This window comes from Sphingobium aromaticiconvertens, from assembly GCF_037154075.1.
In the GTDB taxonomy this organism is placed as follows: domain Bacteria; phylum Pseudomonadota; class Alphaproteobacteria; order Sphingomonadales; family Sphingomonadaceae; genus Sphingobium; species Sphingobium aromaticiconvertens.
Window position 1 is genome coordinate 2,838,182 of record NZ_JBANRJ010000001.1, and the last position, 115,343, is coordinate 2,953,524.

General features: G+C 62.0%; 94 protein-coding genes and 3 tRNA genes (2 of these 97 running past the window's edge). 54 read left to right on the forward strand and 43 right to left on the reverse strand.

Going from position 1 to position 115,343, the window contains the following annotated elements:
* The 6 genes from glgX to WFR25_RS13640 all read right to left on the reverse strand — a co-directional run.
* Window positions 1–226, reverse strand: the start of a protein-coding gene (glgX, locus tag WFR25_RS13615; protein WP_336971570.1) for a glycogen debranching protein GlgX. Its footprint begins 1,664 nt before the window's first position; 226 of the gene's 1,890 nt are visible here — the first part of the coding sequence; it begins with the start codon at window positions 224–226; the stop codon falls past the left edge of the window.
* Entirely contained in the window at window positions 223–1,665 is a 1,443-nt protein-coding gene (gene glgA, locus WFR25_RS13620) for a glycogen synthase GlgA (protein WP_336971573.1), read from the reverse strand. Before glgA ends, glgX begins: the two co-directional genes overlap by 4 nt.
* A 15-nt stretch (window positions 1,666–1,680) precedes the next feature.
* A complete protein-coding gene (gene glgC, locus WFR25_RS13625) occupies window positions 1,681–2,940 on the reverse strand; it encodes a glucose-1-phosphate adenylyltransferase (protein WP_336971575.1) in 1,260 nt (419 codons plus the stop codon).
* Window positions 2,941–2,961: 21 nt separating this feature from the next.
* Window positions 2,962–5,121, reverse strand: a complete 2,160-nt coding sequence (glgB, locus tag WFR25_RS13630; protein ID WP_336971576.1) for a 1,4-alpha-glucan branching protein GlgB — start codon at window positions 5,119–5,121, stop codon at window positions 2,962–2,964.
* A gap of 27 nt (window positions 5,122–5,148) precedes the next feature.
* A complete protein-coding gene (locus tag WFR25_RS13635) occupies window positions 5,149–7,614 on the reverse strand; it encodes a glycogen/starch/alpha-glucan phosphorylase (protein ID WP_336971577.1) in 2,466 nt (821 codons plus the stop codon).
* Window positions 7,615–7,713: 99 nt separating this feature from the next.
* Window positions 7,714–8,955: a serine hydrolase domain-containing protein gene (locus WFR25_RS13640; protein WP_336971578.1), complete on the reverse strand. Its 1,242-nt coding sequence runs from the start codon at window positions 8,953–8,955 to the stop codon at window positions 7,714–7,716.
* Window positions 8,956–9,063: 108 nt separating this feature from the next.
* Between WFR25_RS13640 and WFR25_RS13645 the strand changes: the two genes are divergently transcribed.
* The 4 genes from WFR25_RS13645 to WFR25_RS13660 all read left to right on the forward strand — a co-directional run bounded on the left by WFR25_RS13645 (window position 9,064) and on the right by WFR25_RS13660 (window position 16,288).
* Window positions 9,064–9,576: an RNA polymerase sigma factor gene (locus WFR25_RS13645; protein ID WP_336971580.1), complete on the forward strand. Its 513-nt coding sequence runs from the start codon at window positions 9,064–9,066 to the stop codon at window positions 9,574–9,576.
* 55 nt (window positions 9,577–9,631) lie between these two features.
* Window positions 9,632–10,561: a FecR family protein gene (locus WFR25_RS13650; protein WP_336974896.1), complete on the forward strand. Its 930-nt coding sequence runs from the start codon at window positions 9,632–9,634 to the stop codon at window positions 10,559–10,561.
* On the forward strand, window positions 10,545–12,986 hold the full coding sequence (locus WFR25_RS13655; protein WP_336971581.1) for a TonB-dependent receptor: 2,442 nt from the start codon (window positions 10,545–10,547) through the stop codon (window positions 12,984–12,986). The genes WFR25_RS13650 and WFR25_RS13655 overlap by 17 nt, the downstream gene beginning before the upstream one ends.
* A 92-nt stretch (window positions 12,987–13,078) precedes the next feature.
* Window positions 13,079–16,288 carry an autotransporter outer membrane beta-barrel domain-containing protein gene (locus WFR25_RS13660; protein ID WP_336971582.1) on the forward strand — a complete coding sequence of 1,070 codons (3,210 nt, stop codon included), beginning with the start codon at window positions 13,079–13,081 and terminating at the stop codon, window positions 16,286–16,288.
* 285 nt (window positions 16,289–16,573) lie between these two features.
* Here the strand turns inward: WFR25_RS13660 and gatB are convergent, their stop codons facing one another.
* The 4 genes from gatB to gatC are packed head-to-tail and all read right to left on the reverse strand — an operon-like array spanning window position 16,574 to window position 20,179.
* The gene (gene gatB, locus WFR25_RS13665) at window positions 16,574–18,076 is read right to left on the reverse strand and encodes an Asp-tRNA(Asn)/Glu-tRNA(Gln) amidotransferase subunit GatB (protein ID WP_336971583.1); all 1,503 of its coding nucleotides are present in this window, start codon (window positions 18,074–18,076) and stop codon (window positions 16,574–16,576) included.
* Window positions 18,073–18,411 (reverse strand): hypothetical protein, encoded by a 339-nt coding sequence (locus tag WFR25_RS13670; RefSeq protein WP_336971584.1) that lies wholly within the window; start codon window positions 18,409–18,411, stop codon window positions 18,073–18,075. The genes gatB and WFR25_RS13670 overlap by 4 nt, the downstream gene beginning before the upstream one ends.
* Complete coding sequence (gene gatA / locus WFR25_RS13675) at window positions 18,411–19,892, reverse strand: Asp-tRNA(Asn)/Glu-tRNA(Gln) amidotransferase subunit GatA (protein WP_336971585.1); 1,482 nt, start codon at window positions 19,890–19,892, stop codon at window positions 18,411–18,413. Before gatA ends, WFR25_RS13670 begins: the two co-directional genes overlap by 1 nt.
* On the reverse strand, window positions 19,892–20,179 hold the full coding sequence (gene gatC, locus WFR25_RS13680; protein ID WP_336971587.1) for an Asp-tRNA(Asn)/Glu-tRNA(Gln) amidotransferase subunit GatC: 288 nt from the start codon (window positions 20,177–20,179) through the stop codon (window positions 19,892–19,894). The genes gatA and gatC overlap by 1 nt, the downstream gene beginning before the upstream one ends.
* A 158-nt stretch (window positions 20,180–20,337) precedes the next feature.
* On the opposite strand from gatC, the gene WFR25_RS13685 reads away from it, so the two are divergent.
* Together WFR25_RS13685 and ruvX are read left to right on the forward strand one after the other, a co-directional pair.
* The gene (locus WFR25_RS13685) at window positions 20,338–21,456 is read left to right on the forward strand and encodes a DUF3089 domain-containing protein (RefSeq protein WP_336971589.1); all 1,119 of its coding nucleotides are present in this window, start codon (window positions 20,338–20,340) and stop codon (window positions 21,454–21,456) included.
* On the forward strand, window positions 21,456–21,938 hold the full coding sequence (gene ruvX / locus WFR25_RS13690) for a Holliday junction resolvase RuvX (protein WP_336974897.1): 483 nt from the start codon (window positions 21,456–21,458) through the stop codon (window positions 21,936–21,938). The genes WFR25_RS13685 and ruvX overlap by 1 nt, the downstream gene beginning before the upstream one ends.
* Before the next feature lie 162 nt (window positions 21,939–22,100).
* Here ruvX and dnaE read toward each other — a convergent pair whose 3' ends face one another.
* The gene (gene dnaE, locus WFR25_RS13695) at window positions 22,101–25,646 is read right to left on the reverse strand and encodes a DNA polymerase III subunit alpha (protein ID WP_336971592.1); all 3,546 of its coding nucleotides are present in this window, start codon (window positions 25,644–25,646) and stop codon (window positions 22,101–22,103) included.
* A gap of 149 nt (window positions 25,647–25,795) precedes the next feature.
* Here dnaE and WFR25_RS13700 point away from each other — a divergent pair, with 149 nt between their 5' ends.
* A complete protein-coding gene (locus tag WFR25_RS13700; protein WP_336971594.1) occupies window positions 25,796–26,974 on the forward strand; it encodes a Yip1 family protein in 1,179 nt (392 codons plus the stop codon).
* A 53-nt stretch (window positions 26,975–27,027) separates the two neighbouring features.
* On the opposite strand, the gene WFR25_RS13705 is transcribed toward WFR25_RS13700, so the two are convergent.
* Window positions 27,028–27,699 (reverse strand): ABC transporter ATP-binding protein, encoded by a 672-nt coding sequence (locus WFR25_RS13705; protein WP_336971596.1) that lies wholly within the window; start codon window positions 27,697–27,699, stop codon window positions 27,028–27,030.
* A complete protein-coding gene (locus tag WFR25_RS13710) occupies window positions 27,692–28,942 on the reverse strand; it encodes a lipoprotein-releasing ABC transporter permease subunit (RefSeq protein ID WP_336971598.1) in 1,251 nt (416 codons plus the stop codon). The genes WFR25_RS13705 and WFR25_RS13710 overlap by 8 nt, the downstream gene beginning before the upstream one ends.
* A gap of 474 nt (window positions 28,943–29,416) precedes the next feature.
* On the opposite strand from WFR25_RS13710, the gene WFR25_RS13715 reads away from it, so the two are divergent.
* The gene (locus WFR25_RS13715; RefSeq protein ID WP_336971599.1) at window positions 29,417–29,887 is read left to right on the forward strand and encodes an Hsp20 family protein; all 471 of its coding nucleotides are present in this window, start codon (window positions 29,417–29,419) and stop codon (window positions 29,885–29,887) included.
* Window positions 29,888–29,948: 61 nt separating this feature from the next.
* On the opposite strand, the gene WFR25_RS13720 is transcribed toward WFR25_RS13715, so the two are convergent.
* The 8 genes from WFR25_RS13720 to ccmC form a co-directional block, all read right to left on the reverse strand.
* The gene (locus tag WFR25_RS13720) at window positions 29,949–31,874 is read right to left on the reverse strand and encodes a potassium transporter Kup (protein ID WP_336971601.1); all 1,926 of its coding nucleotides are present in this window, start codon (window positions 31,872–31,874) and stop codon (window positions 29,949–29,951) included.
* 157 nt (window positions 31,875–32,031) lie between these two features.
* Window positions 32,032–32,673 carry a tetratricopeptide repeat protein gene (locus tag WFR25_RS13725; RefSeq protein ID WP_336974898.1) on the reverse strand — a complete coding sequence of 214 codons (642 nt, stop codon included), beginning with the start codon at window positions 32,671–32,673 and terminating at the stop codon, window positions 32,032–32,034.
* Window positions 32,670–33,080, reverse strand: coding sequence for a cytochrome c-type biogenesis protein (locus WFR25_RS13730; RefSeq protein WP_336971603.1), 411 nt, complete (start codon window positions 33,078–33,080; stop codon window positions 32,670–32,672). Before WFR25_RS13730 ends, WFR25_RS13725 begins: the two co-directional genes overlap by 4 nt.
* Entirely contained in the window at window positions 33,077–33,604 is a 528-nt protein-coding gene (locus tag WFR25_RS13735) for a DsbE family thiol:disulfide interchange protein (protein WP_336971605.1), read from the reverse strand. Before WFR25_RS13735 ends, WFR25_RS13730 begins: the two co-directional genes overlap by 4 nt.
* The gene (locus WFR25_RS13740) at window positions 33,601–35,532 is read right to left on the reverse strand and encodes a heme lyase CcmF/NrfE family subunit (RefSeq protein ID WP_336971606.1); all 1,932 of its coding nucleotides are present in this window, start codon (window positions 35,530–35,532) and stop codon (window positions 33,601–33,603) included. Before WFR25_RS13740 ends, WFR25_RS13735 begins: the two co-directional genes overlap by 4 nt.
* Window positions 35,529–35,978 (reverse strand): cytochrome c maturation protein CcmE, encoded by a 450-nt coding sequence (gene ccmE, locus WFR25_RS13745; RefSeq protein WP_336971607.1) that lies wholly within the window; start codon window positions 35,976–35,978, stop codon window positions 35,529–35,531. Before ccmE ends, WFR25_RS13740 begins: the two co-directional genes overlap by 4 nt.
* 10 nt (window positions 35,979–35,988) lie before the next feature.
* A complete protein-coding gene (locus WFR25_RS13750) occupies window positions 35,989–36,120 on the reverse strand; it encodes a hypothetical protein (protein WP_336971608.1) in 132 nt (43 codons plus the stop codon).
* A 5-nt stretch (window positions 36,121–36,125) separates the two neighbouring features.
* Complete coding sequence (gene ccmC, locus WFR25_RS13755; protein WP_336971610.1) at window positions 36,126–36,848, reverse strand: heme ABC transporter permease CcmC; 723 nt, start codon at window positions 36,846–36,848, stop codon at window positions 36,126–36,128.
* 210 nt (window positions 36,849–37,058) lie between these two features.
* Between ccmC and purF the strand changes: the two genes are divergently transcribed.
* Window positions 37,059–38,519 (forward strand): amidophosphoribosyltransferase, encoded by a 1,461-nt coding sequence (gene purF / locus WFR25_RS13760; RefSeq protein WP_336971611.1) that lies wholly within the window; start codon window positions 37,059–37,061, stop codon window positions 38,517–38,519.
* 96 nt (window positions 38,520–38,615) lie between these two features.
* Window positions 38,616–39,329 carry an SDR family NAD(P)-dependent oxidoreductase gene (locus tag WFR25_RS13765; RefSeq protein ID WP_336971612.1) on the forward strand — a complete coding sequence of 238 codons (714 nt, stop codon included), beginning with the start codon at window positions 38,616–38,618 and terminating at the stop codon, window positions 39,327–39,329.
* Here WFR25_RS13765 and WFR25_RS13770 read toward each other — a convergent pair.
* Window positions 39,326–40,594: a cyclopropane-fatty-acyl-phospholipid synthase family protein gene (locus tag WFR25_RS13770; protein ID WP_336971614.1), complete on the reverse strand. Its 1,269-nt coding sequence runs from the start codon at window positions 40,592–40,594 to the stop codon at window positions 39,326–39,328. The two genes, WFR25_RS13765 and WFR25_RS13770, sit on opposite strands and share 4 nt — an antisense overlap.
* Window positions 40,595–40,912: 318 nt before the next feature.
* Between WFR25_RS13770 and WFR25_RS13775 the strand changes: the two genes are divergently transcribed.
* The 9 genes from WFR25_RS13775 to WFR25_RS13815 all read left to right on the forward strand — a co-directional run bounded on the left by WFR25_RS13775 (window position 40,913) and on the right by WFR25_RS13815 (window position 49,517).
* The gene (locus tag WFR25_RS13775; RefSeq protein ID WP_336971616.1) at window positions 40,913–41,389 is read left to right on the forward strand and encodes an RNA pyrophosphohydrolase; all 477 of its coding nucleotides are present in this window, start codon (window positions 40,913–40,915) and stop codon (window positions 41,387–41,389) included.
* A 65-nt stretch (window positions 41,390–41,454) separates the two neighbouring features.
* Window positions 41,455–42,366, forward strand: coding sequence for a DUF481 domain-containing protein (locus WFR25_RS13780; RefSeq protein ID WP_336971618.1), 912 nt, complete (start codon window positions 41,455–41,457; stop codon window positions 42,364–42,366).
* A 71-nt stretch (window positions 42,367–42,437) separates the two neighbouring features.
* Window positions 42,438–43,676 carry a hydrolase gene (locus WFR25_RS13785; RefSeq protein WP_336971619.1) on the forward strand — a complete coding sequence of 413 codons (1,239 nt, stop codon included), beginning with the start codon at window positions 42,438–42,440 and terminating at the stop codon, window positions 43,674–43,676.
* Window positions 43,673–44,698 (forward strand): arginine N-succinyltransferase, encoded by a 1,026-nt coding sequence (locus WFR25_RS13790; RefSeq protein WP_336971621.1) that lies wholly within the window; start codon window positions 43,673–43,675, stop codon window positions 44,696–44,698. Before WFR25_RS13785 ends, WFR25_RS13790 begins: the two co-directional genes overlap by 4 nt.
* Entirely contained in the window at window positions 44,695–45,957 is a 1,263-nt protein-coding gene (locus tag WFR25_RS13795) for an N-succinylarginine dihydrolase (RefSeq protein WP_336971622.1), read from the forward strand. The genes WFR25_RS13790 and WFR25_RS13795 overlap by 4 nt, the downstream gene beginning before the upstream one ends.
* Before the next feature lie 32 nt (window positions 45,958–45,989).
* Window positions 45,990–46,211: a hypothetical protein gene (locus tag WFR25_RS13800; RefSeq protein WP_336971623.1), complete on the forward strand. Its 222-nt coding sequence runs from the start codon at window positions 45,990–45,992 to the stop codon at window positions 46,209–46,211.
* Between the two features lie 87 nt (window positions 46,212–46,298).
* Entirely contained in the window at window positions 46,299–47,192 is an 894-nt protein-coding gene (locus tag WFR25_RS13805; RefSeq protein WP_336971624.1) for a histidine kinase, read from the forward strand.
* Window positions 47,193–47,415: 223 nt separating this feature from the next.
* Entirely contained in the window at window positions 47,416–47,862 is a 447-nt protein-coding gene (locus WFR25_RS13810; RefSeq protein WP_336971625.1) for a TadE/TadG family type IV pilus assembly protein, read from the forward strand.
* Window positions 47,859–49,517, forward strand: a complete 1,659-nt coding sequence (locus WFR25_RS13815; RefSeq protein WP_336971626.1) for a TadG family pilus assembly protein — start codon at window positions 47,859–47,861, stop codon at window positions 49,515–49,517. The genes WFR25_RS13810 and WFR25_RS13815 overlap by 4 nt, the downstream gene beginning before the upstream one ends.
* Before the next feature lie 93 nt (window positions 49,518–49,610).
* Here the strand turns inward: WFR25_RS13815 and WFR25_RS13820 are convergent.
* Both WFR25_RS13820 and WFR25_RS13825 read right to left on the reverse strand, forming a co-directional pair.
* Window positions 49,611–49,687, reverse strand: a tRNA-Arg gene (locus WFR25_RS13820).
* 146 nt (window positions 49,688–49,833) lie between these two features.
* A tRNA-Arg gene (locus tag WFR25_RS13825) sits at window positions 49,834–49,910 on the reverse strand.
* A gap of 153 nt (window positions 49,911–50,063) precedes the next feature.
* Here WFR25_RS13825 and WFR25_RS13830 point away from each other — a divergent pair.
* Complete coding sequence (locus tag WFR25_RS13830; RefSeq protein WP_336971627.1) at window positions 50,064–50,567, forward strand: hypothetical protein; 504 nt, start codon at window positions 50,064–50,066, stop codon at window positions 50,565–50,567.
* Between the two features lie 70 nt (window positions 50,568–50,637).
* Here the strand turns inward: WFR25_RS13830 and ppdK are convergent, their stop codons facing one another.
* The 3 genes from ppdK to WFR25_RS13845 form a co-directional block, all read right to left on the reverse strand.
* Window positions 50,638–53,355 (reverse strand): pyruvate, phosphate dikinase, encoded by a 2,718-nt coding sequence (gene ppdK / locus WFR25_RS13835; RefSeq protein WP_336971628.1) that lies wholly within the window; start codon window positions 53,353–53,355, stop codon window positions 50,638–50,640.
* Window positions 53,356–53,504: 149 nt separating this feature from the next.
* Window positions 53,505–55,622 carry a glycine--tRNA ligase subunit beta gene (gene glyS / locus WFR25_RS13840; RefSeq protein WP_336971629.1) on the reverse strand — a complete coding sequence of 706 codons (2,118 nt, stop codon included), beginning with the start codon at window positions 55,620–55,622 and terminating at the stop codon, window positions 53,505–53,507.
* Window positions 55,623–56,522 carry a glycine--tRNA ligase subunit alpha gene (locus tag WFR25_RS13845; protein WP_336971630.1) on the reverse strand — a complete coding sequence of 300 codons (900 nt, stop codon included), beginning with the start codon at window positions 56,520–56,522 and terminating at the stop codon, window positions 55,623–55,625.
* Between the two features lie 152 nt (window positions 56,523–56,674).
* On the opposite strand from WFR25_RS13845, the gene WFR25_RS13850 reads away from it, so the two are divergent.
* The 15 genes from WFR25_RS13850 to WFR25_RS13920 all read left to right on the forward strand — a co-directional run bounded on the left by WFR25_RS13850 (window position 56,675) and on the right by WFR25_RS13920 (window position 71,463).
* Complete coding sequence (locus WFR25_RS13850) at window positions 56,675–57,580, forward strand: TraB/GumN family protein (RefSeq protein WP_336974899.1); 906 nt, start codon at window positions 56,675–56,677, stop codon at window positions 57,578–57,580.
* 4 nt (window positions 57,581–57,584) lie between these two features.
* Entirely contained in the window at window positions 57,585–58,469 is an 885-nt protein-coding gene (locus tag WFR25_RS13855; RefSeq protein WP_336971631.1) for a TraB/GumN family protein, read from the forward strand.
* Window positions 58,470–58,587: 118 nt separating this feature from the next.
* On the forward strand, window positions 58,588–59,211 hold the full coding sequence (locus WFR25_RS13860; RefSeq protein WP_336971632.1) for a 50S ribosomal protein L25/general stress protein Ctc: 624 nt from the start codon (window positions 58,588–58,590) through the stop codon (window positions 59,209–59,211).
* Window positions 59,212–59,295: 84 nt separating this feature from the next.
* A complete protein-coding gene (gene pth / locus WFR25_RS13865; RefSeq protein WP_336971634.1) occupies window positions 59,296–59,862 on the forward strand; it encodes an aminoacyl-tRNA hydrolase in 567 nt (188 codons plus the stop codon).
* A gap of 288 nt (window positions 59,863–60,150) precedes the next feature.
* A tRNA-Pro gene (locus tag WFR25_RS13870) sits at window positions 60,151–60,227 on the forward strand.
* Between the two features lie 313 nt (window positions 60,228–60,540).
* A complete protein-coding gene (locus WFR25_RS13875) occupies window positions 60,541–60,723 on the forward strand; it encodes a hypothetical protein (RefSeq protein WP_336971635.1) in 183 nt (60 codons plus the stop codon).
* A 110-nt stretch (window positions 60,724–60,833) separates the two neighbouring features.
* Complete coding sequence (locus tag WFR25_RS13880) at window positions 60,834–61,133, forward strand: hypothetical protein (protein ID WP_336971636.1); 300 nt, start codon at window positions 60,834–60,836, stop codon at window positions 61,131–61,133.
* A 318-nt stretch (window positions 61,134–61,451) separates the two neighbouring features.
* Window positions 61,452–61,895: a MarR family winged helix-turn-helix transcriptional regulator gene (locus tag WFR25_RS13885; protein ID WP_336971637.1), complete on the forward strand. Its 444-nt coding sequence runs from the start codon at window positions 61,452–61,454 to the stop codon at window positions 61,893–61,895.
* Window positions 61,896–61,897: 2 nt separating this feature from the next.
* Window positions 61,898–63,943 carry an FUSC family protein gene (locus tag WFR25_RS13890; RefSeq protein WP_336971639.1) on the forward strand — a complete coding sequence of 682 codons (2,046 nt, stop codon included), beginning with the start codon at window positions 61,898–61,900 and terminating at the stop codon, window positions 63,941–63,943.
* On the forward strand, window positions 63,940–64,155 hold the full coding sequence (locus WFR25_RS13895) for a DUF1656 domain-containing protein (protein WP_336971641.1): 216 nt from the start codon (window positions 63,940–63,942) through the stop codon (window positions 64,153–64,155). The genes WFR25_RS13890 and WFR25_RS13895 overlap by 4 nt, the downstream gene beginning before the upstream one ends.
* Entirely contained in the window at window positions 64,152–65,039 is an 888-nt protein-coding gene (locus WFR25_RS13900) for an efflux RND transporter periplasmic adaptor subunit (protein ID WP_336971642.1), read from the forward strand. The genes WFR25_RS13895 and WFR25_RS13900 overlap by 4 nt, the downstream gene beginning before the upstream one ends.
* Before the next feature lie 3 nt (window positions 65,040–65,042).
* Entirely contained in the window at window positions 65,043–66,461 is a 1,419-nt protein-coding gene (locus WFR25_RS13905; protein ID WP_336971643.1) for a TolC family protein, read from the forward strand.
* A 187-nt stretch (window positions 66,462–66,648) separates the two neighbouring features.
* On the forward strand, window positions 66,649–67,956 hold the full coding sequence (locus tag WFR25_RS13910) for a dicarboxylate/amino acid:cation symporter (RefSeq protein WP_336971644.1): 1,308 nt from the start codon (window positions 66,649–66,651) through the stop codon (window positions 67,954–67,956).
* Between the two features lie 122 nt (window positions 67,957–68,078).
* Window positions 68,079–71,030 carry an amidohydrolase family protein gene (locus WFR25_RS13915; RefSeq protein ID WP_419723210.1) on the forward strand — a complete coding sequence of 984 codons (2,952 nt, stop codon included), beginning with the start codon at window positions 68,079–68,081 and terminating at the stop codon, window positions 71,028–71,030.
* 112 nt (window positions 71,031–71,142) lie between these two features.
* Window positions 71,143–71,463, forward strand: a complete 321-nt coding sequence (locus WFR25_RS13920) for a DMT family transporter (RefSeq protein ID WP_336971646.1) — start codon at window positions 71,143–71,145, stop codon at window positions 71,461–71,463.
* 7 nt (window positions 71,464–71,470) lie between these two features.
* Here WFR25_RS13920 and WFR25_RS13925 read toward each other — a convergent pair whose 3' ends face one another.
* Window positions 71,471–73,330 carry a gamma-glutamyltransferase family protein gene (locus WFR25_RS13925; protein ID WP_336971647.1) on the reverse strand — a complete coding sequence of 620 codons (1,860 nt, stop codon included), beginning with the start codon at window positions 73,328–73,330 and terminating at the stop codon, window positions 71,471–71,473.
* A gap of 71 nt (window positions 73,331–73,401) precedes the next feature.
* Window positions 73,402–76,449, reverse strand: a complete 3,048-nt coding sequence (locus WFR25_RS13930) for a TonB-dependent receptor domain-containing protein (RefSeq protein WP_336974900.1) — start codon at window positions 76,447–76,449, stop codon at window positions 73,402–73,404.
* A 586-nt stretch (window positions 76,450–77,035) separates the two neighbouring features.
* Here WFR25_RS13930 and WFR25_RS13935 point away from each other — a divergent pair.
* Complete coding sequence (locus tag WFR25_RS13935; protein WP_336971648.1) at window positions 77,036–78,916, forward strand: gamma-glutamyltransferase family protein; 1,881 nt, start codon at window positions 77,036–77,038, stop codon at window positions 78,914–78,916.
* A gap of 83 nt (window positions 78,917–78,999) precedes the next feature.
* A complete protein-coding gene (locus WFR25_RS13940) occupies window positions 79,000–79,470 on the forward strand; it encodes an Lrp/AsnC family transcriptional regulator (protein WP_336971649.1) in 471 nt (156 codons plus the stop codon).
* 6 nt (window positions 79,471–79,476) lie between these two features.
* On the opposite strand, the gene WFR25_RS13945 is transcribed toward WFR25_RS13940, so the two are convergent.
* Window positions 79,477–79,908, reverse strand: a complete 432-nt coding sequence (locus WFR25_RS13945; RefSeq protein WP_336971650.1) for a RidA family protein — start codon at window positions 79,906–79,908, stop codon at window positions 79,477–79,479.
* A 408-nt stretch (window positions 79,909–80,316) separates the two neighbouring features.
* Window positions 80,317–80,643: a hypothetical protein gene (locus tag WFR25_RS13950; protein ID WP_336971651.1), complete on the reverse strand. Its 327-nt coding sequence runs from the start codon at window positions 80,641–80,643 to the stop codon at window positions 80,317–80,319.
* Between the two features lie 123 nt (window positions 80,644–80,766).
* Between WFR25_RS13950 and WFR25_RS13955 the strand changes: the two genes are divergently transcribed.
* From WFR25_RS13955 to WFR25_RS13980, 6 genes are all read left to right on the forward strand, one after another.
* A complete protein-coding gene (locus tag WFR25_RS13955; RefSeq protein WP_336971652.1) occupies window positions 80,767–81,123 on the forward strand; it encodes a TauD/TfdA dioxygenase family protein in 357 nt (118 codons plus the stop codon).
* A 38-nt stretch (window positions 81,124–81,161) separates the two neighbouring features.
* Window positions 81,162–82,222 (forward strand): IS630 family transposase gene (locus tag WFR25_RS13960; protein WP_419723124.1). Its coding sequence is split into 2 segments (ribosomal slippage): window positions 81,162–81,680 and window positions 81,683–82,222, totalling 1,059 coding nucleotides; the frame shifts between segments, so codons are not numbered across the junction.
* Window positions 82,223–82,225: 3 nt separating this feature from the next.
* The gene (locus WFR25_RS13965) at window positions 82,226–82,915 is read left to right on the forward strand and encodes a TauD/TfdA dioxygenase family protein (protein WP_336971653.1); all 690 of its coding nucleotides are present in this window, start codon (window positions 82,226–82,228) and stop codon (window positions 82,913–82,915) included.
* 73 nt (window positions 82,916–82,988) lie between these two features.
* A complete protein-coding gene (locus WFR25_RS13970; protein ID WP_336971654.1) occupies window positions 82,989–83,999 on the forward strand; it encodes an ABC transporter substrate-binding protein in 1,011 nt (336 codons plus the stop codon).
* A gap of 49 nt (window positions 84,000–84,048) precedes the next feature.
* Window positions 84,049–86,571 (forward strand): TonB-dependent receptor plug domain-containing protein, encoded by a 2,523-nt coding sequence (locus tag WFR25_RS13975; protein WP_336971656.1) that lies wholly within the window; start codon window positions 84,049–84,051, stop codon window positions 86,569–86,571.
* 91 nt (window positions 86,572–86,662) lie between these two features.
* Complete coding sequence (locus WFR25_RS13980) at window positions 86,663–88,015, forward strand: LLM class flavin-dependent oxidoreductase (RefSeq protein WP_336971657.1); 1,353 nt, start codon at window positions 86,663–86,665, stop codon at window positions 88,013–88,015.
* Window positions 88,016–88,070: 55 nt separating this feature from the next.
* On the opposite strand, the gene WFR25_RS13985 is transcribed toward WFR25_RS13980, so the two are convergent.
* The 5 genes from WFR25_RS13985 to WFR25_RS14005 form a co-directional block, all read right to left on the reverse strand.
* A complete protein-coding gene (locus WFR25_RS13985) occupies window positions 88,071–88,976 on the reverse strand; it encodes an ROK family protein (RefSeq protein ID WP_336971658.1) in 906 nt (301 codons plus the stop codon).
* Between the two features lie 89 nt (window positions 88,977–89,065).
* Window positions 89,066–90,205, reverse strand: coding sequence for an N-acetylglucosamine-6-phosphate deacetylase (nagA, locus tag WFR25_RS13990; protein WP_336971659.1), 1,140 nt, complete (start codon window positions 90,203–90,205; stop codon window positions 89,066–89,068).
* Window positions 90,202–91,206, reverse strand: coding sequence for an SIS domain-containing protein (locus WFR25_RS13995; RefSeq protein ID WP_336971661.1), 1,005 nt, complete (start codon window positions 91,204–91,206; stop codon window positions 90,202–90,204). Before WFR25_RS13995 ends, nagA begins: the two co-directional genes overlap by 4 nt.
* Window positions 91,207–91,277: 71 nt before the next feature.
* Complete coding sequence (locus WFR25_RS14000; protein ID WP_336971663.1) at window positions 91,278–92,054, reverse strand: copper homeostasis protein CutC; 777 nt, start codon at window positions 92,052–92,054, stop codon at window positions 91,278–91,280.
* A complete protein-coding gene (locus WFR25_RS14005) occupies window positions 92,051–93,373 on the reverse strand; it encodes a sugar MFS transporter (protein WP_336971665.1) in 1,323 nt (440 codons plus the stop codon). The genes WFR25_RS14000 and WFR25_RS14005 overlap by 4 nt, the downstream gene beginning before the upstream one ends.
* A 238-nt stretch (window positions 93,374–93,611) precedes the next feature.
* Here WFR25_RS14005 and WFR25_RS14010 point away from each other — a divergent pair, with 238 nt between their 5' ends.
* The 9 genes from WFR25_RS14010 (at window position 93,612) to WFR25_RS14050 (ending at window position 104,129) form a co-directional block, all read left to right on the forward strand.
* Window positions 93,612–94,733, forward strand: coding sequence for an ROK family transcriptional regulator (locus tag WFR25_RS14010; RefSeq protein ID WP_336971667.1), 1,122 nt, complete (start codon window positions 93,612–93,614; stop codon window positions 94,731–94,733).
* A 114-nt stretch (window positions 94,734–94,847) separates the two neighbouring features.
* Complete coding sequence (locus tag WFR25_RS14015; protein ID WP_336971668.1) at window positions 94,848–96,410, forward strand: TonB-dependent receptor plug domain-containing protein; 1,563 nt, start codon at window positions 94,848–94,850, stop codon at window positions 96,408–96,410.
* 90 nt (window positions 96,411–96,500) lie between these two features.
* Window positions 96,501–98,024, forward strand: a complete 1,524-nt coding sequence (gene istA, locus WFR25_RS14020; protein ID WP_336968217.1) for an IS21 family transposase — start codon at window positions 96,501–96,503, stop codon at window positions 98,022–98,024.
* On the forward strand, window positions 98,014–98,796 hold the full coding sequence (gene istB / locus WFR25_RS14025) for an IS21-like element helper ATPase IstB (protein ID WP_336968219.1): 783 nt from the start codon (window positions 98,014–98,016) through the stop codon (window positions 98,794–98,796). Before istA ends, istB begins: the two co-directional genes overlap by 11 nt.
* Before the next feature lie 157 nt (window positions 98,797–98,953).
* A complete protein-coding gene (locus WFR25_RS14030; RefSeq protein WP_336971671.1) occupies window positions 98,954–100,591 on the forward strand; it encodes a TonB-dependent receptor in 1,638 nt (545 codons plus the stop codon).
* Window positions 100,592–100,643: 52 nt separating this feature from the next.
* Window positions 100,644–101,393, forward strand: coding sequence for an SDR family NAD(P)-dependent oxidoreductase (locus WFR25_RS14035; RefSeq protein WP_336971673.1), 750 nt, complete (start codon window positions 100,644–100,646; stop codon window positions 101,391–101,393).
* A 130-nt stretch (window positions 101,394–101,523) separates the two neighbouring features.
* A complete protein-coding gene (locus WFR25_RS14040; protein WP_336971675.1) occupies window positions 101,524–102,030 on the forward strand; it encodes a carboxymuconolactone decarboxylase family protein in 507 nt (168 codons plus the stop codon).
* A 23-nt stretch (window positions 102,031–102,053) separates the two neighbouring features.
* Window positions 102,054–103,307, forward strand: coding sequence for an MFS transporter (locus tag WFR25_RS14045; protein WP_336971677.1), 1,254 nt, complete (start codon window positions 102,054–102,056; stop codon window positions 103,305–103,307).
* Window positions 103,308–103,394: 87 nt separating this feature from the next.
* Window positions 103,395–104,129, forward strand: coding sequence for a Crp/Fnr family transcriptional regulator (locus WFR25_RS14050; protein ID WP_336971679.1), 735 nt, complete (start codon window positions 103,395–103,397; stop codon window positions 104,127–104,129).
* A gap of 13 nt (window positions 104,130–104,142) precedes the next feature.
* On the opposite strand, the gene maiA is transcribed toward WFR25_RS14050, so the two are convergent.
* Complete coding sequence (gene maiA, locus WFR25_RS14055) at window positions 104,143–104,769, reverse strand: maleylacetoacetate isomerase (RefSeq protein WP_336971680.1); 627 nt, start codon at window positions 104,767–104,769, stop codon at window positions 104,143–104,145.
* A gap of 44 nt (window positions 104,770–104,813) precedes the next feature.
* Entirely contained in the window at window positions 104,814–105,725 is a 912-nt protein-coding gene (locus WFR25_RS14060) for a formylglycine-generating enzyme family protein (protein ID WP_336974901.1), read from the reverse strand.
* A gap of 152 nt (window positions 105,726–105,877) precedes the next feature.
* On the opposite strand from WFR25_RS14060, the gene WFR25_RS14065 reads away from it, so the two are divergent.
* Window positions 105,878–106,912, forward strand: a complete 1,035-nt coding sequence (locus WFR25_RS14065) for a LacI family DNA-binding transcriptional regulator (RefSeq protein WP_336971682.1) — start codon at window positions 105,878–105,880, stop codon at window positions 106,910–106,912.
* A 7-nt stretch (window positions 106,913–106,919) separates the two neighbouring features.
* Here the strand turns inward: WFR25_RS14065 and WFR25_RS14070 are convergent, their stop codons facing one another.
* From WFR25_RS14070 to WFR25_RS14085, 4 genes are all read right to left on the reverse strand, one after another.
* The gene (locus WFR25_RS14070; RefSeq protein ID WP_336971684.1) at window positions 106,920–108,380 is read right to left on the reverse strand and encodes a mannitol dehydrogenase family protein; all 1,461 of its coding nucleotides are present in this window, start codon (window positions 108,378–108,380) and stop codon (window positions 106,920–106,922) included.
* Complete coding sequence (gene uxaC, locus WFR25_RS14075; protein WP_336971685.1) at window positions 108,377–109,792, reverse strand: glucuronate isomerase; 1,416 nt, start codon at window positions 109,790–109,792, stop codon at window positions 108,377–108,379. Before uxaC ends, WFR25_RS14070 begins: the two co-directional genes overlap by 4 nt.
* Before the next feature lie 52 nt (window positions 109,793–109,844).
* Window positions 109,845–111,305, reverse strand: a complete 1,461-nt coding sequence (locus WFR25_RS14080) for a UxaA family hydrolase (RefSeq protein WP_419723211.1) — start codon at window positions 111,303–111,305, stop codon at window positions 109,845–109,847.
* A 491-nt stretch (window positions 111,306–111,796) separates the two neighbouring features.
* A complete protein-coding gene (locus tag WFR25_RS14085) occupies window positions 111,797–112,546 on the reverse strand; it encodes a FadR/GntR family transcriptional regulator (protein ID WP_336971688.1) in 750 nt (249 codons plus the stop codon).
* 267 nt (window positions 112,547–112,813) lie between these two features.
* On the opposite strand from WFR25_RS14085, the gene WFR25_RS14090 reads away from it, so the two are divergent.
* Window positions 112,814–113,149 carry a UrcA family protein gene (locus WFR25_RS14090; protein WP_336971690.1) on the forward strand — a complete coding sequence of 112 codons (336 nt, stop codon included), beginning with the start codon at window positions 112,814–112,816 and terminating at the stop codon, window positions 113,147–113,149.
* A 3-nt stretch (window positions 113,150–113,152) separates the two neighbouring features.
* Here WFR25_RS14090 and WFR25_RS14095 read toward each other — a convergent pair whose 3' ends face one another.
* Window positions 113,153–115,343 carry the 3' portion of a zinc-dependent metalloprotease gene (locus WFR25_RS14095; protein WP_336971692.1) on the reverse strand. It continues 254 nt past the right edge of the window, so the window shows 2,191 of its 2,445 coding nt (coding positions 255–2,445); the start codon falls outside the window, past its right edge — the gene reads right to left on this strand; its stop codon occupies window positions 113,153–113,155.

Below are 115,343 nucleotides of genomic sequence, written 5' to 3' on the forward strand. Positions count from 1 at the left end.
CATAGGCGCCATCGGCGCGCAGGCCGTAACGGGTGCCGGGGCCTGCATTGGGCATCACGAGCGACCAGATGCCCTGATCGTCACGCGCCATGGGCAAGCGCGTTTCAAAGTCTTCATTGTCGAACAGGCATAGCCAAAGGGCGATGGCGTCAGGCGACCAGACGGAAAAGCGTGTTCCCTGCCCTTCGGCCACCGGTCCCAGAAGCGACAGGTCAACGGGGTTCACGCGCCACGCCGTACCAATTGTTCAAACAGCATAGCATAATGAGCGGCGCTGTGCGTCCAGGAAAAATCCGCTTTCATGCCTGATTTCTGAAGGGCGGGCCACGTTCCTGCGGTGCCGTGCAGGCGAACGGCCTTGGCTATCGCGCCGTGCAGGGCCATCGCGTCGTTGGCGGGGAAGTGCAGGCCGGTGGCGACGCCTGCGCTTAGTGCCGCTTCGTTGGCGTCGATGATGGTGTCAGCAAGCCCCCCTACCCGCGCGAGCACGGGCACACAACCATAGCGCAGGCCATAAAGTTGCGTCAGGCCGCAGGGTTCGAAGCGCGAGGGGATCAGGATGGCGTCCCCGCCTGCCTGCATGAGATGCGAGAGCGGTTCGTCATAACCGATCTGCACCGCGACCCGGCCCCTATGGCGATCGGCAGCGGCAAGAAAGGCGCCCTCGATCGGATGGTCACCCGATCCCAACACCGCAATCCGTCCCCCTAGTCCCACCAGATGGTCAAGCGCATCGACGAGCAGGTCCATGCCCTTTTGCCAGGTCAGGCGGCTGATGACGATGAAAAGCGGGCTATCATCCTGTCCCAGCCCAAATCGCTTTTCGAGCGCCCGGCGATTGGCGGCGCGGGTCGCAAGGGCGCGGGCAGTATAAGGCCTTGCGATCAACTTATCAGTAGCCGGATCCCAGATCGCGGTATCGATGCCGTTCAATATGCCATGCAGCTTGTCGGCGCGGCCCCGGATCAGGCCATCAAGGCCCATGCCGTCATGGGGCGAGCAGATTTCATGGGCATAGGTCGGGCTAACCGTGGTGATCGCGTCGGCGGAGACGAGGCCAGCCTTCAGGAAGCCGATGCCACCATAATATTCGACCCCGTCGACGCCCCACGCCTCTGGCGGCAGGCCCAGCGCAGCGAAAATGTCCGCCCCGAACCGGCCCTGAAAGGCCAGATTGTGGATGGTCATCACGCGGGGCAGGGCATGAGCGGGACCGAACCGCATATAGGCCGCCGCCATCGCCCCCTGCCAGTCATGGGCGTGGACGAGCGCGGGTCGCCAGCCCGTGATACTACCCGCCGCAATATCCGCCGCGACCCGGCCAAGCGCGGCGAAACGGCGCCAGTTGTCGGCCCATTCATTGCCCACAGCATCGCCATAGGGACCACCCGGCCGCGCGTAGAAATCCGGCGCGTCGAGGATCAGCAGGTCGAGATCACCGACCTTCGCCGCCAGCAGGGTCGCCGGGGCGCCGAACAGGTCGTCATAGCGGACAAGTTTGCGGGCCTTGCCGACAGCGCCAAGCACCGCCGGGTAACCGGGCACCAATGTACGGACGGCAACACCCTGACGCCCCAGCGCTTCGGGCAGCGCGCCGGCCACGTCGGCCAGCCCCCCTGTCTTGATGAGCGGAAAGATTTCGGAGGCAACCGCCAGAACCTGCATCGATAGGGGCATCTTTTAAAGCACCAGCCGGTCGATCATCGGTTGGGTGATGAGGCAGACGCCATTATCCGACCGTCGGAAACGGATGGCATCCTCCTCCGGATTTTCACCCACCACCAGATCGGCGGGGATGGAGATCCCCGAATCCACCACGCATTTATGTAGCCGCGCGCCCCGCCCGACCGTGCAATCGGGCATGATGACGCTTTCGGTGACGGAGGAGAAGCTGTGGGTCCGCACGCCCGAGAAAAGCAGGCTGCGGTGGAGCGATGAGCCGGACACGATACACCCGCCCGCGATGAGGGACGATGTGGCGGAGCCGCGACGGCCATCTTCATTATGCACGAACTTGGCGGGCGGGGTGACCTCCGAATGGGTCCAGAGCGGCCAGCTTCGATCGTAGAGGTCGAGCGAAGGGACGACATCGGTGAGGTCAATATTGGCCTGCCAATAGGCGTCAAGCGTACCCACATCGCGCCAATAGGGCACCAGTTCGCTTTCCGCGCGGACACAACTGCTGGAGAAGCGATGGGCGACGGCTTTGCCATGCTTCACCATATAGGGGATGATGTCGCTGCCGAAATCCCGCGAGCTGTTGGGATCGTCGGCGTCGCGGCGCAGATGTTCGATCAACAGCGCGGTTTGGAATACGTAAATGCCCATCGACGCCAGCGCCATGTCGGGCTGACCGGGGATGCTGGGTGGTGTCTTTGGCTTTTCAAGGAACTGGGTGATGACGCCCTGATCGTCGACATGCATGACGCCAAAGCCGCGCGCTTCCTTCAGCGGCACTTCCAGGCAGCCGACGGTGACGTCCGCGCCGCTGTCAACATGCTGCTGGAGCATCAGCTCATAATCCATCTTGTAGACATGGTCGCCCGCCAGCAGAACCATATATTCGGGCGCATAGCTTTCGATGATGTCGATATTCTGGAACACCGCGTCCGCCGTCCCCTCATACCATTGATGTTCCGACACCCGCTGGCTGGCGGGCAAGATGTCGAAGCTTTCGTTGCGTTCGGTGCGAAAGAAGTTCCAGCCGCGCTGGAGGTGCCGGATCAGCGAGTGCGCCTTATATTGCGTCGCGACGCCGATGCGTCGGATACCGCTGTTGAGCGCGTTGGAGAGGGCAAAGTCGATGATCCGCGCCTTGCCGCCGAAATGGACGGCGGGCTTGGCGCGTCGGTCGGTGAGTTCGGCGAGGCGGCTGCCGCGCCCCCCCGCCAGGACATAGGCCATGGCGTCGCGACCAATGGGTTGATTTCGTGGCTGCATCGGTCCTGTCCTTCGCCTTTTTTAGTTTTCCAGTTCCAGCATCAACGTCCCGAAAGGCGGGATGGTGACATTGGCCCAGCCGTCTGCGTCCGCATCGACACAACCCATGTTGCCGATGCCGCCGCCGCCATAGTCGGCCGCGTCGCTGTTCAATATCTCGCGCCAGCGGCCAGCCCGCGGCAGACGCAGGCCGTAGCCGGGGCGCGGAACGGGCGTGAAGTGGCTGATGACGACGATCGGCGCGGCTCCCGGCGCCATTCGTACCCAGGCGAAGACCGAATCCTGCGCGGCATCGACCAGCACCCACTGAAAACCCTCCGGCTCGCAATCGCGGGCGTGGAGGGCGCGATGGTCGCGATAGAGATGGTTGAGGTCGGAGATGAGGCGCTGCACGCCCAGATGCGCGCTATGGTCGAGCAGATGCCAGTCGAGCGCGCGCTCTTCGTTCCATTCGGCGCGCTGGGCGAATTCCTGCCCCATGAACAACAGCTTCTTGCCCGGATAGCCCCACATCATCGTATAATAGGCGCGCAGGGTGGCAAATTTTTGCCAGTCGTCGCCGGGCATCTTGTGCAGCAGCGAGGATTTGCCGTGGACCACCTCGTCATGGCTCAATGGCAGGACGAAATTCTCGGTAAAGGCGTAGAGCAAGCCAAAGGTGATCGCGTCATGATGATGGGCGCGGTGAACGGGATCTTTCGCCAGATAATCCAGCGTGTCGTGCATGAAGCCCATATTCCATTTAAAGCCAAAGCCTAGGCCGCCGTCATGTACGGGCGCGGACACTTTGGGCCAACTGGTCGATTCCTCGGCCATGGTCATGATGCCGGGCTGGGCGGCGTAGAGTGCCTTGTTCATTTCCTGAAGGAAGGCGACCGCCTCAAGATTTTCGCGTCCGCCCTTTTCGTTGGGCACCCACTCGCCTGCCTTGCGGGAATAATCGAGGTAGAGCATCGAAGCGACGGCATCCACGCGCAGGCCGTCGACATGGAAGCGTTCGGCCCAGAACAGCGCATTGTTGACCAGATATTCGGCGACCTCGCGGCGGCCGAAATTATAGATGGCGGTGCTCCAATCGGGGTGGAAGCCCTTGCGCGGGTCTTCATGTTCGTAAAGCGCGGTACCGTCGAAGCGGGACAGGCCGTGCGCGTCGGTCGGAAAATGCGCGGGCACCCAGTCGAGGATGACCCCCACCCCCGCCTGGTGTGCGCCATCGACAAAGCGAGCGAACCCGTCCGGGTCGCCGAAGCGCGCGGTGGGGGCATAGAGGCCAGTCGTCTGATAACCCCAGCTTGGATCATAGGGAAATTCGCTGATCGGCAGAAATTCGATATGGGTGAAGCCCATGCCGACGACATAGGGGATGAGCCGCTGGGCCAGCGCGTCCCAGTGCAGGAAGTCGCCATGCTCGTCGCGCTGCCAGGAACCAGCATGAACTTCGTAGATGGAGATGGCTTCACGCCGGGCATCGACGCATGCCCAATGGGCGCGGTGGCGACCGTCGCCCCAGACATGAGCGGGCGGAGAAGCGACCACCGACGCATTGGCAGGGCGCAGTTCGCTCTGGAAGGCGAAGGGGTCAGCCTTGAGGGCAAGGATTTCTCCGTCGGCGGCGACGATTTCATATTTGTAGGGGCTGCCGGGGCCAACGTCGGGCAGGAACAGTTCCCATACGCCGCTATCCTGCCGATGGCGCATGACGCCACGCCGCCCGTCCCAGCGGTTGAAATCGCCGACCACCGACACGCGGCTGGCATTGGGCGCCCAGACCGCGAAGTGCGTGCCATCCACGCCTTCGAACGTGATGGAATGCGCGCCCAGCTTGTCGAACATGCGGCGATGGGAGCCTTCGGCGAGGAAATGGTCGTCCTGCGGGCCAAGGACGGGGCCGAAGCTGTAGGGATCGGTCAGCCAATAGTCGCTGCCATCGGCATAGATGGCATGATAGCGGAGCGGCTGGCGCTTGCGCATTTTGACCTTGCCATGGAACAGGCCCGCCGGGTGAATACTGGCTAGGTCGCCCACGACCTTGCCATCCAGCGCATGAGCGGTGACGCTGACCGCTTCCGGCAGCAGGACGCAAGCCGTCAGGCTTCTTCCGTCCGGGTGTACGCCCAATATTGCAAAGGGATCGTTGTCGCGTCCCTGAACCAGCCTCTCCATCTGGTCCTGTGTCAACATAGCGTCAGGGTTTCACACGGGGCATCGTCACAGCACCTTCCAGATTTGGGTGGCATATTCACGGATAGTACGATCGGACGAGAACCAGCCCATCCGCGCGACATTGTAGATGGCTTTCTGCGCCCAAAGCGACTGATCGGCCCAGAGCGTGTCAACGCGGCGCTGCGCGGCGGAATAGCTGTCGAAATCCGCCGCTACCATGAACCAGTCATGGGTCTGGATGCCGTCGATGAGTCCCTTGTACCGATCCGGGTCATCTGGCGAGAATACACCGCTGGCAATGGCGTTCAACGCCTGCCTCAGTTCCTTGCTCTGACCGATGACATCGGCTGGGACATAGCCGTTAGCGCGCTTGCCATTCACTTCCTGCGCGGTGAGGCCGAAGATAATGATATTATCCCCCCCCACATGGTCGCGCATCTCGACATTGGCGCCGTCGAGCGTGCCGATGGTGAGCGCGCCGTTGACGGCGAACTTCATATTGCCGGTGCCCGACGCCTCCATGCCCGCAGTCGAAATTTGTTCGGACAGGTCCGCGGCGGGGATCATCACTTCCGCCATTGAGACGTTGTAGTTGGGGACGAACTGGACCTTGAGCAGCCCCTGCACGGCGGGGTCGTGATTGACCACGCGGGCCACGTCGCCCGCCAGCTTTATGATGAGCTTTGCATTATGATAGCTGGATGCGGCCTTGCCCCCGAACAGCTTGACGCGCGGCGCCCAATCCTTTTCCGGGTGGGAACGAATCTGGTCGTAGAGCGACACCGTCTCCACCAGATTAAGCAACTGGCGCTTATATTCGTGGATGCGCTTGATCTGGATATCGTAGAGCGCAGCGGGGTCGATCCGGGCGTTCACGCGCTGACGGAGGAGGTTGGACAAGGCGACCTTGTTGGCGCGCTTTACGGCCAGGAATTTCTCCTGAAAAGCGCTGTCGGTGGCGAAGGGGTCCAGATCGCGCAATGCCTCCGCATCGTCCATGAACCTGTCGCCGATCGCCTCACGGATCAGCTCGAACAGGCCATGGTTGCACTGCATCAGCCAGCGGCGGAAGGTGACGCCGTTAGTCTTGTTGTTGATCCGCGTCGGATAGAGCCGGTGCAGGTCCGCGAACACCGTTTCCTTCATCAGATCGGTGTGCAGGGCCGAGACGCCATTGATGCTGTACGATCCGGCGAAGGCCAGATTGCCCATCCGCACCCGCCGCTCGCCGCCCTCGTCGATCAGCGAAATGGTGCCGATCGCTTGGTCATCGAACCCGCCAGCACGCCGCGCTTCGGCCAGCAGGCGGCTGTTGACGGCATAGACGATCTGCATGTGCCGGGGCAGCAACCGCTCGAAAAGGGGCACTGGCCAGCTTTCCAGCGCTTCGGGTAGCAGCGTGTGATTGGTGTAGCTGAAGGTTCGGCGGGTAATGTCCCACGCTTCGTCGAAATCGAGGCCGTGATCGTCCAGCAATATCCGCATCAGCTCCGCCACGGCGACGGCCGGGTGCGTATCGTTAAGCTGGATCGCGGCCTTGTCTGGCAAGGTCAGGATGCTTCCGAAATATTGCAGATGTCGCCTGACGATGTCCTGCAGCGAAGCGGAGGAGAAGAAATATTCCTGCCGCAGCCGCAACTCCTGCCCAGCCGACGAGCTGTCGGCGGGATAGAGGACACGAGTGAGCGCTTCGGCTCGATTGCTTTCGGCCAGCGCTCCCAGATGGTCGCCCGCATTGAACTTGTCGAGCAGTATGGGGTCGATCGGCTGCGCGGTCCACAGGCGCAATGTGTTGATCCGCTTGCCCCGCCAGCCCGCAATCGGCGTGTCATAGGGGGTAGCGATCACCCGCTCGGTCGGATTCCAGTGCATCTGGTGCGGGCCGCTATCCTCACCCTCCGCCGGGTCGACCAGACCGCCAAAGCCGATTTCATAGCTGGCCTCGCGCCGCTCAAACTCCCATGGATTGCCATGGGCGAGCCAGGTTTCGGGCAGCTCGACCTGCCAGCCGTCGGAAATCTCCTGCCGGAACATGCCGTTTACATAGCGGATACCATAGCCATAGGCGGGCACGTCCACCGTCGCCATACTCTCCATGAAGCAGGCGGCCAGGCGACCGAGGCCACCATTGCCGAGCGCCGCGTCCGGCTCCAGCGCCGCGATCAGGTCGATTTCCACGCCCAGCTTGGCGAGCGCCGCCTGCATGTCATCCAGCATTTCCATGTTGGACGCCGCATCGCGCATTAGCCGGCCGATCAGGAATTCAAGGCTGAGATAATAGACCCGCCGCCCCTGCTCCTCATAGGTTTTGTGGGTGGAATCGATCCACGCGTCGATGACCCGGTCTCGGATCGCGAGGATGACGGCGTGGAGCCAATCGTGCGGCTGCGCGGCGGTCGCGTCCTTGCCGATGCGATAGGTGAGGCGCTCCACAATCTCGCGCGCCAGGACGTCGGGATCGAACTGCCGGGGTGCGGGCTTGGGAAGAGTGGTCTGTCCCTTGGGAGTCATGGATGCTATCCCCCTGCGATGAGAGAGCGATGATTGCACGGCCCCGCCAACCCCGCCAAGTGCTATTTTGCGCTGCAGCAATAAAAAATTGGCGCTTTTTCAGGCGGGTTTGGGAAGCGGCTCCGCGGCGCGGCGCGCGATGACCGCATCCTGCAGACGGCTGCGCAGTTCGGCGCGAACGGGATAGACGGTCGAAGGCAGATGCTGGGTCATGAAGATGGCGATCAACCGTTCTACCGGGTCGATGCAGAAATAGGTCGAAAAGATACCGCCCCAATAATATTCGCCGACATTGCCCGCCGCCACAGAGGCATCCAGCGTCACCCCAAAGCCCAGGCCGAAGCCAACCCCGGCATAGCCCGCCTCGCTGAACATGGAGGTCGAGAGGGTGGTGAGATCGCGCCCGTCCGGCAAATGGTTGGCGCGCATGTTTGCGATCGTTTCGGGGCAGAGTAGCCGCGTGCCATCGAGTTCACCGCCGCGAAGCAGCATCGCTGCGAAGCGGTGATAGTCGGCGGCACCGGAGACCAGACCGCCGCCGCCAGAACAGAAGCGGACCGGCTGGCTCCAGCGACTGCGTGCGCCGCGATCGGCGAGCGAAAGGCCGCCATCCGTGCCCAGTTGCCATGCATCGGTGAGGCGGTGCACCTTGTCCTTGGGCACCTGGAAGAAGGTGTCGGCCATGCCCAGCGGGACAAAGATGCGGTCCGCGAAAAAAGCGTCGAGGCGCTGGCCGGACAGCCGCTCCACCACTACGCCCAGTACATCGGTCGATACCGAGTAATTCCACTTCTCGCCGGGGGAGAATTCCAGCGGCAGGTCTGCCAGCGCAGCGATAAATTCGTCGGAGTTTCGGCTCTGCTGAAACTCGTCGAGGCCGAGCGCGCGATAGGCGGCATCGATCGGTGTCTGGCGTTGCAGGCCATAGGTGAGGCCCGATGTGTGGCGCAGCAGGTCACGCATCAGCATGGGGCGCTTCGGGGTTCGAGCATCCTGGCCGACCCTCAACGCGCGAAACTCCGGGATCACGGTTTCGACGGGATCGCTCAGCGCGACCTGCCCCGCTTCGACCAGTATCATGAAGGCAACGGACGTGACCGGCTTGGTCATGGAGGCGATGCGGAACAGCGCGTCGGATTGGAGGGGGGCACCATCCGCCCGCGCCTGCCCCCGAGTCACCATTAACAGCGGCTGTTCATCCCGCGACACCAGCAGTTGCATATGCGGCAGCTTGCCCGTGTGGACATAGGTGGCGTCGAGATACCCGACCAGTGCGTCGAGCTTGGCCGCGTCCATGCCCAGTTCGGCCGCGCGGATCGGGTCCGTTATCTCGGTGTCCATCGGCTGCCGCGCTACCGGATCAGCGGGTTGAGGTAAAGTCGCTGGATTGCCAGCACGGCTTGCGACCATTAAGGGATCGCGCCTGACCTTTCGTGACAGGACACAAGCATGGCCGTTGGGCTGGCTGCCATCTTTCTGGAGAACCGCCCCGCCCTGCTGCGCTTTCTGCGCGCGCGCGGCGCAGGGGATGATGCCGAAGACCTTTGCCAGGACATCTGGATGAAGCTGGAAACGCGGGAGCCGGAGGATGTGACAGAGCCGCTGCCCTACCTGTATCGCATGGCCAACAACCTGATGCTGGATCGCTATCGATCCACTACGCGGCGCGAAAAGCGGGAGCAGGACTGGGCGGGCGGCGGTACTGGCGTCATGAGCGATGTTGCCAACGACGTGCCGGTGGACGAGCAATTGATCGCTGCCCAGCGACTGGAGCAGGCCGAGGCAGTGTTGCGCGCGCTTGGACCACGCGTTGAGATGGTATTTCGTCGGTTCCGGATGGAAGGCATAGGACAGCGCGCCATTGCCGAGGAACTGGGCGTCAGCCTGACGACGGTCGAAAAGGATCTGCAAAAGGCGTATCGCGCCATGCTGACCCTCAAGCAGAAACTGGATACGGAATGACGGGCGCAGTGACGTCTTGTGTCGCAAGGGGCAAGATATGAACAGGGCTGATGCCATGATCCAAGAGGAAGCGCTCGGATGGGTAATCCGAACGCGCGATCCGGACTTTATCGACTGGACGGGCTTCACCGCCTGGCTGGAGGCCGACTCGCGCCACGCCGCCGCCTATGACGTGCTGGCGACCGATGACGCGGATCTGGCGGCACTGGTGCCCAGCGAGCCGGTTATTGTGCCGCCGCCCGCCAATGATGTGGGCGAGCCGGGCTGGCGTCGGTGGCGCTGGCTGGCTGGTGGTGCCATTGCCGCTGCGCTGGTCGCGACACTGTCCATTGCCACGCTCAACCGTACAGACATCTATACCGTGACCACCAAGCCGGGCGAGACGCGCGTCATCGCGCTGGAGGATGGCACGCGGATCGATGTGAATGGCGGCAGCACGCTGAGGCTGGATCACAAGAATCTGCGCTTTGCCGCGCTCGATCAAGGCGAGGCCGCTTTCACCGTCACCCATGACGAACACGACCCGTTCCGTGTGAAGGTGGGCGAGACAGTGTTCGAGGATGCAGGCACGGTGTTCAACATCGTCCATAGCGGCACGACAACACGCATCGGCGTGTCGGAAGGGTTGGTCGTATACAACCCTGAATCCGAAGCGATCAGCCTGCCCGCCGGACGCGCATTGGTGGAGGATGCGGCGGGGCTGCGCCTGTCGGCCGTCGATCGGCAAGCTGTGGCAAGCTGGCGGCAGGGACGGCTCATTTATGACAATGCGCCGATCGGCGAGGTGACGGGCGACATATCGCGGTCGCTCGGCGTCCGGCTGGATGGCACGAGCAGCGCGAAGGCGATGCGCTTTACCGGCACGATCCTGCTGGACAAGGATGCGCCGCGCTTCTTTGCCCGCACCGCGCCGTTGCTGGGGCTATCGGCCGTGCGACAGGGCGATGCCTGGTTGCTGAAGGAGAAGGATGGCACGCAGCGCTGACCGTGCCGCCGTCCTCGCCGCCCTTATCCTGACGGCGGCATCGCCCGCGCAAGCGGCGGACAGGCAGCAGATCAGCATCGCCGGGGGACGCCTTGGCGATGCAGCGATAACGCTTGGCCGTCAGACCGGCAGCAGCATCGGCATGTCCGATCAGGCGCTGGCCGGGATCAGGGTGAAAGGCGTGCAGGGCCGCATGACGCTGGATCGTGCCCTCGCCCGCCTGCTCGACGGGGCGGGCGCGCGGGCCGTGCGCGTGGCCGAAGGCAGTTGGCGGATCGTGCGGGCGGAGAAGGCTGTGCTGCCGAATCGCCCTCCTGCCCCTGCCCCGGCACCAGCGCAGGAACCCGAGTCCGTCGACATCGTGGTTACAGCCTCCAAACGGGATATCCCCCTGCCCCACTATGCCGGCGTGGTCGAGCAGGTTGGCGGCGATCTGTTGACCGCGCAGGAGGCATCGGCGGGGACTGCGACATTGCTTACACGCGTTGCGAGCCTGAGTTCCACCCATGTCGGGTCCGGCCGCAACAAGCTGTTTATCCGCGCGATAGCCGATTCCGGCTTTTCCGGCCCCACCCAGGCGACCACCGGGCAATATCTGTCGGACATGCGCCTGAACTACGCCGCGCCTGACCCCGATCTGCGCCTCTATGACGTCGGTGGGATCGAGGTGTTGGAAGGACCGCAGGGGACGCTTTATGGGGCGGGGTCACTGGGCGGCATCATACGCATCATCCCCAATCCGCCCAATCTGGCAATGACCGGCGGACAGGTCAGCAGCGGCCTGTCCGCGACCCAGCATGGCGCAGCGGGCGGCGACCTGTCGGCGACGCTCAACATGCCCATCATTTCCGAAAAGCTGGCGCTGCGGGTCGTGGGCTATGGCGTCAACGACGCGGGCTATATCGACAATATCCTGACGGGACGGAATGACGTCAACCGAACCTATACCTATGGCGGTCGCGCGACACTGCGCATTGCGCCCGATGACGACTGGACCATCGACCTCAACGGCGTTTACCAGCATATCGAAGGGCGCGATGCGCAATATGCAAGCCGGTCCATCGGTAACCTGTCCCGCGCGTCCAGCATCGCGCAGCCCTATGATGCGGACTATCTGTTGGGCAATGTGCGGATCGAGAAACATTGGGACGACCTGCGCTTCGTTTCCTCGACCGGCTATGTTCGGCACGTCCTGTCCGAAAGCTATGACGCCACCCAGGCCGATGGTGTCCCGGCGCTGTTCCGCCAGCGCAACCGGGTCGGCATTTTCTCGACCGAGAACCGGCTGGTCCGTGATCTGGACAATGGACTTGGCTGGATATTGGGCGCGTCCTATCTGCAAAGCACGTCGGACATCAGCCGATCGCTCACCTATCTGGGGCCGACACCCGCCATGGCGCAGGCCAGCCCTATCATTCCGGGCGTGCCCATATATGGCTTTGGCCGCCGCGCGCCGACGACCGGCGTCCATAATGAGGTGCGCGAAGCCACGCTGTTTGGCGAAGCCTCCTTCGAGCCGCTGCCCGGCCTGATCGCTACAGTGGGAGGACGATTGACGCTGAGCCGCCTGGAGGGACGGGCGATTGATCCGATCGCCATCCTGTCCGACAGCGAACTCGCCCGCGCGGAGGCGCAAGCCGATCGCAACGAGACGATGTTCCTGCCCTCCTTCTCGCTGCTGACCGACAGGCTGGGTGGCGTCACCCTCTATGCCCGGTTCCAGCAGGGGTTCCGCCCCGGCGGGCTGGCAGTCGACGACCAGCGTATCCAGCGGTTCCACAATGACCGCATGTCGACGGTGGAGGTCGGGATGCGCAAGGGCGTAGCGGGTCGCGATCCCTTCGCGATCGCGCTGAACGCCGCCTACACCGACTGGCGGGACATTCAGGCAGACGTCACCGACCGGCTGGGCCTGCCGACGACTGCCAATATCGGGAACGGGCGCATCTATACGCTGGAAGGGCGTGTGGCGATCCGGCCAACGTCATCGCTCACGCTGGACGGCAGCATCATCTACAACGACAGCCGCCTTAGCCAGCCCGCGCAGTTCGTGCGCCTGCTCAATTATCAGGGTTCCTCGCTCAGCCTGCCAAATGTTGCCAATCTGGGTGGCCGGATCGCGGCGGATTATCGACTGCCGGTTGGGGATACGGGGCAATTTCGTTTGTCGGCTTCGGCCCGCTATGTCGGGAAATCGCGCCTTGGCGTTGGTCCGATCTTCGGTCAGGAGCAAGGCGATTATGTCGACACCGCCCTGTCGGCCAGCCTGCGACGGGGCGCGGTCAATTATACGCTGTCGCTGACCAACCTGCTGGACACGGTCGGCAACCGTTTTGCACTGGGCACGCCGTTCAATCTGACGGGCGATTATTTCACGCCTTTGCGCCCCAGAACCGTCAGGATGGGTGTCGATTTCGCATTTTGAGATGATCTGCGGCATTTAGGCTGACGGAAAGCCGGGACTCGTGCCGTCCCCTCCGCAGCACGCGCAAAGGCGCGGTCCGCAGAGGAGACATCATGCGACATTATCTGACCTGCACAGCCATGGCCTCCGTTCTGGTGGCGTTGGCGGCGGGAGAAGCATCGGCCGAAACCACCATCAGCACGGCAACCACGACCCCGGTCGCCACCGCAACCGTGGCCAATGGGGTCGCCGACGACATCACCATCAGTTCGGCAGGATCCATCACCCTGACCAGCGGCGCGGCCGTCACGATCAACAGCAACAACAAGGTCAGCAACGCCGGCACGATCAAGATGACCGGCGTCGACAATGCGACCGGCATCCTGGCCATGCCCGGCACCAGCGGCGACATCATCCACAGCGGCACCATCACCCTGGACGAGGATTATACCGCGACCGACACCGACAGCGATGGCGATGTAGACGGTCCGTTCGCCAAGGGATCGAACCGCAACGGCATCTGGGTGCAGTCCGGCGCGGCGCATACGGGCGCGCTGACCAGCAGCGGCACGATCACGATCGAGGGCAACCAGTCGACCGGGATTCGCCTGGACGGTCCCCTGAACGGTGCGCTCAGCACCAGCGGTACCATCAGCGTCGTGGGCGACAACAGCTATGGCGTTCTGGCTAATGCGGTGACGGGCGATGTCACACTGCGCGGATCGACGGCGGTTGCCGGCGCAAACAGCGTTGGCGCAGCCCTGATGGGAGATATTGGCGGCGCGCTGAAGATTCAGGGAACGATCGTCAGCACCGGCTATCGCTCCACCACCGCACCGACCGATGTGAGCAAGTTGGATGCCGACGACCTGCTACAGGGCGGCCCGGCGGTTCGGATCGCGGGCAATGTCGCGGGCGGGATCATCTTTGATGCGCCGCCGACGCTGAGCGAAACCGATGCCGATGTCGACAAGGACGGCCTGCCCGATGCGACGGAAGGCACATCGTCCATTACCTCCTATGGGGCCGCGCCTGCGGTCGAAATCGGCGCGGCTGATCGTGACATTTCGATCGGTGCTGTTGCGGCGGACACCTCCGGCTATGGCCTAATCGTCAGGGGCAGCATGGTTGGTTCCGGCGTCTATGCGGGCGTGAACGCGACTGGCCTGTCGATCGGCGGACTGGGCGGCGGCGTGACCATTGCCAAGGGTCTGGACGTCCGCGGCGCCATTGCCGCTGCCTCGCTCGATAGCAATGCGACCGCCGTGCGGATCGGCAGCGGGGCCAATGTCGGCGCGGTCGCAGTTTCCGGATCACTAGGTGGGGCCGGCTCCGCGCTGGACGGGACTGTCGCACGCGGCCTCCTGATCGAGAGCGGCGCGAATGTGAACAGCATCGCCATCAGCGGCACAGTCAGCGCCGCAGCGCTCAGCAGCGAGAAGGGCACGGCCGTCGCGATTGCCGACCAGTCGGGCACCGTCACGTCGGTAAGCAACACCGGCAAGATCACCGCGAGCGGCGGCAAGACCGGCGCCAATGTCGCGCTGGACCTGTCAGCCAACAGCAGCGGCGTGACGATTACACAGGCTCTGGCCTCCGATACCGCCGCCGCGCCCTCTATCAGCGGCGACGTTCGACTTGGGTCGGGCAATGACCAACTGGCCGTATCGGCTGGCACGATCATCGGCGACGTCGCCCTTGGCGGCGGCGATGACAACGTCACGCTGTCGGGAACTTCCGCCCTGACCGGCGCCGTCAACTATGGCGCGGGCAACTCCAACCTGACGCTGGCCGACAGCGCGAAAATCACGGGCAACATCGATTTTGGCGGCGGCGCTGGCACGCTGACGCTGGGCGGCACATCGTCGCTGACGGGGTCTATAGCCAACAGCGGCGGCATGGCGCTGGTGCTGAACGGCGGTTCGTTGAATGCAACGAACAGCGGGACGTTGGCATTGTCCTCCCTGACCGCTTCATCCGGGTCGACAATCGGCGTCAATATCGACGGCGCAACGGGCACGAACACCCTGTATGACGTGGCGGGTGCAGCCAGCTTTGCAAGCGGATCGAAGGTTCAGGCGACACTGACGCAGGTGTCCGGGTCGGAAGGCGATTATGTGATCGTCCGGGCCGGCACCCTGAGCGGCACGCCCGACCTGTCGAGCAATGCGGTATTGCCCTATATGTTCAAGGGTACGCTCACCAGCAACGCATCGACCGGCGAAGTGACATTATCGATTGCGGAAAAAAGCGTCGCCGACCTTGGCCTGAACGGGTCGCTCGCGCGAGCCTATCCCGCGATCTTCGCGGCGCTGGACAATGACAGCGCCATTGCCGACACTTTCCTGTCGGTTGCCGATGGCGCCACATTGAACAGCGCTCTGCGCCAGATGCTGCCGGATCATGCGGGTGGCACGTTCGAGGCCGTGACGTCCGGTTCTCGGGCAACCGCGCGCATCCTCAGCGATCCGGGCGGCATGGCTCGCACGCAGGATGGCCGGCTCGGCTTCTGGCTCAACCAGATCGCTTTTGGCAGCGCCAAGAGCGTGGGAAGCACCGCCTCCTACGACATCACCGGCTGGGGCGCGTCGGGCGGGGCCGAATATCTGACCGACATTGGCGCATTTGGAGCGTCGCTCGCCTATATTCACGGCAATGACTCCAGCGGCGGGTCCAACAGCGCGGTCGATTCCGACCAGTTCGAGCTGGCGGCCCACTGGCGCGGCCAATGGGGTCCGCTCCAGGGTTTTGCACGGGTATCGGCAGCGACGATCGACTTTGGCGGCACACGACGGTTCATCACCAGCGCCGCAACACGAACGGCGGAAGGCGACTGGTCAGGCAAGCTCTATTCGGCCACCGCTGGCGCATCCTATGAGAAGAGCTTTGGCCGGTTCAGCCTGCGTCCGGCAATCGGGATCGACTATTACCGCCTGAAGGAAAGCGGCTATGCCGAAACGGGCGGCGGCGATGCCTTCAACCTGACCGTGGACGGGCGCACCAGCGACGAGTTGACCGCCAACGGCACGCTGACCGCCGCCTATGACATGGGCAGCCTCAACCGTGCGGATGGCTGGTTCCGTGTGGAGTTGGAGGGCGGGCGTCGCCAGATCGTCGGCGGGTCGCTGGGCAACACTATCGCGCATTTCAAGGATGGCGACGACTTCACGCTGGTGGCCGAGGAACGGACCAATGGCTGGACCGGCCGTGCGCGCCTGATCGGTGGCACCGACACTTTCCGGGTCGGCGGCGAATTCAGCGCGGAAGAACAACAAAATCATGTGGCGATCGCATTTAGGGCGACGGTTAACTTCATCCTGTGACGTCTAAACACTGAATTGGCGGGCTATCCCAAGACCCTCCCTGGCCCGCCAGTCAGCCATGACCACAGCCCTCCCCCCAGGGCGTCATGGCACCAACAGGAAAGGGCGCGACCGTCCCCCGGTCGCGCCCTTTTTTGTTTTACTTCCCTGCCTCACACCAAAGGACGAATTTGGCCTTTGGATCGGGCTATACCGCAGTAAATGATGGAGAGAGCTGGACGCTCTAAACGAAAAGAGGCGGCCGTTAGACCGCCTCCTTATATCATCAGCTAACTTCGGCGAGGATCAGCCCAGCGCCTTCTTCACCAGTTCGTTCACGACCTTGGGGTTCGCCTTGCCAGCCATCGCCTTCATCGTCTGACCGACGAAGAAGCCGAACAGCGCCTCCTTGCCGCCGCGATATTGTTCGACCTTGTCGCCATTATCGGCCAGGATCTTGGCGACCACCACCTCGATCGCGCCGGTGTCGCTGGTCTGCTTAAGGCCCTTTTCCTCGACGATCTTGCTTGGTGCATCGCCGGTTTCCAGCATGATCTCGAACACCTGCTTGGCTAGCGTGCCTGAGAGGGTGCCATCCGCGACCAGCGCCAGCAATTCGGCGGCCTGCGAAGGGCTTGCCGGGCTTTCCTCAAGGCTTTTGCCAAGCCGGTTGAGCGCGCCATAGAGGTCGGACAGCAACCAGTTGGCGGCGGCCTTGGCTACTTCGCCTTCACTCTTCTTCTGTGCCAGCGCGCTTTCGGATAGCAGTGCTTCAAACCAGCGAGCCGTCTCTGCCTCTGCCGTCAGGACCGCGGCGTTGTAGGCCGACAGGCCCAGCGCCGTTTCGTAGCGGTGCCGCTTGGCATCGGGCAGTTCGGGGAGCGAGGTTCGGCATTCCGCAAGGAAGGCGTCGTCCAGTTCCAACGGCAGCAGATCGGGATCGGGGAAGTAGCGATAATCGTGCGCATCTTCCTTCGACCGCATCGAGCGGGTTTCATTCTTGTCCGGGTCGTAGAGGCGGGTTTCCTGCACGATCCTGCCACCGGCCTCGATCACATCGACCTGACGGCTTGCCTCATGCTCGATCGTCGCCATGACGAAACGGACCGAGTTGACGTTCTTGGTCTCCGTGCGGGTGCCGAGTTCTTCACCAGGCTTGCGGACCGAGACGTTAACGTCGGCGCGCATGGAGCCTTCCTCCATATTGCCGTCGCACGAACCGACATAGCGCAGGATCGCCCTCAACTTGCGCAGATAAGCCCCTGCTTCTGCGGGAGAACGCATGTCGGGACGGCTGACGATTTCCATCAGCGCCACGCCTGAGCGGTTTAGATCGACATAGGAGCGGGTAGGATGCTGGTCGTGCATCAACTTGCCCGCGTCCTGCTCGACATGGATACGCTCAACGCCGATGATCTTGGTCGCACTGTCGGGGTTCTTCTCGTCCAGCGTCACCTCGATCTGCCCCTCGCCCACCAGCGGGTGATAAAGCTGGCTGATCTGATAGCCCTGCGGCAGATCGGCGTAGAAGTAGTTTTTGCGGTCGAAGCGCGACCAGCGATTGATCTGCGCGTCGATCGCCATGCCGGTGCGAACCGCCTGACGGATGCACTCCCGATTGGGCACGGGCAACATGCCGGGCATGGCCGCGTCCACCAGGCTGACCTGCGTGTTCGGCTCTGCACCGAACGCCGTGGCCGCGCCCGAAAAGAGCTTGGCATTGGTGGTGATCTGGGCGTGGACCTCCAGGCCGATCACGACCTCCCACTCGCCGGTGGCACCCTGGATGCGATAGGTTGATTCAGTCATTTCAATGCTTTCAGATATTGGGCTGTTGCAAGCATTTCTTCTTTTAGCATATCTGCGGCAACGCCTTCTATTTGCGCCTTTTCGCAGATGTTCACGATAACATCCGTATATTCTGGATATTTTCGAAGCTCATATGCTGCGGCCATTTTGGAGGCGATACTGGCACCCGACAGACCAAGATGATCCATGATCTGGAAGAAGCGCTGATATTCCTGGTGTTGAACTTCCCGGCGACGCGCCAGCGTATAAAACACTGCCGACCATGCCAAGGCGGCGAGCGGGAGAACTATCCCTGCCCAAGCTATCCACTCCCCAGCAGTGGATAGGTTCATCATCACCACCACTTATCCGGTCGCGCCGTGAACCCAGCGCGTTCCTCGATGGCGAGGCCCGCGTTCAGCACGCTTTGCTCGTCCAGCGCCTTGCCGATGATCTGAAGACCCAGCGGCAGCCCCTGGGCGTCAAGGCCGCCGGGCACCGACATGGCGGGCAGGCCTGCCAGCGACGCGGGGACGGTGAAGACATCGTTCAGATACATGGCCAGCGGATCGGCCTGCTTCTCGCCCAGAGCGAACGCCGCGGAGGGCGCGGTCGGGGTGAGGAGCAGGTCGCACTTTTCGAATGCCCGGTCGAAATCGCGGGAGATGAGCGTGCGGACCTTCTGTGCCTGCGTATAATAGGCGTCGTAGAAGCCCGCTGACAGCACATAGGTGCCCATCATGATGCGGCGCTTTACCTCTGGTCCGAAACCGGCGGCGCGGGTGGCGGCATACATATCCTGCAAGCCTGCGCCATCGGGCAGGTCGCGCTGGCCGTAGCGCACGCCGTCATAGCGGGCGAGGTTGGACGAGGCTTCGGCCGGGGCGATGATATAATAGGTCGGCAGCGCGTACTTCGTATGCGGCAGCGAAACCTCGACCACATCAGCACCAGCATCCTTCAGGAAGGCGATACCCTTTTCCCACAGCGCCTCAATCTCGGCGGGCATTCCGTCGACCCGATATTCCTTGGGAATGCCGATGGTCTTGCCAGCAAGGTTGCTGGACAGGCCCGCTTCCCACTGCGGCACGGCGAGATCGAGTGAAGTTGCATCCTTCGGATCAAAGCCCGCCATATTTTCAAGCATGATGGCGTTGTCGCGGATCGTGCGCGCCATCGGCCCAGCCTGATCGAGCGACGAGGCGAAGGCGACGACGCCCCAGCGCGAGCAGCGGCCATAGGTAGGCTTGATGCCGGAAATGCCAACGAAGCTGGCGGGCTGGCGGATCGAACCACCGGTATCCGTGCCGGTCGCCGCCGGGCAGAGCCGCGCGGAGATGGCCGACGAACTGCCGCCCGACGAACCGCCGGGCGCCAGCGCCGCATTGTCGCCATCACCCCGTTTCCAGGGCGAGATGACATTGCCGAAATAGCTGGTTTCGTTGGACGAGCCCATGGCGAACTGATCAAGGTTCAGCTTACCCAGCATTCCTGCGCCCGCAGCCCATAGCTTGCCCGATACGGTCGATTCATAGGTCGGCACAAAGCCTTCCAGCATGTGCGACGCGGCGGTGGTCTGGGTGCCTTCGGTGCAGAAGAGATCCTTCATGCCGATGGGAATGCCCGACAGCGGCTTGAGCATGCCCGCAGCCCGATCCGCGTCGGCGGCATCGGCAGCTTCGAGCGCCTTCTCAGGCGTTTCGACGATGAAGGCGTTCAGCGCCTTTGCGGCGGCGACATTGGCATTGAATCCCTCGGCCACTTCGCGGGCGGAAAAGTCGCCGGCGCGGAAGCCGTCGCGGATTTCGGCGACGGTCAGGTTGGTCAGGTCGGTCATTATTCGATCACCTTGGGCACCGCGAAAAAGCCATGTTCGGCTTGCGGGGCATTGGCCAGCACTCTGTCGCGGATATTGCCGTCGGTGACGACATCGTCGCGCAGGCGCAGATGGTTGGGGATGACGGCGGTCATCGGCTCTACGCCGGTCACATCCACCTCGCCCAATTGCTCCACCCAGCCAAGGATGTTGTTGAGTTCCGGCACCATCGCCTGCGCCTCATCCTCAGTCACGGAAATCCGCGAGAGGCTGGCGATCTTCTTTACGGTTTGAAGGTCTATCGACATGGCGCATGCCGCTAGCATTGGCACATCGCCGCTTCAAGCGCTTTGCTGCCTGAAGAGGCATAGATCACGCGACACTTGCAACCCTTTGCCGCTTGGGTCAGACATCTGCACGAGCGCGCAGGGGTGTGCGCGAACCCATGCCACTGACGGAGAGCGCCTTGGCTCGCAAGTTCCTGTATCTGATTGCCGGATTGATCGTGTTGGTGATCGCGGCATTGCTGGCCTATCGCATCTGGGGGATGCAGCTCATCCGGCTGGTGATGGTCCCGCGCGAAGCCTTTGTGCAAGTGCCGCCGCTGCCCGCCAACGCCTATGCCGACCCCAAGATGTGGATCGCGCGGCCCGACATCGTGAAAGACAATCCCGCGCTTTGGCAGCCCGCCGGATTCAAGGATGCGCCCGCCCCGGTCCAAGCACCGGTCTTCTTCATCCACCCCACCTCCTACATCACCACATTTGGCGACGCGCACTGGAACATGGCGCTGGGTGACAAGGAAGCGCTGACCACCGCGCAGCGACTGGTGCGCGCGCAGGCGAGTGCATTTAACGGCGTCGGGCCGATCTGGGCGCCCCGCTATCGCCAGGCCAATTATGGCGTCTTCCTGACCGACAAGCCGGAAAAGGCCAAGGCCTTGGATATCGCCTATCGCGACGTCACCCAGGCCTTCGATGCGTTCCTGAAAGCCAATCCGACCGGGCCTATCCTGCTCGCCGGGCATAGCCAGGGGACGGCGCATCTGCTGCGCCTGTTGCGTGAACGGATCGCGGGCATGCCGCTGGCCGACAGAATCGCGGCGGTCTATGCCGTGGGCTGGCCGATCTCGGTCGAGGCGGATCTGCCCGCGCTGGGCCTGCCCGCCTGCGCTGGGCCAAAGCAGGCACATTGTATCGTCGGCTGGCAAAGCTATGCAGAGCCTGCCGATCCGTCCCCGGTGGTGGAGACGTTCGAGAAAGGGGCGGGCCTTGCCGGCAAACCGCGCAAGGGCACGCATATGCTTTGCACCAACCCGATTACCGGCACCTTCAACGGCGCGGCACCGGCGAGCGCCAATCGCGGCACGTTGAACAGCAAGGACGAAACCAAGCCGACAACTTTGGTCGAAGGCATCGTACCCGCGCGATGCGACACCAGCGGCGTGCTGATGATCGGCGAACCCGTCGACATGGGCCCGTATACGCTGCCGGGCAACAACTATCATGTCTATGATTACAGCCTGTTCTGGGGGAATGTGCGGACGGATGCGAAGGAAAGGCTTGGCGTATTTCTGAAGTCGTGATCCCGCAGGACAAGTCCCTCGTAACGGCCGACCGGGTCGCCTTTCGCGCGGTGCTGCCCGAAGGGGGGCGGCTGATCGGGCTGGACGTGGGGACCAAGACCATTGGCCTTGCCCTGTGCGATGCGGGCTGGTCGATCGCCAGCCCCGCGCACACGATCAATCGCGGCAAGTTCACCAAGGACAAGGCGATATTGGCAGCCTTCATCGCCGAACAATTTGTGAAGGGGATCGTCGTCGGCCTGCCCTTCAATCTGGACGGTAGCGAGTCCCCACGCAGCCAGTCCTCACGGGCCTTTGCGCGCAATCTGGCGGACCTTGGCCTGCCGATCCTGTTGTGGGACGAACGGTGGTCGACGCAGGCGGTGACACGGACGCTGCTGGAGGCGGATGCAAGCCGCGCGCGGCGCGACGTGCTGGTGGACAAGCTGGCGGCGAGCTATATTTTACAGGGCGCGATCGACGGGCTGGTGGCAGGATTGTAGCGGTGGGCTTGTTGTTACGGGACGTTCGTTATGGGTGACAAGCGGTCGTTACATTTGACCCCAGAACGAGCTAAACTGGAATGTCGATTAGATTAAATTGTTATTGGGCTCGGCTGACCGACCATGAACTCCACACTTGGTCGTTAGCCGCCAGAAGAAGGACTATCCGGCCACCAAGCGCATCCCCCCACGCCGGGTTCGTGCCCTGTACCCATCCTGCTGCGGGGGGATTGGTTCGAAATAGTGGATGGCGACGTGATTCATGGTCGCGATGGCCTCCACCTGATCCGCGTCGATCGTGAAGTCATCGCCCAGGAAAATCCGCACAGCCTTACCATCGGGCGCGCAGGCGCGTAGGAAAGCCTCGCTGCGACCGCCGCGGCTCTGTGAAAGCAGGTCGGCGAGTGGGCGGATTGCACTGACCTCCATGACGTCGATCACCAGTTCCATGCGTGAGGCATTGGCGAGTTGGCGGAAGGGCTGGACGCCGCGAATGGTGACGCGCGGCGTTTCCTCACCCGGCTGGCGATCCAGTTCGACGGACAGCAACGCGCACCCCCCCTCGCTCGCCATGGCGTCGATCATCTTGCATGCTTCTTCTTCGAAGCAACTGGCCTGAAACTGGCCGCTGCTGTCGGAGAAGGTCGCCGCGACATAGCGGCCACCGCGTCGTGTATCGCGCCAGCGCACATCCTCCACCATCGCGGCCATGACGCCCATGACGCGCCCATCCGCATTGGGAACACCCATGGGCTGCGCGCAGATGGCGCCATAGCTTTTCGCGCCCTTGGCATCAGCGATATGGCGATAGCGATCGACCGGATGGGCGGAGAAATAGAAACCGAACGCGTCCTTTTCCTGCGCCATGCGGTCGGAAGTGGACCAAGCCTGATGCGGCGGGATGCGGACATCGGCGTGGGTCGTCTCGACCTCTCCAAACAGCCCGCCCTGCCCGCTTTCCCGCGCTTCGGCGGCACTGGACGCGACGCTGAGGATGGTTTCGGCGGCGGCATGGACGCCCGCGCGGTCAGGGTTGATGCCATCGAAGCCCCCAGCGGCAGCGAGGCTTTCAAGCTGCCGACGGTTGAGCATGCGCGGTTCGATACGGTCGGCGAAATCGTCGAGCGATTGGAACGGCCCGCTCCCGTCCCGTTCCGCGACCAGCAGTTCCATCGCCTTTTCGCCCACGCCCTTGAGGCCACCAAGCGCGTAACGCACGGCAAAGCCCAGGCGTGGGTCTTCGGAGTCGGTTTCTACCGGCTCGACGGAAAAGTCCGCCTCGCTGCGGTTGATGTCCGGCGCCAGACATTGCAGGCCCATGCGGCGCATATCATCCACAAACACGGTGAGCTTATCTGTGAGGTGAATGTCATAAGCCATTGATGCGGCGTAAAATTCTGCTGGATAATGGGCCTTGAGCCACGCGGTCTGGTAAGCGAGCAATGCGTAGGCCGCAGCATGGCTCTTGTTGAAACCATAGCCCGCAAACTTGTCAATCAAGTCGAACAATTCGTTCGCCTTGGCCTTTGGAATGTTACTGGCGGCGCAGCCGGTGACGAAGCGCTGGCGCTGGGCGTCCATCTCCGCCTTGATCTTCTTGCCCATGGCGCGGCGCAGAAGGTCGGCATCGCCAAGGCTGTAGCCCGCGAGGATCTGCGCAGCCTGCATCACCTGTTCCTGATAGACGAAGATACCATAGGTTTCTTCAAGGATCGGTTTCAGAAGAATATGTGGATATTCAATCTCTTCCTGACCGTTCTTGCGACGGCCAAACATCGGAATATTGTCCATCGGGCCAGGACGATAGAGCGAGACCAGCGCGATGATGTCGCCGAAATTGGTCGGACGCACGGCGGCCAGCGTCTTCCGCATCCCTTCGGATTCCAACTGGAAGACGCCGACCGTATCGCCGCGCTGGAGCAAGTCATAGACGCCAGTGTCGTCCCATGTCAGCGTGTCAAGCTCGACCGTGACACCGCGCGCGGCCAGCAATTGCACGGCCTTTTGTAGCACCGACAGGGTTTTGAGGCCCAGAAAGTCGAACTTCACCAGACCCGCGCCCTCGACATATTTCATGTCGAACTGCGTAACGGGCATGTCAGAACGCGGATCGCGATAGAGCGGCACCAGTTGCGAGAGCGGACGGTCGCCGATGACCACACCCGCCGCGTGGGTGGAACTGTGGCGCGGCAACCCCTCCAGTTTCATCGCATAGTCGATCAGGCGGCGGACCTGCGCGTCATTGTCATATTCGGCGCGAAACTCCGCAACGCCGTTCAGCGACCGGTCCAGCGTCCAGGGATCGGTCGGGTGGTTGGGGATCAGCTTGGCAAGCCGATCGACCTGCCCATAGCTCATCTGGAGCACGCGTCCGGTGTCCTTGAGCACGGCGCGGGCCTTCAGCTTACCGAAGGTGATGATCTGTGCCACATGGTCCGACCCATATTTCTGCTGGACGTAGCGGATCACTTCGCCACGCCGGGTTTCGCAGAAGTCGATGTCGAAGTCGGGCATCGACACGCGTTCCGGGTTCAGAAAGCGTTCGAACAGCAGTCCCAGTTGCAAAGGATCGAGATCGGTGATTGTCAGCGCCCAGGCGACAACCGAGCCTGCGCCCGATCCACGGCCCGGCCCCACGGGAATGTCGTGGTCCTTCGCCCATTTGATGAAGTCGGCCACGATCAGGAAGTAACCGGGAAAGCCCATCTGGATGATGATGTCCGTCTCGAACTTCAGCCGTTCCAGATAGGGCGCGCGCGCCGCCTCGTCAGTCACCCCCATTTTTTCGAGCCGCGCGTCCAGCCCGGCGCTCGCTTGATCGCGCAGCATCCGCGCTTCACCCTCGATATCACCGGCGAGGCTGGGGAGGATCGGCTTACGCTTGGGCGCGGCGACGGCGCAGCGCTGGGCGACGACCAGCGTGTTCGCCAGCGCCTCGGGCAGATCGTCGAACAGACGCTTCATTTCCGCCGCTGGCTTCATCCACGCATCGGGCGAACTGGTTCGGCGATCGGCGGTTTCGACATAAGCGCTGTCGGCGATGCAGAGCATCACATCATGCGCCTCATGGAAATGCGGTTCGGTGAAGCAGGTGGGGTTGGTCGCAACGATTGGCAGGTTACGGGCATAAGCAAGGTCGAGCAGATGCGGCTCCGCCTTGCCCTCGATCGGATCGAGGCGGCGGCAAATTTCGACATAGAGGCGATCAGGGAACAGCGCCTGTAGCCGGTCGGCATAGGCCAGAGCGGCATCGGGCTGATCCTCCCCATAAAGGCGGGCAAGCGCGCCCTCCCCGCCTGCGGTGAGCGCGATCAGGCCATCGGTGCGTCCGACGAGCCAGTCCATGTCGACATGGGCTTGCTGTTCGATCGGCCGGTCGAGATGCGCCGTCGATACCAGCGCGCAGAGATTGTCATAGCCACGCATATCCTGCGCATAGAGAGCGATCCAGTCATGGACGGGCGGCGCATTGGCGGGGCGGTCGGGCCGCAAAACGCCCAGCATGGCGCCGACAATCGGCTGGACCCCCTCCCCCTTGCAGGCATCGGAAAAGGCCATCGACGCGTAAAGGCCGTTACGGTCGGTCAGCGCGGCGGCGGGAAAGCCCAGCGCCTTCGCCTGTTTGGCGATCGCCTTCGGCTCGATCGCTCCGTCCAGCATCGTATAACAGGAAAAGACGCGAAGCGGGACGAACGAAGCATGAGGCATGAGGGCAGGATAGCCCGGCGGGACCGATTCTGGGAAGGGTGTTGGCGGCATTTTTATGACGCAATCGGCTCCCCTCACTCGGCCGATGGATTCGCTAGACCTGGCGTGGCATGAAGGGTCGTCCAAGGGGACTGACAGGGAGGACTGGAATGACACCGGGAGATCCGATTTCGAGCGAGCGCACGCTGACCCACCGCGCCAAGGCAATCATCATCCGCCCCAAGGAAGAGTGGCCAGTCGTGGAGGCCGAGCCGCGCACCACCAAGGAACTGTTCACCGGCTATGCCATGATTTTGGCGGCAATCGGGCCGGTCTGCCAGTTGATAGGCGGGCAACTGTTCGGCTTTGGTGCGCTGGGCGTCACCTATCGCCCCTCACTCGTTGGCGCTCTGATCCAGGCGATCATCAGCTATGGCCTGTCGTTGGTTGGGATTTTCATCCTGGCGCTGATCGTCAATGCGCTGGCGCCGACTTTCAACAGCGTCGCGAACAAGGCCAACGCCTTCAAGCTGGTCATCTATTCCTCGACCGCAGCCTGGCTGGCGGGCATATTTTTCCTGATCCCGTCGCTAGGTTTTCTGGCGATCGTCAGCCTCTACAGCTTCTTTCTGCTGTACACGGGTCTGCCGGTGCTGATGAAGACGCCGGAGCAGAAGGTCATGCCCTATCTGATCTCCACCATCGTCGCGAGCATCGTGCTTTTTCTGCTAGTCGGTGCAGTCATCGGCGCGATCACAGCGTCGTTCGTCAATCTGGGCAGCGGCTATGAAGACAAGATCGAGGGGGAAATGACGGTGCCCGGCATGGGCAAGGTCGATCTTGGCAAGTTGAGCGCCGCCAGCGCGCAAATGGAAGTCGCCGCCAAGAAGATGGAAAATGCGACCAAGTCGGGAGAGTCAACCGCCATTCCCGCCGCGACCCTTCAGGCGCTGCTCCCCGCCAACATCGGCCGTTTCGCGCGGACCGAGGTTGAGAGCAGCAGCATGGCGGCGGGCGCCCATGCGAGCGCCCGCTACGAAGCTGGAGATGACAATCTGCGGGTCGAAGTGACAGACATGGCCATTGCGGGCGCTTTCGCCGGGCTGGGCGCAGCGCTCAATGTCCAGTCGAACAAGGAAACCGCGACTGGCTATGAGCGGACCCAGACCGTCGATGGGCGTATCGTCAGCGAACAATGGGACAAGGAAAGCCGCGAGGGCAAGTATATGACGACGCTCGCCAATCGTTTCATGATCGAAGCGAGTGGGAAGGTCGCCAAGGTTGACGAACTCAAGGCTGCGGTGAACGCGATCGGCCCGGACAAGCTGGCCGCGCTGGCGAAAAATTAATGTGTTTTCGCGATTTCAAGTCAGTTGAACTCAACTGACTTGAAATCGCTTCGCTAGGCCAACACGCCTTCGTGCAGGCGGACCACCCGGTCCATCTTCTGGGCGAGCCGTTCATTATGGGTGGCGACCAGTGCGGCCGAGCCTTCTTCGCGCACGAGGCGAAGGAACTCGGCCAGAACGACGTCGGCGGTGCGCTCGTCCAGATTGCCCGTGGGTTCATCGGCCAGCACCAGGGCTGGGCGATTGGCCAGCGCGCGGGCGACGGCGACCCGCTGCTGCTCGCCGCCCGATAGCTGGCTGGGGCGGTGGTCGAGGCGGTGGCCAAGACCAAGGGACGACAGCAGGGATTGGGCGCGGGCAACCGCTTGGTCCATCGTTACGTCGCGGATCACCTGCGGCAGCACGACATTCTCAGTCGCGTTAAAATCCGGCAACAGATGGTGGAACTGATAGACAAAGCCCAGTGAATCGCGGCGCAGGCGCGTGCGACCATCATTGTCGAGGCGCGCGGCCTCCTCCCCCTCGATCCTGATCGAGCCGTCAAAGCCGCCCTCCAGCAAGCCGACTGCCTGAAGCAGGGTCGATTTACCCGAGCCGGACGGGCCGAGCAATGCGACGATCTCGCCCTGCCCCACGGTCAGGTCCACGCCACACAATACGTCAATGGTGACACCGCCCTGGGTGAAGCTGCGGGTCAGGCCCTTTACTTGCAGGATATCATTCATAGCGCAGCACCTGAACCGGATCGGTATTGGCGGCCTTGAAGGCCGGATAGAGGGTGGCGAGGAAGCTGAAGACTAACGCCATCAGGCAGATGGTGGTGATTTCCACCGGATCGGCCTTTGATGGCAATTCGGTCAGGAAGCGGATCGAGGGATCCCACAAATTCTGCCCCGTCACGAACTGGATCGCATTCACGATCCCCTGACGGAAGAACAGAAAGGTGAAGCCCAGCGCCAGCCCCGCAACCATGCCCAGCGTGCCGATGGTGACACCGACTGTCATGAAGATCTTGACCAGCCCGCCGCGCGAGGCACCCATCGTCCGCAATATGGCGATGTCGCGGGTCTTGGCGCGGACCAGCATGATGAGAGAGGAGAGGATGTTGAACACGGCGACAAGGACGATGATCGACAGGACGACGAACATCGCCACCCTCTCCACGGCCAGCGCCTCGAACAGCGATGCATTCATCTGCCGCCAGTCCTGCACCACGGCACGGCCCGCGACCCTGGCGGCCAAAGGCTGAAGAATTTCGCCTACCTTGTCGGCATTTACCGTCTCCACCTCGATCATGCCGACGATATCGCCGAGCAGAAGCAGCGTCTGCGCGTCTTCCATCGGCATAACGACAAAGGCTTTGTCATAGTCATAGACGCCGACCTCGAATATCGCCGCCACCTGATAGCTGACCTCTCGCGGCACTGTGCCGAAGGGGGTGGCGCGCCCGGCGGGGTTGATGATGGACAGGCTGTCTCCCACCTGGATGCCCAGATTTTCCGCCAGCCGGACGCCAATCGCGATCTTGCCACTGTTGGCGGTCAGGTCATTCAGCTTGCCCGCAACTACCTTGCCCTGCAGCGTGGGGTTGGCGCGGATGTCGGGCACGGTCATGCCGCGCACCAGTACCGCCTCAACCCGACCTTTGTAATTGCCCAGCAACGGCTGCTCGATCAGCGGGGTGGCGCTGGTGACGCCGGGAGTTGCCTTGGCCTCCTTCAGAACGTCGCGCCAGTCGGGCAGGCGCCCGCCATAGCCCTGGACCACTGCATGACCGTTAAGGCCCACAATCTTGTCGAACAGTTCGGCGCGAAAGCCGTTCATCACGCTCATGACGATGATGAGGGCGGCGACGCCCAGCATCACGGCGGCCAGGCTGATGCCCGCCACCAGGAAAATGAAGCCCTCTCCCTTGCCGGGTAGCAGGTATCGCTTGGCGATCATGCGTTCGTATCGATTGAGAATCATGGGGCTGGATCGGGCCTTTCACTTGTCCCTGCATGGCTGCTCTAGCAGGGCAAAGCTGAACGGCAAGGGTGTGCGGACAATGCTGAATTGTTGCAGCGATGACACAGGGACAACCGCAAAATCACGGCGGGGCAATTCTGGCCGTGACACCGCCCCGCCCTGAGCATATCGAAAGTGTCGAAGCACAGGTAAAGGCCGTGGTTCAGGGATACTGCTTCCCGTTTCGAGCTTAGGGGGCTGAGAAATGGTTGAGGCAGGACCAAGGGGGAGACGAGCAATCGTCCATTAGTACCCGGATCGCAATCATACGCGGTTCGGGTACTTTTCGTTACAGTCCGCAACTCTACAATCTTGAAACTCCATAATCTCCATCCATATCAAGAGCGTTCGGCCGCCAGATGGGGTCGGACACGAGTATCGCCGGATGCCATGATGGGTCCGGCTGTTCATTTTGCTCTTTTGGAGATTATGACAATGCGTGGTTTTGACCTTACCCCCTATCGCCGCTCGACCGTGGGCTTCGATCGTTTGTTCGACCTGATCGAGAATAACGCCCGGTTGCAGCAGGCCGACAACTATCCCCCCTTCAATATCGAACGCCTGTCCGAGGACCGTTATCGGGTAACGTTGGCCATCGCGGGCTTCCGCACTGACGAGATCGACATCACCGCGCAGCAGAACCTGCTTCAGGTGACGGGCCGCAAGGATGAGGTGGGCGCCAATGATCGCGCCAAATTTCTGCATGTCGGCATCGCCAATCGCAGTTTTGAGCGCCGGTTCGAACTCGCGGACTTCGTGCGCGTCGAAAAGGCGGATCTCGCCGATGGCCTGCTGACCATCGACTTGCTGCGCGAGGTGCCCGAGGCGATGAAGCCCAAAAAGATCGCCATCAACGGCGGTCAGGTGGTAGGCATCAACGCCAAGGACGATCGCGACGCGGCGTGAAGCCATCGTTTTGAAAGCAAGATGGGTGCGGCAGCGATGCCGCGCCCTTTTCATTAGTCGGTTAAATCTCGACCTGACTGCCCAATTCCACCACGCGGTTGGTTGGCAGGCGGAAAAACTCCATCGCGCTTTCCGCGTTCCGCAGCATCCAGGCGAAAATCTTCTCACGCCATAGCGGCATTCCGGGGTTTGCCGAAGGTAACAATGTCTGGCGCGCCAGGAAGAAACTGGTGTCCATCATCTTGAAGCCATGGCCGCAGCCCGTCACATTCTTGAGCGCGGCGGGCACATCCGGTTCCTGCATAAAGCCATATTGCAGGACGAGGCGGAAGAAGCCCTTGCCCAGATCCTCCAGCCGACAACGGCCATCATCCTCGACCACGGGCACATCCTTGATCTTGACCGTCAGCAGGATCACGCGCTCGTGCAGCACCTTGTTGTGCTTGAGGTTGTGCAGCAGCGCATGGGGCACTCCATCCGGGCTGGAGGTCATGAAGACCGCCGTGCCCGGCACGCGCACTGCGCTGTTGGCAGCAGAGGCGACGAAGACGGGGATGGGCATCGCCGATTCGCGCATCCGGTCCTGCATCAGCTTGCGCCCGCGCGACCAGGTGGTGAGCAGGGTGAAGACGATGAAGCCAATCAGCAGCGGGAACCAGCCGCCGTCGGGCACTTTGGTCAGGTTGGCGGCGAGATATGCACCGTCGACGATGTAGAATACCGCGAGCACCGGCACGGCATAATACCAGCGCCAGTTCCACAAACGATAGATCACGACCGTCAACAGCACATTGTCGATGAACATCGCACCCGTCACCGCGATGCCGTAAGCGGCGGTCAGGTTGGACGACGTCTGGAACACAAGCACCAGCAGGATGACCATGATCATCAGCCCCCAGTTGATGAGGGGAATGTAGATCTGACCGGCGGTCGAGGCGCTGGTATGTTCGATCCGCAGGCGCGGCATGAAGCCCAGTTGGATCGCCTGCTGCGTGACGGAGAAAGCACCGGAGATCACCGCCTGCGACGCAATGATCGCGGCCAGCGTCGCCAGTCCGATCAGCGGCAGTTGCGCCCATTGTGGAGCCAGGTTGTAGAAGGGGCTGTGCAGCGCGGCCGCGCCTTCCCGAAACAGTAGCGCGCCCTGCCCCATATAGTTCATCATCAGCGCCGGGAGCACGAAGGCCAGCCACGATACGCGGATCGGGCTGCGGCCGAAATGTCCCATGTCGGCATAGAGCGCCTCTGCACCCGTCACCGCCAGCACGACCGAGCCAAGCGCCAGGAAGGCGGGCAGCGGATCGGACAGGAAGAACATCGCCGCCCAATAAGGGTTCAGCGCCACCAAAATGCCAGGCGTCTGGGCGATGCTGATAACACCCAGCGCCGCGATCGTGATGAAATAGAGCAGCATGATCGGGCCAAAGAGCGTAGCGACCTTGTTGGTCCCCAGCCCCTGTATCCAGAAAAGGCCCAGCAGAATGATGACGGCAGCCGGCAGGATGATGGGTGCCAAATCTTCATTATAGACCGCAAGCCCCTCAACCGCCGACAGCACCGACACGGCCGGGGTAATCATCGAGTCGCCATAGAAGAGCGCGGTTGCAAATACGCCCAGCAGAATGATGCCCGACGACCAGCGCGGCGTCTTCGTCGTACCGTTTATCAGTGCCAGCAGGGCCAGGCTGCCGCCCTCTCCCTTATTGTCCGCGCGCATGATGATGGTGACATATTTCAGCGTCACGACCAGCATCATCGACCAGAACATCAGACTGATGACACCCATGATATGGGCGGGATCGAGGTCGAGATGATGATGCCCGGCGAAGGTTTCCCTAAAGGCATAGAGCGGGCTGGTGCCGATATCGCCAAAGACGATGCCGACGGCGCCAACGACCAGCTTGGCCGTCGCCTTCTGCCGACCGTGGCCGTGACCTTCCTCATCGCCATCGGCAGACGGCGTGCCTCCGACCACATGGTCAGTCATGCTGGAAATACCGGAAGGTCATGATGGCGCAAACACCCATGAAGGATAGCCGACCCCCTATATTTGATCGACCCTGCAAACCGCCGCGCCCTATCATGGGTGGATGGACCGCGCAATCGCGCGACTCAGGCGTTCGGCCTGATGATATTGCGGTGCGTCATTGCAGCACGGGGCCGCGCCCCGACAGCATCGCGTCGATACGGGCGATATTGGCCTCCAACTGGCCCTTGATCTCGCTATCGTCGGGTGCGCTGGCAGCCAGCGGCGCCCATTGATCGCGCGCCGCCTGCAATTGCCCGGCCTGCGCCAGCGCCAATCCATAGAAATAGCGGGGTGCAGGCGCCTCCGGGGCCAGCCGTGCGGCCTGACGATAGGCATAGTCGGCGCCCGGCGAAAGCATCCCGCCGCCATGTGCGACGAGCGCGTTGCCGATGCCCAGCCACAGATTGGCGTCGCCCGGCGTCTGTTTGAGGCCGGACAGGAGGACGTTGGCCGCTTCCTTCGTCTGGCCCCGGCGACCATAGCCGTCCGACATCACCAGCCATTGGGCCGCCGGGCCATAGCGATCGGCAAGGCCGCGGCGCTGCTTGGCCATATCTTCGTCGAACGGAACGACAGCCTTCTCCGCCACGCGAGGCGATCCACGCAAGGCTGGATTGCCCTGCCACGCATAACCAGCAAGGCCGAGCAGGAGTGCCGCGGCTGTCATCTCCCATGCGGTGCGCGGCAGCCGACCGATCAGCAGCATGGCGGCCAGCAGGAGTAGCGCGAGAGTGATGACAATGACCCAGCCCATCAGCGTTTCTCCCCACGCTTGAGGCGCCCGCGCATCAGGAAGGCGCCGAGTGCCAGTAGCAACAAGGGCGCAGCCCAGAGCGGCCAGAGGATCGGCGCTGCGGTCGGCTGATAGCTTACCCAGTCGCCATAGCGTTCGATCAGCCAGCCGCGAATATGCTCGGGACTTTCACCGGCCATGATCCGCTGGCGGATTTCCGATCGCATATCACCCGCCATGCTGGCATTGCTGTCGGCGATGGACTGGCTCTGGCAGGTGAGGCAGCGGATGGTGGCCATCAACTCGCTCGCCTTCTTCTCCAACGCGGGGTCCGCAATCTGGCGGTCTGCATAGAGCGCAGGCGGCAGCGCGGTCTGGGCATGAACGGGAACCGCCAGCAGCAGCGCCAGAAAAGCAAGGATACGCATCATTTCGCCCGTTCCAGCAGGGCCAGCAATTTAGGAACATCATCCTCGCGAATGTCGCCGATATGCTGGTGGGCGATGTGCCCCTGCCCGTCGATCACGAAGGTTTCGGGCACGCCCGAAGAACCCAGCGCGATCTGGACACCGGAGCGGGCATCCAGGCCGATCCGCGTATAGGGGTTGCCCCAACGGCTGAGGAAAGCGTCAACATCGGGCCGCGCGTCGCGGATGGCGATGGCGTCGATCTCCACGCCCGCCTGCTTGAGCGCCATCAATTGTGGCGCTTCGGCAGCGCAGGGGACGCACCAACTCGCGAAAATGTTAAGCAGGCGCGGCTTGCCCGTCGCCAACTGCGCGCTGGTCAGGCCGGCGCGATCGCTGGCCGCAGGCGGCAGGGTGAAGACGGGGAGTGGCTTCCCGACCAGTTTCGAGACGACCAGATGATCGTCAGGCTGCATCAAGCGACCCGCAAAAAGGACAAGCGCCCCCAGAAACAGCGCGAGCGGGAGCCAGATCATCAGGCGCTTCATGCTTCAACCCTCCGGCCGCGCCATTTATGCTGCCAGCCGCGCCGCTCACGCCCGATGAGCGCCAGCACGCCACCCAACGCGATCAGGGCGCCGCCCAGCCAGATGAACGTCACGAATGGTTTCCACCAGATACGCAATTGCCAGCGCCCCTGATCGGCCTCCTGCCCCAGAACAATATAAAGCTGACCGTTCCAGCGGGTAAGCAACGCCGCCTCCGTCGTGGTGGTCGGCGGGGTGGTGAAGAAGCGCGATTGCGGATGGATGGCGACCGGCGTGCCACCGCCCCGGCTGACCGTCATGTCCGCCTGAAGCGCGGTCCAGTTATCCCCGGCGATCGGCAAGATACGGTCGAAAACGATGGTCCAGCCAGCCGCATCGATCCGGTCACCCGGACGTGCGGCCACCAGCTTTTCTTGCGTAAAGGCTGAATCGGCCGCCATGCCAGCCACACTGACGGCACAGCCCAGATGGGCGATCACCATACCCCAGGTGAAAAGCGGCGTGCGCAAGAGGTTCCGTTTCCATAATGGCGCAAGGCTGGCGACCCCCACCCCCGCCGCGATGACAAGGCCCGCAAACGGCAACACGCCGATGGTTCGGCCGACGGTCAAGGCCAACGTCACCAGTGCAACCAGCCCGATCGCAGCGGGTACGGCAATACGGCGGGCGACGACGCCTGCCTGATCCCGCCGCCAGCGCATCAGCGGCCCGACGGCCATCGCCAGCATGAGGGTCAGCGCGATTGGTCCCGCCACCCGATCGAAATAGGGCGGCCCAACGGATACCTTGTGCCCGAACGCTTCGGTCATCAGCGGATAAAGTGTGCCGATCAGAACGACCCCCAGAATGACGGTCAGCAGCAGGTTGTTGATGACCAGCATCGTTTCCCGGCTGACCATCTGGAACTGCGCGCCCTCCCGCACCGCGCCCACGCGCCAGCCGAACAGCGCCAGCGCGCCGCCAATATAGAAAGCCAGCAGCACAAGAATGAAGGTGCCGCGCGACGGATCGACGGCAAAGGCATGAACGCTGGTCAGGATGCCCGACCGCACCAGGAATGTGCCGACCATCGACATGGAAAAGGCGACCACGGCCAGCATCACCGTCCAGGCCCGCAGCGAATCGCGGGTCGCAAGTACAGTGACGCTGTGCAGCAACGCAGTCGCGGCGAGCCACGGCATCAGCGAGGCATTTTCGACCGGGTCCCAGAACCACCAACCGCCCCAGCCCAGCTCATAATAGGCCCAATAGCTGCCCGCGGTTATGCCAAGCGTCAGCAACACCCAGGCCGCCAGCACCCACGGGCGCATGGCGCGGGCAAAGGATGCATCGACATTGCGGGTCAGCAGCGCGCCGATTGCGAAGGAGAACGCCACCGACAGGCCGACATAGCCGAGGTAGAGGGTCGGCGGGTGGAAGGCGAGGCCGGGGTCCTGCAACAGCGGATTAAGCCCCTGCCCGTCCTGCGGCGCGGGCGTGACCCGCGCGAAGGGGTTGGAGGCGAAGAGCAGGAAGGCATAGAAGCCAAGGCTGATGGCCGCCTGTCCGCCCAGCGTCGCCATATGCGTGTCACGGCGAAGCGCCCGCTCGAACAGCGCAACGGCAGCGCCCGCAAGGCCCATCACCGTCACCCACAGCAGCATCGACCCTTCATGATTGCCCCAGGTTCCAGCGAATTTGTAGAGCCAGGGCTTGGCCGAATGACTGTTGGTCGAAACCAGCAATACCGACATATCGGATCGCAGGAACAGCGCGATCAGGGCGATGAAGGCAATAGCTGTCAGCACGCCCTGTGCCACCGCGACAGGCCGCACGGCGCCCAGCAGGTCGGACTTGCCCCCTGCCAATCCAAAGGCCGTGAGCGCCAGTTGCAGGAGCGCCAGCGCGGCAGCGAACCACAACGCGGCTAGTCCAGCTTCGGCAATCATTTCCCCACCGTCTTCAGCTCGTGGCTCGTCTCATTATACTGCATCCCCTCCAGCTCCCGGGGCATATAGCGTTCGTCATGCTTGGCGAGCAGGTTGGTGGCGACAAACGTCCCGCGCGCATCGAACGCGCCCTCTGCGACGACGCCCGATCCTTCCTTGAACAGATCGGGTGCGATACCGCTGAACGTCGCGGGCACGGTCGCTTTGCCATCGGTCACGTCGAAGTGGATGGTGACGCCATCGGTTGCGCGCTTGAGGCTGTTCTTCACCACCATGCCGCCCAGGCGGATGGCTTTGCCCGGCTCCACCCCTTTGGTCTTCGCATCGCCGGGAGTGTAGAAATAAGCGGCCTCATCCTTGAGCGCGGAGGCCGCGAGCAGCCCCGCGCCGATCAACGCGATCAGCGCGACCAGCGCCAGAATGAGCCTTTGATTCTTCGCTTTCATGATGGGGCCTTCATCGCGCGGACACCTCTTCCGCCTGCCGCTCCGCGCGGCGCATGGCGCGATAGCTGGCAATGCTGACTCCCGCCGTCCCCAACAGGGTAAGCGCATAGGCGGCGATGACGAATATCCATTGATTGTGCATGACGATCAGCCCCGGGCCAGACGCTGAAGCCGCGCCTCGATCTTGTTCGTCGCCAGAATCGCGCGCATCCGCATGAGAACGATGGCAGCAAAAAGCAGCGTGAAACCCAGCAGCGTCAACCCGAGCGGCCAGAGAAGCGACCCGTCGATGCTGGAACCGCGCATGGTGATGCTAGGCCCTTGATGCAGGCTGTTCCACCAGACAACCGAGCGGTTGATGATCGGAATATTGACCGCCCCGACCAGCCCGAAGATCGCGGTTACAGGGCTGACGCCACCCTGCCCATCCCGTGCGCTAGCCTGCGCCAGCGCGATATACCCCAGGTAGAGGAACAGGAGGACCAGCATGGAGGTCATACGTCCGTCCCATTCCCACCATGTTCCCCAGGTCGGGCGCCCCCATATCGAGCCGGTGACAAGGCAGATGGCGGTGAACAGCGCACCCGGCGCGGCGATGGCGCGGCCCGCTATGCTGGCCAGCGGATGACGCCACACCAGTTGCATCAGCCCTGCGATAGCGATCCCCGACCAGCCAGCCATGCCCAGCCAGGCGGCGGGCACATGAATATAGAGAATGCGGACCGTTTCCCCCTGAAGATAGTCGGCGGGTGTCAGCAAAAGGCCACAGACACAGCCTGCCAGTAGCAGGATGAAGCCAGACCAGAACAGCCAGCCGGTCAACGGCCGGGCGATCTTGAGAAAGCGTGTGGGATTGGCGAAGCGGTGCATTATGTCCGCGTCTTTAGCGGCGTGCGGGCGGCAAGACCAGTAGGGCTTTCAACCCATTGCGACCACGATGAGGCGGTGCTTTCCACCCATTTGCAACCTGAGAAGGCCTTTTTTGTTACAGGAGGGCGACAAACCGACTTGAAGACACTATATGCGCGCCATCAGCGTCATTGATGGCGCGCAGGATCGGCAGTGGACCCGTTCAAGCTCATGCTCAGCACGAACCCTTTTGACGACGACAAGTTGCGTGAAGAATGCGGCGTTTTTGGCATCTCCAGTGCGGAAACCGCATCGGCGATTGTCGCGCTTGGCCTGCACGCGCTCCAGCATCGGGGGCAGGAAGCTGCCGGTATCACCAGCTGGGACGGCCATGATTTCCATACCCACCGGGCAATGGGCCATGTGGCGGGCAATTTCGACCGCGACGAAGTGATTCGCGGGCTGCCGGGTCACACCGCCTGTGGCCATGTGCGTTATTCGACGACGGGAGAAACCTCGCTGCGCAACGTGCAGCCGCTTTATGCCGAACTGAATTCGGGCGGTTTCGCGATCGCGCACAACGGCAACATCTCCAATGCGATGAAGCTGCGCCGCGAACTGATTCGCCGCGGGTCGATCTTTCAGTCTACGTCGGACACCGAAGTCATCATCCATCTGGTGGCGACGTCCAACTATCGCACTCTTCTCGACAAGTTCATCGACGCGCTGAAGCAGGTCGAAGGTGCCTATTCCCTGATCGTGATGACGCCTGAGGGCATGATCGCCTGCCGCGACCCGCTGGGCATTCGTCCGCTGGTCATGGGCAAGCTCGGCGATTCGACGATTTTCGCTTCGGAAACCGTCGCGCTGGACGTCGTGGGTGCCGAATATGTCCGCTCGATCGATCCGGGCGAACTGGTGATCGTCACCCATGAGGGCGAAGTCCGCAGCCATCGCCCCTTTGGCGAAGTGCATCCGCGTCCCTGCATCTTTGAGCATGTCTATTTCAGCCGCCCTGATTCGATCGTCGATGGCTCCAGCGTCTATTCGGTCCGCAAGGCGATTGGCGCGCAACTGGCAATCGAAAATCCGGTCGAGGCGGATTATGTCATTCCCGTGCCTGATAGCGGCGTTCCCGCAGCGATTGGTTATGCCCAGCAATCGGGCATCCCATTCGAACTGGGCATCATCCGCTCCCACTATATCGGTCGCACCTTCATCCAGCCGGGCGACAAGGTCCGCCATCTGGGCGTGAAGCTGAAACACAACGCCAACCGAGCGCTCATCCAGGGCAAGCGGATCGTGCTGGTCGACGATTCGATCGTGCGCGGCACCACGTCACTGAAGATCGTGCAGATGATGCGCGAAGCGGGCGCGGCAGAGGTCCATATGCGGATCGCCAGCCCACCGACCAAGCATAGCTGCTTCTACGGCGTCGATACGCCGGAGCGGAGCAAATTGCTGGCGCACCGGCTGGATGTGGGCGGAATGCAGGATTTCATCCATGCGGACAGCCTGTCCTTCATCTCGATAGATGGTCTGTACAAGGCGTTGGGCGAAGCGAAGCGCGCGGACATCCGGCCGCAATATTGCGACGCCTGCTTCACCGGTGAATATCCCACCAGCCTGACCGATCAGGACGATGCCGTGGTGCAGAACCAGTTCGAACTGCTCGCCGAGCGGGTGGTTTGACGACTATCTAAGGCCGCTCTTCCGGCGCAGGCCGGGAGCGACAGCTTCTCCTCCAGCATATAGAGACTCCGGCCATTGCTGGAATGACGAGGCATTATGACCGATCTTCCCCTCACCGGAAAACTCGCCCTTGTGACCGGCGCCAGCCGGGGCATCGGCGCGGAGACGGCCAAGGCGCTGGGCGCTGCGGGCGCACATGTCATCCTGACCGCGCGAACCACGGGCGCGCTGGAAGAAGTCGAGGAAGCGATCCATGCCGCAGGCGGCAGCGCTACGATCGCGCCGCTGGACCTGACCGACGGCGAGAGCATCGGGCGACTGGCGGGCGCGGTGACGGGCCGCTGGCAGGCGCTCGACTATCTGGTGCTGAACGCAGCGACGTTGGGCAGCCTGGCCTCCGTTCCGGCGATTGATGCGAAGGAATTGGCGCGGTTGCTCACCCTCAACATCGGCGCACAGCAGGCGATAATTGCCGCCTTCGACCCGATGTTGCGTGCCAGCAGCGATGCGCGGGTTGTGGCCGTCACCTCCTCGGTCGGCGCGAAGCCGCGCGCCTATTGGGCCGCCTATGGTGCGTCCAAGGCCGCGCTGGACATATTGGTGGGCTGCTATGGCGAGGAAATGAAGAATATCTCCGCCATCCGCACCCATATCGTCGATCCCGGCGCAACCCGCACCGCCATGCGCGCGCGCGCCTTTCCGGGTGAAGACCCCGCGACGGTAAAGGGACCGGAGGTCGTGGCGCAGGCAATCCTGAACCTCGTCACCAGCGACGCGCCCAGCGGCCATCGCATCAGGGTCGAAGCCTAACCGCCCGGCTTGACGAGCGTCACCTGGGCCACATCGATCGTGCCGCCCAGAAAGCCGCCCTCGCAGTACATGAGATAATAGCGCCACAGCTTCACGAAGCGTTCGTCGAACTGCGTCGGAAGGTGGCCCGCGTCCACGGCTGCATCGAAACGCTCACGCCATCGCCGCAATGTGGTGGCATAATGCGGGCCGAAACGATGCACATCGCGCCATTCCAGCCCCTGCGCCTCCGCCAGCGCGCGGAAACGACTCTCCGACATCAACATTCCACCGGGGAACACATAGGTCTGGATGAAGTCGGCGGCGGCGGCGTAGCTGGGGAAGATGGCGTCATCGATCAGGATATACTGGATCGCCGCGCGACCACCCGGCCTCAACAGCCGGTCGATCGCGGCGACATAATCGGGCCAGTAGCGCTGGCCGACCGCTTCGATCATCTCAACGCTGGCGATCGCGTCATATTGGCCCACAGCATCGCGATAGTCGGTCAGCAATATATTCGCGTCGTCGCCTAACCTATGTCGGGCATAATCGGCCTGCTCGACCGAGAGGGTAAGACCATCATATTTTATGGGCGCACGCGCCAATGCCTGTGCAGCAAGACCACCCCAGCCGCAGCCTATTTCCAGCAATGTTTTGCCGGGCGCCAGATCAAGCCGGTCCAGGATCGCATCGACCTTGCGCGCCTGAGCTACTTCCAAATCCTCTTTCACATTATCAGGATCTCTGAACAAGGCACTGGAATAATGCATATTCCTGTCCAGCCACAGCGTATAAAAATCATTGCCCAGATCATAGTGAAAGGCAATGTTCCGGCGCGATCCGCTCCGGGTGTTACGATGAAGAACATGCCATGCAAGTCCGATCCAGCGGGTCGGGCCATGCGGACGCGCGGTCGCGCCCAGCGATACGGCATTGGCCATGAACAGCGCGAAGAGGGGAACAGGATCGGGACTGCTCCATTCCCCCGCCGCCCAGGCGCGATACCATCCAGCCGATCCGCCAGCCGCCAACCGCAGCAAGGCCCGCCAGCTATGCAGGTCGACATGGCATTCCGGCCCGGCATTCCGGCCGCCCAATATGCGGACGCTCCCATCGGGCAGCGTTCCGTTCAACGTGCCGATAGTCAGCCCCGAATCGATCCGGTCAATCAGGCGATGAAAGATGGGCGCCACCCAGCGCGAAACCCGTCCGCCACCGCGCGATGACGACAGAAGAGGGCGCGTTCTGGCGCGCCGCGGGCGTTTCGGGTCGATCGCATTCATAGCCGATCTTTGCATCAACCCGGCGCGCGCTTCAATCACGCTTTCAAGTGTGTGGATAGGCGGCCAACGTGCGTTTGCAAACGCCGTTGAGGAGGCGCCTCACCGGGTACTGGAGAATCGATGTCGATGGAATGTGCTGATTTCAAGCTGCGCTTTGGGAAAGACGTCAAAGACTATGTTGATCGACGTCATGCCATCGGGCAATGGACGCGCGCAGTGTGTACGCCTATCCTGCGCTGACGTCGTCAGACTGGCGCGGCACGGCAGGCAACGATGCCGCTAATCATAAGATGATTTTTCAGGGACATATTGGCCGACATGCCCAAGAGTGCAGAACTTCCTTACCGGCCCTGCGTGGGAATCATGCTGGTGAACATGGACGGTAAGGTCTTTGTCGGCCAGCGACTCGATAACAAGGTGGAAGCCTGGCAGATGCCGCAGGGGGGAATCGACGAAGGCGAAGATCCGCGCCTGGCCGCGATCCGTGAATTGGGGGAGGAAACCGGCATCGGTCCCGATCATGTCGAGATCATCGCCACGACCCGCGAGGAACATTTCTACGACCTGCCCGCCGATCTTGTAGGCAAGGTGTGGGGTGGCAAATTTCGGGGCCAGCGGCAAATCTGGTATCTTGCCCGCTTCACCGGTACGGATGGCGATATCAATATCCAGACAAGCCACCCCGAGTTCGGCGCCTGGAAATGGGCGGCTCCGGAAACGCTTCCCGACCTGATCGTGCCCTTTAAGAAAAAGCTGTATCGTGATGTCCTGCAGGAGTTTCACGACCTTATCTAAATCTGACGCGGTTCGCCGCGTGGGGGTTTAAAATCATATTATTGTCGGAGTATAGGGCATGCATCATGCGCGCCCTTTCCTTCCTCGCCGTTCTTGCGATCGCTTCGTCGATCTCGTCTCCAGCATGGGCGGACGCCCCGCCCCTGCTGCCCCCCTCCGTTCGGGAAATGTTGGAGGCGGCCATCGCCAACGGCAGTGAGAATGACATCGCGACTGTCGCCAAGATCGCTCAACAGACCAATCCTGGCTCAGCCGATGAAATCGCGAAAATGGTCCAAAGCTGGAAGGATCGGACGAAGAAAACGCGCGAGCAGGTCATTCGCGAGGCCAGTTTTACCCAATTATGGAGCGGCCGGATAGAAGTGGGTGGCTTCCGATCGACCGGATCAACCAGCGAACTGGGCTTGAGCGGCAGTGCGAAAATCAAACGCACGGGCATTCAATGGTCGCACGAATTGCTGGCCAGCGCCGATCACCGTGAAGCAAACGGCATCGTATCACGCGACCGCTACCTTGTTTCCTATCAACCCAAATATCAGTTCGATCCGCGCGGCTTCGCCTATGGCCTGCTCTTGTTCGAACGCGATCCGGCGATTGGCTATGACGCGCGTTACACCGCTTCGACAGGTATCGGTTACAAACTGATCGTCAGCACACCGCTGGACCTTCAGGTCGATATCGGTCCGTCAATCCGTTCGACCAATTATACCGATAGCCTTACGGAAACAAAGCTGGGCGGACGTGGATCGCTGGACCTGGCCTGGCGGCTGGCGCCCAACCTGACCTTCAAGCAGACTGCTTCGGGCTATGCCGAACGCGACGTCTATACGTTCAACGCGCTCAGCGCGCTGGAAACAAAGGTCGCCACGAACTGGGCGGCGCGTTTTTCCTACATGGTTCAGTATGAAAGCGAATCGCTGTTGACCGACAAGGCTTTCGATACGTTGAGCCGCGTGACGCTGACCTACGATTTCTGACTGCAACTCCAATGGGCAGGGGTGGAGGCTGGCGTAGCCGTCTGATACACTTCTGACATGAGCGGCCCGACATGAGCAAATTGCAGCACAGTGAACAGACGGTCGTGGATCACGCGTCGGACGCGCCGATGCTGGACGCGGTGTTGCGCTGGAGCGCGGTGAACAGCGGATCGCGCAACCTGGATGGCCTTCGCACTATGGCCACGCTGCTCGCCGACGCCTTTTCAGTGCTGCCCGGTGCGATCACGCTGGTCGATCCTGTACCGGTCGAGACTGTCGATGCGGATGGACGCCTTCATCCGCTTCTGCACGGCCAGCATCTTCGTCTGTCGGTCAGGCCCGAAGCGCCCCGCCGCATCCTGCTGACCGGCCATATGGACACGGTGTTCGCGGCCGATCATCCATTCCAGACCACCCGCTGGTTAGAGGATCGCGTGTTGAACGGCCCCGGCGTCGCCGACATGAAGGGCGGGATCGCGCTGATGCTGGCGGCGCTGACCGCGTTTGAGCGCGCGTCGGAAGCAACAGCGCTAGGCTATGACGTCATTCTCAATAGTGACGAGGAGGTAGGCAGCCCCTCCTCCGCCGCGCTGATCGCAAACATGGCACAGGGAAAACTCGCCGCGCTGACGTATGAACCCGCGCTGCCGGACGGAACGCTGGCGGGCGCACGGGCAGGCAGCGGTAACTTCTCGATCATTGTCACTGGCCGTAGCGCCCATGCCGGTCGCAATCCGCAGGATGGACGCAATGCGATCGTCGCCGCTGCGGACATTGCCCTGCGGTTGAAGGCGGCGAGTGGGGATGGGTTTTCGTGCAATCCGGCACGGATCGACGGCGGCGGACCGAATAATGTCGTGCCCGACCATGCCGTGCTGCGCATCAATTTCCGGCCCCGCACGTCCGCAGACGAACAGGTGGCCAGCGCCTTGATTGACCGCGTGATGGCGGAGGTCGCGCAGGATCATGACGTCATGGTGCGCCGGCATGGTGGCTTTGGCCGCCCGCCAAAACCGATGGACGCCAAGGCACTGGCCCTGTTCGACCTGGTGCAGCAGTGCGGCGCGGACCTTGGCCTGCCGATCGGCTGGCGTGACACCGGCGGGGTGTGCGATGGCAATAATATCGCGGCCTGCGGAGTCCCGGTGGTCGACACGATGGGCGCGCGGGGCGGAAACATCCACAGCGGTGAAGAATTTTTGCTGACACAGAGCCTGCCGGAACGGGCCGCCCTGTCGGCATTATCGCTGATGCGGATCGCGCAGGGTCGGTTTGACCAACAGCGCTTTAGAGAGGGGACCAGCCTTTGAGCTTTTTCATGCGTAACGCGCGGCCGGACGACCTTCAGACGCTGTATGAAATGGCGAAGCTGACCGGGGGCGGCTTTACCAACCTGCCGCCCGACCGCACGTCGTTGATGGCGAAGCTGGAGCGGACTGCGCAAGCGCTGGACCGGGCAGAAGGCGGCATTGAGGATGAACTGATCGTCATGGTGCTGGTCAACAGCGCCACCGGACAGGTGCGGGGTACGTGCCAGATTTTCAGCATCGTCGGGCAACACTGGCCTTTCTATTCCTATCGGCTGGGCATGTTGACCCAACATAGCCGCGAGCTGGAGCGGACTTTCCGCGCGCAGATGCTGTCGCTGACGACCGATCTGGAGGGTTCGACCGAAGTGGGAGGCCTGTTCCTGCACCCGCGCGAACGAGCGGAGGGGCTGGGCCTGCTGCTCGCGCGCAGCCGTTACCTCTATATCCGCGGTCACAGGCCGCGCTTTGGCGACCGGATCATTGCCGAACTGCGCGGCGTGATTGACGAGGCGGGTGGATCGCCCTTCTGGGATGGCCTCGCAGGCCGTTTCTTTGGCATGAGCTTTCAGGAGGCGGACGAGTTTAATGCCGTGAACGGCAACCAGTTCATCGCCGACCTGATGCCCAAGACGCCCATCTATACCGCGATGCTGACCGACAGCGCGCGCGCGGTGATCGGCCTGCCCCACCCCAGCGGTCGCGCGGCGATGCGGATGCTGGAGACGGAGGGTTTCGCCAACCCCGGTTATGTCGATATTTTCGATGGCGGTCCGACACTGGTGGGGCAGATTGACAGCCTGAAGACCATTGCTCAGGCCCGCGACGTGACGCTGGCCGGAATTGCGGATGACGACGCAGGTGGGCAGCGAATGCTGGTGGCGTCTGGTCGGCTGGCTGATTATCGCTGCGCCTATGGGCTGGTTACGGATGGCGATGAGGGCAGCGTGATGCTCGACCGGACCAGCGCGACGCTGATCGGGGTCGAACCGGGGCAGAGCTTCACCATTGCGGGGCGCGCATGACCGTCAGGGAAATCAATTTCGACGGCATCATCGGTCCCAGCCATAATTATGCGGGCCTCAGCCTTGGCAACCTGGCCTCGACGAGCCATGCCGGTGCAGTCTCTCGCCCCCGCGCGGCCGCGTTGCAGGGCATCGACAAGATGCGCGCAAACCTGCGGCTGGGACTGACACAAGGTATATTCCTGCCGCAATGGCGGCCCAACGCGCACTGGCTGGCGTCTCTCGGCACATCGCTGGCGGAAGCGCAGCCCCATATTCGTGCGGCGGCGATGTCCGCATCCTCCATGTGGGCCGCCAATGCGGCGACCGTCTCCCCGGCCAGCGACACCGCCGATGGCCTTACCCACGTCACCGTCGCCAATCTGATGACGATGCCGCATCGCAGCCATGAATGGCCGCAGACGCTGAACCAGTTGCGGACCGCCTTCTCTGCGCGCGACGCCTTCGTGATACATGACCCCATCCCGGCGCCCTTTGGCGATGAAGGCGCGGCCAACCATATGCGGCTGTGTGAGGGGCATGATGTGCCGGGCGTCGAAATATTCGTCTATGGCGAGGCGGGGGGGCCCTTCCCCGCCCGCCAGCATGTCGAAGCGAGCCGGGCCGTCGCGCGGCTGCACGGCCTGTCGCCCGCCCGCACGCTTTTCGTCCAGCAAAGCGAGGAGGCGATCGCGGCAGGCGCCTTCCACAATGACGTAGTCGCGGTAGCGAACGAGACGGTGATCTTCGCGCATGAACAGGCCTTCGCGGACAAGGATCGATTTTACGCAGCGCTGCGCGATATGCTGCCCGCCGTTCAGGTCATTGAGGTGCCCGCTAGTGCGATCAGCCTGATCGACGCGATTCGCAGCTATCTGTTCAACGCCCAACTGGTAACGCTGCCCGATGGCGGCGGCATGGCGCTGATCTTGCCAAGCGAAGCACAAAGCGTGCCCGCCGTCTGGCAATGGCTGGAGGCAATGGTCGCAGGCAATGGGCCGATCCGCAAACTGGAGCCGGTCGATGTGCGCCAGTCGATGGCCAATGGCGGCGGCCCCGCCTGTCTGCGCCTGCGGGTGGTCGCAAACCCTGCCGATATCGACCCCCGCTTTCTGGTAGACGAAGAAAAGCTGGACGCCATCGCCGCCATCGTCGCTGCCTATTGGCCCGAAGAAATCGCGCCCGACGACCTCAACGACACACGGTTGATCGCATCGATCGAACAATCGTGGTTAACCCTTGTTGACCATTTGGGCCTGTCGGGCGATCTATTGCCATAGCAAGTCGGGGGGCCGACGGCTGGCAGGATGAGATGGACCGGATCAAGCGCCTTTTCACGATCAAGACCAAGTTCGAGGCGTTTCTGGTCATCTATGCGCTGGCGCTGGGTGCGGCAGAGCGCGGCGTCGTCTATATGCAGCAATATCCAGGCTTTGGCGGCCAGTTGCTGGCACTGGCCTGCACTGGCGCTGTATTCATGTCCGGCGGCATGATCATCGATATGGTGGAATTACGGCGCCACCAATATGCCTGATCCCCGTTCGATCCGAATTGGAGGCGATCACGCTATCCGATAAAGCGACCTTCCCTATCCTGCGGTCAAACAGGTGGGGAGATCGAGATGAACCAGCTACGCACACCCGTACAGGGCCACCATGTGACAGCAGCTGAACTGGTCCGCAATTTCGCACATTGGCGCGATATTGGTGCACGCGATCCCGTCCTTGTGACCCATCATGGCCGGGAAACCCATATGCTGCTGGGCATCGACCATTATCGCAAACTGTCGCGCATGGATCGTCAACAGGATAAGGAAGGGGCCGATGCGCGGGTGCGCGACCTAGCAACCAGTCTGCATGAAGGGTTGATCCTCTGCATGGCGGACTTCCTGATTGATGTCGCCAATCCCGCTGCGCTGGCGATGACCCGGCGGCGTCACGAACCGATCGAGGGCATTTTGCTGTGGGATGCTATCCCCGAACTCAGCAACACGCTGATAGAAGCGCATCTGCGCCATAGCCTGACCAGCGGTACGCGCAGCGCGGCGGACATCCCCTCTCCCTTCTTCCCCGATAGCTGGCTGCACGTTGAGAGCTTCGCCTTTGGCGAGGGCGTCGCCCTGCTGCTGCGCGACATCAGTCAGGATGTCAGCCAGCACCGTCTGGCCGATGCCAAGACCGCCATGTTGCGGGCGATGGAAGTGCATGGAGGGGTGGCCTATGCGCGGCTTTCGGCCCGTGGTTTCATCGATTTCATCAATCCGGGCTTCTGCACCCTCATCGGCTTGCCCGAGGAACGACTACGGCAAATACCGCTGCCCGACCTTGCCGATGTCGCCAGCCGCGCACCGTTGCGCGAAGGACTGGAGGGCGTGCTGCGCGGCGAAGGCGATCGGCTGCTGCGCGCGGCGCTCCTCACTAACCGGGGCGAGCTGGTGTCCGTCGACATCGCGCTGGTGCGCTTGCAAGGCACTTATGGCACCGAAGGCGCCATGGCGATCTTGACTCGGGCCTGAGCCAGACGCGCGAGAGAGAATGACGATGGCCTGGGACGCCACGAGTACGCCACCAGTACAATAATTTGATCCATTTCGGTGGCAATCGCTATCCTTCGCTAAATCATCGCTGCTGTCGGGCGATCCACCCCTCTCCCGCGGGAAGCCCTCTGCATAATTTACGCAATCGGATCGACCATGGCCGTGAACCGCCCGGTCAGCCCGTTCCGATAGCATCGCGCTTATGCACAATCCCGCTCCCCAACCTACCGATCCGCGCCGTCGCGCTGCCTCCCTCTCGCACGACAGGCGTGGGTCGGTCCTTGTTGAAGCCGCATTCGCTCTGCCGCTGCTGATCGGGCTGCTGTTCGGCATTCTCATCTATGGCAGCTGGTTCATGACCGCGCACAGTATCCAGCAGGCCGCCAACGACGCCGCCCGGATCGCACTGGCGGGGCTGGACGATACGGAGCGGCGGATGCTGGTCGATCAGGCCGTAACACGCAGTCTGGCCGGGTCCACCCTGGTCGATGCCCACCTGTTGCACGTCGCGACCAGCATGACGGGCGGCTATTACAGTGTCCGCCTGACCTATGACCTCCAGGCCGATCCTCTTTTCGCGGCGTCCCCGGTGCCGCTGCCGACAACATCCATCCAGCGTGAAGCCATAATCAGGGTGGAGGCCAGATGAATGAGGAGGGCGATATGAAGACGCTGGGCCAGACACTGCACAAGACACTACGCAAGGAGCAAAGGGGCGGTATCGCCATCCTCCTGGCTTCCTCTCTCTTCATGCTTGCGGGGGCCGCGACGGTGGCAGTCGACCTGGGGTCGGTCTATCTGGCAAAGCGGCAGTTGCAGGGGGTAGCCGATGCTGCCGTTCTGGCCGCCAATGCGGGGGGGCGCACCGCCGCCCAGCAGTTGCTGGTCCGCAGCGGCCTGTCCGCCGTCGAATTGGCGGCCCTGACCGATGGCCAATATGTCCGCGACCGCACCATTCCGGTCGCCAATCGCTTCACACCCGGCGTAACCCAGGCCAACGCGACGCAGCTAGTATTGCGCCAGCAGGTGCCCCTTTATTTCGCGCGGATATTGGTCGGTCGCGATCATCTGGCGATCGAGGCGCGGGCTACCGCAGCGCGGGCCGATCTGGCCGCCTTCTCAATCGGCACTGGCCTCGCTTCGGTCGAAGGCGGACTACCCAATGCACTTCTGTCAGCACTGGTGGGCACGGAGCTGAACCTGTCGGTCATGGACTATCAGGGGCTTGTGGATCTGGATGTCGACCTGCTGGGCTTTGCCCATGCCCTGCAAGCGCGGGCCGGTGCAGGCGACGACAATATCCTCGCCCTGTTCGGTCGGGAGGTGCCCGCCGCCGACATCGTCAATGCCCTGGCCGATACCGCAAGCGGATCGCAAGCCGCCACCACGCTGCGGAACATTGCCAATCGCCTTGCGGGCCGATCGATTCGTCTGGATGACATCATCGACCTCGGACCGATGGCGGATGACACCGGCGCGGGAAGCCCCGCACTGGTGCTGGACGCTTATACCTTGCTGCGCATGATCCTGGAGCCTGCGCCGGGTCAACCCCGCCAGATCGACATCAATCTTGCGGTCCCCGGCCTCACCTCGACCCGCGTGAAACTGTTGCTGGGAGGAGGCCAAGCGCATTCGCCATTGCTAACCGTGACCGATGCGCGTGACGTGGTGATCCGTACCGCCCAGACTCGCCTCTCCCTCGAAACCAGCGTCGGCACACCGATACCAGGCCTGCTGACTCTGCGGATACCCCTTTTGGTCGAACTGGCCGCTGCAGAGGCCCGCCTGTCCGCGATCAACTGTGCGGCTGGCAGTCCGGGCCACGGCGTTACCCTGGCAGTGACGCCCTCGGTCGGATCAGTGTCGCTGGGGGACGTTGATATGGCGCAGTTCGCCAACCCCGGAACTGCGCTCACGCCGCGCCCGGCGCTGATGGGGCAACTGCTGTTGGGCACACGCATCACTGGCTATTCCCATGTCGCGCTGGGCGGGATTCAGCCGCAAGTCGTCCATTTCAGCCCATCGCAGATCGCGGCAAAAGATGTGCGCCGCGTCAGTACCAATGATCTGGTCGGCGGTGTCACCGGATCGCTTCTGCGCGATATTCAGCTTCAACTCACGCTGCTGGGTCTGCCAATCAACACGGGGCCGCTGGCCAGTGCCGTGGGCGGATTACTGAGTACCACGGCGCCGCTGCTCGATGGTGTTCTGAATAGTGTGATGAGCCTGCTGGGCGTGCGGATCGGTACTGCTGATGTCCGTGTGCATCAGATGCGCTGCGGCCGCTCTACACTGGTCGCCTGACCTGGAGCCTTCATCTGGGGAATGGTGTTGAAAACAAAATGGGCGACCCGCAGGCCGCCCATTAAATTCCTGATTTTCCATGCGAAAGGAAAATGGTGCGCCCGGAACGATTCGAACGTCCGACCCTCAGATTCGTAGTCTGATGCTCTATCCAGCTGAGCTACGGGCGCATTGGAGTGGCGCAGATAGAAGGGAGCGGTTAATCTGGCAACCCCTCTTTTCAGCATCTGTCAGATGCGGCGCCAAGCCCCGGAAACGAACAATGGGCGGCCCTGAGGCCGCCCATCAAATCCCTGATTTCCTTGTGAAAGGAAAATGGTGCACCCAGAGCGATTCGAACGCCCGACCCTCAGATTCGTAGTCTGATGCTCTATCCAGCTGAGCTATGGGTGCATTGGAGTGGCGCAGATAGTAGGGGTTGAGAAATCTGGCAACCTCTTTTTTGCCGTTCCTCCATTTAGTTATTGGGACCACCAGCTTAACACCGCCCATCCTCTCGCAACCTTTTCTCACGCCTATCCGTTACGTGAGCGGAAAGGATGCCTGATGATGACATTCACACTCAATGAGATCGTGCTGCTAGGCCTGATGCTTCTCATCGGGCTGTTCCTGGGCCTGATGATGAGCGGACGGGGCAAGTATAAGCGGCTATGGCGCGAGGAACAGCTTCTGCACAACCAGACGCGGCAGGACCGAGACACACGGGTTGAAGCAGCCAATGCGCGGATCGCGGAAATGGAGACGCATCGCGGACCGATTGGTCCCGGTACGGCAAAGGCTGTGGCGGGCGCGACCCAGGGGCGCGACGACCTGACCGTCATCCGCACGATAACGGATCAGGATCAGATAGCGCTGAACGAAGCGGGCTATCATCGTTACGCGCAAATCGCGACAATGAGCGCCGAACAGCAAGCGACGGTGGAAGCGCGGATGGGCCGCACGCCCGGCCTGATTGCTCGGGAAGAATGGCCTGAACAGGCGCGCCTGCTGAACAAGGGCAATCGGGATGAACATTTGCGGCTCTATGAAAGCCGCAACACCCCAGTCTAAAGGCGGACCATAAGAAAAGGCTCCCGGCAGTGGATTGCCGGGGCCTTTTTCTTGTGAGCTTCCCCCTGTATCAACCGCGCTTGGCGAGCGCCGCCTGCGCCGCCGCCAATCGGGCGATCGGCACACGATAGGGCGAGGCCGAGACATAATCGAGGCCAATCGTCTCGCAAAAGGCGATAGAGGCCGGGTCACCGCCATGCTCGCCGCAGATACCCAGCTTGATGCCCGGACGGCTCTTGCGACCGCGCTCGGCGGCGATCTCGATCAATTCACCCACACCCTCGACATCGATGCTGACGAAGGGGTCGCGGGCGAAAATGCCCTTGTCCACATATTGCGTCAGAAAGCGGCCTGCATCGTCGCGGCTGATGCCGATCGTCGTCTGCGTCAAATCGTTGGTGCCGAAGGAGAAGAATTCGCCCACTTCGGCAATCTCTCCGGCCTTCAGTGCCGCGCGCGGCAGTTCGATCATGGTGCCGACCAGATAGTCGACGCTGGCGCCCTGCTCCGCAAAGACCTCAGCCGCGACGCGATCGACGATCGCCTTCATCAACTCCAGTTCCTTCCTGGTCGCGACCAGCGGGATCATGACTTCCGGGATCGGCGCTTCGCCACTGCGCTGCTTGACGATCAGCGCCGCCTCAAAGATCGCGCGGGCCTGCATTTCGTAGATTTCGGGATAGGTCACGCCCAGACGGCAACCGCGATGGCCGAGCATCGGATTGAACTCATGCAGTTCGGAAGCGCGGCGCTTGAGCACCTCAATCCCGACATTGGCGGCCTTGGCCACCTCCTCGAACTCGGATTCCTGATGCGGCAGAAACTCGTGCAGCGGCGGGTCGAGCAGGCGGATGGTCACAGGCAGGCCCGCCATCACCATGAAAATCTGCGCGAAATCGTCGCGCTGCTCGGGCAACAGCTTGTCCAGCGCCTCGCGGCGGCCCTTCTCGCTGTCCGCCAGGATCATCTGGCGCACGGCGGTGATGCGCGCTGCGTCGAAGAACATATGCTCGGTCCGGCACAGGCCCACGCCCTCAGCCCCGAAATCGCGCGCCGTCTGGCAGTCGAGCGGGGTTTCGGCATTCGCCCGCACCTTCAGGCGGCGGACCTTGTCGGCCCACACCATCAACACGCCGAAATCGCCCGCCAGTTCAGGCTGCACGGTGGCGACTTCGCCCGCCATCACTTCGCCGGTCGATCCGTCGATGGTGATGAGATCACCTTCGCCCAGTTCACGGCCGCCGACACGCAGAATTTTCGCCTTGTTGTCGATCGACAGGCCACCCGCACCGGAGACGCAGGGGCGGCCCATGCCGCGCGCAACCACGGCGGCGTGCGACGTCATGCCGCCACGCGCGGTCAATATGCCCTTGGCCGCGTGCATGCCGTGAATATCTTCGGGCGAGGTTTCTACGCGAACCAGGATGACTGCATCGCCCATTTCACTGCGCCGTTCGGCAGTGTCGGCGTCGAACACGATCAGGCCGCTGGCCGCGCCCGGCGAGGCGGGAAGTCCCTTGGTCAGCACGTCGCGCGGCGCCTTGGGGTCCAGCGTGGGGTGGAGCAACTGGTCGAGCGCGGCGGGATCGACGCGGGCGACCGCCTCTTCCTCACCGATCAGGCCCTCGCTGGCCATGTCGACCGCCATTTTGAGCGCCGCCTTGGCCGTGCGCTTGCCCGAACGGGTCTGGAGCATCCAGAGCTTGCCCTGCTGCACCGTGAACTCGATATCCTGCATGTCACGATAATGTTTTTCGAGAATTTCGAACACCCCGGCCAGTTCGGCATAGGTCTCCGGCATCGCCTCTTCCATCGACAGCGGCTTGGCCCCTGCCCGCTCGCGCGCGGCTTTGGTCAGATATTGCGGCGTGCGGATGCCTGCGACGACGTCCTCGCCCTGCGCGTTGATCAGATATTCGCCATAATAGGCGTTCTCGCCGGTCGACGGGTCGCGGGTAAACGCCACACCCGTCGCCGAGGTTTCGCCCATATTGCCGAACACCATCGCCTGCACGTTGACGGCAGTGCCCCATTCGCCGGGAATGTTGTTCAGGCGGCGATAAACCTTCGCGCGCTCCGACTGCCAGGAACCGAACACGGCGGAAATCGCGCCCCAAAGCTGGTCATGCACATCCTGCGGGAAGGGCTTGTTCCACAGCTTGGCGACCAGCGCCTTATATTCGGCGACCAGAGCCTTCCAGTCGTCCGCCGTCATCTCGGTGTCGAGCGTATAGCCCTGATCTTCCTTCGCGATTTCAAGGGCTTCTTCAAAGGCGCCATGATCGAGTTCGAGGACAACGTCCGAATACATCTGGATGAAGCGGCGATAACTGTCCCAGGCGAACCGCTCGTCACCGCTGGTGGAGGCCAGACCAAGGACAGTCGCGTCGTTGAGGCCCAGGTTCAGCACCGTGTCCATCATGCCCGGCATCGACGCGCGCGCGCCGGAACGGACCGAAACCAGTAGCGGATCGGCCGCGTCGCCGAAAACCTTACCCGTAATCCCCTGAATATGGGCGATGCCGTTCGCGACTTCCGCGTTCAGGCTTTCGGGATAGACGCCGCCATCTTCATAATAGCGGGTGCACATCGCCGTCGTGATCGTGAAGCCGGGAGGCACCGGCAGGCCGATCGCGGCCATGCCGTCCAGATTCGCGCCCTTTCCGCCCAGAAGGTTTCGGTCGCCCCTGATTTTACCATCTGGGCCTCCATCATCCACGCCGCCGCCGAAACGATAGACATAACGGGTTGCGGTCGTGGTCATGCTGGCCTCTTCCTTAGTCATCATAGTAGGTGGCTTTCCCTGCACTGGATGCCCGGCGGTGCTTTGTGCGCCGCAACAATCATTACAAGCTCCGGGCGACTAGTGCACCCATGTTTACGATAAAAACTGTCCGACTGACGGAAATTTATCAAACAGGCCGACCAATTACTGCGTCACCCTGAAATTTTCGAAAAGTCGGCAACACCCTGCACTGCATCACGCACCCGCGCGAGCAGCGCCAGACGCGCGGCCCGCTTGGCCGGGTCGGCATCGTTGACGGTCACGGATTCGAAAAAGGCGTCGATCGGCGCGCGCAGCGTGGCAAGGGCCGCCATCGCATCCTCGAACCGTTCCTCTTGCACTGCGGCGGCAGCGCGCGGTTCGGCAGCGTCGAGTGCTTCGCTGAGTGCCAACTCCGCCGGCTCGGACGGTGCTGCGGGCACAATCGTTGGATCGACCACTTCCTTTTTCAAGATATTGGCCGCGCGCTTGTATCCGGCCAGCAGGTTCGTTCCGTCATCGGTGGCGACGAAGGATTGCAGCGCCTTTACGCGGGCGAGCAGGCGAACAAGATCGTCTTCGTCGCCCAGCGCGAACACTGAATCGATTAGGTCGTGGCGGACACCAGCCTCCCGTTGTTGAACCTTTAGGCGATCGGCAACAAAGCTACGAATATCCAGCATATAAACTTGTTTGAATGCAGCGATGATAGACGATCGAACAGTCTCTCCGGCCCCTTCGGTCGAACGCTCGTCAACAATATTTTGCGTCAGAAAATTTTGCCTTGCTTCTGCAAGCCATTGAGGCAGCTTTCCCCTCAACACGTTTGTGGTCAGGATGGACAATATGCCAAGTGCTGCCCGGCGTAGAGCGAACGGATCTTTTGAACCCGTCGGCTTCATATCCTTCATAAAAAACCCAGCAATCGTATCCAGCTTATCCGCCAGCGACACCGCAATCGTTACCGCCGCAGTAGGAACATCATCCCCCTGCCCGACCGGCTTGTAATGGTCGCGAATGGCGTCCGCGACTGCATCCGGCAAGCCTTCGGCACGGGCATAATAGCCGCCCATAACCCCTTGAAGTTCAGGGAATTCGCCGACCATTTCGGTGACAAGATCAGCCTTGGCGAGACGGGCGGCCTGTTCGACCTGATCCGCGTCCGCGCCCTTGACGATCCCCTCTTCCACCAGCCAGCGGGCCAGCTTGGCGACGCGCTCCACCTTGTCGGCGACCGTGCCCAGCTTTTCGTGGAAGGTGATGCGTTCCAGCTTCTTCGCGTGATCGGCAAGCGTCGTCTTGCGGTCCTGCTCCCAGAAAAAGCGCGCGTCGCTCAGGCGGGCGGCCAGAACCTTGCGGTTACCCGCTATGATTGCCGCGCCGCCATCCTTCGCCTCGATATTAGCGGTGCAGATGAAGGCCGGCGCCAGCTTGCCAGAATCGTCGCGGAGAACAAAATATTTCTGGTTTATCCGAAGGGTTAGCTGAATTACTTCAGGTGGAACCTCAAGGAATGCCGGGTCGAAATCGCCCAGCAGCGGCACCGGCCATTCGGTCAGGCCCGCATTTTCCGCGACCAGTCCCTTGTCCTCGATGACGCTATAGCCCTTTGCGGCGGCGGCTTGCGCCGCCTTCTCCGCGATGATCGCCTGCCGCTCCTCATGCGATACGATCACATGGCAGGCGCGCAGCTTTTCGACATAGTCATGCGCGCTGCCGATGGTGATTTCGCCGGGGTGATGGAAGCGATGGCCAAGCGTGGCATAGCTGCTGCGCGTGCCGTCCACGTCGATATCCACCAGTTCTTCGCCAAGGATGGCGAGGATGCCCTGCAAAGGGCGGACCCAACGCAGGCTTGTCGTGGTCTGGGACGGCGCGCCCCAGCGCATGGACTTGGGCCAGGGGAAAGCGCGGATGACGGCGGGCACGGCCTCGGCCAGCACCTGCGGCGTAGCGCGGCCCGGCTTGTTGACGAGCGCGAACCATATGCCGTCGCGGTCCTCCAACTGATCTTGTGTCAGGCCCGTCTTGCGGAGGAAGCCTTCGAGCGCCTGTGGCGGCGCAGAGGTGCGCGGCCCCTTATGCTCTTCACTCACCACCGCCGTTTCCAGCGGCAGGCCGCGCGCGATCAGCGCAAGGCGGCGGGGCGTGACGAAGCTGTCGATGGCTTCCGGCACCAGCCCGGCTTTCGCCAGTTCCTCTGTAAACAGGCGGGCGAAATCCTCGCTGGCCTTCAATTGCATACGCGCCGGGATTTCCTCACAGCGCAGTTCGAGGAGGAAGTCAGTCATTTACGCGCTCCACCCCGGAAACTTTGTTGCCCAGTCTTCGGCATTGCTGGCGATCCACGCCTCGCAACTGCCTTTCGCCATGTCGCGCACCCGGCCCATATAGCTGGCGCGCTCCTGTACGGAGATCACGCCGCGTGCCTGGAGCAGATTGAAGACATGACTTGCCTTGATCGCCTGGTCATAGGCGGCCAGCGGTACGTTCGCCTCGATCGACGCCTTGCACTCGGACTCGGCATCCTTGAACCAGCGGAACAGCTTTTCGGTGTCGGCGACCTCGAAATTCCATTTCGACATCTGCTTTTCATTTTCAAGGAACACGTCGCCATAGGTCACACCGGCGTCGTTGAACTTGAGGTCATAAACGCTGTCGACGCCCTGAATATACATGGCAAGGCGTTCGAGGCCGTAGGTCAGCTCACCCGCGACCGGCTTGCAATCATAGCCACCCATCTGCTGGAAATAGGTGAACTGGGTGACTTCCATGCCGTCGCACCACACTTCCCAGCCCAGTCCCCAGGCGCCCAGCGTCGGGCTTTCCCAGTCATCCTCGACAAAGCGGATGTCATGGACCAGCGGGTCGATGCCGATCTCCACCAGAGAACCCAGATACAGCTCCTGAAGGTTCGCCGGGCTGGGCTTCATAATCACCTGATATTGGTAATAATGCTGAAGCCGGTTCGGATTCTCGCCATAGCGGCCATCGGTCGGACGACGGCTGGGCTGGACATAGGCGGCGTTCCACGGTTGCGGCCCCAGGCTGCGCAGCGTGGTCGCGGGGTGAAAAGTGCCCGCGCCAACCTCCATGTCGTAGGGTTGCAGGATCACGCAGCCCTGCCGACCCCAATAAGCGTGCAGAGTCAGGATCAGGTCCTGAAAGGATAGGACTTTGCCATCGGCCACGTGAATATTGTCCCTGAAATGCCAGTTATTGCAGGCATCGCGCCTTGGCGCAGGACGGCGGGAGGGTCAAGGGGCGAGCAAAGCGCTTGCCCGCAAAGCGGCGTCCCCGCATGAGGGCAGAACTGACCGGATCGGAACGGGAGAATGATTGCATGAAGGCCCCCTTCTCGCGCTGGCTGGCCGCCGCGCTGCTGTTGCTGGGCACCTACGCGCCCGGACATCCGGTAGCGGCGAAAACGCCCAAGGCCGCCGCCGCGCCAGCTCTATGGGTGGTGAAGGATGCCGACACGACCATCTATCTGTTCGGAACGGTCCATGTCCTGAAACCTGGCATTCCCTGGTTCAGCGGCGACATAAAGCGGGCCTTCGACCAGTCGGACGAACTGGTGCTGGAGATTGTCGAGCCTGAAAACCCCAATGAAATGGCGGCGGCCATGGCGGGCAAGGCGATGGCGAGCGATGGCGTCAAGCTGTCAGATCGCCTGAGTATGGATGCGCGTGGCAAATATCAGGCGGCGATGGTCGTGAACGGCTTGCCCTGGGCGGCATTTGAAGGGTTTTATCCCTGGATGTCAGGCATGATGCTGTCCGTCGCCCCACTGGAGCGGCTGGGATATAAGGCTGATCTGGGCGCCGAGAAGCAACTGACGCAGGCGGCCAAGGCAACCGGCAAGCCCGTCAGCGCGCTGGAGACGGTCGAACAGCAGATCAGCTATTTCGCCAGCCTGCCGATGGAACATCAGATCGCCTTCCTCAACGCCACCGTCAACGGCCTGCCGGACATGGAGCGCGAATTCGCTTCCCTGATCGACCATTGGCGCAAAGGCGAGTCCGACAAGCTGGCCGACGAAATGAACGATTCGCTGGAGGCCACACCAGAGCTGGCCAAGGTGCTGCTGGTCGATCGCAACGCCAATTGGGCTGCATGGATCAAGCAGCGGCTGGACAAGCCAGGCGCGGTGTTCATCGCGGTGGGTGCAGGCCATCTGGCGGGCCGGACCAGTGTGCAGGCGCAACTCAAGGGGCTGGGTGTTGCATCGAAACGGGTGCGCGACTGACGCCATGATGCATGCGGCGTTCCGTTTTCTCTCGCTGTTTGCGCTGCTGCTGGTCGCGGCTTGCGGCAATCCGCCTTCTGCGGTCGAACAGGGCGGCGGGCCAGCGCTTTGGCGGGTGCAGAAGGGTGATCTGGACGGTTGGCTGTTCGGCACCGTCCATGTCCTGCCCGATGGCGTGGCGTGGCGAACGCCCCGGATCAACGCCGCGATCGACAAGGCCGATCGGTTGGTATTGGAAGTCGGCAATCTGGATGATCAGGCGGCGGTCATGGCCACGTTCGAACGCCTTGGCCGCAGCCCTGCCCTACCCCCGATCGCACAAAGGATCGCACCGGACGAACGCGAAGCGCTCGACCGACTCGCCGCCAAGGGGACCGCGCAACCTGCGGGGCTGCGCCCCTATGAAAGCTGGGCGGCGGCGATGCTGCTGTCCGCCGCGATCCAGCGCACGCTGGACGTCAGCGAAACCAACGGTGTCGAACCGACGCTCACCGCCCGCTTCCGCGCGGCGGGCAAAAGCATCGAGGGCCTTGAAACGGTCGAGGCGCAATTTCGGGCCTTCGACACTCTTCCAGAAGCGACCCAGCGGCGCATGTTGGGGGAGGTAATCGCGGACTTCGGTGAGATGGGACCGATGTTCGAAACCATCGTCAAGGCGTGGATGATGGGCGATATCGACGCCATCGCCCGCGCAGATACCGGCCGCCGTACACCCGACCCGATGGTCGAGGCGGCGGTGCTCACAACGCGGAACAAGGCATGGGTGGAAAAGATCGCAGTGATGCACGGTCGCCCCCTCATCGCGGTCGGCACCGCTCATCTAGCCGGGAATGACAATCTCATCACGATCCTTCAGGCGCGCGGCTTTACGGTGACGCGCCTGCCCTGACGCAACGCGCGACTTGCTTTCCTGCCCTTTTCTGCTAATGGCCCGCCTTCCCGCTATGGTCATCCCTGGAGGCGTGGCGGGAAAGACACTTTAACCAACTGCTTTTTGGAGACACGCAATGAGCGATCAGCTTACGCTGTCGGCCGAGGCACGCGATCGGGCAGGCAAGGGAGCCTCCCGCGCTCTCCGCCGCGAGGGCCGCGTACCCGCCGTCATTTATGGAATGAATGAAGAACCCCTGTCGATCCATGTTGAGGAAAAGCTCCTCGGCAAGCTGCTCGGCACCGGCCACTTCTTTAACTCGGTCGTCATGGTCGAAGTGAACGGCAAGGCCGTTCGCACGCTTCCCAAGGACGTCGCCTTCCATCCGGTTACCGATCGCCCGCTGCACGCGGATTTCCTGCGCGTGTCCGAACATGCCTCCGTCACCGTCGCAGTGCCCGTGCGCTTCGAAAATGAAGACGCTTCGCCCGGCCTGAAGAAGGGCGGCGTACTCAACATCGTGCGTCATGACGTCGAGCTGGTCGTCGATGCTTCCGAGATTCCCGACGATGTCGTCGTGGACCTCAGCGGCTTTGAAGTTGGCGATTCGATCCACATCAGCGCTGTGAAGCTGCCCAAGGGTGCGAAGCCCGCGATCGAAGACCGCGACTTCACCATCGCGACCATCGTCGCCCCGTCCGCGCTGAAGAGCGCCGGTGCAGAGGCCGAAGAAGCCCCTGCCGAGGCCGAAGGCGAGTAATCGCCCGCAGCCTTCTTCCAGGGCTGGCAATTTTGATCCCGTCCGCCTACCCGGCGGGCGGGATTTTTCGTTGAAAGGGACATCGTGCAGATCTGGGCTGGCCTGGGCAATCCGGGCGCGCAATATGCGATGCACCGGCACAATGTCGGCTTTATGGCTGCCGATGTCATCGCCGACCTCCATCGCTTTTCCCCGCCAAAGAAGCAATTTCAGGGCTGGGTGCAGGAAGGGCGGATCGGACCGGAAAAGATCATCCTGCTGAAACCTGCAACCTTCATGAACGAAAGCGGCCGCGCTGTGGGCGAAGCGATGCGCTTCTACAAACTGACGCCCCAGGACGTGACCGTCTTTCACGACGAACTCGACCTCGTGCCGATGAAGGTGAAGGTGAAGCGCGGCGGCGGCACCGCCGGGCATAACGGCCTGCGCTCGACCGACTCCCATATCGGCCCGGAGTTTCGCCGGGTACGGATCGGCATCGGCCATCCGGGGCATAAGGACCGGGTCCACGGCTATGTGCTGGGCAATTATCACAAGAGCGAAATCGACGCCCTGGCCGACATGCTGGGCGCGATCGGTGCAGAAGCCGAATGGCTGGCGAAGGACGATGACGCCCGCTTCATGAATGAAGTCGCGCTACGGCTTGCCTGACCTGCCAGTTGGCAGTTCGCCAGCGATTGCATGATCAGCGGTCCCCCCGACGGCTCGATGCACCGCGAACCAGGTTTACAGCATATCGAAAAATGAATCCTTGCAGGACTCGCCGGACCACTTTCTGCCGGCCCGCTTCATGACGGCCATGAGGGTTGTAACGGGCGTAGGCAGGGTTCGGGATAATTCCGGGACTCTGTTTGCCGATTCACATATTGTTTTGTCCGTGTCGCGGAACGCTTTTCCCTTGCCTTATGAATGCCGCCGAAGCTAAGGGCCTCTGCGTGTCGGGGAGTAGCGCAGTCTGGTAGCGCGCCTGCTTTGGGAGCAGGATGTCGCAGGTTCGAATCCTGTCTCCCCGACCACTTTCATAAAATCGTTATATTACAAGGGCTTGAGGCCAAGCTCTGTAGCAAGTGCTGTAACGACTGCTGTAGCAACAATGGCGGTCAATTTCGCATCGGTTGTCACGCCAATGACCGCCGTTGTCAGCGCCGCATACTGAACAATATGCATCCATCCGCCAGTCGGACACTCTGAAAATAAATATCAGATGCCAACTCCGTAAAAGCCCCAAGGCTTAGGCTGCATGCTATACAATAAACCCCCACTTTGGGCCTCTTGTGCCCACCTTTTTTGCCCGATAGCTGGTTAGCCTCTTCAACCAAGGAGGCGAGAATGACGACATTAAACGAACAGCAGTTGGCAGGCCTTGAGCGCATCGCCGATCAAATAGCGTGGCTGGATACGCCGGGGTCGTTTGAGGCTGCTGACGCGATCTATGCGCGGGTCGAGAAGGAACGTGCGGCATTCGCCAGAGGTGCGGCTGCGATATTGGGGCGGCTGCGCCAGCAGCCCTAACACCGCGCAAACCAGCATGCCCAAATCCCGCCGCAATTGCCAATTCGACACCGGCGATTTTGCCGCATAGCTGGCTTGCTCCTGAAACGGTAACGAAAGGAGCTAACAACATGAAACTAGAAGACATCGGCGATCCCGCACTCATCGAGCGCGTGGGCCGGATCGTTTATGCAGCCTACCCGCCGGAAGAAATGGACTTTGCCAAATGGTTGAATCAATGCCGCGCCGATGAACAGGGCGCATACCATCTGGGCATTTTCGCCTGTGACGTGCTGGATGAGCGTGACATTACCGAAGAACAACGGTCGGACCTTACGCGATATAGCCAACTAATGGCGCTCGCGCTCGACGTGGTGGAACTCCACGAACGAGCATTAAACGCACGAAATATTCCTGCTCTGATGGAATAGTTTCAATGGCAAGGGCACCGAATTTCACAGTGCCCTTGCCATCTCAAACGAAAAAGTTACCATGCGTAATGACCGAACCAAAGCGCACCGACCTTAATTTTCACAGCTTCCCTAAGCCAGAGGGAACGCCGGAGAATGAGGCACCAATTCTCCCGTTCACAAGGGGGCAACAGACGGCTTGGATCATATTCGCAATCATAGCGGCGGTGACTGCGATCATCCTCTACATGGAAGCGCAGAAGCCTGACGGGGCGCTCTCGGTCTTCCCATTGCAAACGCCCTATTGAAATCATATTATTAGTTCGCTAACTAATGTCAATGAATCGCAAGGGACTCGAACGCACGTTGGCAACGCGCCTCAACCCCGTGTCGCGCGCCTGGCAACAGTTGGCCGATCAGGCACTATCGCAGTTAGGCGTGTCGAACTCGACCGGCTGGTGCATGGTCTGGCTCAACCGTCTTGGGGAGGATGTGCGGCAGGCGGATCTTGCCCGCGCCATCGGCATCACCGAAGCCTCGCTGGTCCGCATCCTCCATCAACTGGAGGCCTCAGACCTGGTGCTGCGGCAGGCCAGCCCGGACGACCGCCGCGTCAACCATCTGTTGCTGACGTCCAAGGGGCAGGCGCTGGCCGGTGAAATTGAGGAAACCCTGGTCAATCTGCGCGAGGACCTGCTGACCGGCCTTCCTTCACAGGACATAGCGGCCACGTTGCGCGTACTCGATCATCTGGCGGGCGCCATGGCAGAACGGCGGCAATAATCATGAGCGCGCGCTTCGGTTGGCCCCCGGCACTCTTCTCCCTCAAATGTTTCATGGCCGCAATGCTGGCGCTTTACCTCGCGCTCGCCATCGGACTGGAGCGGCCCTATTGGGCGTTCCTCACCTCCTATATCGTCGCGCAGCCGCTGGCGGGCGCCGTGATCTCCAAGGCGATCTTCCGCATGATCGGCACGATCGTCGGCGCGGCTTTCACTGTGCTGGCGGTACCTGCACTAGTCAATGCGCCCGAATTACTGACGCTGGCCTTTGCGTTGTGGCTGGGCCTGTGCGTCTTCATCTCGCTACTGGACCGCACGCCGCGCGCCTACATGTTCGTGCTGGCGGGCTATAGTGCTTGCCTGATTGGCTTTCCCAGTGTCGACGCGCCCGGCACCATCTTCACCGTCGCCAGCCTGCGCGTGCAGGAAATCATCCTCGGCATTCTCTGCGGCAGCCTGGTCCATGGCCTCATCCTGCCCGGCTCCGTCACCAGCCTGCTGTTACGCCGCATCGAAACCATCCTTGGCGATGCCGAACGCTGGTCCCGGGACGCGATCGCGCCCGAACCCGTGCCGGGCGTCGAGCAGGAACGCCGCCGTCTGGCGCAGGACATCACTGAACTACACCAGCTTTCGGTTCACCTGCCGTTCGAAACCGCGCGCCTGTCGCCCCGCGTCCGCACCGTCCGCGCGTTACAGGATCAGCTATCGCTATTATTACCACTGGGTGCATCGGTGGACGATAGAATGACGGCGTTGCGGGACGAGGGCCACGCCCTCCCTCCCCCTGTTGCCACGCTGATCGAAGACGTCCGCGTCTGGCTCGCCGGCCCGGGTAGCGACAGCGACGCCCGACACGCAACCGCCGAAGGGCTGATCGCCCGCTGCACCGAACTGGAACCGGCAGTGGATGTCGCCATGTCCTGGCAGGCGATGATGATGCTCAGCCTGCTTGCCCGCCTCGCCTCCCTGATTGCCGCGCACCGGGACGCCCGCGACCTGCGCGACCAGATCGAAACGCACAGCCGCAAGCCCGTCACCCCGCGCGTGGCCGAACTGCTCCAGCTACGCAGCGACCGCGCCCTGCATCGCGACTATGGCGGCGCCCTGCGCGGGGCATTCGGCGCGATGTTGACGATCGTCATCGGTTGCGCCCTGTGGATCGGCAGCGGATCGGCGGAATTTTCCACCTCCATCATGCTGGCCGGCGTGTTCCTTGCGCTCTTTTCTGCCGTCGACGATCCCGTCGGGCCGCTCAAGGGCTTCATGATCGGCACCGCTATCGCCTCGCTCATCGGCCTTCTTTATGGCTATGTCATCCTGCCCCGGCTGGACGGCTTTCCGATGATGGCCGCCGCCATGGCGCCGATGCTGCTAGTCGGTGGCGCGCTGATGGCCTCCCCGCGTTATGGCCTGATCGCGATGGCCGCCATGCTGGGCCTGGGCAGCCCCGTCCTGCTGGGCGCAACCTATATCAATGCATTTGCCGCCTATGTGAATGGCGCGATCGCGCAGATCGTAGGCGTGTGGTTCGCGATACTGATGGCCCGACTGCTGCATTCTGCGGGAGCGGAAGCCGCCATCCGCCGCACCATCCGCGCCGGATGGGTCGACATCGCGGCACGCAGCGACAGCCGCGCCGCGCCGGATGTGCGCGGCTGGATCAACCGGATGCTTGACCGCATCGCCCTGCTCGCCCCGCGCCTTGCCGCACGCGGGGAGGATAGCGGCAAGCCGCTTTACGACGCCCTGCGCGATCTGCGGACTGGCGTAGCAATCGGCGAGTTGCGGCAACTTCGCAACGCACTGCCCCCCATAGACGCCGCCGCGCTCACCGCAGTGCTGCGCAACGTCGGCACCTATTATGGTCGCCTGGACCCCAACGCCCCTGCGCCCGCAGACTCTGCGCTGCTCGCCCACATCGACACCGCCATGGACCAGCTGACGCAGAATCCGCAGGCCGCCCGGCCCGCGACGCTGGCGCTTGTCGCCCTGCGCCGCAACCTCTTCCCACAGGCACATGGCTATGAAAGGCAGATGGCGGCATGACCGGTGAAATCGCCATTGGCGGCGTCTTCTTTCCCACTTTGCTTCTGCTCTCGGTGGTGGCGCTGTTCCTGACCTTCGGCCTGATCCGACTGGTCGGCTATTTCAGCCTGTACCGCTTCGTCGCCTATCGCGCGCTGGTGGACCTGTGCCTCTTCATCTTCAGCCTCGGCCTGCTGGCCGTCCTTTTCCCCCTGCTTGGTATCCGCACATGAAGCCCCTTGCCACGATCACGCGCAGCGCCGCCACCATCGTCATCGTCATCATCGCGATCCTGATCGCGCTGTGGATGTGGAACCATTATGAGCGCAGCCCCTGGACCCGCGACGGGCGGGTGCGCGCCGACGTGGTGCGGATCACGCCCGATATTGGCGGACTGGTGACGGAGGTCGCGATCCGCGACAATCAGGCGGTGAAGGCAGGCGACCTGCTATTCGTGATCGACCGTCCCCGCTATTCGCTGGCGGTGGAACAGGCCAAGGCGCGGATCGCCAGCGCCCGCGCCACGCTGGGTCAGGCAGAGAGGGAAGCCCGCCGCGACCTTGCGCTGGGCGATCTGGTCGCTGCCGAGAGCCATGAACAAAATGTCGCCCGCGCCGCCACCGCCCGCGCCGCCCTTGCCGAAGCCATCTCCGCGCAGGACGGTGCGGAACTGGATCTGCGCCGCACCCGCGTCACTGCCTCGGTCAACGGCGTCGTCACCAATCTGGACCTCCATCCTGGCGACTATCTGGCGGCAGGCACCCAAGCGATGGCGCTGATCGACAGCGACAGCCTGCGGGTGGAGGGCTATTTCGAGGAAACCAAGCTGCCCATGATCCACCCCGGCGCGCCCGTCACCGTGCGGTTGATGGGCGAAAATCGCGACATGAAGGGCCGGGTCGAAAGCATTTCGTCGGGCATCAACGACAGCAGCCGTTCGGATTCCGGCAACCTCCTTCCCACGGTCGAGCCGACCTTCAGCTGGGTCCGCCTCGCCCAGCGCATCCCCGTGCGGATCAAGCTGTTGGAGGTGCCCCGCGACATCCGCCTGATCGCCGGACGCACCGCGACCGTCACCATTCATCCGACCGCAGCCGCCCAGCCGGAAAAGCGCTGACCCATGGTCCGCCACTCTCTTCTTCTCGCCGCAACCGCCCTGCTGTCCGCCTGCGCCACCGCCGGGCCGGATTACCGCCCCCCGGAACATTCGATCGCCACCCAACCCAAGGCGACCGGCAATTTCATCGCCGCCTCCGGCGCCTCTATCTCGCAGGCACCACTGCCTGACCGCTGGTGGCAGCTTTATGCCGACCCGCGCCTCGACGCGCTGATCGAACAGGCACTGGCCGCCAATGCCGATCTGCGCGCCGCCGACGCCAATCTCGCCCGCGCCGACGCGATCGTGCGAGAGGCGCGCGCCGGGCGCACAATATCGACCAATATCAGCGGCGGCGAAAGCCTCACCCGCCCTTCAGGCACGGGCGAAAGCCTGCCGGGCGTGCTTGCCTATGACCTTGGCCTCTCCGCCTCCTATCCGCTCGACCTGCGCGGCAAGATCGCGCGCGGGATAGAGGCTGCGCAGGCCGATGCCGAGGCCGTGGCCGCTGCCCGCGACGCAGTGCGCGTCAGCGTCGCCGCCGCCACGACCCGCGCCTTTGCCGATGTCTGCGCCGCCAACTATGCGCTGGACGTCAATCGCACCGTTGTCGCGCTACAGCGCCAGACGCTCGACGCCACCCGGCGGCTCCAGCGCGGCGGGCGCGGCACCGCCTTCGACGTCAGTCGCGCACAGGCCGCCGTCGACCAGAGCGCGGCCACCCTGCCAGCGTTCGAGGGGAAGCGGCAGGCCGCTCTTTATCTGCTCGCAACCTTGCTCGGTAAACCGCCTGCAGATTATCCGACAGACATCGCGACCTGCGCGACCCTGCCAAGGCTCAACGCCCCCCTGCCCGTGGGCGATGGCGCAGCCCTGATCCGCCGGCGCCCGGACATTCGCGCTGCCGAACGTTCGCTTGCCGCCAACACTGCCCGAATTGGCGTGGCGATGGCCGACCTCTATCCTCAGGTCAGCCTTGGCGGGTCGGTCGGCCTGACCGGCCCGGTCAAATCCTTTGGCTCCACCTCTTCCTTCGGTTTCAGCCTTGGCCCGCTGCTCAGTTGGTCTTTCCCGAACCGCCCGGTCGTCCGCGCCCGCATCGCGCAGGCCGGCGCACAGGTGGAGGCCGACGTCGCCCAGTTCGACGGCACGGTGCTGGAGGCTTTGCGGCAGGTCGAAACCGGCCTCGAAACCTATCGCCGTGATCAGGACAGCGCCACCGCCCTCGCCCGCGCCCGCGACAGCGCCGCCCAGTCGGCGAACCAAGCGAACCGTCTGTTCCGCTTTGGCCGCAGCGACTTCCTTGCCCTCCTCGACGCGCAGCGCAGCCTCGCCAGCGCGCGGACGGCAGCGGCAGCGGCACAGGTTGCGCTGGTCGATGGCCAGATCGGCCTGTTCCTCGCTCTTGGCGGCGGCTGGCAGGATGGGACGCCCCCTCGCTAGAGCCAGTTCCTGGTTCCCATTATCCTTGGCATGGCGGATTGCTTGCGCCACTACGTTGAAGCACAGGCATGCGACGAAGAAAGGGCGACCTTATCCGCGCTTTGCCCTGAATTAGAATTGCTATCGCGCAATCAGACGGAACACCTCCGATATTGCGGCCTTACCCCCAAAAGGGACAATGGACGCCATGACGATACACTATCGCAGTTTCGGATTTCAGGTGCTGGTCGGCATGGTCGTTGGCCTTGCCCTGGGCTTTGTCGCCCGGACCATGGGCGCGGGGCCAGAGGGCGATCTCAACTGGCTCGCTGAAACGCTCAAGACGATTGGCAGCATCTTCGTATCGCTGTTGAAGGCGATCGTGCCGCCGCTGGTCTTCGCCGCGATCGTCGCCAGCATCGCCAACCTCCGCGCGCTCGACAATGCCGCCCGCCTTGCCGGCCAGACATTGCTCTGGTTCGCGATCACCGCCCTGATTGCGGTCAGCATCGGCCTGCTGCTGGGCGTCCTCATCCAGCCGGGCATCGGCGCGCAGGGACCGGCAACACCGCCCACAGCTCCCTCCTCCGTCGGCGGCTGGCTCGATTTCCTCAAAGGTCTGGTGCCGGGCAACAGCTTGGCCCTGTTGGCCAGTACCAAGATCACAGGTGGCGCGGCCAGTACCAGCATCTCCTTCAATATCCTGCAACTGCTTGTCATCTCCATCGTCGTCGGCCTCGCCACGCTCAAAGTGGGCGAAAAGGCAGAGCCGTTCCTGACCTTCGTCCGCTCCTTCCTCGCCATCGTCCGCGCGCTGCTCGGCTGGGTCATCCGCCTGACGCCCGTCGGCTCGGCGGGGTTGATCGGCTCGGCGGTCGCGACCTATGGCTGGGACGCACTGGCGCAGCTTGGCACCTTCACCGGCGCTATCTATCTCGGCCTCGCGCTGGTGTTGCTGGGGGTCTATCCGACGCTGTTGATCCTCAATGGCCTCAAACCCCTCCCCTTTTTCGCCAAGGCATGGCCCGCAATCCAGTTGGGCTTCGTTTCCCGTTCCTCGGTCGGCACCATGCCGGTGACGGAGGCCGTTACGGAGCGGATGGGCGTGGAAAAAAGCTATGCCGCTTTTGCCATCCCGCTGGCCTCCACGACCAAGATGGACGGCTGCGCCTCCATTTATCCGGCGCTGTCGGCGATCTTCGTCGCGGGCTTCTATGGCATTCACCTCCACGCGATCGACTATGCGCTGATTGCCTTTGTGTCGGTCATCGGGTCGGCGGCGACGGCAGGCCTTACCGGCGCCACCGTGATGCTCACCCTCACCCTCTCGACGCTGGGCCTGCCGCTGGAGGGTGCGGGCCTGCTGCTCGCCATCGACCCGATCCTCGACATGGGCCGCACCGCGGTCAACGTCGCGGGACAAGTGCTGGTCGCGACCATCGTTGCCAAGCGGGAGGGGATATTGGACGAAGCCGCTTATGCCAGCGCAGGAGAACTGGTTCCTGCACAGGCCTGAACGACAGGACCAATAGCGGATTTTCTGCCCAGCACCGTCCTTCCCGCATAAGAGCAGTCAAGCGGGGACAAGCAAATATGAAGGCCACAGGACACAGGGCAGCGCTGGCCGCAACGCTGGCGATGCTGGCGACGGGAACATCGCTCACGCATGCCCAGACATCCGCCCCGTCCTCCCCCGCGCTGACCCCGCCGGGCGGCGGCAAGACCATCGCCTTCGACGTACATGAAGGCACCTCCATGTCTGTCTCCGCTTCTCCCGATGGCCGGATGCTGGCTGTCGACCTTCAGGGCAGCCTGTGGCTGATCCCGGCCAAGGGCGGGCGGGCGAAGCGGATCACCGATTATTTCAGTGACGCGCGCCAGCCGGTCTGGTCCCCCGATGGCAAGAACCTCGCCTATTTCGCCTATCGGGAGGGCAATTACGACCTGTGGATCGTCGATGCCGACGGATCGAACCGCAAGCAACTGACCGACAGCCTCTATGACGACCGCGAACCCGCCTGGTCCCCGGACGGCAAGAGCATCGCCTTTTCATCTGACCGCAAGGGCGCGGGCGACCCCAGCTACAATATCTGGACGATCGAGTTGACGACCGGCGCGCTGAAGCAGGTGACATCCAACCCCTTTGAAGATCGCCTGCCCACATGGTCGCCCGATGGCGCGCGGATCGCCTATGCCAGCCCCCGCGGCGACAAGTCTGCCTTGTGGATTACAAGCCTGATCGATGGCAACGAGACGCTGCTCAGGGAAGTCGCGGGCAAGATCGACGCGCCATCCTTCAGCCCGGAAGGTGCACTGGCTTATGTCGTCGCAGATCAGGCGAGCAGCCATCTGGAAGTGGACGGCACGACAGTGTCGGGGAACGAAAATGTATTCCCCTTCCGTGCCTCCTGGATGCCCAAAGGCGGTTACTATTATGTATCGGACGGTAAAATTCGGCAGCGCACCGGCAAATCCGTCAAGACCATCCCCTTCACCGCCGGACTGGAAGTCACCCAGCCCAGCTACACACGAGCAAAGCGTGATTGGGATTCAACCGCCCCTCGCAAGGTACTGGGCATCGCTCGCCCCACCCTCTCGCCCGATGGCGAAAAGATCGCCTTCATCGCGGTCGGCGATCTCTATATTGTGTCGGCCAAGGGCGGCAAGCCGGAGAATCTGACCAAAGATCATGCAATGGACGCCGACCCAAGCTGGTCCCCGGACGGCAAACAAATCGCCTATAGTTCCGACAAGGGCGGCGGTTTGCCCCAAATCTGGATTCGCGACCTCATAACCGGCAAGGACCGCCAACTCACCACTATGGACACCCAGCCGCTGGGGGCGGCATGGTCGCGCGACGGCAAGTCCATCGCCGCCATCGACGTGGATGGACGTTGGGGGGTAGCAGGCGTCTTCACCATCGACGTGGCGACGGGCAAGATCACCCGACTTCAAGGTTCGCTCCCCCAACCAGGCGAACCAAGCTGGTCGGCGGACGGACGCTATGTCGCCATCTCCCTCTCCAAACTCTATTCCAAAAGCTTCCGTGAGGGCACCAATCAGGTCTATGTGATCCCTACCGATGGCAAGAGCGCGCCTTTCTGGCAGATACCCGATGCCGACATGTCGATCGACACGCGCGGCGGCGGCGGTCCCGCATGGTCGCCCGATGGCACCAAGATGGCGGCGATCTACGAAGGTCTGCTGAAAGTCTGGCCGGTCGGATCGGACGGCAAGCCCGCCGGGCCGCCTCGCGCCTACACCTCCGAAATCGCCCATTATCCCACATGGTCGGGCGACAGCCATACGATCCTCTACCAATCGAACGACAGGTTGAAGACCATCGATGTCGAAACCGGCGTCGCGCGCGAAGTGCCGATAGACTTCACCTACACCCTCGCCAAGCCCAGCGGACGGACGGTCATCCACGTCAGCGGCCTTGTTGATTCCGTGCGCGACGAAACCCAGCGCGACAAGGATATCGTGATAGAGGGCAACCGGATCGCGTCGGTCGTTGCCCATGACCCGGCGCTCCATGGCGGCGACGCAAAGGTCGTGGACGGCACCGGCATGACCGCCATTCCCGGCCTGATCGAGCATCACTCCCACTCGCAAAAGGATTTCGGCGCAGCGTCCCACCGGGCCTGGCTCGCTTATGGCATCACCACAGTGCGCGATCCGGGCAACCAAGCCTATTATGGGATCGAGGATCGCGAAGCCGCCGAAGCGGGCGTCCGCATCGGCCCGCGCATCTACACCAATGGGCCGCTGCTGGAATGGCAGCGCGTCTATTATAAAATGGGTGTCGCCGTCGCCGGTCCCGCCCATCTGGAGCGCGAACTGGAACGCGCCCGTATTCTGAAACAGGACGTTCTCAAAAGCTATGTGCGGATGCCCGACATCCAGCAACGCCGGATCGTCGAGGCCGCCCATGAAATGGGCGTGCCGGTGACGGGACATGAAATCTTTCCCGCTGCCTATACCGGCGTGGACGGCACCGAACATATGGGCGCGACCAGCCGGCGCGGTTATTCCCCCAAACAGGGACCAATGGGCCGGTCCTATGAGGATGTGATCCAGCTATTTGGCAAGAGCCACCGCGTGCTGACACCCACCATGTTCGGCGCGCTGACCGGTTATCTGGAGAAGAACCCGACCTATCGCGACGATCCGCGCGTCAACCTCTATCCGCTCTGGGCGCAGGAGTCGGTGCGCGGAACGGACGGAATGGCCCGGATGCTTGGCCCCATGCTGGAGGGGCAGCGGCAGGCGATCAAGGCCATGTATGACGCAGGGGTCAAGCTCACCGCAGGCACGGATACGATCATCGCCACCAACCTTCATGCAGAGATCGCCTCCTATGTCGATGCAGGTCTCACCCCGTTTCAGGCGCTCCAGTCGGCAACCGTGACCCCCGCACAGGCGCTCAATCTGGACGCAGGGACGATCGAGCCGGGCAAGCTGGCCGACATCGTACTGCTGAAGGGCGACCCGCGCGAAAATATCGCCAACACCTTCAACGTCGATACCGTGATCGCCAATGGGACAGTCTACAAGATGGAAGACCTGCTCAAGCCGAAAGCCGACTGACCGGACATTGACTCCTCGCCATGCCGTTCCTAATTCGGCACGGCGAGGCCACGTCCTCCCCCTTCATGGGCAGAAATCCGGGACGGCCCGGCCTCTCTTGAAGGAGTCTGCCATGGCCTGGCCCATGCTTGTCGTTGCCGGTTTACTTGAGGTCGTCTGGGCCTTTGCAATGAAACAGTCGGAAGGCTTCACCCGCCTGTGGCCGACCATCATCATGGCCGTAGCCATGGTGGCGAGTTTCGCCCTGCTCGCGCTTTCCATGCGCTCCTTGCCGCTCGGCACCGCCTATACGGTGTGGACGGGCATAGGCGCGGTCGGCGCGTTCCTCGTCGGCATCACCTTTCTTGGTGAAGGTGTCAGCGCCACGCGCCTGATCGCGGCGGCGCTGATCGTGGCCGGGCTGGCGCTGATGAAATTGTCCAGCACCGCCTGAGCGGCGCTTAATAGCCTACGGCATAACCCATGCGACGTGGATCGGCCCCACCCATCCGCGCACCCGAAGCATCGGCCAGCACCCCCTGCACGCTGCCAATGGCATAGGGACCGACCGTTTCCAGCCGGTGCCCCATCGCCGTCAGCCCCTGTGTCGTGGCAGGGTCGAAGCGCCCCTCCATCTGCACCGTGATCGCCGCGCCCGGCTGGTAGAAACTGGGTTCGGCGTCCAGGGCAAAGCGCGGCGCTTCGATCGCGGCCTGAATACCCATGCCCCGGTCGATCACATTGATCAGAAACTGGAACTGCGTCTGGCCGATCGTCTCCCCGCCCGGCGATCCGCAGACCAGCCTGAACCGCCCCTTGTCCAGAACGATGGTGGGACCATTGCCCAGCAGCGCGATCTTGCCGGGCGCTACCGTGTTGGGATGCCCTTTGTCCGGCGCGCTGGACCCAACCCGCAAGCCGTTGTTGCAGAGCAGGCCGGTGTCGCCCATCACCACGAACGTGCCAAAGCCCCCGCCGACCGTCGTAGTGACGGCGATGGCATTGCCGTCCGCATCGACCACCGCCAGGCTGGTCGTATCTCCACCCCGGCTGCGTCCGTCGCGCACGGCCAGTTGCACCCTGTCATCTATATAGCCCGCAATCTTTGCGCCCTCGGGATAGGCGACCGCACGGGCGGGATCGATCAGCTTACGACGCTGAGCGGCGAATCCCTTGGACAGCAGCATGTCCACCGGGATCTTGCTGAACGCCGGATCGGCGGCATAGCGATAGACATCGGCCTTTGCGATCTTGATCGCCTCTATCAGCAAATGAGTCGCCTGCGGGCCACCGGCTGGCAGCGCGGCCAGATCAAAACCCTCGACGATGTTGAGCTGTTCGCAAACCTCCAGCCCTGTGCGGGAGGTCAATGGGCTGCAATAGACATCCAGACCGCGATAATTGGTCGTTACCGGATCGGCCCATTTGGCCGCATAGGCACGCATATCGGCCATCCGCAACCAGCCGCCCTGATTTTCCGAAAAGCGTGTCATCTCCTGCGCGATCGGCCCTGCATAAAAATAATCGTGGGCAGCCTGCAACGCCCGGTCCCGATCTGCCCCGCCCTTCCGCGCCTTTGCCTCGGCATCCACCAACGCCTGCAACGTCCGCGCCAGTGGCATATTGCGAAAGATCGAGCGCGGCTCTGGCGGTTGTCCGCCGGGCAAGAAGATCGCGGCGGTCGTGGGATATAGCGCCAAAGTCTTCTGCGCCCGCCTGATGAACATCGCGATCGACGGATCGAGTGGATGCCCGTCCCGCGCATAACCGATCGCCGGTTCCAACAGTGTCGAAAGCGGCAACCGACCAAAGCGCCGGGCCAAAGCGATCCAGCCGCCAAAAGCCCCTGGCACCGCCACTGCCTTATGCCCATGATCCAGCAGCTTGGGATCGACGTTAGGGTCCAGCAATTTCGGCGCTCCCCCGGCAAACGCCAGTGACAGCACCTTGCCCGATTTGCAATCAAGGCATGTGGCAAAACCGTTACCCGCCGCGCTCGATGCCCAAGGTTCCACGACATTCATCACCGCCATCGCCGCGACAGCAGCATCAGCCGCGCTACCGCCCTGCATCAACATCCGCGTGCCCGCCATCGCCGCGAGTGGATGCCCCGCCGACACGCCGCCGGTCGGCATCGGCACCTCGACCCGGTGCTGGGCAACCGCCGTTGTTCCGGTGCGAGGCGCATCCGGCGCGCGATCTCCCGACTGGGCCCGCGCGCGGATCGGCATGGCAGAGAGCGCCACCACGCCAAGGCCACCGCCCAGCAGTGCGCGACGCCCCATGGCCGGGCCGTTCGGATTGGAGGGCGTGGCAGCCATGATTATCTTCCTTGAAATCACAAATCAAAAGGCCCGGCGCTCCAGCGATGGAGCACCGGGCCGTGAGGGCATCAGAAGGTCTTCTTGATCCCCGTATACCAATAGCGCGCCTGCGGCTGGTAGAGGTTCGACAGATAGCCGGCCGAGGAGAGCGGCGGGTCCTTGTCGAAGATGTTGCGCGCGCCGACGGTCAGCATCGTGCCCTTCATTATGCCTTCATTCTGGAATTCATAGGAAGTGTAGAGATTGACGGTCGTCTGCCCCTTTACAATGAAGGGATTGGCTGCCGCGTCGCGCACCGCGTTTTCATAGACCGAGTCGATGAACTGGGTGAACGCGCCGACCGTCACCGGACCCGAATTCCAGGTCAGGTTGGCCGAGATGCGCCAGCGCGGCTGGCCATCGCGCCCCACGACATCGCCGCCGCCCTGGGTAGGGACACCCGCGTTGATCGTGCCCGCCGCCTTGCCGTCAATCACGTCCTGAACGCCCCTGGGCGCATCGACGACATAGCCGATCAACCGCGAGGCGTTGACGTTCAGGGCAAAGTTACCGACCGAGGTCGTGTTCAGGCGATAGTCGAGGTTGAAGTCGATACCGTTGACCGTCACCGGCAGCAGGTTTTCGAAGTTGGCGACGACATAAAGGAGTTCACCAACGGGGGCGAGACCGGTGCCCGCGGCCGTGGCAATGTCATCGGCGGTCGGCGCGCGGCGAACGACATTGGGGTTGCTGCTGCCCTGCGCGCGCAACAGATAGTCGAGGTTGAGGCCGTTTTGATAATCGAGCAGGCCGACCACATTCTTCTGCTTGATCTGCCAGCGATCGACCGTCAGCGTCACATGGCCAAAGCCGTCGGGCAGTGGCGGGGTGAAGATCGCGCCGAAGTTCCAGCTCGTCGACTCCTCAGGTTTCAGATTAGGATTGCCGCTGGAACGCCGCAGAACCGAGATGTTGCGATTGCACTGGGAGAAATTGGGAATGCGGCCCGCGCGCACATCTGCCTCGCACAGCACATAATCGACGCCGGTGTTCACACGATCGAGCGTGGAGGTGTTGATGACCTCCAGGTTCGGCGCGCGAAAGCCCTGCGACCAGGAACCACGCAGCTTGATGCCCTGTAGCAGTTCCCAAGACGCCGCCACCTTGGGCTTCGCGACGCTGCCGACATCGCTATAATCCTCGAACCGGCCAGCGACCTGGAAATCGAGCGACCGGAACAGTGTAACATCCATTTCCGGGCTGAAGATCGGGATGGCCAGTTCGGCATAGGCCGACTTCACCGTGCGCTTGCCATAGACGTCCGGGCTGGGACTCGCGCCACCCAGGTCGGACCCGTAGAAGATGCCGGTGACGGCATCGGTATAGGTGGTATCAACACCCGCAACGCCGCCCTGATAGGTCGAACGGTTGTCGCGATAGGTTTCACGGCGAAATTCGATCCCGGCCGCGATGCCGATGCTATTGTCGGCCCACAAGCCGATCAGATTTGCGTTCGAGATCTTGAAATCCACCAGCCCAAGCGACGTGCGCGTCTTGCGCGTGGCCTTTATCATGAAGCTGTCGATCGTCGCCTGACTGTTGGGCGTGCAATCGCCGATCGACGGCGTATCGACGCACCCGCCATTGAACGGATTATAAGCGTCGGGCGTGGTTTTGTTGATTGCGGCTTGAAGCAGGGTGTTGGAGAAATTCTCCTGCGTGTCCGCTGCCGTAGCCCAGGTGTAGAGACCCGCCGTATCAAAATCCCAGTCTCCGATGGAGCCACGCAGGCCGCCAAGGAAGCGATACTGATAGTTGGTGACGTCGACCGTGCGCGATCCGACATCGACATAGCTTAATGACGTGATCTGAACCGGCAGGCCCGTGGCGGGCACGATAGCGGTGCTGAGGCCCGCAATGCGGTTGGGCGAACCAACCGGGCCAAGCGGATTCCAGTACGCATTGGCCGCGACCGTGATCGGGATGTTGGCGAGCGATCCGGGCGCGCCGATCGTGGAACTGGTCTTGCCGCGATAGAAGCCGGCTTCGCCGAAGAGGGTCAGATTGTCGGTCAGGTCATAATGGGCGTTGGCAAAGAAGTTGAGCCGCTTGACCGACGGCTGGGTGGTCAGATCGTCGAACGTCGCCGGTGAATTGAAGCGCAGATTGGAGTCTACACCCGCCATTTCGGTAGCGCCATTGCCATCGTCATAACACATGCCCGGCGTGCCCGATGCGATCCGGCAGCCGGTGTTGGCGTTGGGCTGGATATGGAATTGGCTTGACGCATTAGTGAAGGCGGTGGCGCCGCTGGAGACGGTCCGGTTCAGGAAACTGACGATCCCATTGGCGCTGGGCGTGGTAGCCAGCGCGCGGAATGTCCCCCACGGCGTGCTGGTGCTGGTGCCGTTGAATGCAGCGACATTGGCGAAAGGTGTTCCGGCGACATAGCCGCGCCGGTCGACACTGGCGGTATAATCCTGATCGCTAAGATAGAGCTTGGATTTTTGTGCATAGTTGGCGAACAGCGAGATGTTGCCGCGGCCTTCCGAAAAGTCCTTGCCAATTAACCCATTGACCGTGAATTCACGCAGGTTGGTGCCTTCCGCCCCACCATATTGGGCGTCGAACTTGGCGCCGTTAAAATCGGTCTGGAGCACATTGTTCACCACGCCCGCTACCGCATCCGATCCGTAGAGCGCCGCCGCGCCGTCGCGCAGCACTTCGACACGGCTGATCGCTCCGACGGGAATGGTGTTCGCGTTATAGCCAAAAGTCGGCACGCCAGAATCGACGACGCCGGTGATCGCCTGTGATGTGGGATGCAGCACGGTACGGCGGCCGTTGATGAGCAACAGCGTGTTGCCCTGCCCCAAGCCACGTAGCGATACGGTCGATACATCGCCGCGCGCCGCATTGGCGTTGCCGCCGCCCAACACCTGTTCGTTGAACGTGACGCCGCCTAGTTGCGGGATCGAGCGGAAAAGATCAGCGCCGGATACGGCGGCGACAGCCTGGATCTGCTCCTCACCAACCAAGTTGACCGGCAGCGCGCCGGTGGTCTTGGCGCCGCGGATCTGCGACCCGATAACAACGATGTCATCACCACGATTTTCAGTGACGGGGCCGTCAGGCATTCCGTCTGCCGCTTGCGCCGCCGCAGCGGTGGTGGCCAGGCTGGATGCCTGTTCCGCATAAGCCACACCTGTTGAAAGCGCGATGATGCTGGCACTCAACAATGTCCTGTTTACAGATTTAAGAGCTTTCATGTCCCTGTCCCCCATTGAAGATCGTGCCGCCTTTTCCCCGGCGACAGACCCATTCCCACGACCATGGCTCACACGCTCGCAAGCCATGTCAGGCTCACACGCGGCACTCTCATTCCGGACAGATTTCCCGCTATTGGTCGCCGTCTTGGCGAAAAGTGGATGCTTGACGGGCCGCCGTGAATGGAGCCTCGACATCCTTTCCCTGCATCGCGGCCATTGATGCCGCCCCGGCTGCTGGGGATGGTCCTCCCTCTTGTTGAGGCCATCCATGTTGCAGCGTTCTCGATGACAAAAACTATTTGGCGTGCAAAACCCGCTATCGGCATGTCATTTTTATTTCATAGTCGGTGCGCGCCGCGTAATTTTCTTAGTGCGGATATGGACCCGTCTCTCGTCTAGATCGGGTGTCGGCGGCAAGGACATGCCGCCGTTTGCCGGAGGTCAGAGGGACATAATGAGCAGCAGCGAAGACAGCGACACACCGACATTCAGCCGTCGAGACCTGGCCACGCTCGCCGCCGGTGGCGCAGCCCTGATGGGCGGTAGCGCGTCGCTGATAGCCCAGACCACGGGCAAACCCGCGATAGAACCGACGCGGCTGGTAAGTGCGGGCGAAACATTGCGGCCTGAGATCGTCGGCAATTTCGGTATCGTCGCCGCCGGGCGCCACTATGCGGTCGCGGCGGGCACCCGAATATTGATGGCGGGCGGCAATGCCACCGATGCAGGCGTGGCGGCGGTGTTCGCAGCGGCGGTCACGGAAATCTCGCATTTCGGTTTCGGTGGGGAAGCACCCACCATCATTTACGACGCGAAAACCAATAAGGCCTCAGTGGTAAGCGGCCAGGGTATTGCGCCCGGCCTTGCCACGCCGGATAAATTTGCCGAGGCGGGCGTCATTCCCGGCAATGGTCCCAATGGCGGCACCGTACCTGCCATGGTCGACGCCATGGCGCTGGCCCTGCAACTCAATGGCACGATGACGCTGGATCAGGTGATGCAGCCCGCCATCGAGCTGGCGGACGGCTTCGTTATGTATAATTTCCTCGCCGAAGTCTTCGTCAGCCAGCAGAAGGCGACGTCGAAATATAAAAGCGCCTACGACACCTATTATCCCGGTGGGAAGCTGCCCAAGACCGGTGAAATTTTCCGCCAGCCCAATCTGGCCCGCACCATGCGGGCGATTGCAGAAGCCGATCGCGCTGTCCTCGCCCGGACGAAGGACCGCAAGGCCGCAATTCAGGCCGGTCGCGACGCATTCTACAAAGGCGACATTGCCCGCCGGATCGGCGCTGCAATGGAGGCGGATGGCGGCCTGATGCGCTATGACGACCTGGCCCGCTATAAGGGCAAGGTGGAAGCACCGGCCATGACCAGCGTGTTTGGTTATACGGTCTGCAAGGCAGGTTTCTGGAGTCAGGGTCCGGCCATGCTGATGGCGCTCAACATCGCTGAGGCAGCGGGCATCGCGTCTATGGAGCCGGGGTCCGATCCCTATCTCCACACTGTCGCGGAATCGATCAAGCTGGCCTTCGACGATCGCAACGCCTTTTTCGGCGATCCCGATTTTGCGGCCGTCCCCGCAAGGGGCCTGCTGTCCAAGGCCTATGCGGTGCAGCGGGCCAAGCTGATCGGCCCTCGCGCTTCGCTGGAGCATCGGTTCGGCGATCCTTGGGCCTTTGAGGGGAAGAAGCGCTCCACCCCGTCCTTCACGCCGCACATGCTGAAGCGTAAGGGTGGCCCGGTCGCCGACACCACCGCAATCGAGGTCGTGGACAAACAAGGCAATCTGTTCAGTTGCACGCCCAGTTCCGGTTGGCTGCTGGGCGGTGCCTATATTGCGGGCGATACAGGCGTGCCGATGAGCAATCGTCTGACGGTGTTCGACCTCGATCCCGAAAGCCCCAATGTCCTGGTGCCCGGCAAGCGGCCCCGCACGACCCTCTCCCCGTCCATGGTGTTGAAGGAGGGCGCGCCCTATCTCGCCATTGGTACGCCGGGCGGCGACAATCAGGACCAGCAGATCATGAATGTGCTGTTGCGCGTGCTGGCCTTCAACCAGCCACTCCAGGCCGCGATCGAGGCGCCGCGCATCAACTCCAATCATTTCCACGGCTCCTTCGCGATCAAGAAGGACGAGCCGGGCGTACTGGAGATTGAAGATCGCATACCCGCCGACATCCGGGCAGCGCTCACCGCGCGGGGACATAAGCTGGACGTACTTGGTCCCTATGCAGTATCGACCGGCATCGTCGCGGCGGGCGTGGTGCCTGAAACGGGCACGTTGCGCGGGGGCGCAGACGTGAGGCGCGAGCGCTATGTGTTCGGTTGGTAGTTTTCAGATCGACCCGCTTTGCCTTTGAACATACGCAGCCTTGTGCCAAGAGATGGATCATCTTTTCGCACAAGGCGCGTATCATGAATAAATCCGTCACCCTTGACCCGCTGGACCGGCGTATCGTCGCCGAGTTGCAGAAGGACGCCTCCCTCAGCAACGCCGAGCTTGCCGAGAAGGTCGGAAGTACCGGTCCCTCCTGCTGGCGGCGGATCAAGGCGCTGGAGGATCAGGGCGTACTGAAGCCCGCGATCCGTCTCGCCGATCCGGAGAAGCTGGGCCACGCAGTCAATGTGCTGTGCAGCGTGCGGATGAAAAGCCACACGAGCGAAAGCATCGACGCCTTCCACGCCTTCGTTCACACCCATCCGCAGGTGATGGAATGCTATCTTATGTCAGGCGAATGGGATTATCTGATGCGGATCGTGGCATCCGACGTGTCCGACTATGAGCATTTCCTGATGCGGACCTTGCTCAAACACCCCTCAGTTGCCGGTGCCTCGTCCCATTTCGCCTTGTCAGTGACAAAATATACGACAGCCCTACCGGTTTAACGCGCGTCACTTGAACGCGGCAAGGCACTCCACTTCCAGCGGTGCGCCAAGCGCCAGCCCGTCGACGCCAAACGCACTGCGCGCGGGGAGGCGCTTCCCCTCGAAATAAGGGAGGTAGGCGGCGTTGAAGCGCGGCCAGTCAGCCATGTCGTCCAGCATCACCGTGCATTTGACGACATGCCCGAAATCGAGGCCATTGCTCGCCAATATTTTGCCGATGCTGTCCATTGCCGCCCTGACCGCCGCGTCATACCCTTCCTTGTGCGGGTCCATCCCGTTGGGCACCTGCCCGATCTGGCCCGACATGAACAATATGTCCCCCACTCGCACGGCAGGCGAAAAGGGCAGCGTCGCAGGGAACGACTGCGGCCTGGGCGCGCCCTGCGCCAGCGCGGGGCCAGCAGCGAACAGCGCGAGAAGGCAAGCCAGGGTCTTCATTGGGACGCTTTCCTCAAAGGCGCGGCCTGTAGCCGCTCGATGTAACGCCATCATCATTATGGGCCGGTTGCGAAAAGCGGAAGCGATTTTCCAATCCATTCCATAACTTGTTATGCATCCTTCCCAACGGGCACATTCGGAAGGGAGTGTCATGAATGGAGATATAAATAGGCCGGGAATACGGATTGCCATCGACAGTCGGCTATGAGGTGGTGGCGATCGCCATCAAAGAATGGCATATTTTTTCTAACGCTATCGCTCGCCACATCAATTATCTACGCCCGCGAAACAGACCCGATGGTCCTGGCGTCCAAAGACGCAGAGGGTCGAAGCCTATGTGAAACCTGGGATCAGCATCTCGCGTGATCTGGGGAAGGCCCTGACGGCCGCGCTTAACCGGCCTCTGCCTCAGTCAACGCGACTGGTGACCTTCGCTGTGCCGTCGTTCAGGATTTCAATGAGGTGAGCATTACCATTCTCACATTTGGCCCGCCAACCCATAGCGCCATTTCCAAGTTTAATATGTTCCGATCCCGACACCTCCTGACAGGCGATGCCGGAATCCCGAATAGCCCTCAAAAATACGCCATTGCGTTGCATTTCACTAAGGCCTTCAACTTGCGCTATCGCGCCCGTCACAGGCGTCACCTGATTATCAGTGGTTGCGATTTTCTCATCATCACCACCGCATGAAATGAGAGCAAGAGCAGCGGTCAGCGTCATCAATATACGCATATTCTTCCTCGTATCACGTTCACATCCTCGCTACCCCAAGGGTTACACCTTCAGGTTCATCTCTCAAAACTATTATCACAGGTACGTTGCGCCGGTGCAGCGCGACCACGCTCCCGATGAGCCTTGCAAATAGTATTTGGATATTCAAAGCGCGGCGGGTCGATCATCATAACCGCACTCGATATTTATCAATACCACTGCTCATGCACGGACTTGTCCGGCGAAATGAGAGGTGATTTCATGTCTTCCGCAGCCGCAGATATTCTCAACCGTGCCGATCAGATCATCGGCATCCGCCCATTGCAGCCAACCATAGGCGCCGAAATCGAAGGTATCGATCTCAGCAAACCGCTTTCATCTGAGCAGCGTGACGCGATCCGCGCCGCTGTCATTCAATATAAGGTCGTGTTCTTCCGCGACCAGCCACTAATACCAAGGGGCGCTGGTTCTGACTCACGTTTGAGATTCCCAAGAGGCTGAAATTATGATTCGACATTGCAGGCACAAGGAGGCTTGCGATGGCGGCGGCGATTGGGGTTCGAACTGACTACACATCAACGGATTTGCGTGGCTTTGCCCGACGATGCGGTGATGGGGACCAGGTGCGTCGTTTATTGGCGGTGGCTCTGATCCTGGACGGCGGGAACCGTAGCGATGCAGCGAAGTTTGCCGGGGTGACGCTGCAAATCGTGCGCGACTGGGTCGTGCGGTTCAATGAGGGCGGCCCTGACGGTCTGGCAACGCGCAAGGCCCCCGGACGGACGTCGATCCTGAACGACGAACAGCGCGCCAAGCTTGCCGAAATCGTCGAGACAGGGCCTATCCCGGCGGCGCATGGTGTCGTGCGCTGGCGTCTATGCGATCTGGCGCAGTGGATCCGGGACGAGTTCCAATTGTCGGTCACGCGTCACACGCTTGGAAGAGAGCTTCGCGCGCTGGGGTATCGCAAGATCACGGCGCGGCCCCGCCACCGTGGCCAGAAACCCGATGATATCGCCATTTTTAAAAAGAGTTCGCTGCCTGTCTGGAGCAAATCAAACGAGGCCTCCCGAAAGGCACGCCCCTAGAATTATGGTGGCAAGATGAAGCCCGCATCGGTCAGCAGACCAAGCTCACCCGGCGCTGGGCAAAGCGCGGCACCAGACCCTCAGCGCCAAAAGACCAACGGCGATCATCGGCCTGGCTCTTTGGGGCGATTTGCCCCGCAGAAGGCAAAGCAGCAGGCATCGTCATGCCCAGGTGCAACAGTGAGGCAATGAGTATGCACCTTGACGAAATTGCCTTCCATGTCGCGCCCGGTGCTCATGCCGTGTTGCTTCTCGATCAAGCCGGATGGCACGGCTCTGCAGAACTCGTCGTTCCGCCCAACATCACTCTGATGCCGCTGCCGCCCAGATGCCCTGAGTTGAACCCGGTCGAGAATGTCTGGCAATTTATGCGAGACAACTGGCTCTCAAACCGCATCTTCAATTCTTACGACGATATCGTCGATCACTGCTGCTACGCCTGGAACAAGCTCGCAGAACAGCCTTGGCGCATCATGTCCCTGGGACTACGTCAATGGGCACATGGGTTCTAATCAATGCACATTGGTATAACCAACAATCAGCATGCCGCCTTTGCAGGATCATTCGGGCCGCTCTATACGCACCCTAGCACGACCAGCGACCCCAAAATCTCACCCATCCACCAGATCGCGGCGACGGATGCCGCCAAATATGAAAAGCGCCTTCATCGCGACGTAAAGCCAGGAGACGGCTATCACAGCGACACCAGTTGGCGTCTGGTGCCGACATGGGGCGCGGTCCTTCGCGCCGTGACACTGCCGGAGGTTGGCGGCGATACCATCTGGGTCGATGCAAACCTGGCCTATGAGGGCCTGTCCGAAGAGGTAAAGGCGCGGCTGGAGGGGCTGCATGTCACCCATGATTTCCGCGAAGCACTGAGCGGTGCGGGCCATGATTATCCGATCGTCGCCCATCCTGTCGTTCGGACACATCGAGAGACCGGCAAGAAAATCCTCTGGGTCAATCTCACCCAAAGACCGCAGATATTGGGGCTGGAACTCTCCGAAAGCCGCGAACTGCTCGATGAAGTGCTGCGCCAATATAAAAGGCCGGAATTCCAGGTCCGTTTTTCCTGGCGCCCCAACTCGGTCGCCTTCTGGGACAATCGCGCCGCCGTTCACTATGCGGTCCGCAACTATGGCGATTTTCCACGGGTTCTTGAACGCATCCTGATCGCCGACGAGCCGCTTTACGCAGATCTTTGATCGCCAGTCCGACCGAACGCCGACGCTATCCCGTCGGCGTTCGGTCGATGCTGCCGCTTGTCCTGGAGTTTCCATGAGCCAGTCCCCATCGTCCCGACAAAGGGTTCTGCCCTGGCTCGGCCTCGCCCTTCTGATCGTGGCGGCCCTTGTCGGAGCCGCACTCTATCTGCGCGCTGCAGGTGCAGCCAAAAACCAGTCCTTATTGAAGATCGGCGACCAGCGCGGCGGCGCGCAGGCGCTGATGCGGGCGGCAGGCGAACTCGATGACGTCCCCTACACGATTGAATGGGCGCAATTTCCTGCAGCCTCCCCTCTGCTCGAAGCGCTGGCTGCTGGCGCCATCGACATAGGCGGCGTCGGCGGGGCGCCTTTCGCCTTCGCCTATGCGGGTGGAGCGAAGATCAGGGCCGTGTTCGCCTACCGCCCCGAAGGCGCCAATATCGGCCGCGCATCCGCCATCATCGTGCAAAAAGGATCACCCATTCGTTCGCTTGCGGACCTGAAGGGGCGCAAGCTTGCGACGGTCCGCGGCTCGGTGGGGCAGGACATGGCCCTTCGCCTGATCGAGAAGGCGGGACTAAATCCATCCGACATCCGCTGGACCTACCTCAATAATGGGGAGGCCAAGGCCGCACTGGACAGTGGCGCCATTGATGCCTGGTCCACCTGGGGCAGCTATGTGGGGATCGCGGTCATCGAGAATGGCGACCGGGTGCTGGCGGACGCCAGCGGCCTGCCGACAGGGGTTGGCTTCTTCGCCGCCTCGGACCCGGCCATCGCGGCCAAACGAGAGATGCTGGGTGACTTTCTGGCGCGATTGAACCGGGCACGTCATTGGGCGATCACACATCCCGACGTCTATGCACAGACATTGGCGCAGGAAACGGGCCTGCCGCTCAAGGTCGCCCGCTTTTCGATCTCCGCCTATCTGGGCACCGCGCAGCCGATCGACGAGGCTCTGATCGAGGAGCAGGCGCAGATATTCGCACGCTACCAGCGCGCCAATATCATTCCCGCGCTGCCCGACATTCGCGGGGCTTATGATCCCTCCTTCAACGCGACCACCTTCACAAAGCGGGACTGAACCCGCGCCGGCATGAAGCCGCCATCACGACATTCCAAAGGGAACCATCATGAAAAGCCTGCCTTTCGCCGGCGCTGCCATTGTGTTCAGCGGCGCCCTCATCCCTGCAGCCTTCGCACAGACCACTCTCCCTGCCGCCACCGAGGAGGATGATCAGGGCGGTTCAGCCATCGTCGTGACCGGAACGCGCAAGGGCACCGGGCGCACCGTGGCCGACAGCCCGGTGCCGATCGACGTCATCAGCCCCCAGGAACTCAAGGCGAGCGGGCGAACGGGGCTGAAAGAAATTCTGGGCAACATCATCCCGTCCCTCACCATGCCCGCGCTGGGCGGCGGCGGTACGTCGGCCAGCGTGCGGCCCATCTCCATCCGTGGCCTGTCGGGCGATTATCTGCTCGTGCTCGTCAACGGCAAGCGACGCCATACGACGGCGCTCATCAACAACCTCTCGCGCATTTCGGGCGGCTCTACCCCTGTGGACATCGACCTGATCCCGACCAATGCCGTGGGCCGGATCGAGGTGCTGCGAGACGGCGCCGCCGCCCAATATGGGTCCGACGCTATATCGGGCGTCATCAATATCCTGCTGGACGACGCGCCCGAGGGCGGCGATTTTTCCGCGACCGCCGGACAACTATACGAAAAGGGCGGCGCGCTGATCCAGCAAGGATTGAGCTATGGCACCCGGATCGGCGGCGAAGGCTTCGTTCGTTTCGCAGTCGAGGGGAAATATCACGACCGGGCCGACAGTTCAGGCGAACCTGTGCCCCTGATCTATCCGCTGGTGAACGGCGCGCCCGACCCGCGTGAGGCCAGGGCGGATCATCTGATAGCGGGCGGCTATGGCCGATCGAACCGGGACAAGATCATCAACGGATCGGTGAATGCTGAACTGCCCGTTGGCGACACGCTCACCGCCTATAGCTTCTCCACCCTCAGCTATCGTGACATTGACGACAAGCGTGGGGCAGTCGTCCCCGCGACCACCGGCTATGGCGGGCAGACCAATGTTCAGGGCTTCACGGCCCTGCCGCAAATCTATCCTTCCGGCTTTCAGGCGCGGCGACGGATCAAGGAATGGGACTGGCAGATGGCCATCGGATTGAAAGGCGGCCTGGGCGCGGACTGGTCCTTTGACCTGTCCACCACCTATGGGCGCGACGATGTGGAGTTGGGCGCCGTCGGCACGCTCAACCCATCGCTAGGCCCTTCCAGCCCCACCAGATTCTTCATGGGCAAGCAGATCCAGGATCTGTGGATCAATAATCTGGAACTGACTCGCAGTTACGACATTGGTTTCGCCAAGCCACTCGATGTCGCCGTCGGGTTCGAGCATCGCTGGGAGAAATTCCAGAACCGCGCGGGTGAACCCGACAGCTATCGTGACGGCGGCTATATCATCCCGGCAGACGGCACGCCATTCGGCAACGCCTATGGCGGCCGATCGCCTTCCCCCGGACTAGTATCCTTCACCGGCACCTCGCCAGCCGACGAAACGTCGCTCAGTCGCCACAATCTGGCCGCCTATATCGACCTGTCGGCGGATGTGACCAGCGCATGGTTTGTAGGGGTCGCGGGGCGGTTTGAACATTATGACGACAGCGCGGGCGAGACGGTATCGGGCAAATTTTCGACGCGCTACGAAATCGCGCGCGGGTTTGCCCTTCGTGGCGGCGTCAATACCGGCTTTCGCGCACCATCGCTTGCCCAGACCGGCTTTTCGACGACCCAGAACACCGCAACCATCATCGGCAACGATCGGGTCAGCACGACATCGAAATTCCTGCCCGTCAACAGCGTTGCGGCGCTAGCGCTCGGCGCCACACCGCTAAAACCCGAAAAATCGCTCAACTACACGGCGGGGCTGGCCTTTGAACGGGGGCCAGTTCGGCTGACCATCGACGCCTATCAGATCAACGTCGATGACCGGATCGTGAAGACCGAATTTCTGGGAACGGCGGCCAATGGCGGACCGGCCATCCGGACGATCCTGCTGGCCAATGGCGTCAGCAATGTCGACAGCGCGCAGTTTTTCACCAACGCCATCGACACAAGGACAAGGGGCATCGACGTGGTCGCCGAATATGGTCTGCGAACCGCGGCGATCGGCAGTTTCAGGCTGAATGCCGCCTTCAGCTATAACCGGACCAAGATAACCGATATCATCGACACGCCCGCCCAGCTTGCCTCACTCAATGTCACGCTGTTCGGGCGGCAGGCCCAGAAGGATCTCGTCGCCGCGACACCACGAACAAAGCTCGTCCTGACCAACGACTGGTCGCTTCGACCTTTGCACGCTTTGGCGCGGTTGACACGCTTTGGCAGCTATCTGGAATCAAGCAACATCGCCAGCGGCGACCGGAAATATGGGGCCAAATGGATTGCCGACCTCGACATCGGCTATGATGTGAGCGACCGGCTCACGCTGTCCGTCGGCGCGAACAATCTGTTCGACAGCTATCCCCATCGCAATGGGGTCATCGCTTCCGATGGATCAGGTGCCTATGGTAATTTCGCACCCTTCGGCCTTAGCGGTGGCTTCTACTATGGGCGCATATCGGCGCGATTTTAGATCAGCAGAACCAAAGAGCCTATGAGAAGGCCTCGTTATCCCCAGCCAAACAGAGTCCGTAAAACGGAGCAACATCTGGAGGATATGGACGATGACGGAGACAGCGAAGCGGCAATTGCATCTGGGCGCCATATTGGAGGGGGTCGGGGCGGATCACACATCCTGGCTCGACCCTGACCTGCCGGGAGACGCCAGCATAGACATTGGCTGGTATATCGAGAATGCGAGGGCTGCCGAAACGGCTCTTTTCGACCTCGTCTTCATCGTGGATTCGCCCTATATCACCCCGGACACGGCCCCCCATTTCCTCAATCGGCTGGAGCCGCTCACCCTGCTCTCCGCGATCGCGGCTTCGACGTCGCGGATCGGCCTCGTCGGCACGCTGACGACCTCCTATTGGGAGCCATATAACGTCGCCCGCCAGTTCGGATCGCTCGACCAGATCAGCCGCGGCCGGGCCGGTTGGAACGTCGTGACCACGGGGCTTGAGGGCGCAGCCCGCAACTATGGACGCGAGGAGCATTTCGATCACAAGGTCCGCTATGCCCGCGCTCGCGAGTTTGTGGACGTGGTGCAGGGCCTGTGGGACAGCTATGAGGATGATGCCTTCCCCCGCGATCGCGACGCCGGGCTATTTCTCGACAAGAGTAAGCAGCACCGGCTCGATCATAAAGGCGAGCATTTCTCGGTCGCTGGCCCACTGGCCCTTAGTCGTTCACGGCAGGGCCAACCCGTCATTTTCCAGGCCGGTGACAGCCATGAAGGCCGCAACCTGGGCGCAGCCATTGCCGAGGGCGCCTTCACCAGCGCGGAAGATTTCGAAACCGGCCGGTCCTACTACGCCGATGTGAAAGCGCGGGCCGCAGCCATCGGTCGCGATCCCGACCGCATCAAGATACTACCGGGCCTAGTCCCCATCATCGCGGATACGGATGAAGAGGCGCAGGCCATCGTCCAGGCCGCACAAGAAACGCTCGACATCTCCAAGCTGCTTGTCCAGCTAGGCCGAGCCTTCAACTATCATGATTTTTCCGCCTACGATCTGGATGCGCCCTTCCCCGACCTGAGTGGCGTGACGCTCAACAGCTACAAGGGCCATGCCGAGCGCATCATACGAGTGGCGCAGGACGAAAAACTGTCACTGCGGCAAGCGGCCTATCGCTTCGGCCAATGGCGATCGCCCTTTGTCGGCTCCCCCGAAACCATAGCCGATGAGATCGAGCGCTGGTTCATCGGGCGCGCCGCCGATGGCTTCCTGTTGCGGGTAACGCGCCCGCGCGACTTCGCCCTGTTCCGCGAGCGGGTCGTGCCACTCCTGCAGGCGCGCGGCGTGTTCCGCACCGACTATGCCCATGACACGCTGCGCGGACATCTCGGCCTGACCGTGCCGGAAAACCGCCACACTCGCGCCGCAGAGGAACCGCAGGCGATCGCCGCCGAATAAGCGCCGCCAAGCCGCCGCCAATGCAACGGTCATCGGCGGCGGCATCGCAGCGTGATTACTGATCGGCTGCCAGCGCGGCGCCCAACAGTCCGGCATTGCCTCCCAGCAGAGTGGCGACCAATATAGGGTGCGCCGGGGCGTCAAGCATGTCCCTACGAACCCGCTGGTCCAGTTCGCGGATCAGGGCGGCCGAATTGGAAAGCCCTCCCCCAACCGGCACAACCGTAGCTGGGTAAGTATTGAGGATCATCGCAAGCGATCCCGCCAGAATATCGCAGAAATAGTCGATGGTCGCGGTGGCCGTAGCATCACCATCTTCCCATGCAGCCGTTATTTGCGAACTTTTTGCCGTGCGATCATGCAAAAAATGATGCAGCCGTTCCAGGCCGCGCGCGCCGCCAATCGTATCCAGGCATCCCTTTCGCCCGCATCCGCATTCGAACACCGGCACGGCATCGGGCGCTTTGGGCGTGGGTATCATGATCTGGCCATGCCCCCATTCACCGCCAATCCCGCTCGGCCCGGTGACGATGCGACCGTCTTCGATCAGGCCGCCACCAACGCCTGTGCCCAGGATCAGCCCGAATACGCGGCGATGCCCTTGGGCGACACCCATGATCGCCTCAGCCAGAACAAAAGCGTCGGCATCATTGATGACGAAAACGGGTCGCCCCAGTGCTGCCGCCAGATCCCGGGCCAGCGGCCGACCGTGAATGCATTCGATATTGGCGCTGGTCATGATGCCAGTGTCCGGCGCCGCAAGCCCCGCAAAAGCGATCGAAATGGGATCGTCGTCCCGCAGTTGAGCCACGAAGTCTGACTGAAAATCGGCAAAAACGCCTGTAAACGCGTCCCAATCCCCGGTCGGCGTGGGGATTTTTTTACGATGCTGGATTGATGCATTTTCATCAACGACAGCGATATCGATAAAAGAGCCGCCAACATCGGCGCAAATTTTCACTTAAATTCTCCTGAAACACACGATGCGGGCTTTCCGCCCGCGCCGACGAAACCCGTCGTCGGCCCGGCTATGGGCATGATTAATGACATTTATGCAGCGGTCATGGCGGGATGGTGTTCGCCACCTATCCAGACACCTCTGGGCTTTAGTTCATGGTCGAGCCAAACAAGGTCAGCGCGCATTCCGGGCCCCAGCGCGCCACGATCCGTCAGCCCCATGAAGGCAGCCGGTGCCGATGCCGCCATGATTGCGGCCTCGGCAAGCGAGAGCCCGACCATGTTCACCGCATTGCGAACCGCCGTCGCCATATCGAGGTCGGAGCCGGCCAGGACGCCCCCCTCCCCGATACAGACGCCGTCTTCCACCCGGATTGTCTTACCTTGCAATATGAAGGTCTTAGAGAGGCTACCGACCGTCGGCATCGCATCCGTGACCAGCATGAAACGATCACGCGGGCGAGCCGCCATCGCGATACGCAGGGCCACCGGATCGACATGGCGGCCATCGACAATCACGCCAGCATACACGTGTTGATCCTCCAGCGTGGCGCCGACGACGCCGGGCGCTCGATGATTGAACGGCGACATGGCGTTGTACAGATGAGTCACGCCCGTCACGCCCATCGCAAACGCCGCCTTCATCGTTGCATAGTCCGCGTCGCTATGACCAGCCGCAACGATCACACCCGCCTCGGTAAGACGCCGGATGTCATCAGGCGCGCAGTTTTCGGGTGCAAGCGTCACCAGCGTCCGACCAAGTTTCAGGCTGGTGAGAAGGGCGATGGCGCCGTCATCAAGGCGTCGAAACTTCTGCGGATCATGCGTCCCCTTGCGGGCGGCATTGAGAAAGGGGCCTTCCAGATGGATGCCGACCACGCCCGGAACCCCCTGAGCAATGGCCTGCTCGGTGGCCCGCATCGCTGCATCAACCTTATCAAGATCATCTGAGATCAGGGTCGGAAGGAAGGTCGTCGTGCCGAACGGCAGATGGGCCTCACCGATCTGCGCGATGCTGGCAACCGTCGGGCTGTCGTTGAACAGCACGCCCCCACCGCCATTGACCTGAGTGTCGATGAAGCCCGGCAGCAGGAAGCCACCTTCCAGATCGATATCCAGATCGGCGGATGTCGATTGATCGGACGCGATCAACGCCCCGTCGATCGTCAGTGCGGCCGCGCGGCTCTCCCTCTGCCCAACAAGCCTACCATTGATAAAACGCGTGCGTTTCATAGCGTCTGCGTCACCTTTTTGAGGTGCGGCGGCATGTCCGGATCAAGCCCACGGCGCAAAGCGAGCGTGTTGACGAAACGATAGAAGCTCTGGATCATCAAAATCGGCTCCAGCACGGGGTGGCCGCGCAGCGCGGGAAGGCCCGGGATAGCTCCCCCTGCATCGGCTAACCGCACTTGTGCGCCGCGATCAAGAAACTCCTTGCCTACCGCACGCACATCATCGCCTGCCGCATCTGACGTGGCAAAACCCAGTATCGGGAAACCATCCCTCACGATCGCCATCGGTCCATGCCGGACTTCGGCGGACGAGAAGGCCTCTGCATGCAGTCCGCACGTTTCCTTCAGCTTGAGCGCGGCCTCCTGCGCCACCGCGAAACTATATCCACGACCGATCACGAACAGGTTCGTTGCCTGCTCCAACGGCGCGATGGCCGCGTTCCAATCCAGCGCGAACGCCTGCCGCAGAGCGTCCGGCAGACGGAGAAGGTCCGCCTCCAACGCCATATTGCCCGACCAACGGGCGACGAGCGCCGCCAGACCGGCAAGCGATACGATATAGGATTTGGTCGCCGCCACCGAAAGTTCCGGCCCCGCTTCCAGCGGAAGGACGTCATCCGCGTGTTCGGCAAGCGGCGAGGATGCATCATTGACCAGTGCGACCACAAAGGCTCCGGCAGCCTGATAGGCCTGCACCGTCTTCAAAAGGTCCGGGCTGCGACCCGACTGGGAAATGGCGATGCACAGCGCTCCGGGCGCGATCACGGGCGCGCTGAAAAGCGACGAAACCGACAGGGCGGCCGATGCGGTGGGAATGCCGACCATCGTTTCGATCAAATATTTACCATAGGTCGCCGCATGATCGGATGATCCTCTGGCGCAGGTGATCACAGTGCTTGGCGGGTTGGCCTCAAGACGGGCTACAATGCGATCAAGGGCCGCCTTGTTAACGTCAAGGAAGCGGGCAACGGCGTCAGCCGCTTCCTCAGCCTCAGCATGCATAAGGGTTTTATCGGGCATTTTGCCCAACGGCCCAGGGGTGGAGGGGGTCATTATAGAAAAGCTCCAGTGTTTCAGGGCGCACTATGGATTTGAGGGCAATGCCCCATGGCAGCGCGCAAATTCTCGACAAGGGACTGGTCCGTTTCCCGACGCTGGGCATGGACGAACCCCATGGAAACGGAGCGGGCATCGGTCGTATCCACCAGCCCGCCGCATGATGCGTGGACGGAACGAACACCCGCTCCATCAAGGATCGCGCGGACATTGGCCGCATTTATGCCGCTACCCGGCAGAATTTCGACCCGTCCGGCAGCGCGAGCCTGCATCGCTGCGATAGTCGCGATCCCGTCATAGGCTTTCAGCGCCCCGCCCGAGGTGAGGATTGTAGCGATACCAAGATCAACGGCGACATCCACCGCCACGACCAGATCGGGCAGCAGATCCACGGCCCGACTCAGTGTGACATCGAGTCCTGCCGCATGTGCCACCAGACGCTTAAGCACTACCAGATCCAGCTCCCCGGTCCGCGTCAGGGCGCCAATGACCACGCCTGCAAGACCCGCAGCGCGCGCGGCGTCGATTTCGTGCAGCATCACATCCTGTTCCACTGCATCATAGACAAAGTCACCCGCGCGCGGCCGGATCATCGCACGTACCGGCACGGATATGCGCCCCGCCAGTTGCAACAGTCCCGGCGACGGGGTGAGGCCACCAACATCCAGCGCCGCGCACAGTTCGATACGATCTGCGCCCCCAGCGATGGCCGCGCGCAGGCCCGCCGGGGAATCGACACAGATTTCCATCAGCAAGGGCGTTTGAACGGGAGCAGAATTTTCCGCTGTCATCATGCCTCCGACCGATCGCTTCCGACGCGGCTGCCAACGATCCCGAAGAAGAGAATATAGCTATAGGCTGGCACCATCACCATCAGGAAGACAAGCTGAAAAGGCATATGTTCCTTCAGCATCGCGAACATCTGCGGCAGAATCGCACCGCCGCAAATCGCCATGATCATGATCGCAGAGCCGGTTTCCGTATGACGGCCAAGTCCCCGGATCGCGAGGGGGAAGATAGCGGGCCACATCATTGCATTGGCAAAGCCAAGCGCCGCCACGAAAGCCACCGACACATAGCCGTGCGTGGCATAGGCGCCCAACACGAACAGAATGCCGAGTATCGCCGAGAAGGCCAGATAGCGCTCCTGCGAAACAAAGCGCGGGATCACAACCAAACCGACCAGATAGCCCAGCAACATGCCCGCCAGCGTGAACGAGGTGAAGAAGGCTGTTTCGTCGATCGGCAGGCCGAAACCCTGCCCATAGGCACCGATGGCATCGCCAGCCATCACCTCAACCCCGACATAGAGGAACAGGCAAACCACACCGAGCCAGAGATGGCGATAGCTGGACAGACCACGATCCGCCTCTCCGGCATCCGTTGACTTGGGGACCGTCGGCTGGATGTCCGGCAAGGGCGAGCGAAGCACAAATACGCCCAGCAAGGCCAACAGCCCGGCCATGGCCAGATAGGGCGCGTGGATCTTGGCTGCGAAGGCATTGAGCAAGGCTTCACGCGCCTCCAGGCTGGTTGCGGCCTTCACCTGGGCATCCAGTTCGCCTACCCCATGCAGCACCAGCGTCCCGATGACGATGGGCGCGAGGATGCCGGCCACCTTATTGCAGATGCCCATGACCGCAATACGCTGGGCCGCGCTTTCGATCGGTCCGACAATGGAAATATAGGGGTTAGCTGCCGTTTGCAGGATCGCAAGCCCCGCGCCGATCACGAACAGGCCGGTCAACGCGCCGGGAAAGATCCGCATCATCGCCATCTGCCCGAACAGGATGGCCCCCGCCGCCATGACGAACAGGCCCAGCGTCATGCCCTTTTTCATTCCCGTGCGGCGCAGGATCATGGCTGATGGCAAAGCCAGGAAGAAATAGGACATGTAAAAGACCATCGGCACCAGAAAAGCCGAAACGTCGTCCAGCGTGAAGGCCAGCTTCACGAAGGTGATCAGCGGCCCATTGAGCCATGTCACAAAGCCAAAGATGAAGAACATCACACCGATAATTCCGGTGGTGACAAGCGGATTGACGCGCTGGCCCGCGGCGATGCCGTCAGCGGACATAGTGACGGAAGGCACTGTACGAGTGTCTGATGACATGATGGTCCCTTATCCTTCATTCAAAGTGCGGCCCTGCCCCGATCCGGGGTGCCATGGCCGCCCTTCCAGCGCGCCTCATGTTCCATTGCCCACGATCTCCGCTCTTTCCTGACGTTAGGATGCCGCAATCAGTCATGTCAAACTATGTTGCACTTATTTGATCATTTTTTGAACTAAGTATTGCGACTCCGTTTCATTTCTGATTTAAATTCCTTCAGAAGGCGGAGATCGAACGATTATGCTGACGGAAACACACGCCCATGTGCTGCGACTGATCAATCAGTCAGGGCCATTGAGTCGAACCGAATTGGTGAGCCAGTTGGGTGTCAGCAAGGCGTCGATGTCGGCCCTCGCCGCCGACCTTATTGAAAAGGGTATGCTGACCGAGGGCGAGATCGTCTATGGCGCGGGCCGCCCTTCGGTCCGGCTGGAACTGGCCGCATCCTCAGCCTTTTTCATCGGTATCTCGTTGGCGGCCAGCCCATTCATCGTGCGGATAACAGACCTGCACGGCAAGGTGGTTGGAGCAGCAGACATACCCGCAGCGACCGCACCGCTGGAGGTCGTGGAGGGCATCGTCCGCGCGGTCGAACACGCTTTGGACGGTACGGAAATCGAACGCGAACGCCTTGCCGGCATTGGCCTCGCTATTCCCGGCCTTATCGACGCAGGGAGCGGAATGTGCATCCGCTCTACAGTGTTGGGCTGGCGCAACGTGCCCATCGGCGAAATGGTGGCACAGGCAATCGGCCTGCCAACCTTCGTTGAAAATGACGCCAACGCCGTAGCGCTGGGCGAGCATCTGTTCGGCAGCCTGCGCGGAAGCGACGCTTGCGCGATGATATCGGTGGGCGACGGCATCGGCTGCGGCCTGATCGTCAATGGCGAATTGCACAGGGGCGCGCGTGGCGGTGCGGGCGAAATCGCGCACGCCACCATCGAACTGAATGGCCTGCCCTGCAAATGCGGCAAGCGTGGATGCCTGGACACCCTCGCCTCGGCCAAGAGCATCTCCAATTTTGCGCGAGAAGCGGACTTGCCGGGCACGCTGGCGGCGCTGGACGCGGCCGCGAACGACGGCAATCAGGATGCCATCGCTATCCTGCATCGCGCAGGCTCGGCCTTGGGCCTGGCCGTATCGCAGATCGTGCAGACACTGGACCCGGAAAGAATCGTCATCGCCTTGTCCGACGGTCCGCTCGACGGTCCCTATGTGCGTGTCATCCGTCAGACGCTGGAAGCCAATGTGATGGCCAACGAAACCCGCCAGATCGACCTCGCCATGATGCGTCTCAACGAAGAGGCATGGGCAGTCGGGGCCGCCAGCGTGGCGGCAGGGCGCGGCATTTTCAGGCTCTAGGGCAAAGGCGGGATGCCCCGCCGCAAAAAATATAAAAGCAGAGGCGGCAAAGAACGCCCGGTCATCAGCAGGAAGAACGTGAATTTTTTTTCACGAGATAAGGGCAAAATAAAAATGAAAAAACAGTTTTCTCCGCTGCTTGTGGCGACCGCGCTCAGCACATTGTTCGGTGCCGGCGCTGTCCACGCGCAGACGGCTTCTACCCCCACGGAACAGGGCAGCGAGACGTCCGGTCGCTTCAATGGTACTTCCGACCAGAGCATCGGCGACATCATCGTGACCGGCAATGGCGTGTCTGCCAACGGCGTGACCAACACCACCCCCGGTGGTGGCCTGATGGCCGTGCAGACCGGCACCAAGCTGCGTAGCACCGTCACCCGCGACTATATCGATAAGCTGGCCGCCACGACCACCGTTTTCACGGCGATCAAGAGCCTGCCCGGCGTCGTTCTGGGTAGCGGCGACCCCTTTGGCTCGTCGGCCAACCTGACGATCCGCGGCCTCAGCCAGACATCGCTGGGCTTCAACTTCGAAGGCATGCCGATCGGTGATCAGCTATCGTACAGTGCCTTTCCCGGCGAATGGGCGGACACCGAAAATATCGGCCTGATCAACCTGACGCGCGGCTCCACCGACATCACAGCCCCCGTCTATAACTCGGTTGGCGCACTCTTGCAGGAAGAGATGATCTCCCCCTCGCGTACTCCGGGCGGCTACGTCTCGTTCGCTATGGGCAACCATGATCTCAACCGCCAGTTCCTGCGCCTTGAAACCGGCGAAATCGGCGACACCGGTATCCGCGGCTTCATCTCCGGCTCTCGGACCTATAATGACAGCTGGCGCGGTCCAGGCCGTACCGAGCGGCATCATATCGACAGCAAGTTCGTCAAGGAATGGGGTGAGGATAACATCATCTCGCTGGTCGCGACCTATAACGAAGAAAAGTCGGACCGTTCGCGCAACCCCACCAAGGCGCAGTGGGACCAGTTTGGCCGCGATTTCAACTTCGACGCGACCTACACACCGGGCAACGCCAACTATTACCGCCTGCGCGTCGCTGACCGCCAGAGCCTGTACGTCAGCGCCCCGTCAAATATCCGGCTGACCAACAACCTCCAACTCTCCGTCACGCCATATTATCTCTACACTCATGGCGTCATCAACGGCGCCAGCAACCTGAACCTGACCAATGCGTTCCAGGGCAATCAGCCAGCAGGCCCATTGCAGGCGCCCGGTGCGACCACCAACCCTGCGACGGTGATGAACGTCGATTATTACAACCAGGACACCTTCGGCCAGAACAGCTATCTGAAATGGGACGTTGGTTCCGCGCAGATCCGCCTGGGCTATTGGTATTCGCATTTCGTGCATATCGAACGTGCGGCATTCCAGGTTGCCGATGCGAACGGCAATGTCACTGACCCCTATGGTAAGACCGGATCGGTCCTGACCAGCAGCGGTGAAGTGTTCCGCAACTTTGCGGCACGCATCGAACAGGATGTCCATGGCGTCTATGCCGATGCTACGCTGAAGGCCCTCGACGACAAGCTGCTGCTGAACGCCGGGTTCAAATATGTCTGGGTGGACCGCACGGCCACCAGCCCGCTGCCGGGTACGGCGATGCTGACCAAAAGCATGAGCCGCAAGCCCCTGCTGTTGATTGCCGTTGAGAAGTGACCCGGGGAAGCCAGTAATTTCCACTGAGAAGTGACCCATGTTTGAACACGTCCCTGGCTTTGACGAGCGGGGGACCATGGAGTGTTGGACATGGCATTATTGAGCGTTATCCGGCGGTGGCATTACCGCGATCATCTATCGATCCGGGAGATAGCCAGGCGCACCGGTCTTTCCCGCAACACCGTTCGTAAATATCTGCGGTCGGACACGATCGAGCCGCAGTTCAAGGTGCCGGAGCGACCGAGCAAGCTGGACCCGTTCGTCGAGCGGCTGACAGCCTGGCTGAGGCGGGAGATGGGCCGTCCGCGCAAGCAGAAGCGCACGGTCAAGCAGTTGTATGCCGATCTGGTGAGCCTCGGCTTTGACGGTTCCTATGGCCGTGTCGCGGCCTTTGCCCGGGACTGGCGTGATGATTATCGCCGCCAGCAGCAGATGAGCGGCAGAGGCACCTTCGTGCCGTTGTCCTTCGCACCGGGTGAGGCGTTCCAGTTCGACTGGAGCGAGGACTGGGCGATCATCGATGGCGTGCGCACCAAGCTGCAGGTCGCGCACTTCAAGCTCAGCTACAGTCGCGCCTTCTTTGTGCGGGCCTATCTACTGCAGACCCACGAGATGCTGTTCGACGCCCATAATCATGCGTTCCGCGTGCTGGGCGGCGTGCCGCGACGCGGCATCTACGACAACATGAGGACTGCCGTCGACAAGGTCGGGCGCGGCAAGAGCCGGACCGTCAACGCCCGCTTCCTGACGATGGTGAGCCATTATCTGTTCGAGGCCGAGTTCTGTAATCCGGCCGCTGGGTGGGAGAAGGGCCAGGTCGAGAAGAACGTGCAGGATGCACGGCATCGCCTGTGGCAGCCTGTCCCCCAGACTCAGAGCCTCGACGCTTTGAACATCTGGCTGGAGGAGCGCTGCAAGGCGCTATGGCAGGATATTCCGCACGGAATCGAGCCCGGGTCTGTCGCTGATGCCTGGGCGGATGAGGTGGCGAGCCTGATGCCGACAGGCAGGGCGTTCGATGGCTTTGTCGAGTATGGCAAGCGGGTCTCACCGACCTGCCTCGTCCATCTCGAGCGCAACCGCTACAGCGTGCCGGCGTCGTTCGCCAACCGCCCCGTCAGCCTGCGCGTCTATCCCGACCGCTTCCTGGTGGTCGCCGAGGGACAGTTGCTGTGCGAACACCAGCGTATCATCGAACGATCCCACGATGGGCCGGGGCGCACCGTCTATGACTGGCGCCATTATCTGGCGGTGGTGCAGCGCAAGCCAGGTGCCCTGCGCAATGGGGCGCCGTTCCTTGAACTGCCTGATCCCTTCCAGCGGCTGCAGCGGCATCTGTTGCGGTCTCCTGGCGGTGACAGGGAGATGGTCGAGATCCTGGCCCTGGTGCTGCATCATGACGAGCAGACCGTGCTGACGGCCGTCACGATGGCGTTGGAGGGGGGCGTTCCAACCAAGACCCATATCCTCAACCTCCTGCACCGTCTGCTCGACGGCAAGCCGCTGACAACGCCGCCGGTCACGGCGCCACAGGCGCTGAGACTGGTCAGCGAGCCGATGGCCAATGTCGAGCGCTATGACGCTCTGCGTCGGGAGAGCCGCCATGCGTCATGATCCCGCCAGCGGCGCTATTATCGTCATGCTGCGCAGCCTCAAGATGCACGGCATGGCGCAGGCCGTTACCGATCTCATGGAACAGGGTGCACCGGCGTTCGATGCCGCCATCCCGATCCTGTCCCAGCTCCTGAAGGCGGAGACTGCTGAACGAGAGGTGCGATCGGTATCCTATCAACTCAAGGCTGCGCGGTTCCCGGCCTATCGCGACCTGGCAGGCTTCGACTTCGCCAGCAGTGAGATCAACGAAGCGCTGGTGCGCCAGCTTCACCGCTGTGAGTTTATCGACGTTGCCGACAACATCGTGCTGGTCGGCGGCCCCGGCACCGGCAAGACCCACATCGCGACAGCGCTGGGCGTTCAGGCCATCGAGCATCATCGAAAACGGGTGCGGTTCTTCTCCACCGTCGAGTTGGTTAATGCGCTCGAACAGGAGAAGGCCCAGGGCAAGGCAGGCCAGGTCGCCGGAAGGCTCGCCCACGCCGATCTCGTGATCCTCGATGAGCTCGGCTATCTGCCGTTCAGCGCCTCAGGCGGTGCATTGCTGTTCCATCTGCTCAGCAAACTTTACGAGCGCACCAGCGTCATCATCACCACCAACCTCAGCTTCAGTGAATGGGCCACCGTGTTCGGTGATGCCAAGATGACCACAGCGCTGCTCGATCGGCTGACCCATCACTGCCACATCCTTGAAACCGGCAACGACAGCTTCCGGTTCAAAAACAGCTCTGCTCAGCAGCCCACAGCGCGAAAGGAGAAAACCTCATCTTGACCCAACGGTGACATCCGAAACATAATCGCAAGGTGGGTCACTTCTCGATGAAAACCCCGGGTCACTTCTCAACGGCAATCAACACAACTATGACACGATCAGCGCGCAAGCCTATGTCGGTGGTCCGCTGACCAACACCATCAGCGCAGATGTCGCGGTGACAAGCCTGCATCAGAATGAGGGCTGGGGAAGAAACCTGACCCGCAACACCAAGAACAAGGTGAATGACTATCAGGGCATTCGATCGAAAATCATCGCGCAACCGCTTGATGCGGTAAAGCTGACATTATCAGGCGATTATTTCACCAGCCAGGACAATGTCGGCCTGGGCTGGCGCCTCGGCGACGGAAGCGTCGGGACTGGCGGTTTTACCAGCCCTGGTAATCATGACACGACGGCCAATCATGAAGCCCTGACCAAGCTGCGCCTTTGGGGTCTCAGCCTGACGGGTGAAGTGGATCTTGATTTTGCTACCCTGACCAGCATCACCGCCCTTCGGCGCACCCGCAATAACAGCAGGTTCGACGTGGATGGCGGGCCGCTCAACCTCGTCAACATCGAATATCTGGCGCGCGGCAAGACCTTTCAGCAGGAATTACGGCTCGCCTCCAGCGAAACAGAACCATTTTCCTGGCAGATTGGCGCCTTTTACCTGCGGTCGCAGGCGAGCACGAATCAAAATCAGAACGGGGTTGCGTTCACCGCGCAAAGCCTGCGTGAGATCGACATCCTATCATCATTGACGACCAAATCTTATGCGGCATTTGGCGAACTGACCTATTCGATCACACCAACCACCAAGATTACCGGCGGCCTGCGCTACACCAAGGATAGCCGCGATTTTGATGGCAACCAGACCCCAACCCTTTTGAACGGCAGCACATTGCCAACGACGTCAGTGCTATCCAATCTCAAATATAGCGAGTTCACCTACAGGGCAGCGTTGCGTCAGGAACTTACCGACACCATCAATGTCTATGCATCGGTGAACCGTGGTTTCAAGGCCGGAACCTACAGCCTGCAAAGCCCCAGCAGCCCGCCTGTGAAGCCACAATTCATCATGGCGTATGAAGGCGGCATCAAATCGGAACTGTTCGATCGTCGGCTGCGGCTCAATCTGGCGGCCTATCATTATGACATTGATGACTATCAGGTACGCTCTGCGGCCGCCGCCAACCCCGGTGCGAACATCCTCCTCAACGCCGCGACGGTCAAAGTGGACGGTTTCGACGCAGAGTTCGAAGGCATCGTCACCGACCAGTTGCGCATTTTTGGCGGCCTGACCGCCATCAAATCCCGGTTCAGTAAATTTGGCGGGCCCGGCGCCGAATTTCAGGCCCCTATTTCCTACCCCAATCCTGCCACCTGCCCCGCCGATCTTCGCGGCAGCACCAATCCCGGTTTCCTTGGCACCGGCCCGCGCACGGGCGGGCTAACAACCTGTTTTGGCGACGTGTCAGGCAACCGCACGCCACTCGCGCCAAAGTTCGCCAGCAGCATCGGCGCCAGCTATACAATCGATGTTGGCGTTTCGGGCAGCCTGCGCTTTTCCGCCTTGTACAATTATAATAGCGGCTATGTTTTCGAGCCTGACAACAAAGCGCGGCAAGGCAGCTTCAGCCTCGTCAATGGATCAATTGAATATCGCCCGAACGAGCAGGTCGGCATCGAACTGTGGGCAAACAACATCACCGACACCGAATATGTGGTTCAGGGCCTTTCGACCGGGACCGGCATCACTGAGGTTATTGCTCCCCCGCGTACCTATGGCGTGAACGTCAAATTCAAATTCTGACCCCGTTTCTTGATGCTGTCGCTGGCCCGTTGGCCTTACGGAAAGGAATAGGATGCTTAAGAAAGTTGCATTGGTCACGGGCGCCCGCGCCGGTATCGGCAAAGCCATCGCGCTTCGGCTCGCGCAGGAAGGGATCGCCGTGGGCGTGCTCGACCTCATCATCAAAGATGCGCGCCAAGTGGCGAACGACATTGTGGCAGCCGGTGGGCAGGCCATCGCGCTTGAAGCCAACATCGCTGATCGTGAGCAGGTTCAGGCCGCTCTCACCACGCTGCGCGCAACCTTCGGTCCCGTAACGATCCTGGTGAACAATGCCGGCATCACCGGCTTTGTCGCCTTTGAGGATCTGACGGATTCGCAGTGGGATGACATGATGACGGTCAACCTGAAAGGCACCTTCATTGTAACCCAAGAGACTCTGCCCGACATGAAGGCCGCGCAATGGGGCCGGATCGTCAACATCTCCTCCTCCAGCGCACAGACGGGGGCCGTCAGGATGGCGCATTACTCAGCATCCAAGGGCGCGATGATCAGCCTCACTCGCACGCTGGCTCTTGAACTGGGACCGCTCGGCATCACCGTGAACAACATCCCGCCGGGTTCGGTGATGAACACGATCATGTCCGAAGCCAATCGCCAGCGGATGCCGCTGTCCGAAGATGTTCTGCTGGCAACCCTGCCCGTGCGCCGCCTTGGCGAACCAGAGGACATCGCCAACGCCTGCGCATGGCTGGTTTCCGAACAGAGTGGCTATGTCACCGGCCAGACGATCGGGGTGAACGGCGGGCGGGTGGTGAGCTAAAATGACCTTCCCGGCAATCCAGAACGGTCCGATCGACGTCGATATCGATAAACGGATGGCGCAAGTTGTTGGCGCGGAACCGCGTGTTCATCCTGTGTCGTCTGATAAACTTTCCTCCGAACAGATGAAAATGATCGAATCCATTCGCGGGTCGATCGGCAGCGGCATGGCCAGCGAGATTCCGGAATTCTTCCGCACCGCAGTGAAGCATCCGGCCTTGTTCCGCTGTCAGATGGAAGCCGGAACCCTGTTTTTCACGGGCACGATCCCGCCACGGCAGCGTGAAATGGCTGTCCTGCGGATCGCGTGGCTGTGCCGCGCGCCCTATGAATGGGGCGAGCATGTTGACATCGCCAAACGTTATGGCGTGTCTGCGGAGGAGATCGAGCGCGTAACTCAGGGTTCCAGCGCGCCCGGCTGGAGCGATCAGGACGTGGCGCTCCTCAGCGCAGTCGAAGAATTGCTGGGCGACCATGCAATAGCCGATGCGACATGGTCGGTACTCAGTGCGATCTGGTCCGAGGAGCAGTTGCTGGAATTTCCAATGCTGGTGGGCGCATATGTCACCACCGCTCTACAACAGAACACCCTCCGCATGCGACTGGCCAAGGACAACCCTGGCCTTTCGCATAGATGACAATCGAATCCGGGAGGACAGATTTGAATACCCAGCAGACAAGTGCGTTTCAGGAGTGGCGCACCCATTGGGGTTTGGTGCTGGCTTCCTTCATTGGCTTCTCCTTTCATTCACTGACGACCTATTCCGCCGGGTTATTCATCCTGCCCCTCTCCACCGAATTTGGCTGGAGCCGGGCGCAGGCAACGGCAGGGCTGTCGATCGCGGCGCTCGCATCGATTCCGCTCGGCCCGGTGGTTGGCGCGATAGTCGACCGCTGGGGCGTGCGAATTCCAGCAATTACAGGGCTCGCCTTGACGGCCTGCGCGGTTAGTCTTTTCAGCATTGCAAGTGGGTCGTTCACCCAGTGGATCGCTCTGTGGACATTCTATGCAATCGTCGCGACCGGAATCAAATCCACGGTCTGGACGGTCGCCGTGACAGGCACCTTCACTGCGGCCCGTGGACTTGCACTGGGCTTCGTTATGTGTGGCGCGGCTGCGGCCCAAATCGTGACTCCGCCACTTACCCGCTGGCTTATCGACAGCCAGGGTTGGCGTTTTGCCTATATCTGGATGGGCCTGGGATGGGGCAGCATTGCACTTCTGGCGGCGATCTTCCTGTTCTTCGACGCGCGGGCGAAGAAGGAACGCATGGCCAAGGCAGTCGAAGCGAGAAAGCTGTCCGCCGCAGATTTTCCAGGCCTTGGTTTCCGCGAAGCAATGGGCAATCCCGCTCTCATCTGCGTCGCCATATCCACAGTGATCACCATGTTCATGGGCATAGCCCTGATCGTGCATCAGGTTCCCATTCTCACCGAGCTTGGCGTATCACGGTCGAACGCGGCCTATCTGGCAAGTTTGAGCGGCGTGGCCGGCATTGCCGGGAAACTTGGCACCGGCTGGATGTCGGACAGGTGGGATGCCCGGCTGATTGGGGGCATTACGCTGGCGGTACCAGCCTTTGCATTCATCCTGCTGCTGGAACCGATCCGCACACCGTTCCTGATAGTGTTGGCGATGATCATCATTGGCTATTCATCGGGCGCAAAGCTGCAAATCTCCGCCTACCTCACCAGCCGCTATGTCGGAATGCGAAATTTCGGAAAAGTATTTGGGGTGATCGGCGGGCTAATCGCTGCGGGCACGGGCCTGGGACCAGTCACCGCTGCGTGGACGTTCGACCATTATGGCGGCTACATGCCTTTCATCCTTCTGGGCATACCGATCAGCCTGTTGTGCGGCGTGCTGATAGCCAGATTGCCGCCATTCCCCGACTGGACTGTTTCAACAGCCTAACGAACACATTCCGCGTCACCAGCGTTATATCGATGCGATGGCGGGACGGCTCCTTCAAGGTGTTTGCCTGCATCCCTGGAGGCGGACATGATCTTCACCGATTTCCTGCGCGGTCGACGGCGCCACGAACTGACAGCCGACGATCTTGCCGCATTGGAAGCGGTCGCTAACGATGTTCGCACTCTGCCAGCGCGCCAGACCTTCATCCGCCAGCATGAGCCGGTGCATTTCAGCACTTACCTTATCGAAGGGCTGATGTGTCGCTACATGGACGATCGGGAGGGGCTACGCCAACTGGTCGCCCTGCACGTCACGGGCGATTTCGTCGACCTCCACGGCTATCCCCTCCGCTATCTCGACCATGACCTTGCGACGATCACCCCATGCCAGATCGTCACCGTTCCGCATGAGCGCCTCGATCAACTGATGGAGAACCGTCCTCATCTGGCAAAACTACTCTGGTTCAGCACGCTGATGGATGCCGCGATCCATCGCGAATGGATCTTCGCCCTTGGCAGGCTGGACGCAGTCGGCCGTGTAGCCCATTTCTTCTGTGAGACGGAGGCAAAGTTACGCGCTGTCGGCCTGTCCGATGGACGGCGCTTCGCCCTGCCGATCACCCAGGCCGATCTGGGCGAGGCCTGCGGCATCACTTCTGTCCATATGAACAGGATGCTGCGCGATTTGCGCGAAGACGGTATATTGCGTTTCTGGGGCGGCAAGGCGGAAATACTGGATCGCGCGCGACTGGAGCGGAGGGCGGAGTTCGATCCCGCCTATCTCTATCTGGATCGCCTGCCCGTCGATAGCGAGCGCGCCTGAACGATTGCCCGGCTTACTCCGCATCCGATTGTGCCTGCGGAGCCGCCGCTGCAAAAGCTGGTAAGGCCAGACACGCCGCTTCAATCGCCCCAATCCTCCCATAATCTGTCCGCGCACCAAAACGCCGCGCATTGACGAGTTGCGGCACCAGGCAAATATCCGCCAGCGTCGGCCTTTCTCCAAGACAATATGGCCCGCCATCGTCACCAATCAGTCGCGCGCACGCCTCCAGCCCGTCTTCGATCACGGTTCGCGCCCAACCCACGACATCCTCCTTCCCGACACCAAGTCCGCGTAGCCGGTCAAGTATCTTCAAATTCTGAACAGGATGCACATCGCAGGCGATCACCAGCGCCACGGCCCGCACATGCGCGCGCGCCACCGGATCGGCGGGCAGCAGAGGTGGCTCCGGGCAGGTTTCGTCCAGATATTCGCAGATCGCAATGCTCTGGGTGAGTATATCGCCATTCACCTCCAGCGCCGGGACGAGTCCCTGCGGGTTAACGGCCAGATAGGCCGGCGCGCGCTGTTCTCCCTTCCGCAAGTGATGAAAGGCGTCGGTATAGGTCAACCCTTTCAGGTTCAGCGCAATGCGGACTCGATAGGTCGCGGTGGACCGGAAATAACCATGCAGGATCATGTGTCAGTCCCTCGCCGAAGGTCCAATGATGATGATCGTATCGCCTACTTCTTACGGAGGATGCAGCGAAAGCCGATATGGCTGGTCGAACTGTCCACCGCCTGCGGATGGCGTGCTGCCGGGCGATAGCGCTGGCAATAATTGGGCGCACAAAGATGCGATCCGCCTTTCAGCACCTTACGGCCGATCGGTGGCGCGCCCGGTTCCAGGCTTTCCCGCTTCGTGCCCCCGCGTGGATTGGCGGGAACGCAGCAGCTGCCCTTCGCCTTGCGCTCGGTTCGGGGCTGCCCATACCAGTCGGTCGTCCATTCCCATACATTGCCGATCATGTCGAACAGGCCACGCCCGTTCGCCGCATAACTGCGGACGGGCGATGTCCGCTCATAGCCATCCTCCAGCAGATTGCTGAACGGAAAGGCACCCTGCCAATAGTTCGCCTGGCAAATGCCGCTGGGCGCCAGTTCATCACCCCAGGCATAGTCGGCGCCGTCCAGTCCACCGCGCGCCGCGTACTCCCACTCCGCCTCGGTCGGCAACGCCTTGCCTGCCCAGCGGGCATAGGCCTCCGCATCTTCCAGAACGACATGGACCACCGGATGATCCTCCAGCCCGTCCAGGCCGCTGTCCGGCCCATGCGGATGCCGCCAGTCCGTACCGAAACTGAACGACCACCATTGGGAATAATCCTGCAAGTCGACCGGACCACGCGTGCGCTGGAACAGCAGCGATCCGGCGCGGGCCATCTCTGGCGGCATCCCCGGATAGTCGCGCAGATCGGGCGCGATCTCGGCCAGCGTGCGATGTCCTGTCGCCTCGACAAAACGCGCAAAAGCCCGATTGGTGACGGGCGTTTCGTCGATCCAGAAGCCATCGACACTGACCGTCCTGACCGGCGCTTCCTCCGGGTAGAAGCGATCCGATCCCATGGCAAAGGCTCCGCCCTCGACGAAGCGCATATCCCGTGTCATCGTGTCGTCCATCACCGTCATCCACCGGTTCCTCTTGTCGCAGATCTGCGTGCCGCTTTATCCATTCATAGCCCCTTGCGGCGCAAAATCCATTCTATCACAGCTTGATCCCATAGCTTCCGTCCCGCTATCATTCCGCCATGCAGGAAACGGCAGCCGGTCCCGGCGGAGATGGGATAACGATTGCCGACGTGGCGGCGCAAGCGGGGGTGTCTATCCGTACCGTCTCGCGCGTCATCAACCATTCGCCCAAGGTGAACGGCGAAACTCGCGAACGGATCGAGGCGGCGATAGCCGCGCTCGGCTTCCGTCCCAGCGCGCGGGCGCGGGGGTTGGCGACCGGCCGCTCCTATCTGATCGGCATGGTCCATAATGATCGCAATGCGCTGGTGCTGGACAGCGTGCAGCGGGGTATCGTCGGCGAAGCGGCGCGCCGGGGCTATGAACTGGTCGTCCATCCCACGCCTACGCAAGACGACCGGTCGGTGGAGGATGTGATTGACTTTGCCCGGCGCTCCCGCGTCGACGGAATCGTGGCGCTGCCGCCGGTTTCCGGGCTGATCGGCCTCGCCAAAGCCTTATCAGGCGTTGGCGTGCCTGCCATCGCCCTGTCCTCCGTCCAGCTCGACGATTTCGCCGCCATGCTCATATCCGACGAACGGAGCGCAGCAGGAGAGGTGGCGCGACATTTCCTGGACCTCGGGCATCGGCATATCGCGCTGGTATCGGGTCCAGCCACCGCCCACTCCGCGCTGGAGCGTCGCGCGGGTTTCATCGCCGCGCTCGCCGCAGCAGGCCATGTTCTCGCCGGAGAGATTGAGGGCGACTATGGCTTCGCGTCAGGGGTGGCTGCCGCGCGCTCGCTGCTGGACCTGTCCCCCATGCCCACCGCCATATTCGCGGCCAATGACGTCATGGCAGCGGGCGTCCTCAAGGAAGCGGCAGCCCGCTCCATTGCCGTACCGGGGCAACTTTCGGTCGTCGGCTTCGACGGCAGCCTGCTCGCGCAGATGCTGACCCCCGCGCTCAGCACCGTGCATCGTCCGCTAGGGGACATGGCGGCGCGTGCCACGGCCTGCCTGATCGACATGATCGAGGGGACAGCGACCGACACCGACCTGCGGGTGACGCTGGGACTGGTGCCCGGAGAATCGAGCGGCCCAGCCCCATGCTGACTTGCCTTTACAGCGCCTCGATCGTCGCGACGGCGCCCCGTGTGCTCAGACTCTCCAGATGCCCGATCAACGCCGCGCGCACGACCGGATCGGCCGCCAGCGCAGGCGGGAAGATCGCCTCTATCCCCAGCAGCGCATCGACCTGCGCCTCAGCGGTGACAGCGCCGTTTAGCCGCTCTGCCGTCAACGCTGCCATCGGGTCATCGACCACATAAGCCGCACCCCTGTCATCCAGCGCGCCCTGCCACCGCATCCAGGCCGCAACGGCCAGCGCCAGCATGGTGATGCCCTCACCCCGCGCCAGCCGCGTGGCAATGGTCGCGACCAGCCGTTGAGGCAGCTTCTGCGATCCGTCCATAGCGATCTGCCGGGTACGATGCATCAACGTGCTATTGTCGAAGCGCGCCATCAGATCATAGCGATAGGCGGCTACATCCAGTTCGGGCGGCGGCGACAGCGTCGCCTCTGCCTCGTCCCACAGCCCCTCGACAAAGCGCCGGGCGGCGGGATTTTCCAGCACTTCATGCACATGATCAATGCCAGCAAGCCCGCCCAGATAGGCAATCCCGCTATGCGCGCCGTTCAGCAGCCGCAGCTTCGCTTCCTCCCACGGCGCAACCGCTGCGGTGATCTGCACGCCTGCGCCAAAATCGGGACGCGGACCGCAGAAACAGTCCTCGATCACCCATTGGGTGAAGGGTTCGGTCTTGACCATTGCCCGATCCTCAACGCCCAGCCGCGCCTCCAGCGCCGCAATGTCGGCGTCGGTCGTGGCAGGCACGATCCGGTCGACCATGGTTTCGGGGAAGGCTCCTTCGCGCTCGATCCACTCGGCCAATGCCCTGTCATGCCGCGCGGCAAGGTCCAGAACAGCGTTCCGCAATCTGCGGCCATTATGCGGCAAATTATCGCAGGAGATCGCTGTGAACGGCGCCAGCCCTGCTGCCTTACGCACCGCCAGCGCCGCCACCAGATAGCCCGGCGCCGTCTGCGGCGCGGTCAGATCAGCGCTATCGGCGGCCACCTGCGGATCGTCAGCCAGCAGCGCGCCGGTGGCCGGGTCCAGCTTATATCCCTTCTCGGTGATCGTCAGCGTGACGATATGGGTATCGGGATGGGCCATCGCCGCGATCAGCGCCGCCGGATCTTCCGGCGCAACCAGCACCTCGCCCACTGCGCCGATGATCCGCGCCTGCTCGCTCGCCCCATCCCGCACCAGCACCGTGTACAGCCCATCCTGCGGCGTCATCTGCTCCCGCACGGTCGGCGACCGCAGCGACGCAGCCGTGATGCCCCAGCGCAAGTCGCCCGCATTCAGGCAATCGTCGAAGAACACCGCCTGATGCGCCCGATGAAAAGCGCCAATCCCCAGATGGACGACACCCCGTTTCACATCGGTCCGGTCATAGCGAGAACGTTCAACCGTATCCGGCAGGTCGCCCAGCGTCGCGGAAGAAAGCCGGCTCACAGTTTGTAAGCCTGCTTGGCGAGATCATAGGCCAGCGCGCGCGCAACCTCATGCGCCTCATCCTGATCGATCCGATGCTCGGCCACCAACTGCGCCAGGAAGACGCAATCCATCCGCCGGGCGACGTCATGCCGCGCCGGAATCGACAGGAAGGCGCGGGTATCGTCGTTGAAGCCGACCATATTGTAAAAGCCCGCTGTCTCCGTCACCTGCTCGCGGAAGCGGCGCATACCTTCTGGACTATCGTTGAACCACCAGGGCGGACCCAGACGCAGCACCGGATAATGACCCGCCATCGGCGCCAGTTCGCGCGAATAGCTGGTTTCGTCCAGCGTGAAGAGAATGACGCTGAGGCGCGGATCGGTGCCGAATGCATCCAGCAGTGGCTTCAGCGCATCGACATAAGTTGTTGCCTTGGGAATATCCGCACCCTTGTCGCGACCAAAACGCGCTTCCACACCCGCATTATGGTTACGCCACACGCCCGGATGGATTTGCAGGACCATGCCATCGTCGATGCTCATCCGCGCCATTTCGGTCAGCATCTGGGCGCGGAACAATTCCGCATCCGCCGCGCTCACCGGGCCAGCCAGAACCTTTGCATAAAGCGCTTCGGCATCGGCGCGCGACAGGTTGGCAGTCGCAGCGCTCGGATGGCCATGGTCGGTCGAGGTGGCCCCTGCTTCCCGGAAATAAGCGCGGCGGTTTTCATGGGCGCGCAGATAGCCGCCCCAGGTCGAAATATCTTCGCCGCTCACCTCGCCGAAGCGGATGAGGTTCCGGGCAAAGCCATGATGCTCGGGATCAACCACCGGATCGGGGCGATAGGCGGTGACGACCCGGCCCTTCCACCCGCTCTCCCGGATCGCGCGATGATGGTCGAGCGGATCGAGCGGACTTTCGGTGGTGGCAATCACCTCGATATTGAACTTTTCGAACAGAGCGCGGGGGCGAAAGGCGGGCGTTTTCAACGCCGCGTCAATCGTGTCATAATAAAGGTCGGCAGTTGCCGCCTCCAGCCGCACGTCCAGCCCGAACACATCGGCAAATACCCAGTCCAGCCACATGCGCGACGGCGTGCCCCGGAACAGATGATAGCGCTCGGCGAACAGTTGCCACACTTTGCGCGGATCGCTCGCCGTCGGACTGCCATCCACCGTTGGGATGCCCAGATCCTCCAGCGGCACACCCTGACTATAGAGCATACGGAAGACATAATGATCGGGGACGATCAGCAAGTCGGCCGGATTGGCGAACGGCTCGTCATAGGCGAACCAGGCCGGGTCGGTGTGCCCATGTGGGCTGACGATCGGCAGGCCCTTGATCGGCTCATAGAGTGCGCGCGCAATCGACCGGATCGTCGGGTCTGATGGGAAGAGGCGGTCAGGGTTCAGCTTGAGCGGAAAAGACATGGAGCAACTCTCTCACTAGCTTGGATATTTTGAGTAAACTTGGGACGGGCAGTCAGAGCGTGACGCCGCTCTTCCAGATGGCGATGGACCGTTCGGCATTGCGTTCATTGCAGCTCTGCGCGCCCGATGCGGTGGCGATCACCAGGTCCAGCAACTCCTGCGCCACGACATCCATGCCCCGGTCCAACACGCTGCCCGCGTCGAAATCAATCCAGCCCGGCTTGGCCTTTGCCAGCGCACTGTTCGACGCGATCTTCAGCGTCGGCACGGGACTGCCAAGCGGCGTTCCCCGCCCCGTCGAAAACAGTGTCAGCGTCGCTCCCGCCGCCGCCAGTGCCGTGATCGACACCGCGTCATTGCCCGGCGCCTCCAGCACGGTCAGCCCCCTGCGGGATGCCCGCCCGGCATAGGGGATGACATCCGTCACCGGCACATGGCCGCCCTTCTGCACCGCGCCCAGCGACTTTTCCTCCAATGTGGTGATGCCGCCCGCGATATTGCCAGGGCTGGGATTTTCCGACACCGGCTCGCCATGATCCACGAAATATTGCTTGAAGCGGTGGACCAGCCCCACCAGCGCGTCGAAGGTCTCCCGATCGACACAGCGGTCCATCAACAGCTGTTCCGCGCCAAATATCTCGGGGATTTCAGTCAAAACGACACTGCCTCCCGCTTCGCCTACGCTATCGGCCATGCGACCGATCAGCGGGTTGGCAGTCAAGCCCGACAGCCCATCCGATCCGCCGCATTTCACGCCCAGCCGCAGTGCCGACAGCGGCACCGGCTCACGCCGATCCTGTCCGGCAATCGCAGCCAGTTCGGCGATCGCGGCCAGCCCTTCCTCAATCTCGTCGGCCGACTCCTGCGCTCCCATCGTCCGAATACGCGCACGGCGTTCTTCAGGGATGAGTGCAAGTAAAGCTGATAACTGATTGGATTCACACCCCAACCCGATCAACAATACGCCGCCCGCATTGGGATGACACGCCAACGCCGCCAATATGCGCCGCGTTCCGTCCAGATCATCGCCCAGTTGCGAACAGCCATAGGGATGAGGCAAGCCCAAAACGCCATCGACACCATCCGGCAAGCTCACGGACGCCAGTGCCGCCAGCCGCTCCGCCGTCCGCCCCACACAACCGACAGTGGGAATGACCCAGATCTCGTTGCGCGTGCCTACAGTCCCATCCACGCGCCGATAGCCATCAAAAAGGCGCGGCCCATCCAGCAAGCTCGCCAATGGTTCGTTTAGCGCTTCCCCGGTGCCAAAGCGATAATCGCCGCCCAGCCCCAGCGCCGTCTTTACATTATGGCTATGCACATGGTCGCCCGGAGCAATCGCCGCCGTCGCCTGTCCAAAGGGAAAGCCGTAGCGCAGTACGGTCGCGCCTTCCGCGATGGGCATCAGCGCAAATTTATGCCCGGACGGAATATCCTGCCGCAACCGCACGGTCGCGCCGCCGACATCGACGTCGCTGCCGGCCGTCAACGGCGCCAGCGCCACCGCAACCATATCCCTTGAATGAACTTTGAACGCTTGCTTCATACCGGCGGTCAATCAGCCTCTGTCTGAATATACCCTCAACAGGCGTTATCGCCATATAGTGCCAGCGGTGGCACAGTCCAGTTGAAATCGATAATATGCGCTCTGGCGCTCTGCCGTCCCGCCAATTTGTTTCCAGTTGTGGGGGAGCGACACGCGCGTCCCTCGGCTATCGTCAACGGGTAGCTCGTTGCGGCCGTACCCGCACCGCCCAGTTGGAAACGTCATCCATCGGTCAATGGAACGACCGCCCGATCTTGAGCATGAACGAAGCAAACCGGGAATATGGGCGGCGCGGCAGCAAGATTGCAGCGCAGCGCAGTCCTGCGAATTTCAAGGACGCCAACCGGAAAACGCAGAAATAGCATAATCCCCTCACCCTCTCAATTGGTAAGGCCAGATTCCGTATATCAGGCTCGCAAATCAACCATGAGCCATATTTTACTATATTGACCCATATTTCATAACGCCACACGCCGCGCGATATGATCACGCCGCGCCTCGATCTCCGACCGCGCCTGCTCGATCAGCGCCAGTTCGGTTGCTGCGAGCAAGTCTTCCGTCACTCGCTGCAAATGCCCATGCATGGCCTGCCGGGCCGCTTGTGGATCATGGGCGCGCAGGGCATCAACGATCAGGCGATGCTCGTCCACGCGCGGCGTCACACCTTCGCGCCTGGCCTTGTCGAACATATGGACGCACAGCGGCGATTGTTCGCGGACCTTCCACAATGTCTCGATAATAGTGGCGACCAGGCTATTGCCCGTCGCCTCGGCGATCAGCATGTGAAAATGGCGATCGGCCTGCAAACGTTCCGCATGACCGGAATTATCAGCCGCCATCGCCACCAAAGCTTCTTCCAGCCTGGTCAGCATCTCCGCATCCACCGCCGTCGCCGCCAGCGCCGCCGCCTCTCCTTCGAACAGCAGACGCGCCTCGATCAATTCAAAGGCGCCCACATCCAGTTCGGGACCGTCCGCCGCCGCCCCGGCCGTAGCCGACACATAAAGGCCTGACCCATGGCGGGCAGTCACGAAACCGCGAATTTCCAGAGCGATCATCGCCTCACGGATTGTCGGGCGACTAACCCCGAACTCCTCGGCCAGATCGCGCTCACCCGGCAGGCGCGCACCGGGCAGGTAGCGTCCTTCCAATATGGCAGTTTCGATCGCTCCTGCGACCCGCTGGTACAGTTTTTCGCCTGTGGTCATGCCAAAGCCCTCCCACATTCGACTGCATGACTCAACCATGTCGCGCAGAACAATTGGCCTGACCAGGTTAAGCACATATCGGCTCAATGTCGATTATGCGATACCGCAACGATGGAGTTTCCATCACGCCACTTGCCTCCGGCCACCCCCTCGCATCTGCAAAAACGCGCCATTATCCGCAGATTTCCGTGTTTCCCTCTTCCTTTTGCGCATCAATGCGCCCATTTATGGTCCACGCCCAAAGAGGCGACTGGAAAGGATGAGAGGATGCTCAAGACAAGCCTGACGGGCGTGGCGCTGGCCGCGCTTCTGCTCCCCATCGCCGCGACCGCGCGCACCAGCAATGGCGACGTGCTGGTGACTGGGGAATATCGCGGCGAAACCCGCAGCATGACCGTAGCGTTGCGCGACCTCGATCTGCGTCAGGATCGCGCTGTAAACCGCGCCGAAAGCCGGATCCGTTACGCCGTAAAGCAGGTGTGCGACATTAACAGCGCACGCGAACTCTACGAACAGCGCGACTATAAGGCTTGCTATGATCCAGCGATGGATAGCGCCCAAAACGATCTGGACCAGCGCATCTCCATCGCCCGCGCAACCTGATCCTCAACCGCCCAGCGGCGGTCCTGGCGGCATTGGGAAACGCGAACGCGGCCCCTTGCCCCAGGGGGAGGATGCCGATTTGGGCGCATTGGCGACCGGATCCTCCAGATAGCGCGCGATATCGCGCGCGGCCTGCCGATAATGGGCCGTCGTGATCGGGTCCGCATCCTTGCGCACCTTCAGGCTTCCCGCCAGTTGCACCAGCCGCTCCACGATATAGGCGCGCGCTTCGGCTGAGGCCGTCGCGTCACCGCCCAATATCATCATCGCCTCCAGCGCCACCCGCTGCGTCACGCGGCGCAGCGCCCGCCCCTGCGCGTCACCATCACGCGCCGCACTCCAGCTATGCGCCATCACCGCGTCCACCATTTCAGGCAGCGTCAGCGTATCCGGCTTGCGCGCGGCCAGCGCGATCATCCGGCTCGCCCGCTTCCCCTCGAACAACGGCTCCAGCACCAGCGCCGACAGGATGCGTGCCGCCTTCAACTGATCAAACACATCGTCGCTCGACAGGTCTTCCAGCGTATTGCCCGGATCAGGCGTCAACTGCGCTAACAGAGCCTCCGGCAGCACCATGTTGGCCGGCTCGATCGCGTCCATCAACAGGCCCAGCACATCGCGTTGCAGCGTCGCTGGCACAAATTCGGTCGGCGGGATCGTGTCGCCCTTCACCACGATATTCTCATACATCCCGCCAACATATTTCAGGCCGGATTCGATCGCATAGCGATGATGCAGATAGGCCATCCACAGCCGCGCATCGCGCAGCGCCCCGATCGGCTCATCGGGCAACAGCATGTCGGGACCATAGTTGGCAATCATGATCTTGCGCGCCGCCATCGCCTCCGTCAGATTTTCAGTCGGCGTAGCGCGATCGTCATACCAGGTCCAGCGCGGGTCGGTATCAGGCACATAAAGCAGCCCCTGCCCCCGCATATCCGCGATCACCCCGTCCAGCCCAGCCTTCTCCTGCACCGCGGGGAAGACGCTATAAGCATAGCGCGCCATCGACATGTCATATGCGCCGATTTGCTTCTGGAAGGATTCGCTGATGTCCAGCTTGCCGTTCACGACCTTCACGCGCGGGGTTGGATATTCCATCACCGACGCCCGATCGCTCAGGCTCGACGCGAAATTATGCCCGAACCCGATTGCATGGCCCAGTTCATGCGCGGTCAGCAATGCCTGGCGCAGCAGCACCATGTCGCGCTGGCCCGCAGGCATGTTGGTCATCGCGCCCGGCGTCAGCAGGCTGGGGTCCGCCACCGTCACGCCGCTGCCATCGCTGGGCAGCCCACCCATATAGGCATCCCAATAATTGCCGATGGTGCGGATGCGATGCGTGTCCATCCGCGTCTTCGACCCGATGATTTCGCCCGTGCGCGGATCGCGATAGGTTCCACCGCTCGAAAAGCCGCGCTCGTCCCGGTTGATCCACAGGACATAGGCATAGCGAATGTCCATCGGGTCCATGTCCGCAGGCGCATCCACTGCGCGAACCGCATTCTGGAAGCCAGCGGCCTCGAACGCCTTGTTCCACCACAGCAGCCCGGCTTTCATCGCATGGCGGATGGGATCGGGAATGGCGGGATCGAAATAGAAAATGATCGGCTTCACCGGCTCGCTCATCGCCGCCGACGGGTCCTTCTTCTCCAGCCGCCAGCGGGTAACCCACTCCGTCTCCGGGCCTTCGCTCACCGGTTTTGAATAATCATGGAACTTCAATGTGCTGACGCCGATGCGCGGGTCGCCGACGCGCGGCGTATAGCCAGTGGGTGCGCGCAAAAAGCTGTGATGGATACGCATGGTGATCGCCCGTGGATCGGGCGTCGTGTTGCGGATCAATGCGCCGGGCGCGTCGCCCGTGAAGGTGGCGATCGTCTCCACCTCGCTATTGTCGGGGAAAGCCTTGATCCGGGCGGGATAGAAGCTGCTCCGACCCGCGTCGAACTTGTAGCCGCCCTGATTGGCACGCTTCAGCGTCGCCTCGATATTGGCGGCATCGCGCATGAACAGTGCGGTGGCATCGACAACCACCTGCCCGCCTGCATCGGACTCGACCGGCAATGCGGCCAGAACCGAGGTGGGGAAGGAATCCGCTACACCTTGCGCGTGCGCTGCGTCACCACCCAGTGAGCGGTAGTCCTGGTTGATCTCCGTCACCAACACCTTGGGACCGACGCGCTGGAACCGG

Bases quoted from the DNA above. Each gene is read 5' to 3' on its own strand.
- gatA (WP_336971585.1), bottom strand. From the start codon at position 19,892: ATGACCGACCTGACCAACCTGACCGTCGCCGAAATCCGCGACGGCTTC.
- WFR25_RS13950 (WP_336971651.1), bottom strand. From the start codon at position 80,643: ATGCGTATATTGATGACGCTGACCGCTGCTCTTGCTCTCATTTCATGC.
- WFR25_RS13635 (WP_336971577.1), bottom strand. From the start codon at position 7,614: ATGACTCCCAAGGGACAGACCACTCTTCCCAAGCCCGCACCCCGGCAG.
- WFR25_RS14015 (WP_336971668.1), top strand. From the start codon at position 94,848: ATGAAAAAACAGTTTTCTCCGCTGCTTGTGGCGACCGCGCTCAGCACA.
- glgB (WP_336971576.1), bottom strand. From the start codon at position 5,121: ATGTTGACACAGGACCAGATGGAGAGGCTGGTTCAGGGACGCGACAAC.
- glgC (WP_336971575.1), bottom strand. From the start codon at position 2,940: ATGCAGCCACGAAATCAACCCATTGGTCGCGACGCCATGGCCTATGTC.
- maiA (WP_336971680.1), bottom strand. From the start codon at position 104,769: ATGATCCTGCATGGTTATTTCCGGTCCACCGCGACCTATCGAGTCCGC.
- WFR25_RS13730 (WP_336971603.1), bottom strand. From the start codon at position 33,080: ATGATGCGTATCCTTGCTTTTCTGGCGCTGCTGCTGGCGGTTCCCGTT.
- WFR25_RS13800 (WP_336971623.1), top strand. From the start codon at position 45,990: ATGGACCGGATCAAGCGCCTTTTCACGATCAAGACCAAGTTCGAGGCG.
- uxaC (WP_336971685.1), bottom strand. From the start codon at position 109,792: ATGTCTTTTCCGCTCAAGCTGAACCCTGACCGCCTCTTCCCATCAGAC.
- nagA (WP_336971659.1), bottom strand. From the start codon at position 90,205: ATGAAACGCACGCGTTTTATCAATGGTAGGCTTGTTGGGCAGAGGGAG.
- WFR25_RS13890 (WP_336971639.1), top strand. From the start codon at position 61,898: ATGAGCGCGCGCTTCGGTTGGCCCCCGGCACTCTTCTCCCTCAAATGT.
- WFR25_RS13715 (WP_336971599.1), top strand. From the start codon at position 29,417: ATGCGTGGTTTTGACCTTACCCCCTATCGCCGCTCGACCGTGGGCTTC.
- WFR25_RS13735 (WP_336971605.1), bottom strand. From the start codon at position 33,604: ATGAAGCGCCTGATGATCTGGCTCCCGCTCGCGCTGTTTCTGGGGGCG.
- WFR25_RS14080 (WP_419723211.1), bottom strand. From the start codon at position 111,305: ATGGTTGCGGTGGCGCTGGCGCCGTTGACGGCCGGCAGCGACGTCGAT.
- WFR25_RS13740 (WP_336971606.1), bottom strand. From the start codon at position 35,532: ATGATTGCCGAAGCTGGACTAGCCGCGTTGTGGTTCGCTGCCGCGCTG.
- glgA (WP_336971573.1), bottom strand. From the start codon at position 1,665: ATGCAGGTTCTGGCGGTTGCCTCCGAAATCTTTCCGCTCATCAAGACA.
- WFR25_RS13670 (WP_336971584.1), bottom strand. From the start codon at position 18,411: ATGATGAACCTATCCACTGCTGGGGAGTGGATAGCTTGGGCAGGGATA.
- WFR25_RS13795 (WP_336971622.1), top strand. From the start codon at position 44,695: ATGACCGTCAGGGAAATCAATTTCGACGGCATCATCGGTCCCAGCCAT.
- WFR25_RS14050 (WP_336971679.1), top strand. From the start codon at position 103,395: ATGATCTTCACCGATTTCCTGCGCGGTCGACGGCGCCACGAACTGACA.
- WFR25_RS14005 (WP_336971665.1), bottom strand. From the start codon at position 93,373: ATGTCATCAGACACTCGTACAGTGCCTTCCGTCACTATGTCCGCTGAC.
- istB (WP_336968219.1), top strand. From the start codon at position 98,014: ATGCGTCATGATCCCGCCAGCGGCGCTATTATCGTCATGCTGCGCAGC.
- glyS (WP_336971629.1), bottom strand. From the start codon at position 55,622: ATGACTGACTTCCTCCTCGAACTGCGCTGTGAGGAAATCCCGGCGCGT.
- WFR25_RS13815 (WP_336971626.1), top strand. From the start codon at position 47,859: ATGAATGAGGAGGGCGATATGAAGACGCTGGGCCAGACACTGCACAAG.
- WFR25_RS13915 (WP_419723210.1), top strand. From the start codon at position 68,079: ATGCTGGCGACGGGAACATCGCTCACGCATGCCCAGACATCCGCCCCG.
- WFR25_RS13860 (WP_336971632.1), top strand. From the start codon at position 58,588: ATGAGCGATCAGCTTACGCTGTCGGCCGAGGCACGCGATCGGGCAGGC.
- WFR25_RS13770 (WP_336971614.1), bottom strand. From the start codon at position 40,594: ATGAATGCGATCGACCCGAAACGCCCGCGGCGCGCCAGAACGCGCCCT.
- WFR25_RS13875 (WP_336971635.1), top strand. From the start codon at position 60,541: ATGACGACATTAAACGAACAGCAGTTGGCAGGCCTTGAGCGCATCGCC.
- WFR25_RS13930 (WP_336974900.1), bottom strand. From the start codon at position 76,449: ATGCCTGACGGCCCCGTCACTGAAAATCGTGGTGATGACATCGTTGTT.
- WFR25_RS13965 (WP_336971653.1), top strand. From the start codon at position 82,226: ATGCACATTGGTATAACCAACAATCAGCATGCCGCCTTTGCAGGATCA.
- dnaE (WP_336971592.1), bottom strand. From the start codon at position 25,646: ATGCCTCATGCTTCGTTCGTCCCGCTTCGCGTCTTTTCCTGTTATACG.
- WFR25_RS14090 (WP_336971690.1), top strand. From the start codon at position 112,814: ATGCTCAAGACAAGCCTGACGGGCGTGGCGCTGGCCGCGCTTCTGCTC.
- WFR25_RS14035 (WP_336971673.1), top strand. From the start codon at position 100,644: ATGCTTAAGAAAGTTGCATTGGTCACGGGCGCCCGCGCCGGTATCGGC.
- WFR25_RS13980 (WP_336971657.1), top strand. From the start codon at position 86,663: ATGACGGAGACAGCGAAGCGGCAATTGCATCTGGGCGCCATATTGGAG.
- gatC (WP_336971587.1), bottom strand. From the start codon at position 20,179: ATGTCGATAGACCTTCAAACCGTAAAGAAGATCGCCAGCCTCTCGCGG.
- WFR25_RS13785 (WP_336971619.1), top strand. From the start codon at position 42,438: ATGAGCAAATTGCAGCACAGTGAACAGACGGTCGTGGATCACGCGTCG.
- WFR25_RS13945 (WP_336971650.1), bottom strand. From the start codon at position 79,908: ATGAAGACCCTGGCTTGCCTTCTCGCGCTGTTCGCTGCTGGCCCCGCG.
- WFR25_RS13750 (WP_336971608.1), bottom strand. From the start codon at position 36,120: ATGCACAATCAATGGATATTCGTCATCGCCGCCTATGCGCTTACCCTG.
- WFR25_RS14085 (WP_336971688.1), bottom strand. From the start codon at position 112,546: ATGACCACAGGCGAAAAACTGTACCAGCGGGTCGCAGGAGCGATCGAA.
- WFR25_RS13900 (WP_336971642.1), top strand. From the start codon at position 64,152: ATGAAGCCCCTTGCCACGATCACGCGCAGCGCCGCCACCATCGTCATC.
- WFR25_RS13805 (WP_336971624.1), top strand. From the start codon at position 46,299: ATGAACCAGCTACGCACACCCGTACAGGGCCACCATGTGACAGCAGCT.
- ccmE (WP_336971607.1), bottom strand. From the start codon at position 35,978: ATGAAAGCGAAGAATCAAAGGCTCATTCTGGCGCTGGTCGCGCTGATC.
- WFR25_RS13705 (WP_336971596.1), bottom strand. From the start codon at position 27,699: ATGAATGATATCCTGCAAGTAAAGGGCCTGACCCGCAGCTTCACCCAG.
- ccmC (WP_336971610.1), bottom strand. From the start codon at position 36,848: ATGCACCGCTTCGCCAATCCCACACGCTTTCTCAAGATCGCCCGGCCG.
- WFR25_RS14040 (WP_336971675.1), top strand. From the start codon at position 101,524: ATGATCGAATCCATTCGCGGGTCGATCGGCAGCGGCATGGCCAGCGAG.
- WFR25_RS14065 (WP_336971682.1), top strand. From the start codon at position 105,878: ATGCAGGAAACGGCAGCCGGTCCCGGCGGAGATGGGATAACGATTGCC.
- WFR25_RS14010 (WP_336971667.1), top strand. From the start codon at position 93,612: ATGCTGACGGAAACACACGCCCATGTGCTGCGACTGATCAATCAGTCA.
- WFR25_RS13650 (WP_336974896.1), top strand. From the start codon at position 9,632: ATGATCCAAGAGGAAGCGCTCGGATGGGTAATCCGAACGCGCGATCCG.
- WFR25_RS14060 (WP_336974901.1), bottom strand. From the start codon at position 105,725: ATGCGCTTCGTCGAGGGCGGAGCCTTTGCCATGGGATCGGATCGCTTC.
- WFR25_RS13910 (WP_336971644.1), top strand. From the start codon at position 66,649: ATGACGATACACTATCGCAGTTTCGGATTTCAGGTGCTGGTCGGCATG.
- WFR25_RS13710 (WP_336971598.1), bottom strand. From the start codon at position 28,942: ATGATTCTCAATCGATACGAACGCATGATCGCCAAGCGATACCTGCTA.
- WFR25_RS13780 (WP_336971618.1), top strand. From the start codon at position 41,455: ATGCGCGCCCTTTCCTTCCTCGCCGTTCTTGCGATCGCTTCGTCGATC.
- WFR25_RS13810 (WP_336971625.1), top strand. From the start codon at position 47,416: ATGCACAATCCCGCTCCCCAACCTACCGATCCGCGCCGTCGCGCTGCC.
- WFR25_RS13645 (WP_336971580.1), top strand. From the start codon at position 9,064: ATGGCCGTTGGGCTGGCTGCCATCTTTCTGGAGAACCGCCCCGCCCTG.
- WFR25_RS13940 (WP_336971649.1), top strand. From the start codon at position 79,000: ATGAATAAATCCGTCACCCTTGACCCGCTGGACCGGCGTATCGTCGCC.
- istA (WP_336968217.1), top strand. From the start codon at position 96,501: ATGGCATTATTGAGCGTTATCCGGCGGTGGCATTACCGCGATCATCTA.
- WFR25_RS13905 (WP_336971643.1), top strand. From the start codon at position 65,043: ATGGTCCGCCACTCTCTTCTTCTCGCCGCAACCGCCCTGCTGTCCGCC.
- WFR25_RS13700 (WP_336971594.1), top strand. From the start codon at position 25,796: ATGACACCGGGAGATCCGATTTCGAGCGAGCGCACGCTGACCCACCGC.
- WFR25_RS13895 (WP_336971641.1), top strand. From the start codon at position 63,940: ATGACCGGTGAAATCGCCATTGGCGGCGTCTTCTTTCCCACTTTGCTT.
- WFR25_RS13765 (WP_336971612.1), top strand. From the start codon at position 38,616: ATGACCGATCTTCCCCTCACCGGAAAACTCGCCCTTGTGACCGGCGCC.
- gatB (WP_336971583.1), bottom strand. From the start codon at position 18,076: ATGACTGAATCAACCTATCGCATCCAGGGTGCCACCGGCGAGTGGGAG.
- WFR25_RS13885 (WP_336971637.1), top strand. From the start codon at position 61,452: ATGAATCGCAAGGGACTCGAACGCACGTTGGCAACGCGCCTCAACCCC.
- purF (WP_336971611.1), top strand. From the start codon at position 37,059: ATGCTCAGCACGAACCCTTTTGACGACGACAAGTTGCGTGAAGAATGC.
- WFR25_RS13640 (WP_336971578.1), bottom strand. From the start codon at position 8,955: ATGGACACCGAGATAACGGACCCGATCCGCGCGGCCGAACTGGGCATG.
- WFR25_RS13850 (WP_336974899.1), top strand. From the start codon at position 56,675: ATGAAGGCCCCCTTCTCGCGCTGGCTGGCCGCCGCGCTGCTGTTGCTG.
- WFR25_RS13925 (WP_336971647.1), bottom strand. From the start codon at position 73,330: ATGGCTGCCACGCCCTCCAATCCGAACGGCCCGGCCATGGGGCGTCGC.
- WFR25_RS13995 (WP_336971661.1), bottom strand. From the start codon at position 91,206: ATGCATGCTGAGGCTGAGGAAGCGGCTGACGCCGTTGCCCGCTTCCTT.
- WFR25_RS13970 (WP_336971654.1), top strand. From the start codon at position 82,989: ATGAGCCAGTCCCCATCGTCCCGACAAAGGGTTCTGCCCTGGCTCGGC.
- ppdK (WP_336971628.1), bottom strand. From the start codon at position 53,355: ATGATGACTAAGGAAGAGGCCAGCATGACCACGACCGCAACCCGTTAT.
- WFR25_RS13855 (WP_336971631.1), top strand. From the start codon at position 57,585: ATGATGCATGCGGCGTTCCGTTTTCTCTCGCTGTTTGCGCTGCTGCTG.
- WFR25_RS13975 (WP_336971656.1), top strand. From the start codon at position 84,049: ATGAAAAGCCTGCCTTTCGCCGGCGCTGCCATTGTGTTCAGCGGCGCC.
- WFR25_RS13655 (WP_336971581.1), top strand. From the start codon at position 10,545: ATGGCACGCAGCGCTGACCGTGCCGCCGTCCTCGCCGCCCTTATCCTG.
- WFR25_RS13830 (WP_336971627.1), top strand. From the start codon at position 50,064: ATGATGACATTCACACTCAATGAGATCGTGCTGCTAGGCCTGATGCTT.
- WFR25_RS13935 (WP_336971648.1), top strand. From the start codon at position 77,036: ATGAGCAGCAGCGAAGACAGCGACACACCGACATTCAGCCGTCGAGAC.
- WFR25_RS13920 (WP_336971646.1), top strand. From the start codon at position 71,143: ATGGCCTGGCCCATGCTTGTCGTTGCCGGTTTACTTGAGGTCGTCTGG.
- WFR25_RS13660 (WP_336971582.1), top strand. From the start codon at position 13,079: ATGCGACATTATCTGACCTGCACAGCCATGGCCTCCGTTCTGGTGGCG.
- WFR25_RS13880 (WP_336971636.1), top strand. From the start codon at position 60,834: ATGAAACTAGAAGACATCGGCGATCCCGCACTCATCGAGCGCGTGGGC.
- WFR25_RS13775 (WP_336971616.1), top strand. From the start codon at position 40,913: ATGCCCAAGAGTGCAGAACTTCCTTACCGGCCCTGCGTGGGAATCATG.
- WFR25_RS14000 (WP_336971663.1), bottom strand. From the start codon at position 92,054: ATGATGACAGCGGAAAATTCTGCTCCCGTTCAAACGCCCTTGCTGATG.
- WFR25_RS13720 (WP_336971601.1), bottom strand. From the start codon at position 31,874: ATGACTGACCATGTGGTCGGAGGCACGCCGTCTGCCGATGGCGATGAG.